This is a genomic window from Vibrio sp. D401a, from assembly GCF_030248515.1.
GTDB lineage: Bacteria > Pseudomonadota > Gammaproteobacteria > Enterobacterales > Vibrionaceae > Vibrio > Vibrio rotiferianus.
The window spans coordinates 1-115,343 of the sequence record NZ_JAHGAI010000019.1 but is presented as its reverse complement, the minus strand read 5'-3'; the positions used below and the strand labels follow the sequence as shown (position 1 = coordinate 115,343).

At 45.2% G+C, this 115,343-nt stretch carries 110 protein-coding genes and 2 tRNA genes (1 of these 112 running past the window's edge); 47 read left to right on the top strand and 65 right to left on the bottom strand.

Annotated features, from left to right (window positions below; translation table 11 throughout):
- Positions 1–137, bottom strand: the 5' end (the start) of a protein-coding gene (locus tag KIV41_RS09410; RefSeq protein WP_285336158.1) for an ethanolamine ammonia-lyase subunit EutB. 1,264 nt of this gene lie to the left of the window's left edge; 137 of the gene's 1,401 nt are visible here — the first part of the coding sequence; the start codon lies at positions 135–137; the stop codon falls past the left edge of the window.
- Between the two features lie 189 nt (positions 138–326).
- Between KIV41_RS09410 and KIV41_RS09405 the strand changes: the two genes are divergently transcribed.
- Complete coding sequence (locus tag KIV41_RS09405) at positions 327–1,283, top strand: helix-turn-helix domain-containing protein (protein ID WP_285336157.1); 957 nt, start codon at positions 327–329, stop codon at positions 1,281–1,283.
- 160 nt (positions 1,284–1,443) lie between these two features.
- Here the strand turns inward: KIV41_RS09405 and KIV41_RS09400 are convergent, their stop codons facing one another.
- A complete protein-coding gene (locus KIV41_RS09400; protein ID WP_285336156.1) occupies positions 1,444–3,408 on the bottom strand; it encodes a TonB-dependent receptor domain-containing protein in 1,965 nt (654 codons plus the stop codon).
- Between the two features lie 21 nt (positions 3,409–3,429).
- Positions 3,430–5,031 carry an alpha/beta hydrolase-fold protein gene (locus KIV41_RS09395; RefSeq protein WP_285336155.1) on the bottom strand — a complete coding sequence of 534 codons (1,602 nt, stop codon included), beginning with the start codon at positions 5,029–5,031 and terminating at the stop codon, positions 3,430–3,432.
- 135 nt (positions 5,032–5,166) lie between these two features.
- On the opposite strand from KIV41_RS09395, the gene KIV41_RS09390 reads away from it, so the two are divergent.
- Positions 5,167–6,162, top strand: coding sequence for an AraC family transcriptional regulator (locus tag KIV41_RS09390; RefSeq protein ID WP_285336154.1), 996 nt, complete (start codon positions 5,167–5,169; stop codon positions 6,160–6,162).
- A gap of 50 nt (positions 6,163–6,212) precedes the next feature.
- Here KIV41_RS09390 and KIV41_RS09385 read toward each other — a convergent pair whose 3' ends face one another.
- Complete coding sequence (locus KIV41_RS09385; protein WP_285336153.1) at positions 6,213–6,575, bottom strand: VOC family protein; 363 nt, start codon at positions 6,573–6,575, stop codon at positions 6,213–6,215.
- Positions 6,576–6,656: 81 nt separating this feature from the next.
- The gene (locus tag KIV41_RS09380) at positions 6,657–7,523 is read right to left on the bottom strand and encodes a LysR family transcriptional regulator (protein ID WP_285336152.1); all 867 of its coding nucleotides are present in this window, start codon (positions 7,521–7,523) and stop codon (positions 6,657–6,659) included.
- A 103-nt stretch (positions 7,524–7,626) separates the two neighbouring features.
- Here KIV41_RS09380 and KIV41_RS09375 point away from each other — a divergent pair, with 103 nt between their 5' ends.
- Together KIV41_RS09375 and KIV41_RS09370 are read left to right on the top strand one after the other, a co-directional pair.
- Positions 7,627–8,238 carry a LysE family translocator gene (locus tag KIV41_RS09375; RefSeq protein ID WP_285336151.1) on the top strand — a complete coding sequence of 204 codons (612 nt, stop codon included), beginning with the start codon at positions 7,627–7,629 and terminating at the stop codon, positions 8,236–8,238.
- 108 nt (positions 8,239–8,346) lie between these two features.
- Positions 8,347–8,697: a rhodanese-like domain-containing protein gene (locus KIV41_RS09370; protein ID WP_171305522.1), complete on the top strand. Its 351-nt coding sequence runs from the start codon at positions 8,347–8,349 to the stop codon at positions 8,695–8,697.
- Between the two features lie 79 nt (positions 8,698–8,776).
- Here the strand turns inward: KIV41_RS09370 and KIV41_RS09365 are convergent, their stop codons facing one another.
- The 3 genes from KIV41_RS09365 to KIV41_RS09355 form a co-directional block, all read right to left on the bottom strand.
- Positions 8,777–9,859 carry an AarF/UbiB family protein gene (locus KIV41_RS09365; RefSeq protein WP_285336150.1) on the bottom strand — a complete coding sequence of 361 codons (1,083 nt, stop codon included), beginning with the start codon at positions 9,857–9,859 and terminating at the stop codon, positions 8,777–8,779.
- Positions 9,860–9,987: 128 nt separating this feature from the next.
- Positions 9,988–10,857, bottom strand: coding sequence for an SDR family oxidoreductase (locus tag KIV41_RS09360; RefSeq protein WP_285336149.1), 870 nt, complete (start codon positions 10,855–10,857; stop codon positions 9,988–9,990).
- 11 nt (positions 10,858–10,868) lie between these two features.
- Entirely contained in the window at positions 10,869–11,462 is a 594-nt protein-coding gene (locus KIV41_RS09355) for a hypothetical protein (protein WP_285336148.1), read from the bottom strand.
- Between the two features lie 146 nt (positions 11,463–11,608).
- Between KIV41_RS09355 and KIV41_RS09350 the strand changes: the two genes are divergently transcribed.
- Positions 11,609–12,154 (top strand): TetR/AcrR family transcriptional regulator, encoded by a 546-nt coding sequence (locus tag KIV41_RS09350; RefSeq protein WP_285336147.1) that lies wholly within the window; start codon positions 11,609–11,611, stop codon positions 12,152–12,154.
- A gap of 130 nt (positions 12,155–12,284) precedes the next feature.
- Entirely contained in the window at positions 12,285–12,998 is a 714-nt protein-coding gene (locus KIV41_RS09345; RefSeq protein ID WP_252042313.1) for a hypothetical protein, read from the top strand.
- A gap of 6 nt (positions 12,999–13,004) precedes the next feature.
- Here the strand turns inward: KIV41_RS09345 and KIV41_RS09340 are convergent, their stop codons facing one another.
- On the bottom strand, positions 13,005–13,955 hold the full coding sequence (locus tag KIV41_RS09340; RefSeq protein WP_252042311.1) for a LysR family transcriptional regulator: 951 nt from the start codon (positions 13,953–13,955) through the stop codon (positions 13,005–13,007).
- A gap of 189 nt (positions 13,956–14,144) precedes the next feature.
- Between KIV41_RS09340 and KIV41_RS09335 the strand changes: the two genes are divergently transcribed.
- From KIV41_RS09335 to KIV41_RS09325, 3 genes are all read left to right on the top strand, one after another.
- On the top strand, positions 14,145–14,960 hold the full coding sequence (locus KIV41_RS09335; RefSeq protein WP_252042308.1) for an enoyl-CoA hydratase/isomerase family protein: 816 nt from the start codon (positions 14,145–14,147) through the stop codon (positions 14,958–14,960).
- 215 nt (positions 14,961–15,175) lie between these two features.
- Positions 15,176–15,607, top strand: coding sequence for a DUF2000 domain-containing protein (locus KIV41_RS09330; protein ID WP_285336146.1), 432 nt, complete (start codon positions 15,176–15,178; stop codon positions 15,605–15,607).
- A 340-nt stretch (positions 15,608–15,947) separates the two neighbouring features.
- The gene (locus KIV41_RS09325; RefSeq protein WP_285336145.1) at positions 15,948–17,684 is read left to right on the top strand and encodes an ABC-F family ATP-binding cassette domain-containing protein; all 1,737 of its coding nucleotides are present in this window, start codon (positions 15,948–15,950) and stop codon (positions 17,682–17,684) included.
- Positions 17,685–17,729: 45 nt separating this feature from the next.
- Here KIV41_RS09325 and KIV41_RS09320 read toward each other — a convergent pair whose 3' ends face one another.
- Positions 17,730–18,614: a glutathione S-transferase C-terminal domain-containing protein gene (locus tag KIV41_RS09320; RefSeq protein WP_285336144.1), complete on the bottom strand. Its 885-nt coding sequence runs from the start codon at positions 18,612–18,614 to the stop codon at positions 17,730–17,732.
- A 63-nt stretch (positions 18,615–18,677) separates the two neighbouring features.
- Positions 18,678–19,217 (bottom strand): NADPH-dependent FMN reductase, encoded by a 540-nt coding sequence (locus KIV41_RS09315; RefSeq protein ID WP_285336143.1) that lies wholly within the window; start codon positions 19,215–19,217, stop codon positions 18,678–18,680.
- A gap of 149 nt (positions 19,218–19,366) precedes the next feature.
- Between KIV41_RS09315 and KIV41_RS09310 the strand changes: the two genes are divergently transcribed.
- Positions 19,367–20,317 (top strand): LysR family transcriptional regulator, encoded by a 951-nt coding sequence (locus KIV41_RS09310; protein WP_285336142.1) that lies wholly within the window; start codon positions 19,367–19,369, stop codon positions 20,315–20,317.
- Positions 20,318–20,433: 116 nt separating this feature from the next.
- On the opposite strand, the gene KIV41_RS09305 is transcribed toward KIV41_RS09310, so the two are convergent.
- From KIV41_RS09305 to KIV41_RS09270, 8 genes are all read right to left on the bottom strand, one after another.
- Complete coding sequence (locus KIV41_RS09305) at positions 20,434–20,865, bottom strand: VF530 family DNA-binding protein (RefSeq protein ID WP_005436283.1); 432 nt, start codon at positions 20,863–20,865, stop codon at positions 20,434–20,436.
- Between the two features lie 165 nt (positions 20,866–21,030).
- Positions 21,031–22,635, bottom strand: a complete 1,605-nt coding sequence (locus tag KIV41_RS09300) for an ABC-F family ATPase (RefSeq protein ID WP_078609968.1) — start codon at positions 22,633–22,635, stop codon at positions 21,031–21,033.
- Positions 22,636–22,838: 203 nt separating this feature from the next.
- Positions 22,839–23,258 carry a VOC family protein gene (locus KIV41_RS09295; protein ID WP_045385414.1) on the bottom strand — a complete coding sequence of 140 codons (420 nt, stop codon included), beginning with the start codon at positions 23,256–23,258 and terminating at the stop codon, positions 22,839–22,841.
- A gap of 4 nt (positions 23,259–23,262) precedes the next feature.
- The gene (locus KIV41_RS09290; protein ID WP_285336141.1) at positions 23,263–24,063 is read right to left on the bottom strand and encodes a PhzF family phenazine biosynthesis protein; all 801 of its coding nucleotides are present in this window, start codon (positions 24,061–24,063) and stop codon (positions 23,263–23,265) included.
- Between the two features lie 238 nt (positions 24,064–24,301).
- Positions 24,302–24,796, bottom strand: coding sequence for a GNAT family N-acetyltransferase (locus tag KIV41_RS09285; RefSeq protein WP_285336140.1), 495 nt, complete (start codon positions 24,794–24,796; stop codon positions 24,302–24,304).
- 11 nt (positions 24,797–24,807) lie between these two features.
- The gene (locus tag KIV41_RS09280; RefSeq protein WP_045385409.1) at positions 24,808–25,137 is read right to left on the bottom strand and encodes a hypothetical protein; all 330 of its coding nucleotides are present in this window, start codon (positions 25,135–25,137) and stop codon (positions 24,808–24,810) included.
- 142 nt (positions 25,138–25,279) lie between these two features.
- The gene (locus tag KIV41_RS09275; RefSeq protein ID WP_045385408.1) at positions 25,280–25,828 is read right to left on the bottom strand and encodes a nuclear transport factor 2 family protein; all 549 of its coding nucleotides are present in this window, start codon (positions 25,826–25,828) and stop codon (positions 25,280–25,282) included.
- An 11-nt stretch (positions 25,829–25,839) separates the two neighbouring features.
- Positions 25,840–26,814: an alpha/beta hydrolase gene (locus tag KIV41_RS09270; protein WP_285336139.1), complete on the bottom strand. Its 975-nt coding sequence runs from the start codon at positions 26,812–26,814 to the stop codon at positions 25,840–25,842.
- A 191-nt stretch (positions 26,815–27,005) separates the two neighbouring features.
- Here KIV41_RS09270 and KIV41_RS09265 point away from each other — a divergent pair, with 191 nt between their 5' ends.
- Positions 27,006–27,911, top strand: coding sequence for a helix-turn-helix transcriptional regulator (locus tag KIV41_RS09265; RefSeq protein WP_285336138.1), 906 nt, complete (start codon positions 27,006–27,008; stop codon positions 27,909–27,911).
- Between the two features lie 225 nt (positions 27,912–28,136).
- Here the strand turns inward: KIV41_RS09265 and KIV41_RS09260 are convergent, their stop codons facing one another.
- Entirely contained in the window at positions 28,137–29,687 is a 1,551-nt protein-coding gene (locus KIV41_RS09260) for a PAS domain-containing methyl-accepting chemotaxis protein (RefSeq protein ID WP_285336137.1), read from the bottom strand.
- Positions 29,688–29,858: 171 nt separating this feature from the next.
- Positions 29,859–30,239 (bottom strand): helix-turn-helix domain-containing protein, encoded by a 381-nt coding sequence (locus KIV41_RS09255; RefSeq protein ID WP_045387080.1) that lies wholly within the window; start codon positions 30,237–30,239, stop codon positions 29,859–29,861.
- Between the two features lie 142 nt (positions 30,240–30,381).
- Here KIV41_RS09255 and KIV41_RS09250 point away from each other — a divergent pair, with 142 nt between their 5' ends.
- Complete coding sequence (locus KIV41_RS09250) at positions 30,382–30,924, top strand: nuclear transport factor 2 family protein (RefSeq protein WP_045387082.1); 543 nt, start codon at positions 30,382–30,384, stop codon at positions 30,922–30,924.
- Positions 30,925–31,080: 156 nt separating this feature from the next.
- Here KIV41_RS09250 and KIV41_RS09245 read toward each other — a convergent pair whose 3' ends face one another.
- Positions 31,081–33,504, bottom strand: coding sequence for a formate C-acetyltransferase/glycerol dehydratase family glycyl radical enzyme (locus tag KIV41_RS09245; RefSeq protein WP_285336136.1), 2,424 nt, complete (start codon positions 33,502–33,504; stop codon positions 31,081–31,083).
- 2 nt (positions 33,505–33,506) lie between these two features.
- A complete protein-coding gene (locus KIV41_RS09240) occupies positions 33,507–34,448 on the bottom strand; it encodes a glycyl-radical enzyme activating protein (protein WP_285336135.1) in 942 nt (313 codons plus the stop codon).
- 254 nt (positions 34,449–34,702) lie between these two features.
- On the opposite strand from KIV41_RS09240, the gene KIV41_RS09235 reads away from it, so the two are divergent.
- On the top strand, positions 34,703–35,377 hold the full coding sequence (locus KIV41_RS09235) for a fructose-6-phosphate aldolase (protein ID WP_009697968.1): 675 nt from the start codon (positions 34,703–34,705) through the stop codon (positions 35,375–35,377).
- A 129-nt stretch (positions 35,378–35,506) separates the two neighbouring features.
- Here the strand turns inward: KIV41_RS09235 and KIV41_RS09230 are convergent, their stop codons facing one another.
- A complete protein-coding gene (locus KIV41_RS09230; RefSeq protein ID WP_252042295.1) occupies positions 35,507–36,508 on the bottom strand; it encodes a GGDEF domain-containing protein in 1,002 nt (333 codons plus the stop codon).
- Between the two features lie 146 nt (positions 36,509–36,654).
- Between KIV41_RS09230 and KIV41_RS09225 the strand changes: the two genes are divergently transcribed.
- Both KIV41_RS09225 and KIV41_RS09220 read left to right on the top strand, forming a co-directional pair.
- Complete coding sequence (locus KIV41_RS09225; RefSeq protein WP_045387091.1) at positions 36,655–37,812, top strand: linear amide C-N hydrolase; 1,158 nt, start codon at positions 36,655–36,657, stop codon at positions 37,810–37,812.
- A 160-nt stretch (positions 37,813–37,972) separates the two neighbouring features.
- Positions 37,973–38,485: a DUF2799 domain-containing protein gene (locus KIV41_RS09220; protein WP_038885515.1), complete on the top strand. Its 513-nt coding sequence runs from the start codon at positions 37,973–37,975 to the stop codon at positions 38,483–38,485.
- A 35-nt stretch (positions 38,486–38,520) separates the two neighbouring features.
- Here the strand turns inward: KIV41_RS09220 and KIV41_RS09215 are convergent, their stop codons facing one another.
- Positions 38,521–38,979, bottom strand: coding sequence for a GNAT family N-acetyltransferase (locus KIV41_RS09215; RefSeq protein ID WP_045387095.1), 459 nt, complete (start codon positions 38,977–38,979; stop codon positions 38,521–38,523).
- 80 nt (positions 38,980–39,059) lie between these two features.
- Positions 39,060–39,530, bottom strand: a complete 471-nt coding sequence (locus tag KIV41_RS09210; RefSeq protein ID WP_029561157.1) for a GNAT family N-acetyltransferase — start codon at positions 39,528–39,530, stop codon at positions 39,060–39,062.
- Between the two features lie 132 nt (positions 39,531–39,662).
- Here KIV41_RS09210 and KIV41_RS09205 point away from each other — a divergent pair, with 132 nt between their 5' ends.
- The 3 genes from KIV41_RS09205 to KIV41_RS09195 all read left to right on the top strand — a co-directional run bounded on the left by KIV41_RS09205 (position 39,663) and on the right by KIV41_RS09195 (position 42,822).
- Positions 39,663–40,853 carry an MFS transporter gene (locus KIV41_RS09205; RefSeq protein WP_285336134.1) on the top strand — a complete coding sequence of 397 codons (1,191 nt, stop codon included), beginning with the start codon at positions 39,663–39,665 and terminating at the stop codon, positions 40,851–40,853.
- Entirely contained in the window at positions 40,828–41,799 is a 972-nt protein-coding gene (yidZ, locus tag KIV41_RS09200) for an HTH-type transcriptional regulator YidZ (RefSeq protein WP_252042292.1), read from the top strand. Before KIV41_RS09205 ends, yidZ begins: the two co-directional genes overlap by 26 nt.
- Before the next feature lie 183 nt (positions 41,800–41,982).
- Positions 41,983–42,822, top strand: a complete 840-nt coding sequence (locus KIV41_RS09195) for a class I SAM-dependent methyltransferase (RefSeq protein WP_252042291.1) — start codon at positions 41,983–41,985, stop codon at positions 42,820–42,822.
- A 98-nt stretch (positions 42,823–42,920) separates the two neighbouring features.
- Here the strand turns inward: KIV41_RS09195 and KIV41_RS09190 are convergent, their stop codons facing one another.
- Both KIV41_RS09190 and KIV41_RS09185 read right to left on the bottom strand, forming a co-directional pair.
- Positions 42,921–43,793, bottom strand: coding sequence for an aspartoacylase (locus KIV41_RS09190; protein ID WP_285336133.1), 873 nt, complete (start codon positions 43,791–43,793; stop codon positions 42,921–42,923).
- Positions 43,794–43,854: 61 nt separating this feature from the next.
- On the bottom strand, positions 43,855–44,733 hold the full coding sequence (locus KIV41_RS09185) for a 6-carboxytetrahydropterin synthase (RefSeq protein ID WP_252042288.1): 879 nt from the start codon (positions 44,731–44,733) through the stop codon (positions 43,855–43,857).
- A 202-nt stretch (positions 44,734–44,935) separates the two neighbouring features.
- Between KIV41_RS09185 and KIV41_RS09180 the strand changes: the two genes are divergently transcribed.
- The 8 genes from KIV41_RS09180 (at position 44,936) to KIV41_RS09145 (ending at position 53,895) form a co-directional block, all read left to right on the top strand.
- Positions 44,936–45,805 carry a DMT family transporter gene (locus tag KIV41_RS09180; protein ID WP_010453210.1) on the top strand — a complete coding sequence of 290 codons (870 nt, stop codon included), beginning with the start codon at positions 44,936–44,938 and terminating at the stop codon, positions 45,803–45,805.
- 391 nt (positions 45,806–46,196) lie between these two features.
- On the top strand, positions 46,197–48,377 hold the full coding sequence (locus tag KIV41_RS09175) for an FUSC family protein (RefSeq protein ID WP_285336132.1): 2,181 nt from the start codon (positions 46,197–46,199) through the stop codon (positions 48,375–48,377).
- 10 nt (positions 48,378–48,387) lie between these two features.
- A complete protein-coding gene (locus tag KIV41_RS09170; protein WP_285336131.1) occupies positions 48,388–50,073 on the top strand; it encodes a TolC family protein in 1,686 nt (561 codons plus the stop codon).
- Positions 50,073–50,276 (top strand): DUF1656 domain-containing protein, encoded by a 204-nt coding sequence (locus KIV41_RS09165; RefSeq protein ID WP_005453214.1) that lies wholly within the window; start codon positions 50,073–50,075, stop codon positions 50,274–50,276. Before KIV41_RS09170 ends, KIV41_RS09165 begins: the two co-directional genes overlap by 1 nt.
- Positions 50,277–50,288: 12 nt before the next feature.
- Complete coding sequence (locus tag KIV41_RS09160) at positions 50,289–51,167, top strand: HlyD family secretion protein (RefSeq protein WP_285336130.1); 879 nt, start codon at positions 50,289–50,291, stop codon at positions 51,165–51,167.
- Between the two features lie 28 nt (positions 51,168–51,195).
- Positions 51,196–51,882 (top strand): potassium channel family protein, encoded by a 687-nt coding sequence (locus KIV41_RS09155; protein WP_010453220.1) that lies wholly within the window; start codon positions 51,196–51,198, stop codon positions 51,880–51,882.
- A complete protein-coding gene (locus KIV41_RS09150) occupies positions 51,875–53,020 on the top strand; it encodes an AI-2E family transporter (RefSeq protein WP_010453223.1) in 1,146 nt (381 codons plus the stop codon). Before KIV41_RS09155 ends, KIV41_RS09150 begins: the two co-directional genes overlap by 8 nt.
- Before the next feature lie 203 nt (positions 53,021–53,223).
- Complete coding sequence (locus tag KIV41_RS09145; protein ID WP_285336129.1) at positions 53,224–53,895, top strand: DUF2057 domain-containing protein; 672 nt, start codon at positions 53,224–53,226, stop codon at positions 53,893–53,895.
- 48 nt (positions 53,896–53,943) lie between these two features.
- On the opposite strand, the gene KIV41_RS09140 is transcribed toward KIV41_RS09145, so the two are convergent.
- On the bottom strand, positions 53,944–55,152 hold the full coding sequence (locus KIV41_RS09140) for a NupC/NupG family nucleoside CNT transporter (protein ID WP_252042282.1): 1,209 nt from the start codon (positions 55,150–55,152) through the stop codon (positions 53,944–53,946).
- A gap of 412 nt (positions 55,153–55,564) precedes the next feature.
- On the opposite strand from KIV41_RS09140, the gene KIV41_RS09135 reads away from it, so the two are divergent.
- The 3 genes from KIV41_RS09135 (at position 55,565) to KIV41_RS09125 (ending at position 56,439) form a co-directional block, all read left to right on the top strand.
- On the top strand, positions 55,565–55,750 hold the full coding sequence (locus KIV41_RS09135) for a hypothetical protein (RefSeq protein ID WP_081469199.1): 186 nt from the start codon (positions 55,565–55,567) through the stop codon (positions 55,748–55,750).
- Positions 55,715–55,798: transfer RNA gene (locus KIV41_RS09130), tRNA-Leu, on the top strand. Before KIV41_RS09135 ends, KIV41_RS09130 begins: the two co-directional genes overlap by 36 nt.
- A gap of 29 nt (positions 55,799–55,827) precedes the next feature.
- Entirely contained in the window at positions 55,828–56,439 is a 612-nt protein-coding gene (locus tag KIV41_RS09125) for a DUF2913 family protein (RefSeq protein ID WP_285336128.1), read from the top strand.
- A 94-nt stretch (positions 56,440–56,533) separates the two neighbouring features.
- Here KIV41_RS09125 and KIV41_RS09120 read toward each other — a convergent pair whose 3' ends face one another.
- Together KIV41_RS09120 and KIV41_RS09115 are read right to left on the bottom strand one after the other, a co-directional pair.
- Positions 56,534–57,934, bottom strand: coding sequence for a tryptophanase (locus KIV41_RS09120; protein ID WP_285336127.1), 1,401 nt, complete (start codon positions 57,932–57,934; stop codon positions 56,534–56,536).
- Positions 57,935–58,230: 296 nt separating this feature from the next.
- Positions 58,231–59,475 (bottom strand): NADH:ubiquinone reductase (Na(+)-transporting) subunit B, encoded by a 1,245-nt coding sequence (locus KIV41_RS09115; protein ID WP_285336126.1) that lies wholly within the window; start codon positions 59,473–59,475, stop codon positions 58,231–58,233.
- Between the two features lie 167 nt (positions 59,476–59,642).
- On the opposite strand from KIV41_RS09115, the gene KIV41_RS09110 reads away from it, so the two are divergent.
- The gene (locus tag KIV41_RS09110; protein WP_285336125.1) at positions 59,643–60,050 is read left to right on the top strand and encodes a cystatin; all 408 of its coding nucleotides are present in this window, start codon (positions 59,643–59,645) and stop codon (positions 60,048–60,050) included.
- Between the two features lie 31 nt (positions 60,051–60,081).
- On the opposite strand, the gene KIV41_RS09105 is transcribed toward KIV41_RS09110, so the two are convergent.
- From KIV41_RS09105 to KIV41_RS09085, 5 genes are all read right to left on the bottom strand, one after another.
- Complete coding sequence (locus tag KIV41_RS09105; RefSeq protein WP_088879768.1) at positions 60,082–60,564, bottom strand: hypothetical protein; 483 nt, start codon at positions 60,562–60,564, stop codon at positions 60,082–60,084.
- Positions 60,561–61,094, bottom strand: a complete 534-nt coding sequence (locus tag KIV41_RS09100; RefSeq protein ID WP_285336124.1) for a GrpB family protein — start codon at positions 61,092–61,094, stop codon at positions 60,561–60,563. Before KIV41_RS09100 ends, KIV41_RS09105 begins: the two co-directional genes overlap by 4 nt.
- Before the next feature lie 139 nt (positions 61,095–61,233).
- Positions 61,234–62,466 carry an L-2-hydroxyglutarate oxidase gene (gene lhgO, locus KIV41_RS09095; protein ID WP_285336123.1) on the bottom strand — a complete coding sequence of 411 codons (1,233 nt, stop codon included), beginning with the start codon at positions 62,464–62,466 and terminating at the stop codon, positions 61,234–61,236.
- An 8-nt stretch (positions 62,467–62,474) separates the two neighbouring features.
- Entirely contained in the window at positions 62,475–64,598 is a 2,124-nt protein-coding gene (locus KIV41_RS09090) for a TRAP transporter permease (protein WP_285336122.1), read from the bottom strand.
- 88 nt (positions 64,599–64,686) lie between these two features.
- Positions 64,687–65,697 (bottom strand): TAXI family TRAP transporter solute-binding subunit, encoded by a 1,011-nt coding sequence (locus KIV41_RS09085; RefSeq protein WP_005374185.1) that lies wholly within the window; start codon positions 65,695–65,697, stop codon positions 64,687–64,689.
- A gap of 836 nt (positions 65,698–66,533) precedes the next feature.
- Here KIV41_RS09085 and brnQ point away from each other — a divergent pair.
- On the top strand, positions 66,534–67,844 hold the full coding sequence (gene brnQ / locus KIV41_RS09080) for a branched-chain amino acid transport system II carrier protein (protein ID WP_285336121.1): 1,311 nt from the start codon (positions 66,534–66,536) through the stop codon (positions 67,842–67,844).
- A 64-nt stretch (positions 67,845–67,908) separates the two neighbouring features.
- Here the strand turns inward: brnQ and KIV41_RS09075 are convergent, their stop codons facing one another.
- The gene (locus KIV41_RS09075; RefSeq protein ID WP_285336120.1) at positions 67,909–69,258 is read right to left on the bottom strand and encodes a sigma-54 dependent transcriptional regulator; all 1,350 of its coding nucleotides are present in this window, start codon (positions 69,256–69,258) and stop codon (positions 67,909–67,911) included.
- Between the two features lie 178 nt (positions 69,259–69,436).
- Between KIV41_RS09075 and KIV41_RS09070 the strand changes: the two genes are divergently transcribed.
- From KIV41_RS09070 to KIV41_RS09060, 3 genes are all read left to right on the top strand, one after another.
- Complete coding sequence (locus KIV41_RS09070) at positions 69,437–71,497, top strand: sensor histidine kinase (RefSeq protein ID WP_045387165.1); 2,061 nt, start codon at positions 69,437–69,439, stop codon at positions 71,495–71,497.
- Between the two features lie 198 nt (positions 71,498–71,695).
- Positions 71,696–72,823 carry a conjugal transfer protein TraF gene (locus KIV41_RS09065; RefSeq protein WP_285336119.1) on the top strand — a complete coding sequence of 376 codons (1,128 nt, stop codon included), beginning with the start codon at positions 71,696–71,698 and terminating at the stop codon, positions 72,821–72,823.
- A 207-nt stretch (positions 72,824–73,030) separates the two neighbouring features.
- Positions 73,031–74,422: a glycoside hydrolase family 1 protein gene (locus tag KIV41_RS09060; protein ID WP_285336118.1), complete on the top strand. Its 1,392-nt coding sequence runs from the start codon at positions 73,031–73,033 to the stop codon at positions 74,420–74,422.
- A gap of 87 nt (positions 74,423–74,509) precedes the next feature.
- On the opposite strand, the gene KIV41_RS09055 is transcribed toward KIV41_RS09060, so the two are convergent.
- Positions 74,510–76,546: a PhoX family phosphatase gene (locus tag KIV41_RS09055; protein ID WP_285336117.1), complete on the bottom strand. Its 2,037-nt coding sequence runs from the start codon at positions 76,544–76,546 to the stop codon at positions 74,510–74,512.
- Between the two features lie 262 nt (positions 76,547–76,808).
- Between KIV41_RS09055 and KIV41_RS09050 the strand changes: the two genes are divergently transcribed.
- Entirely contained in the window at positions 76,809–77,147 is a 339-nt protein-coding gene (locus tag KIV41_RS09050) for a YggL family protein (RefSeq protein WP_010453251.1), read from the top strand.
- Positions 77,148–77,810: 663 nt separating this feature from the next.
- On the opposite strand, the gene KIV41_RS09045 is transcribed toward KIV41_RS09050, so the two are convergent.
- On the bottom strand, positions 77,811–78,677 hold the full coding sequence (locus tag KIV41_RS09045) for a helix-turn-helix domain-containing protein (protein WP_005438244.1): 867 nt from the start codon (positions 78,675–78,677) through the stop codon (positions 77,811–77,813).
- Between the two features lie 167 nt (positions 78,678–78,844).
- Here KIV41_RS09045 and KIV41_RS09040 point away from each other — a divergent pair, with 167 nt between their 5' ends.
- Entirely contained in the window at positions 78,845–79,090 is a 246-nt protein-coding gene (locus tag KIV41_RS09040) for a hypothetical protein (protein ID WP_285336116.1), read from the top strand.
- A gap of 527 nt (positions 79,091–79,617) precedes the next feature.
- Positions 79,618–80,517, top strand: coding sequence for a LysR family transcriptional regulator (locus tag KIV41_RS09035; protein WP_038896566.1), 900 nt, complete (start codon positions 79,618–79,620; stop codon positions 80,515–80,517).
- Here KIV41_RS09035 and KIV41_RS09030 read toward each other — a convergent pair.
- Both KIV41_RS09030 and KIV41_RS09025 read right to left on the bottom strand, forming a co-directional pair.
- On the bottom strand, positions 80,485–80,829 hold the full coding sequence (locus KIV41_RS09030) for a DUF5329 family protein (RefSeq protein WP_285336115.1): 345 nt from the start codon (positions 80,827–80,829) through the stop codon (positions 80,485–80,487). The two genes, KIV41_RS09035 and KIV41_RS09030, sit on opposite strands and share 33 nt — an antisense overlap.
- Positions 80,830–80,921: 92 nt before the next feature.
- Entirely contained in the window at positions 80,922–81,935 is a 1,014-nt protein-coding gene (locus tag KIV41_RS09025; protein WP_285336245.1) for an MBL fold metallo-hydrolase, read from the bottom strand.
- Between the two features lie 155 nt (positions 81,936–82,090).
- On the opposite strand from KIV41_RS09025, the gene KIV41_RS09020 reads away from it, so the two are divergent.
- From KIV41_RS09020 to KIV41_RS09010, 3 genes are all read left to right on the top strand, one after another.
- On the top strand, positions 82,091–82,705 hold the full coding sequence (locus KIV41_RS09020) for a TetR/AcrR family transcriptional regulator (RefSeq protein ID WP_285336114.1): 615 nt from the start codon (positions 82,091–82,093) through the stop codon (positions 82,703–82,705).
- Between the two features lie 323 nt (positions 82,706–83,028).
- Positions 83,029–83,934, top strand: coding sequence for a 30S ribosomal protein S6--L-glutamate ligase (gene rimK / locus KIV41_RS09015; protein ID WP_005453290.1), 906 nt, complete (start codon positions 83,029–83,031; stop codon positions 83,932–83,934).
- 63 nt (positions 83,935–83,997) lie between these two features.
- Positions 83,998–84,426 carry a RimK/LysX family protein gene (locus tag KIV41_RS09010; RefSeq protein WP_005432588.1) on the top strand — a complete coding sequence of 143 codons (429 nt, stop codon included), beginning with the start codon at positions 83,998–84,000 and terminating at the stop codon, positions 84,424–84,426.
- A gap of 59 nt (positions 84,427–84,485) precedes the next feature.
- On the opposite strand, the gene KIV41_RS09005 is transcribed toward KIV41_RS09010, so the two are convergent.
- Complete coding sequence (locus tag KIV41_RS09005) at positions 84,486–85,235, bottom strand: MBL fold metallo-hydrolase (RefSeq protein WP_285336243.1); 750 nt, start codon at positions 85,233–85,235, stop codon at positions 84,486–84,488.
- 336 nt (positions 85,236–85,571) lie between these two features.
- On the opposite strand from KIV41_RS09005, the gene speA reads away from it, so the two are divergent.
- The 4 genes from speA (at position 85,572) to KIV41_RS08985 (ending at position 92,318) form a co-directional block, all read left to right on the top strand.
- Positions 85,572–87,482 (top strand): arginine decarboxylase, encoded by a 1,911-nt coding sequence (gene speA / locus KIV41_RS09000; RefSeq protein ID WP_009705121.1) that lies wholly within the window; start codon positions 85,572–85,574, stop codon positions 87,480–87,482.
- A 1-nt stretch (position 87,483) separates the two neighbouring features.
- Positions 87,484–88,404, top strand: a complete 921-nt coding sequence (gene speB / locus KIV41_RS08995) for an agmatinase (RefSeq protein ID WP_005432598.1) — start codon at positions 87,484–87,486, stop codon at positions 88,402–88,404.
- Between the two features lie 264 nt (positions 88,405–88,668).
- A complete protein-coding gene (emrD, locus tag KIV41_RS08990) occupies positions 88,669–89,874 on the top strand; it encodes a multidrug efflux MFS transporter EmrD (RefSeq protein ID WP_252042268.1) in 1,206 nt (401 codons plus the stop codon).
- Positions 89,875–90,152: 278 nt separating this feature from the next.
- On the top strand, positions 90,153–92,318 hold the full coding sequence (locus tag KIV41_RS08985) for a S9 family peptidase (RefSeq protein ID WP_285336113.1): 2,166 nt from the start codon (positions 90,153–90,155) through the stop codon (positions 92,316–92,318).
- Positions 92,319–92,492: 174 nt separating this feature from the next.
- Here KIV41_RS08985 and KIV41_RS08980 read toward each other — a convergent pair whose 3' ends face one another.
- From KIV41_RS08980 to KIV41_RS08880, 21 genes are all read right to left on the bottom strand, one after another.
- Positions 92,493–93,539: a porin gene (locus KIV41_RS08980; RefSeq protein ID WP_045387197.1), complete on the bottom strand. Its 1,047-nt coding sequence runs from the start codon at positions 93,537–93,539 to the stop codon at positions 92,493–92,495.
- Between the two features lie 214 nt (positions 93,540–93,753).
- Positions 93,754–94,623 carry a metal ABC transporter solute-binding protein, Zn/Mn family gene (locus KIV41_RS08975; RefSeq protein WP_252042266.1) on the bottom strand — a complete coding sequence of 290 codons (870 nt, stop codon included), beginning with the start codon at positions 94,621–94,623 and terminating at the stop codon, positions 93,754–93,756.
- Positions 94,624–94,637: 14 nt separating this feature from the next.
- Positions 94,638–95,513, bottom strand: a complete 876-nt coding sequence (locus tag KIV41_RS08970; protein ID WP_005432612.1) for a metal ABC transporter permease — start codon at positions 95,511–95,513, stop codon at positions 94,638–94,640.
- The gene (locus tag KIV41_RS08965; protein WP_252042265.1) at positions 95,513–96,247 is read right to left on the bottom strand and encodes a metal ABC transporter ATP-binding protein; all 735 of its coding nucleotides are present in this window, start codon (positions 96,245–96,247) and stop codon (positions 95,513–95,515) included. Before KIV41_RS08965 ends, KIV41_RS08970 begins: the two co-directional genes overlap by 1 nt.
- Entirely contained in the window at positions 96,247–97,170 is a 924-nt protein-coding gene (locus KIV41_RS08960; protein ID WP_182052551.1) for a metal ABC transporter solute-binding protein, Zn/Mn family, read from the bottom strand. Before KIV41_RS08960 ends, KIV41_RS08965 begins: the two co-directional genes overlap by 1 nt.
- Before the next feature lie 74 nt (positions 97,171–97,244).
- On the bottom strand, positions 97,245–97,796 hold the full coding sequence (locus tag KIV41_RS08955) for a DUF6162 family protein (protein WP_252042263.1): 552 nt from the start codon (positions 97,794–97,796) through the stop codon (positions 97,245–97,247).
- Positions 97,793–98,113: a hypothetical protein gene (locus KIV41_RS08950; RefSeq protein WP_285336112.1), complete on the bottom strand. Its 321-nt coding sequence runs from the start codon at positions 98,111–98,113 to the stop codon at positions 97,793–97,795. Before KIV41_RS08950 ends, KIV41_RS08955 begins: the two co-directional genes overlap by 4 nt.
- Positions 98,114–98,157: 44 nt before the next feature.
- A complete protein-coding gene (locus tag KIV41_RS08945) occupies positions 98,158–98,988 on the bottom strand; it encodes a DUF4198 domain-containing protein (protein WP_252042262.1) in 831 nt (276 codons plus the stop codon).
- A gap of 16 nt (positions 98,989–99,004) precedes the next feature.
- Positions 99,005–99,544 (bottom strand): DUF2271 domain-containing protein, encoded by a 540-nt coding sequence (locus KIV41_RS08940; RefSeq protein WP_252042261.1) that lies wholly within the window; start codon positions 99,542–99,544, stop codon positions 99,005–99,007.
- Between the two features lie 22 nt (positions 99,545–99,566).
- Entirely contained in the window at positions 99,567–100,196 is a 630-nt protein-coding gene (locus tag KIV41_RS08935) for a PepSY-associated TM helix domain-containing protein (protein WP_010453283.1), read from the bottom strand.
- Positions 100,197–100,332: 136 nt separating this feature from the next.
- Positions 100,333–101,178 carry a CPBP family intramembrane glutamic endopeptidase gene (locus KIV41_RS08930; protein WP_285336111.1) on the bottom strand — a complete coding sequence of 282 codons (846 nt, stop codon included), beginning with the start codon at positions 101,176–101,178 and terminating at the stop codon, positions 100,333–100,335.
- A 172-nt stretch (positions 101,179–101,350) separates the two neighbouring features.
- Positions 101,351–102,523: a hypothetical protein gene (locus KIV41_RS08925; protein WP_285336110.1), complete on the bottom strand. Its 1,173-nt coding sequence runs from the start codon at positions 102,521–102,523 to the stop codon at positions 101,351–101,353.
- A complete protein-coding gene (locus KIV41_RS08920) occupies positions 102,520–103,140 on the bottom strand; it encodes an energy transducer TonB (RefSeq protein WP_010453289.1) in 621 nt (206 codons plus the stop codon). Before KIV41_RS08920 ends, KIV41_RS08925 begins: the two co-directional genes overlap by 4 nt.
- Positions 103,140–103,544 (bottom strand): biopolymer transporter ExbD, encoded by a 405-nt coding sequence (locus KIV41_RS08915; protein WP_005432634.1) that lies wholly within the window; start codon positions 103,542–103,544, stop codon positions 103,140–103,142. Before KIV41_RS08915 ends, KIV41_RS08920 begins: the two co-directional genes overlap by 1 nt.
- Positions 103,541–104,095: a MotA/TolQ/ExbB proton channel family protein gene (locus KIV41_RS08910; RefSeq protein WP_285336109.1), complete on the bottom strand. Its 555-nt coding sequence runs from the start codon at positions 104,093–104,095 to the stop codon at positions 103,541–103,543. The genes KIV41_RS08915 and KIV41_RS08910 overlap by 4 nt, the downstream gene beginning before the upstream one ends.
- On the bottom strand, positions 104,095–105,462 hold the full coding sequence (locus KIV41_RS08905) for a MotA/TolQ/ExbB proton channel family protein (RefSeq protein ID WP_285336108.1): 1,368 nt from the start codon (positions 105,460–105,462) through the stop codon (positions 104,095–104,097). Before KIV41_RS08905 ends, KIV41_RS08910 begins: the two co-directional genes overlap by 1 nt.
- The gene (locus tag KIV41_RS08900; RefSeq protein WP_171358501.1) at positions 105,463–106,230 is read right to left on the bottom strand and encodes a DUF3450 domain-containing protein; all 768 of its coding nucleotides are present in this window, start codon (positions 106,228–106,230) and stop codon (positions 105,463–105,465) included.
- A gap of 74 nt (positions 106,231–106,304) precedes the next feature.
- Positions 106,305–108,386, bottom strand: a complete 2,082-nt coding sequence (locus tag KIV41_RS08895) for a TonB-dependent siderophore receptor (protein WP_285336107.1) — start codon at positions 108,384–108,386, stop codon at positions 106,305–106,307.
- Positions 108,387–108,592: 206 nt separating this feature from the next.
- Entirely contained in the window at positions 108,593–109,966 is a 1,374-nt protein-coding gene (locus tag KIV41_RS08890; RefSeq protein ID WP_045387241.1) for a sensor histidine kinase, read from the bottom strand.
- On the bottom strand, positions 109,966–110,631 hold the full coding sequence (locus KIV41_RS08885) for a response regulator transcription factor (RefSeq protein ID WP_252042254.1): 666 nt from the start codon (positions 110,629–110,631) through the stop codon (positions 109,966–109,968). Before KIV41_RS08885 ends, KIV41_RS08890 begins: the two co-directional genes overlap by 1 nt.
- A 162-nt stretch (positions 110,632–110,793) precedes the next feature.
- Positions 110,794–111,747 (bottom strand): L-lactate dehydrogenase, encoded by a 954-nt coding sequence (locus KIV41_RS08880; RefSeq protein ID WP_285336106.1) that lies wholly within the window; start codon positions 111,745–111,747, stop codon positions 110,794–110,796.
- 256 nt (positions 111,748–112,003) lie between these two features.
- Between KIV41_RS08880 and KIV41_RS08875 the strand changes: the two genes are divergently transcribed.
- Positions 112,004–112,720 carry a glycerophosphodiester phosphodiesterase family protein gene (locus tag KIV41_RS08875; protein ID WP_285336105.1) on the top strand — a complete coding sequence of 239 codons (717 nt, stop codon included), beginning with the start codon at positions 112,004–112,006 and terminating at the stop codon, positions 112,718–112,720.
- 20 nt (positions 112,721–112,740) lie between these two features.
- Here the strand turns inward: KIV41_RS08875 and KIV41_RS08870 are convergent, their stop codons facing one another.
- Positions 112,741–113,223, bottom strand: a complete 483-nt coding sequence (locus KIV41_RS08870) for a murein L,D-transpeptidase family protein (RefSeq protein ID WP_010453309.1) — start codon at positions 113,221–113,223, stop codon at positions 112,741–112,743.
- A gap of 174 nt (positions 113,224–113,397) precedes the next feature.
- Here KIV41_RS08870 and KIV41_RS08865 point away from each other — a divergent pair, with 174 nt between their 5' ends.
- A complete protein-coding gene (locus tag KIV41_RS08865; protein WP_010453311.1) occupies positions 113,398–114,393 on the top strand; it encodes a 2-hydroxyacid dehydrogenase in 996 nt (331 codons plus the stop codon).
- A gap of 84 nt (positions 114,394–114,477) precedes the next feature.
- Positions 114,478–114,834: a YibL family ribosome-associated protein gene (locus KIV41_RS08860; RefSeq protein ID WP_071235255.1), complete on the top strand. Its 357-nt coding sequence runs from the start codon at positions 114,478–114,480 to the stop codon at positions 114,832–114,834.
- Positions 114,835–115,164: 330 nt separating this feature from the next.
- On the opposite strand, the gene KIV41_RS08855 is transcribed toward KIV41_RS08860, so the two are convergent.
- A tRNA-Ser gene (locus KIV41_RS08855) sits at positions 115,165–115,255 on the bottom strand.
- Positions 115,256–115,343: the final 88 nt, after the last annotated feature.

Genomic DNA, 115,343 nt, shown 5'->3' with positions numbered 1-115,343 from the left:
CGTTCAGCTGCCGAATCAGCACAAACACCTGCTAATACATCACCCGAACGCTCAGGGGTCGCTTTTGCCATAAGCTCCGCGAGCGAGTTGAAGTGGTAAACTCTACTTCCCACCTGTCGACGAAACATCCCTGTCATCCCTATACCTCGAATTCACTTGGTTCAGTTTTTGCTCAAGCGTGAATGAGCATTCATAAACTAAGCGTTGCGAAATACGTTCCGACGGATTATCAAAAATCGGCAAACATAAAAAGTTATCTTTAAACAGACAGTTATAGTGCCAATGCTCTAAATTGATTCAATATTACAAGACTAGGTTTGGTTAGAATGAAAAAAACTCCTCACGATGACGCACCAGATTTGTGCGTACATCCCACAAAAGATGCAAACCAGCAGGCAGCAAGCTTAGTAAACTGGCAACAAGAATATGATCAACTTAGTGGTGGCTGTTTTAGCGGGCAGATCAGGGAGCGGCGATTTAAAAATATCCATGTATTCCGTGAAGATAGTAATCGAATCTTGAAACAGCATTGCCGGGTTGATGAAGGCGGAGTTTGGATAGGGCTGAGTGCAGACGATCAACTAGCACATTTAAATCACCAAAGAGCAGATGCAGAGCAGGTACTTATCCAAACAGGCGGCCAGGACTTTGAACTACTCACTCCTGAAGCTTTCTCTATTTATGGTTTGGTTTTTCACAACAGCGAAAATAACGCCTACCTAAACACTCAACGACCTAGTACTAAATGTATTTCCCAAGGCTTTAAATCTTTACCTACGCGCGAGATAGAACATCTCAAAACTTACTTACGAATACTACTCAGCAACAAACCAACCAAATGGTCCTGCAAGACACACGAGGTAATTCTAACTGACCTATTGCTTGCTCTGGTAGATTGCAATACCTCCAGTATGGAAATAGCTATAAATCCGTCTCATCGTCAGAAGATCATGACGCGAGTCTTGGAGCAAGTAGAAGCCATGGATCCCTCTTGTCCCATAACCATAGGTGAGCTATCCCAATCCGTGCATGTCAGTCGAAGGACATTACAATATGTATTTGAAGCTTACTGCGACTTATCACCAAAACAGTTTTTATTAAACATTCGGCTTAACCAAGTACGCAGGATGCTACAGAACTCTGAATTGGACAAAACCATCTCTGAAATAGCGTTTGCCTTCGGTTTCTTCCACTTGAGTCAATTTAGCCGTTTATACAAAAACTTATTTGGAGAGTACCCCAGCGAAACTAGCCAAATATTTAGGGGGAAATACATCGTTTGAAGGTGGGAGCAATGAAGGGAGCATGGAATTTGTCGCTAAGACACTCCAGCAAAATAAAGCGCGTAAGAGGTTGAATGTCATACTTACGCGCTCGATTCCATTGGTATGTCTATTTGAGAAGTTTTAGAAAACTCTCAAGACACAAGCGTAAAACCTGTGATCAGAATTCAAAGTCAACGGTTAGATAGTAAGTACGTCCCATTTCTGTATCTTCATAATCTAAGTCTGTTTTATCTAGACGTTCATCCGTCAAGTTTGTCACACCAGTCTTGATGGTGAAGTTATCATTAATCGTGTACGCCCCACCAATAGATAAGATTGAGTAATCATCTAACGTGTCGTCTTGGCCATCCTTTTGCTTGCCCGTGTAGTTCACTGTCGCAAATAGCAGTAGATTTTCAGTACCTTGCCAGTTTAGATTCACATTCGCCAACCACTCTGGTGTATACGAAATATCCATGCCATTTTCTTTGTTTTTTGAGTCGGTATAGGTAGCATTCGAGACTAAAGATAAGGTATCAAAGATATCTAATTCACCTTCTAACTCAACCCCTTTAGTTTCGACTCTATCGATGTTTTCATACTTGATGATATTTGAAGTCCCGTTGAAGAAAGGATCTAAGTCGCGATCAATTAGATTCTTAACATCATTGAAGAATATCGTTGCTTGCACGTAGCCACGAGTCGCATAGTAAAGCGTCGAGAATTCATAAGTTTTCGATGTTTGAGGTTTAAGATCAGGGTTACCGACTAAAGTACATCGCCCACCACAGCTCACTAGCGAAAAATCTTCTGAAGACTGGAAAATAGTTGGAGCTTTAAATCCTTCTCCATATCCACCTTTAAAAGTAAAGTTCTCGATACCGTTGTAAACCAAATACGCTCTCGGACTAAAGTTATTACCAAACTGGTTGTTGTGCGTTAAACGACCACTAATTGTCGCGATTAAATCATCATTCACTGAGTATTCGTCTTGCACATAAACAGCGTTTTGCGTCACGGAGCGGTCACTAGAATAGTCACGTTTGTTCTCTACACTCGTGTAAGAAAATTGACCACCCACTGAGATAAGTTGATTCTCTACGTTTTCTAGAACGAAACGACCATCGACAGTGTGGTTATCTTGTGTCATTTCCGCTTTTTTAACTAGTGGATGGAAGTTGTCCTCATTTACTTTTGATGTTTCATAGAAATAAGAAAAATCTGACTGTCCCCAGCTCCAATTACGATTATGGCCCAATGTAGAGGTTAGCTTTTCACTATCATACTGGCTCTTATACACCGCGTTTCTTTGACTAAAGTAACTGTATTCAACTCTATCATCCAAAGCATATGCGACATCGAAGTAAACCTCATCGTGCTCGGTCGGGAGCCAACTTAAACCACCACGAACAGTTTTTCTATCTTGCTCAGCTTGGGGCGAGAAATTATCGCCTGCATCATCAGGGAACCACGCATTCTTTTTACTCATATCCAATGAGAGCGTGTAAAACAACGAATTGGGAACGAGGGCTCCTCTAGCAAACACATTACCAATCGCGAGTTCACCATCGGCGTCGTTAACCAAAGAGGAGGCATTGTTATCCTGTGGAAGGCTATAAGAAAGGCTACCAGAGACCGTAGTCTCTTCTTCCGGTTTCTTTAGAATTACGTTGACCACACCACCAATAGCTTCGCTACCATACAGAGATGACATAGGGCCTCGAACAACTTCAACTTGTTCAATCGCATTTAAAGGTATGCTTGATAAATCAAAAGAAGCACCACGAATCACTGTCTCACTTGAACTCGTACGACGCCCATTGATTAAGAACAGAGTGTAATTGCCATTTGAAGAGTTTTGGTTATGCAAACCACGAATAACAACTTTAGGCTCGCTACCCGTATTTCTTAATATATGCACACCAGCGACATTTTCTAACGCAGTCGTAATATCTGTCGCTGGAATTCGGTTCAGTTCCTCTGAGGTAATAACAGAAATAGAAGCGGGAGCATCCTTGATCGATGTCTCATGCTGAGCTGCGGTAACTACCATCACTTCCATATCATTATCATTGGCGTGAGTAAGTAATGGCGCTGTGGATAGCGCTAACGCCACTGCGAGGCTTAAATTATAACGTCTCATTATTAGTCCTTTTATAGGTTTCTATTTTTCTGTGTTAAACAGGGCTATCAGCCCACCAGCTAGCATCGCGCGCCAGCTAAAGTAATCGTGTCCACTTGCTCCTTTCTCAATAGCAACCTTGTATCCCTTACTCTTAAGTGCCTGATAAAGCTGTTGGTTAGTAGCGAGAATACTGTTTGACTCAGGTTCGACTTCGAATTGCCCAACTGTTAGGTATATCTCAAGATCTTTTTTGGCTTCTGCCCCGACAACATCCGCCATCCAGTTGCTATGGCTACTTTGTATTTCAGTCGCTTGAGGAGCCCACCAGAAAGAACCAGATTGGCTCAATACTTTGCCAAAACGGTCAGGGTGCTGGAGTGCAATGTACATAGAGGCTAAACCTCCGAAGCTTGATCCTGAAAGCACCGTATTTTTGGCATCAGGACAGATATTCTGGGTATCACAAAGCCATGGCATAAGCTCATCAGCGAGAAAGTCAGCGTAGGCTTTGTTAGGTGTGAGCTCTGCCGCACGCATACTCGGCATCGGGGTATTAACAAAGATCGCTCTCATCGCGGGAACCTTCTCATTAGCAATCAAATTATCGAGAATGAGAGGCGTTGGTACTCGTTCTAAATAAGCATCGCCATCAAACAAAATTAAGACTGGAGAATCACGACTGATTGAATAGATTTCGTTTGGTTGATATATGCTGATCTTTCTAGTGCGAGCATTTTCCGGACTTACATATGTATGATCGGCAATCGTCCCCTTTGGATTCCCACTCTGTTGGGTAAACACATCATTACTCCAAGTCTTAAGAGTTACTGTTGACGCGGAGCTGGATAAATTATCGCCTTTTCCAAGCATTGGCTTAAAGTTCAATGGATCTGGTTTTAGTGTCGCTAGAACGGCACGTCGCTGTTCTCTGCTTTCACCATCCAACAATTGGGGAACATTAGGGGCAATTCGATAAGATAAGCGAGTGCTATTAGGAACTTGATAAGAGCGAAACCAGATATCTGTATCGCCAAGTTGACTCAAATGAGCGTGCCCACCATAGGGTGTCCCCAGTACTCTAACGTTATTAACATGGCCTCTGTACAAAAATGTAATCAGAGTAGAATCGTCATCGCTGTGCTCAATCAAAGGAGCACCGCCTTGCTGAAAAACTTGTTGCCAGAACTCTTGTTCAGCTGCAGGGTTCCCCTGCTCTAACTGCTGTGAGGTATGCGCGATTATTGGACTGATAATAGGGATATCCGGAGAAACATACTGATTGTCTTTTAGATCCAAGGCGTTCAGCAATATTGATACTCCCACCGCACACTTCTCAGCAGCAACGATCTCGATATGGTAGATTCCCGGTTTCTCTACATACCAAAACAGGTCTAACTCTGCAGTTGGAACACTAATTAGAGTTTTGACTACCTCTCCGTTTTCGTCCTTAACAACGACACTATCGAGCGCTTTTTCACTTTTAATGTACCCGCGAAAATAACTCGTTTTTTCAACGCGTAAGGGAAAAGTATCCTGACTATCTACGGTTAGTCGCTGCTCTGAATTTATGCTCAGAGTCTCATTACTTTCCAATGCATTTGATGTAGATAGCAGTGCGGCCAATACAATAAAGTTCATCATGCGTCATATTTTTAATGATATTGATTCTCATTAATGATAAGTTTTTTTGAACTTTGTAACAGCAAATTTGGTTATGCAAAACAGTCATTCTGTTATTCATCACCAACGTATTTTTATGAAAAATTGGTAGAAAACATGGCTAAACGACTTTCTTCTTTTCCCAAGAACGCTTTGATTCGTTGGAAGAATTACGATCGTACCCACGTATTGGTGTCTGATACTGCAACCTCTTCAGAGCATTTGATCGAAGGAGAGTGCACCCGTTACAAAGTTAAAGATGGCTTTTCTATCAATGGAGGGACGACGACAGAACTCGCGGACTATCAAGTCATCTCAACCGCTAGAAAGTCATTAATATTGGTCCTTTTGCTTGAAGGGAAACTGAATTTTGGCTACGACAACTTGAGATTTACCCTTGATGCAACTCATTCACCGCAAGGTGTCCTTGTTAATCTCACTAAACCGGTCACTTTTAGGCGAATACTTCATAAAAACAACACCGTAACTAAACTCAATATCGTCACTCCAGTTACATGGGTAGCAGAAAGGTCAGAGAAAAACTCGGTTATAGAAGCGTTCACGGGGCAACATATGGCGAATTGCCCGATAGAAATTAATGAAGCGATCCTTCACCTCGCTTACGACATAACGAATAGGGGCACGCCAGAAGGTTTATTAGAAAAACTTCACATTGAAACTTTGACCCAAAGATTATTGCTCAACGTATTTGAGCAAGTCCTCTGCTCTTTGCCGAATGAAGGGGGGCTCTCGGAAAAAGGTGGCAAAGGAAACTCTCAAGGTGATCACGCACTAGACCACCTAGTGAGCTATATTGAAGCAAATCTCGATAGGGAACTATCAGCTAAAGAGCTCATTGAATTTGCAGCCATGAGCGAATCTAACCTACAGCGCAAATTCAAGACCACGCTCGGCTGCAGTGTTCAAAGCTATATTAGGAGGAGAAAATTGGAGGTTGCCCGTTTGAATCTAGAAATCGGTGCGGCAACGATTACGGAAGCAGCTTACAATGCGGGCTATAAACACCCTTCCAACTTTACCAATGCATTCAAAAAAACATTCGGTTACCCTCCTGCCGAAGTAAATGTTCAGCGCGGAGGAAAAAGAAACTGATGCAATATGGTGTCACGTTCAGATGACTCCAAATGGGCTTTAATTCTACGCTAGATATTCTGACCAATACGCCACAGCACGCCACTAGGATCGTGCAAACAGAACTCTCGCATCTTCCAAGGTTGATCAACCAGTTCCGTCATCTTGGCTCCGAATGAGTCCAGAGCGACACTCGAAACATGTTCATGCCAGCTGGCAACATCTTCCACCAGCAAATGCATCATGAAATTATTGCAGTGTTTTGGCTCATAAAAATCTTGCAACAAGAATGAGCAACTGCCCTTGAAGAAGTACGCCACACCACCAAAATCCGAAGGCATCTTAAAACCCAACGCCTGATAAAAACGCTTTGATAGCTCATAATCTTTCGCCGGGACAAAAGATTTAATTTCAACAATATTGAGGTTTTCCATTTCCTAAGTTTCCATTGTGTAGCACGTATTCAACCACTTTAAGTAACTCAGCGCGCCCTGACTAGGGTCTCTCTTTGTTTCTTAGGTGCAAGGCACACACTCCGCCATTTGGTTTTGCAGCCAATGGACAAATTTTTGCTCCAGTTCAGAGCGTGCTTTGTCTTGAGTCAATAAGACATAGTCATGCCCTGACGGCACAAAACCAAATGGCGCAACAAGGTTGCCGCGTTCGAGGTCGTCCATCACTAGAGGATAAGAGCCCATCGCCGCGCCTAAACCGTCGACTGCAGCTTGAATGCAGAAATAGAAGTGTGCAAAAGACTGTTCTGCTTTTCCGTTCATCGACGCTTCACCAGAGCGCTGCATCCATTCGTGCCAAGCTTCAGGTCTGGTTTGGCTGTGTAATAGCTTCACGGAGTTCAAATCACTTTTCACTTGCTGCCAGTAGTCTGGTGAAAACACTGGACCCACCCACTCTTCCACCAGCTTGGTTTTGGGGTAGTGATACAAAGGCTCAAAGTCATCTCGACGAATTGCCATAGCAAGCCCTGTCGAGCCGAGCGTTACAGGTCCTCCCGCAGTCGAAAGCCGAACATCTGCGTCACAACCATCATTAAACGCGGAAAGCCTCGGCATCAACCAACGCATGGTTAACGTTGGCTCACAAGAGACTTCAAGGTATTGATGCTTTTCCTGCACCAGCTTGTTCACGCCAGTTTCCAACGCTTGGAATGCTTGTTCGGTATAGCTTTTCAGCATCTCCCCCTCTTTAGTGAGCAACATATTGCGCCCTTGTTTGTAGAACAGAGGTTGAGCCAGATAGGTTTCCAACACTTTGATCTGCTTACTCACTGCGCCATGCGTAATACTGAGCTTATTTGCTGCCTCGCTAAAACTCGCAGACGATGCTGCGACATGGAAAACATGAAAGGATTTAAGGTGCCTCATCTGTGACTTTTTCTCACACTTAGCAGAATTTGTTTCGATTATAGTCTCCGAACTCTCGACCTACAATTGCCCCATTCATAACAACGAAGAAACAGGAAACATCATGGAGCTTTTCAGCCTTGCCTTATTAGGCATACTCATTGTCATCAGTCCCGGAGCTGATTTTGTATTGGTTCTTAGAAACAGCCTCAACAGGGGCAGACAAGCGGGAATTTGGAGTGCCGTGGGCATTAGTCTTGCGATTTCGGTGCATATTACCTATTCATTGCTTGGCATCAGTTACTTAATTTCACAGAACGAATGGTTGTTCAGCTTGATTCGCTACCTAGGTGCGGCTTATCTGATCTATCTCGGATTGAAAGGGATTTTTGGGGCTGATTCTCAACAGAAGATAGAGGGGGAAACACAAGGAAGCATCTCCATTTGGCAGTTCTTTTTCCAAGGCTTTTTGTGCAATGTACTTAACCCAAAAACCATGTTGTTCTTCTTGAGTATCTTTAGCCAAGTCATCGACCCGAATACAGAATCGCAGCACCTAGCTTTGGGTTACGGTGTCTACATGATTGCGCTACACGGGATTTGGTTTTCTATGGTTGCCATCTTATTTACCTCACCGCGATTACAGAGCTTATTACTGCGCGTTAAACACAGGTTGAACCAAGCTTGTGGCGCTGGATTATTGGTGTTTGGTGCCATGTTAGGGTTAAAGTCATAACACGCTGAATTACGACATTTCGACCAATGCCACATCGAAGTTTGATAATCGCACGTATAATCTTCATCAGAACGATTAAGGGCAATTGACCTTGAGGAAAGGAACTCAATGAAAAAACTACTCCCGATCATTTTCACTTGTTTGAGCTTAGCTTTCAGCGCACCATCGGTATTTGCTTCTGAACGTGCAGAGCAAGGTTGGCAATGGATTGAGCAAGGCGCAATGATTGTCGATGTGCGCACACCGCAAGAGTTTGCCGATGGTCACTTAGACAATGCGATTAACTTTCCGCTTTCTGAGTTGGATAAACACTTTGCTAATGTCGATAAAGATACGCAAATCGTGCTTTATTGCCGCAGTGGTAATCGCTCAGGGCAAGCGTATCAGTACCTACAATCGCAAGGATTTACCAACCTTCATAACGCGGGTGGCTTGGCTGAGATGCAACAAGCGAAGTAATGCCACTTAGCACCTGCCTAGGCAATGGCATGGAAAAGCACACCTCTCGTGTGCTTTTTTGTTTTCTCGACGCCGAAAACTAAAGTTGGTACTGCAGCACCAATTCGTGTTTCTCTTGGTAGGTTTGAATCAGTTCGGCTTTACTCTTAGCGGCATTTTGATAAAACAACACACCTCCTTTAACCAACAAACCATAATGTTGCTGCAGCATATCTAAAACAAACTGCACACGTTTAATTGTGGTTGGCGTGCAACTTTTACCATCCAAATCATCTTCAATATCGAGCACATGCGAACGAAACATCTCAAGCGTGAAAAGATGTTCCAACTCAGCATCAGACTTTAGCGCTGTTTGTATCTTTTCCATAGACGTTTGCACTCGCTCTACGATTTCTGGCACGGCATCGTTTTGAACTAACCAGTCCCGCTTGTATTCAAGCATCTTAAAGCCTTGTTGTTTCACGTTTTTGAATAGCTGCATTGCCTCTTTTCGGGAATAATCTTGCTCCAATAACCAACCAGAGAGGAAGCGCGTTTCAAATCGCTCACAAGCATCAAACAGAGGGTCATGCATACCATTGCTGTTGAACTCTCTTAACGGGTCAAACCGATACATATAACCAAAATCGAACAACTTTAGCTGACCTTGTTTATCCACCAGCAAGTTCCCTGAACACAAATCCCACTCAAACAACCCACTTCGCTCACAGACAAATAGAGTCGAGAATAGCTGCCCTAATAAGTCCTCAGTTAGGGCTTGAATTGACGAACCCTCAATCCAATCTGAAACAATGATCCCTAAACGATAATCAGCATAAACGGTCTCAACAATGTGTTTAAAATCCTCAGTTAAATTCGGATTGTCTTTTTGAGTTTGAAAATCAAGACGGCGTTGAACTTCATTCAGAAAGGAGTACTGACCATCAGGGTTTTGCACTTTCGCCTGCGGGCGTTTTTTCTTGAGCGTATAGTCTCGTCCGCCGACACGAATATGAAATACCTGCGCCGTCAAACCACTTTCAAACGTTTCGACAACATACTCTGAGTCCGCTGTCGTAAACGCCAAGATTTCTGGTGGCAATGGACATTGATCCACATTGCCGACAATTAAGTTTTGATCACTGAAGTCAAATGCTTGCTGCTGGAATTGGCGTTGGTTCATGAAGTATTCCCTACTAACGATTCAGACATTGTTTACTTTATCGACAATGAAGCACATGACCTCCCCCTTTCCGACCGAAGTCATGGGTGAGTACTTGGGTGGAGTCCCGTTTAAATCGATGAACTGACTCAGATGTTGTCATCTTCAGAGAGCTTACGAAAGTAGTCTTCCAGTCGATGATGACCATAAGTCGGCGCGATATTGTCACCGCCTAACATGGTCAGGAAGAACTCAGCAGGACCGCCCCATTTCTCCGGCAAGTGACGTACTAACGACAGCCCGGCGGTGCGCAGGAAGTCCGGTAGCTGCGTATTTTTCTCCACTTTGTTTTGAGATTTGAACGCGAGCCAAGCAATATCATTGACTGACAACACATCTGGACCACCAACATCTAGTTCAGTATCATTTCGTTCAATCGCTTCTACACAAAACCTCGCCAAGTCTTTTCCGTGAATGGGATTAAGCAAGTTTCCACCATCGCCAAAAGTAAACACTCGACCCGATTTCGCCATGCTGTACACCTCGGTAATATCAGAGAAAAAACCATTCGGGCGAATCACACAAGGGGTTAATTTTGTTGATTGCAGAAGTCTGCTCGCAAAGCGCTCTTTCGCCTCTAGCAGACGAACTTGAGGATATTTCTGAGCATTAAACGCAGAGATGTAGATGAATTTACCGACACCAGCTCGCTCTGCTTCTTCAAGCAAGTTCAAATTTGCTTGGTAGTCGACATCCAAATAACCTAATCCATCTTGCTGACGAGTAATGCCCAAGCATGAGATAACAACATCGACACCCTCGCAAACGCCTTTAAGCTCATCGGGGTGAGTTACTTGAACTTCTATTACCTGCGACTCTTGTAGACCCATCGCAAGGAGCTTGCTTTTGTTTCTTGCCAACGCTTTAAATTCGGCTTGCTGCTCCATCAGGGATTCAACAATATTCGAGCCTAAGTACCCCGTTGAGCCCGCAATTAAAATTCGAGGGTGCGTTTTCATAATATGATGTCCTATTCTTGTTCTGGTCGGTATGGTTCTTCACGCAATACGTGGCTCACCAATAACTTTAGGTAGAACAGTGGTAAAAACCATTCCAAACTTTGTGGTGCTTGTGCCCAGTAAATCGAAATAATCACACTCAGAGAATACAGAGTTAGCGCCACAGGACGTTGTAAATACAACGGTGTTTTCATGACTAGGCTACATGCCAGAACCATGTAACCACCGATCACAACAATCCACATGATATCGAAATTCAAGAACGCCCAACTGTAGAGAGAAAGCTGCACGAAATGAGTCAGAATAAAGCTCATGTGCTGCTTAAAGCCTTGCCCTTCACGATGAAACCAGCGCTTTGCCGTAGACGTCGCATTGGTAATAATGCCGCCGATGATATCCACTGTGAGCAAACCCGCGATGACATATTGAGTCGCAGACCAACCTAGTTGTGCAAAGTACGCATAAACCACCATGACAAAGCCAGCAGCAAAAGGGACATACAGCTGTAAATTCTTTTCTGCTTTCGTTGCACCCGGACCAATCAACTTGTCAACTCCACCCCAGAAACCCGCTCTTGCTTGAGGAACACTCCAATCAATTTTCATACTAAAACCTTATTTCGACCACTTGGTCTTTTTAAATTAATACGCTTTGAGAGCTAGGTAAAGATCTTTTTTGTCCACTCGGTCTAAATAAAAGATCTTGTGTTATACTGCGGGGCATTGCGGTAATAAAAGCTGAGAAGAAAACCATGCCGAAGATCGTCGATCATGAGAGCAGACGTAGAGAAATTGCCTTAAAAGCAACCGAAGTATTCCTTGAGTTCGGTTACAAAAATATTGGTATGAGACAGCTGTGCGAACAGTTAGGAATGAGCAAAAGTGCGGTTTATCACTATTACAAAAGTAAGGATGAACTATTCAAAGCCGCAACAGAGGCCATCGTCAACTTTGATGCAGAAGTGCTAGCAGACAGACCAAACTCAAGTAAAGCGAGTACAGAGCAACAAGTCGAAAACTTCGTATTGATCTTCCTACAAATGGCTCCGCGTTTCTTCCAAGAAATGAAGCTTGTCTCTGATTACATTGATGTGATTGGACAAGAAAACATTGCCACCGATCCATGCATGTTGCTTGCGAATCAAAAGTACATAACGATGCTAGAAAACTACGTTTCAGCGAAGCACAAAGAATCGCTTTATACCCTAATACTAGGGCTGCTGAACCATCAGTTGATGTTGGGTAAAGCGCTAGAAGAGGCTTATGTTATTGAGCAGGTCGAACGGATACTTGGCTAATCTTCCACATGCTAATCCATCCTGTTTGTGTGTTAACTAGAAGAGCGTCGCATATTCAGGTTTCTTGCTGGTAAAAATGCCTCACTTCATCTACCAATAGGGTTTTATAAATTCTTAAGGAAGGGTGATTATGAGATGTATTGTCGTTCTTTTGGCTCTGCTTTCATTTTTCTCTAACGCTGCAACAAAAGAGTCTTTCATTGATAAAGGCCAGTTTAAGTATGTGCTTTATTCTGGCGTAGATGATTCCATTGTCGAACATATTAATCATCGACTTACGAGTAAAACTCCTCAGCTAATTACTGATTTTAAAGTAAAAGAAATGCCAGCCATTACGGTAAGGATCTGGAAAGACCGAAACCAATATTTAGCCTATCAAAAACACCTTTTAGGTCAGAGTTACCCTTGGTCTACGGGCTATATAAGCGAGAATGAAATATTACTCCGCGATACAGGTTCCCAAAGTACAATGGACACCGCATACCATGAATATGTACATCTAGTAACGACTGCAATAAACCCTAATATTATCAACAATCCAAGATGGCTCTGGGAAGCGATCGCTTGTTATGAAGCCGAAAAAGAATATGGCTGGCGTAAACCATCAACAAAAGAGGAATTTAGACAATACGCAAAAATTCTTAAAGAAGGTAACGGTTGGGATAGCCAAGGAGCCGTGTACCGTATCGGTTATAGCATTGGTGAGTTTATCCAGCAAAGTTATGGTTCGGATGGGTTAATCACCCTTATTCAAACCAATGGTGACATCTCTAAAGTGACCGATAAACCGCTGGAACAAGTGTTTGATGAGTGGATTGAGTTTACCGAGAATAAGTACTACTGATGTTCTCTACTTCCCTCGCCCGTACATCTTGTCGAAGTTTGGAATGTTCTTTTCCCAAATGGGCGTCTCTTCTCCCACAATAGATTTGAGTGTGTCGATAAATAACTTGGTTTTAATCGGTGCATCTCGGTGCGGATACACGGCATAAAAGGTACCGAAATCATCAATGTTCAAGTGCGTCATGATTGGCACTAGCTTGCCTTGTTTGATTTCGTCTTGAACCATCTGTGCGGTCACTACAGCAAGCGTATTTCCTCCTGCTGCACTTCTTGCCAACATTTCCACATCATTCACTTTATAAGCGACATTAAGCTGAAAGTGCTGTTGTTTACCTTGCTCATCTTGATAGCCGAATTTATCGAATAACAACCCTGGAGCGGCGTAAATAGTGGCGGGTAAAGATTCCAACTTCTCAAGACTGTTCACCTCACCATGCTTTTCTAAAAACGCAGGGGCGGCAACAATCAACAGACGACTTCGCGCAATCTTACGGGTAATCAAGCTCGAGTTTTTAGGTCGCCCAATTCGGAAGCCAATATCAAAGCCCTCTTGTACCATATCAACCATGCGATCTTCTAAGCGCAGTTCAAACTCCACATCTGGGTATTGTTGTTGAAACACCGAAATCGCATCTTGAACGTATTGACGCCCGAACATGGTCGAGCTGGTAATGCGCAAGACACCGCGAGGCTCTTCGTGATAATTCTGCGCCAAACGGTGAGTATCACTGAGAAGTGTACGAAGGGATTTGGCTTGGTTGACCATTTCATTCCCAGCAGCCGTCAATGATAAGGAGCGCGTGGTTCGGTTGAGCAATCGAACACCCAACTCCTCTTCCAAACGGCTGATCTGCTTTGAGATCACCGAACGATCCACATTCTTCTGTTCTGATACCTTAGTGAACGAACCAAGCTCGACCACTTCAAGTAGCAGCAATAAACGACTAGAGAAATCCATAACGTCTTACCTAAAAAACTATTGTTGCCATTATGGCACCAATTATATGCCATTTAGCTTATTTTTCTCATCTTATAACAAATCTATAGTAGCTGCACACAACGGGAGAGACACAAACCTCCCCAATACCAAACCAATAAATTCGCGTTACCGAGGTCTACTGATCTTACTAACGCTAAGGAAACAGCTATGAAAACTCTATCAATCACACAACAAAATGGCATCGCTACTGTTGAAATCAACAACCCACCAGTGAATGTACTGACTATCGATTTGATTAATGAAATCAACGAATTTGTCCTATCGCTTAAAGATGACCGCGATACGAAAGTAGTGGTATTCAAATCACTTCATGAGTCTTTCTTCTTGGCGCATTTAGATTTGAACGTAATCAACGGCACACAAGGTGGTCAGGCAGCATCAATTGAATTCAACCACATGATTGCCAACATCAAATCGATGAAACAAGTATCGGTTGCTGTGGTTGATGGCGTGGCTCGTGGCGGCGGTAATGAGTTTGTGATGGCGTGTGACTTGGCATACGGCACTGAAAACGCAGCATTTGCTCAGCCAGAGATTCACGTCAACATCCCAACGGGTGGTCAAGGTGCGGTACAGTTCGCTCGTCGCATGGGCAAAGACAAAGCGCTTCAAGCACTGCTACTTGGTAACGACTTTACGGCACAACAAGCAGAGCAGTTAAACATCATTACTCAGTTTGTTCCTAAAGCAGAGTTAGATGGGTTCTTAGCGGCAACATTAGGCGTGATTAGCCAACTAGAAGTGCGTGACATCGTAATGTACAAAGAGATCATCGCAACCTCTATCAAAGATGAAGACGCAGGTGCAGAGCTAGAATTGCGTTACTTCTTAGAGCGCGCAAAAGAGCAAAAAACCGCAGCAATCATCGACGCGTTCCTAAAACATGGTGGTCAAACAGAGCGTGAAGCGAAAGACATCCAAGGCATCTTTGTTGATACAGCGGCTGAGCTAAACAAACAATAGAACTTGGTTCATCATCTACTTAGGCACCGACAGTCCGTTGGTGTCTTGTCTATTAGAAAACTCGGGAAATCTTATTGCATGAAAAACGATTAAATCATTCGTTTATTGCAAACTTGGCTTATCAACAGCAATGTTAGAAACAAAATTGCGCGTGCGAGGAAATACAATGGAGACAGTTAAACAATAGCCAGATTATTAGATAAACGAGGTCCTCCATGAATCAACTTCCCGACGAAAACCAAAAACGATTTGTTGCCGTAATCAGTAAAAAAGTCGAAGTGGGACGCGCCGTTAACGTATTAGGACACTTGAGTGTAAGCCTTGCGAATCAACTTTCTGATGGCGACGCAGTCTATACCGACTATTACGACCTCGACGGCAATGTTCATCCAAATATCTCGCACTATCCGTTTATCGTCTTGAGAACGGACAACTCCAACAAAATCAGAAAGCTTCGCCAAGAAGCACTCGAGAAAGGCATCCCCTTCTCCGATTTTACTCACACCATGGTAGAGGGCGGCTCTGAAGTACAACAGCAAACCACCAAAAACACGCCGGAAGCTGAATTAGAATACTTGGGTATTTGCTTGTTCGGCGAGACTGAAACTCTTCGAGAATTGACCAAGAAGTTCAGCTTATATCGCTAAAAGCGTGTGATACCTTGGTGATCCTCTCATCATTTTTTCATCAAGCTATCTGTACATTGCCACTTTTAGGGTTAGAATCTAGCGCATCTATCAACCAAAAGTGGCAACACTTACAACGAAATTAAGGAGGAATTTATGTCTTTGTGGTGTTCAATCAACCCACGTTTTTATGGCATGAAGGACCGCTCAAGAGTTTCAGATTTCGCGCTGCGATAATCTCGACTTGAGCGAATAATTACCTTTCGACGAAAACACGTCACCCGAGTACTTTCCCTCAAGCTCGAAGAATTATTGTCAGCTATGACAACGGCGCCTTACGCCCAAAATTCTTGAGAACACTATGAGTACTTTTTTAACTGCACAATCACTAACCCTTTCTCACACAGCAACACCAATCTTCAAAGACCTGACGTTTACGATTCATCGTGGCGACAAAATTGGTCTTATCGGTCATAACGGCTGTGGTAAAAGCTCCCTACTCAAACTGCTTAGCGGTCAATTTGAACCAAGCCAAGGCACGGTTGCCAAAGCCAGTTCATGTTTGATGCGTTATGTTGAGCAGCATTTACCTGAATCATTAAGCACACATTCTGTCTTAGATGCGTTAGCGGAATCCTTATCCGATGATGAGATCTGGCGCGCCGAACTCTTATTGGATGAACTCGGATTTTCAAACACAGAACGACACATGCCGGTTGAGAATTGCAGCGGAGGTCAGCAAATGCGACTCCTGCTTGCTCGTGCGATTATCCATCAACCTGACTTACTGCTTCTGGATGAACCAAGCAACCACTTGGACTTGCCATCGCTCCTTTGGTTAGAGCAATTCCTATTAAACTGGAAAGGCTCATTCGTATTGGTATCTCACGATCAAACCTTACTCGATCGCGTCACCAACACCACTTGGGTCATGCGAGATCGCTCTCTGCATCATTTCTCTCTGCCTTGTTCTCAAGCAAGACAAGCATTGAAAGAGAAAGATGAAACCGATCAACTTCGCCATGCCAGCGAGCAGAAAGAGATCGACCGAATCGAAAAAAGCGCCAAGCGTTTAGCCACTTGGGGCAAAGTCTACGACAACGAAGATCTTGCTCGAAAAGCCAAGACGATGTTTGCGCGCAAAGAACGTTTAGAGGAAGAACAAACCGAACTGACAGAAGGCACACCGTGGGCGCTACAACTTCAAGGTGAGTCAATGCCAGCAAATCGACTGTTAGAGGTTTTGCCTTTCTCGGTAACGCCACCAAACAGTGATTATCACTTGTTTGATATGGCAGAAATGCGCGTCAAAAGTGGCGACCGAATTGCCGTTCTAGGCAGTAATGGTTGCGGCAAATCGACGTTGTTGAATCTGCTTTATCGTCAGTATGAAGCCATCCAAACCGACCAAGGCAACCAACATGAGAGTGTGACTTTCCACGATCGCTGTCGCTTGGGTTACTACGATCAATCTCTAAGGCAACTCGACGATCATCAATCCATCACAGATGCGTTGCAGTCGTTTGCCAGCATCAGCAGTGAACAGGCAAAACGTTCGCTAATTGGTGCAGGATTCGAGTACGCAAGACACGAACAGAAAGTCGTCAGTCTAAGTGGTGGGGAACGAGCAAGGCTGCTGTTTGTTGGCTTAACCCTCGCTCGCTATCACATGTTGTTTTTAGATGAACCGACCAACCATTTGGATATGGAAGGCAAAGAGGAGTTGATTGAAACTCTGCAAAACTTCGAAGGTGCCGCCCTATTGGTGAGTCACGACCGAAGCCTGATAGAACAAAGCTGTAATCGATTCTGGTTTATTGAAAATGGCTTACTGACGGAGTATTTAAGCGCGGAAGAAGTGTACCAACGCGTAACTGATACTGCTCCCAAATCAGCCATATCGCATCATTGCAATGAAGTAATGTCGATGGAAACAAACACCGCGTCTGATGAACAATCCGAAGAGCAAATGCTAGAAAGACTGTTGGAACTGGAAAGCTTACTGGAAGCCGATTTAGGGCGAAAACCCAAACATCAAAAACCAGCGATGCAAAAGCAATGGCAGCAAGAGATAGAGGAAATTACGGCGCAGCTATAAAAACAAAGCCGGAGGTAATCTCCGGCTTTCTTTATTAGATTCGAATTAGATCCACTCAATCTCAGGTCCTGCAGGCACAATCCCATTTGGGTTAATGTGCTTGTGCGAGAAGAAATAATGCAGCTTCATGTAATCAATATCGATGGTACTGCGAATGCGGTCATCAGCAACCAAATCCAGCATGTAACGATACAAGTTATGGTACGCCTTTAGGGGCTTTTTGTTGGCTTTAAAGTGAACTTCATACACAGCCTCGAAGCGCACTAATGTTGGCAGCAAGAACAAGTCTGATAGGGTAACGTCTTCACCATGCAAGTAGCGCGACTGCCCCAAACGCTTATCCAATTTCTCTAGCGCATCAAACAAGGTTTCACTCGCTTGGTCATATTGCGCTTGCGTGGTTGCAAAGCCGACTTGATATACCTTGCCATTCACATTGCTGTGAAGCCATCGATTTAGGCTTTCGATCTCTCCACGCAATGCGGCTGGTACCAACTCCACCGGATGTTTTGCCAAAGATAGCCAACGCGTAGCGAGGTCCATTGCCATTGCGGCTGAATCATTACCCACAATCGCATGGTTTTGCTTATCCCACAGTAAAGGGACGGTTACGCGTCCGGTGTAGTCGCTTTTCGCTTTTACATACAACTCCGCTAGATTATCCGCGCGGTATAGAGGATCAGGATGTGCGTCATCAAACTCCCAACCATTGCTATAACGCTTTGCAGCGACGGAAGAGACGGAAATAACTTCATCCAAACCAAGATACTTGATCACTAGGTAAGGGCGATGGGCAAATGGACAAGCCAACGACATGTACAAGTGATAGCGACCTGCTTCGATCTGACTTGGTAACGCGAATTGATCTTCTGCTGTCAGCTCACTTGCGTCTTTGTTTGGATACCAAACGCCTTGTTCTAATACCGCCATATCTTACCTACCTTTCTTGATTGGCTACCCTGATGAATTGCTACTTATGCGAGTATAGATAACTTAAAGAGACTTCTCGAAAGACGTCATTAGCTCGCTCAGTTCAGCTGAGGTCCCAGCATCAAATTTGCCATCTTGGAACTTGTCGTAGAAGCCGCCTAGGCTGTATGTGCCTTTTACATCGCCACCCCACCAAGGCATCAACTCAGCCATGGTTTTGATGTTAGTCGCACCGCCGTTTGCACCCGGAGATGTGCTAACCAGTAGAACCGGTTTCTTGGTGTCACCAAAGAAAGACGTACCTTGGGGTGCAACACGCGATAGCCAATCAATCGCATTTTTCAGGAATGCTGGCATTGAGCCGTTGTGCTCTGGTGATGCAATGATGATCGCATCGTATTCGTTTAACGTTGCACGCAGTTTGTGTGCGTTTTCTGGGATGCCCTGACCTTCAACGTCCAAGCCGTACATTGGCAATTCAAAGTCATTTAGGTCAATGGTGTTTACTTCTGTTTGTTTAGCTTGGTTTGCCAACGCTTGAACTAAAAGGCTGTGGATTGATTGGCTGTTGTTGCTACCAGTAAATGCGACGATCTTTTTCATAGTGGAATCCTAATTACGTTTGCCCCTACTTATGTCGGGCACTCAGTGAATGAGGTGATATTAATTAACTCCCACCAGTGAATAAACACTATAATAGTGGCTATATAGTTCACCATTAGTGAACAATAAAAACATGAGGAAACTAATGCGTGGATAAGATCAGAGCATTAACCGTATTTCGTCGAGTGGTGGAACTAGGTAGCTTCGTCGCGGCAGCAGAAGATTTAAACCTTTCAAAAGCCGCAATAAGTAAGAACATCAATGAATTAGAGAGCTATTTGAAAAGCCCTCTGATTAACCGTACTACCCGCAATTTACACATTACCGATAATGGTCAGCTCTATTATCAACAAGTGTGTCAGGTTCTCGATGCACTCAACAACGCAGACCGCTCAGTGATTGAGTCTTCCCACACATTAAAGGGCACACTCAAAATCAGCATGCCGATGTCATTAGGGTTGATTGAGCTAAACCCCATCATCTGTGAGTTTATGAAGCTGCATCCAGAACTGTCCATCGAAGTGGTGATGAGTGATGAACATATTGATTTGATTGAGCAAGGGGTCGATATTGCCATTCGTGGCGGAGGCGAATTGGGTAACTCTAGCCTACGCTCGCGCAAACTATTGGATATCCGCCGTGTACTTTGCGCTTCCCCTCAATACCTTGAAGAGTCGCAGCCGTTTCAATCTCCACGTGACGTTATAAACCATCGCTTACTTAGCTATAGCCTCTCTTCAACGTCTCGCCGTTGGACATTTCAAAATGGCAGTGAGGTATTGGAAGTTGATCTGCCTGCGAGTGTTTACACTGTCAACAGTGGTTTGGCGCTCACCCAAGCGACATGTGCCGGACATGGGGTTGCGTTGTTGCCAGACTTCTTTGTTGAGCCTCAATTAACTTCAGGTGAATTGGTTGAAATTACCCCTGAATGGCAGATGGAGAAGCATGCACTATATATCGTTTACCCCTACCACAAAGAGCAATCGCAAAAGTTACGTGCCTTTATTGATTATGTGGTGGAGAGCTTTCAAGCGCGATTCAGTCGTCAGTCAGATCCGCAGCAGATGTACTCTTCGATTATTAAGCTAGGGTCTTGATAGCAAGGTTTAGCTGAAGAAAAGATAATAAAAAAGCCAAACTGGGTAGTTTGGCTTTTCATCAAAATCATCCTGCTCTTAGACATCGAGCCTACAAGAACAAGAAAACTGAAAGTTTATCGACGGCGGTTATTAAAGCGAGCACGATCTGAGCGTTGCTTAGCTGAACGCTCTTTGTGCGCAGACGCAGCCTTAGCTTGTGAAGCCAGAATCGATTCAACCGTCAGCTCCATTGGCTCACGCGGCTCCAATCCATGACGGAAAGTACGTGCGCGTGGTGGCAGGTTGTACTCGTATTCAGATGCCTTTGGCATGCGCTTGTAGCGGTATAGGTAGAAGTTCTCTACACGCTCGCGAGCCCATTCTGTTTTCTTCAGGTACTTAACACTGCTTGCAATGCTTGGCTTGGTGTTGAAACAGTTCATACGCATTGCTGTGTCGAGGATTTCCCAACCGTAATGGTCAACAAGCTGCTGCAACATGTCTTCTAATTTAAGACCGTGCAGAGGGTTGTTCTTCTGCAGTTCAATACGTTCTTCGTCGGTCATAAATTCATGGCTCATGAACGGCTCCTTAATTGTGGGTGGCGAGCGTTGTACTCACCACCTTACCTCTATTAGGTTTAGATTAAATCACTATTGCGAATAATCTGTTGTTTTCTTCGTCTCAAAGACGATCTTTACGTCCAATTATTCACGATGATCGGCGCTTGGTTACGCAGCGCTAAGCACCTTTTGTTGGTGTGCCATGTACTCTTCAAATGTACCTTGGAAACTCACCAACTGTTTGTCTTTTACATCAATGATTGAAGTCGCCAATGACGATACAAACTCACGGTCATGACTAACAAAGATCAAAGTGCCCGTGTAGTCTTTTAATGCGCTGTTTAACGCTTCAATCGCTTCCATATCCATGTGGTTAGTTGGCTCATCCATTACCAAAACGTTGATGTCTTGCATCATTAGCTTACCAAACAGCAGGCGGTTCTTCTCACCACCCGAGCAGTTTTTCGCTTTTTTGTTGGCATCATCAGCGGTAAATAACAAACGGCCTAGAATGCCACGCACCATTAGGTCATTGTGCTTCACGGTACGCCACTGAGAGATCCACTCAAAGATGGTCAGATCATTATCGAAGTCCGCACTGCTGTCCTGTGGGCAGTAACCAATTGAAGCGTTTTCAGACCATTTTACTACGCCCTGAGTTTGCTCTAGTTCGTTCACTAAGCAACGCAGCAAGGTCGTTTTACCCACACCGTTTTCACCAATGATCGCAAGGCGAGTGCCTGCTTCAAGTAACAAGTTGCCTTTTTCAAACAACAGCTCATCACCAAACGAGTGACCAAGGTCTTGCAGTTCCAAGGCTAAACGATGCAGTTTTTTGCCCTCACCGAAATCAATCGATGGGCTAACACGACTACTTGCTTTCACTTCGTCGAGTTGGATTTTTTCCATCTTCTTCGCGCGAGAGCTGGCTTGTTTTGCTTTCGATGCATTCGCACCAAAACGGTTTACGAATTCTTGAAGTTCGTTGATTTCAGCGGTTTTCTTCGCGTTGGAAGCCAGTAACTGCTCACGACGAAGGCCAGATGCCTCAAGGAAGTATTCATAGTTACCAGGGTAAATGCGCAGTTCGCCGTAATCGATATCTGCCATGTGAGTACACACAGAGTTTAGGAAGTGACGGTCGTGCGAGATGATGATCATCGTACACTTACGTTGGTTCAACTCTTCCGCCAGCCAGTTGATGGTGTGAATATCCAAGTTGTTGGTTGGTTCGTCGAGCAGCAAAATATCTGGGTTAGCAAACAGAGCTTGCGCCAAAAGCACACGCAGTTTCCAGCCCGGAGCAACTTGCTGCATCAAACCAAAATGCAGCTCTTCTTCAATACCCGCTTGAAGCAAAATATCGCCAGCACGGCTTTCTGCTGTGTAGCCGTCCATTTCTGCGAATTCGCTTTCCAGCTCAGCGACTTTCATGCCGTCTTCTTCACTCATTTCTGGTAATGAATAGATACGGTCACGTTCCTGCTTCACTTCCCAAAGCTTGCGGTCGCCCATGATCACGGCATCAATCACGCTGTATTGCTCGAACGCAAACTGATCTTGGCTCAATACGCCCAGTTTCAGCCCCGGAGTAATAGAAACGTTGCCCGAGCTTGGCGCGAGTGCTCCGCTCAGGATTTTCATAAATGTCGACTTACCACAGCCGTTTGCGCCAATCAGACCATAACGGTTGCCGTTGCCAAATTTAGCAGAGATATTTTCGAACAGTGGCTCGGCACCAAATTGCATGGTGATATTGTTTGTACTAATGATAGCGGCGTCCTCGAAGGAAATTTCTTTTAAATAACAAGTTGTTAATTCACTTTCGAGATACGGTTAGAAAAGGGCATATTGAAAGTGGCCGCCATTCTATCTGATTCGTTCAATAGGTGATATAGATCACGCTAATGTTGCGAAGGATTTTTATCAAAAATAAAGCGCCCCGAAAGACGCTGTTAATATCAATTAGTATGAATCTATGAACGCGACGCCATTGGGTGGCTCGGGCTCATCTCTAACAAGTCCCACAGGTTGCCATAGAGATCTTCAAATACGGCGACTGTGCCGTAGTCTTGCTTCGCTGGCGGGCGAACAAACTTAATGCCCTGCTCTACCATTCGGTTGTAATCACGCCAGAAGTCATCGGTATTCAAAAATAGGAACACACGTCCACCAGTTTGGTTACCGATGAAGTCATGCTGCTCTGGCTTAGATGCTTTAGCTAGCAATAATGTCACACCATTAGAACCCGGTGGAGAAACCACAACCCAGCGTTTGTCTTGCTCTGGTTGGTAAGTATCTTCCACCAGCTCAAACTTCAGCTTATTCACATAAAAATCAATCGCTTCATCGTAATCTTTTACGACCAAAGCAATATGGATAATGGATTGTTTCATCGCCTTATACCTTTAGTTTTCCGCTGATTACCGTCTTTGCGGAGCCAATCAGTTTAATGCGTCCGTTTTCTAACAGCTCGGTTTGTAAATGTCCACCGCGGGCTGAGGCTTGATAAGCGCGGAACTGATTTTGACCGAGTTTTTGCGACCAAAACTGAGTCAGTGCGCAGTGGGCTGAGCCTGTGACAGGATCTTCATTCACGCCCACCCAGGGGGCGAAGTAGCGCGAGATAAAGTCGAGATCCGAAGAATTCGATTGAGCAGTTACCACCACGCCGCGCCCTTGAATGTTCTTTAATGCATCAAAGTTAGGCTCGAGATCCAGCACGGTTTGTTCACTGTCGACTTCAATAAAGCCTTTGCTGTCAAACTGAGCGTAAGAAACCACCTGCTCTGCTTTCAATCCAAGCGCCGCTAGCAATGTAGCATCTTGCTCAACATCCATTTCAAGCTGAGTCGAAGGAAAGTCGAGCTCAATTGTCGACTCGTTTACTTTTGCATGAAGCTCACCAGAGAGAGTTTGAAAGGCAATGGTATCGCCAACCTTCGCTAATCCTTGTTCTTTTAAGATTTGCGCTGTGGCTAATGTTCCATGACCACATAGCGCCACTTCGACTTTAGGTGTGAACCAACGCAGTCTCATGTCTTTCAAACAGAGAAAAGCGGTTTCTGATACCGCCATTTCTTCAGCGATAGAGAACATCAATGCCTCTGGTAACGGTTCTTGTGAGAGGCAGACTCCAGCAGGGTTTCCTTTAAAAGGTTCAGTGGTGAAAGAGTCCACTTGGTAGATATCGAGATCCATGATGCGCTTCCTAATACTGCTATTTTGGCAAGATGCTAAACAGCTTATCGGTTTCATGGTAAAGCGACAATGCATGCCCTGATTGTTCTTGTAGAGCAGGCCGAAAGCACTTTTAACCAGATTCATTTAATTCTTGTTGTCGCAGCTCCAAGAACCTCGAGGTTACTTAGCTATAGATACCGCGCTTTCTTTCAATCACTCCGTAATCCTTACGTTGTTAAGTAGGGACAACGAGGTATCACCCAGCTATGACTCGATAGCGGCGCACTTCGTATTGGTCTTGTTCTGAATAAAATGTATTGAGAAACTCGCCACCCGCCTTTTCGATCACGCGTCTTGATGCGGTATTGTTCACATCACAAGTCACGATAGCGCTGCCTTCAAGAACCTCGGCTTTCACCCAGTTCAACATGAATGTAGCGATGCCTTTGCCTTGAACATCTGGCGCAGTTTCGTAACCAATGTGCCCAATCACATTTTCAAGGTAGTCGTTATTACCATCACGAACCCGAATCGAACCAAGTATTACACCTTGCTCGATACAGAAGTATGTCAAAGACGGCGTCCAACCTTCCGGCAAACCTTCGCCTTTCGCGTATCCAATTCGTTTTTCCAGCAGCGCTTCACTGTCGCTTTGGGCGGCGACGTACATTTCCATTCCCACCTGAGCACACTTTTCAACATACTGCTTAAACGCCTCTAAATGACTGAGATTGGCTTTGACTATTTGCATGCTCGCTCTCCTCACCAGACATTCATTTTGAAATACAACAAGAAACAGCTGATAAAGATCAAGCCACACCATGAAAAAAAGCTTATCGCCTTCTGTTCAGTCGTTGCTTCCTCAGGATCTGGGTGCAAAATGCCATAAAGGCAGGCAATGGGGAGCAACTCGTAAGTTTTGCCAATGTATTGATGCCCCATTTCGAGAAATGGTGGAACGTACAAATACACCACAGCGTAAGTAATAAAATAAAGTATGCCGAGGATCCGGTTTAAGCCAATGACTTGCCCTTCTCGATAAAACCAAATTAACGCCGCTACCCCTGCAAATATTGCGATGAGTAAAAACATCCGTTCTTCTACCCTTCTTTTTGAAACTGCCTCCTACCCTATTGAAACCACTCAATTAATCAAATGGTTATGTTGCCAAACACGATAAAGCTCAAACAGAAAAGGCACCAATTGGTGCCTTTGTGACGCTCTGACGCGTTTATTAGTATGTCACTTTCAGTGCTTCGCGCGCTTTTAGGTTTTGCGCCGCATGCTTGGGCGCTTCTGCCAGGATATCTCGGCTGCCTTGCTCTGCTTTTCGATTCAGTTTCACTGAGGTGATTTGCCAGTTATCGCCTGCTCGTTGCAACCCAAACTCGTATTCACCCGACACTGCCCAGAAACCCTCTGCACCGAGCCAATGACTTGCAGTGAAATCCACCGTCGCGCTCGCCGTATCACCATCAATAGAGACGTTCAAATTGCTCAAGTCATGGAATGTCGCATCAAACCCAGGTAGGAACCCCGCCCACTGCTGCATTAAGTCTTGGCGTTTGACTTGCTGAGCTTCACCACCAAACAGCGTGGTGTAATCCACCGTCAATACTGGAGCGAACAATCGACCTAAGTATTCAAATGCACCTTGGTCTGCCAAAGCTGAGAAGCTGTTAATGTTGCTACGAATTTTCGCTTCGTCCAAAGACATGGTTTGAGCATTCACATTCATGGCAATCACTCCGATAAACATCAACCACAGTTGTTTAAGTTTCATCATACGATTCCTTATAGGTTCGCTTCGAAGTGCTCTACAACTTCATCGACAGCCAGTTTTACCGCTTCTGGTTGGTCGTAGAAATCGAATTGATTGATGTCGTATAACCATACTGCGTTAACGTTGCTACCGGCATTCTCGATGTAACAATGCGCACCAGCAGGCAGAGCCATGGCTTCAGATGCCACCATTAGCACTGGTTTATCTTGTGTTGCTGCACTTGCTTGAGCATCGTAGTTCAACCAACCACTCCATGATGCAACGTTGTATTGGTTGTCATATTCAGGAATCAAACCGCGGTCAGTCTCTGTGTAGTAAGGCGCTTGGAACATCAGTGCGTTCTCATTGGTTGTGCTTGCCGCTTCGATGTAAACGGGAGTCGCTGAATGTGCTGCCTCTTCCGCTGCTGCGAGTAAGTTTTTAGCGCTTTCTTCGCCACCATAAATTTCAGTCGCCATCGCTTTATCGTGCAGCCAAGGAGCAACCACTGCCGCGGCTTTTACTTTGTCATTACCGGCAACCGCATCTAGCATGTAGCCCGCCGATGCACAGATACCCAAACCACCGATGCGTGATGCATCAACGCCATCGAGTTGGCTCATCGCTTCAATCACTGCGCGAATATCTGCAGTTTTACGTGCAGGATCTTCTAAGTACATCACTTGGTCTTTGCTTTCACCCCAACCACGGAAATCAAACGTCAATGCAGCATAACCTCGCTCTGCCAATGCTTGAGCATACACCGCTGGCATCTGCTCTTTCACCGTTGTCCACGCACCCGTCACGATAACAACTGGGGCATTTTTCGCACCTTTTGGTAGGTAAAGGTTTGCAGCTAGTTGACCAACTTGAGTATTGAGTTCGATGTGTTTCATGGTGGTGTCCTCTAAAGCTAGGTTCGTGTTGTTGTCATTTGCAGAAACTGAGTGAGCAAAGGTGGTGAACGGCAAACTACCTAATAGTAGTAAAAGCGATTTCTTAAACATGGCATCCTCTCTGTCTTATATTTTGCCTGAGCTGTCCGGCTAACTTGGGTATAGATTAGCGCTGCACCGCGAGAGAAGATTGAACATTCCTGCCCAAATTTTTGTACTTTATTGCCCCCTCAATGAGTTGACGAAATGTGCAAAACTCGGCTAATTTCAGCTAGCAAGTGGAAGAGAACAAAGGAAAGAAAATGAAGTCCGAGCTTAAGTTTTATGACTCTGAATCTAATGCGCTATCAAGCTGTGGCGACGTGCTGGATATTGAGTTTTCAAACCATGGATTAGATTGGTCGGGCGTATTGGTAGAAAAAGGCACGTCCCCTTATTTCTACCCGAAGAATGTCTACACCCCTTACTTCTACTTTGCATTGGCACTAGAAAAAGATTTGAACTGGAGCGTCGAAAAGGATGGCACGTTCGCCGATCTGAAAACCAGCCCGGGCAACATTTGGATTAATCCACCTAAAACCCCGTTTACCCATGATGTGGCAGAGCCTTGTTACTTCGTGATTTTGGCGATTGAAGAACAAGAGTTTTTCTCACACTGCCCGCTAAATTTAGAGGGAATTGAGCTGCAATTTTTGAACAACTACAACGTGTTGGATGAGACCATCAAAGGCATCATTGAGCTGTTTATGTTGGAAGCGAAAGCCAAAGGGCGAAATGGCAAAATCTACCTCAGTAACTTGGTTTCACTGCTGGCAACTCACTACATTCAAAACTACTCCAACTACTTTGACCTTAAGAACAACCAGATTGCAGCCTCTAAGTTCGACCAACACCAAGTCGATAAGATTGACCAATACATCGAAGAAAACATCGGCAACAACATCGCGGTTGATGACCTCGCAGACTTGCTTGGGTGTAGTAAGTTTTACTTCCTGAGGGAATTCAAAAAGCTCATCGGCGTTACGCCTTATCAGTACCTGATGAACAAGCGTTTGGAGCAAGCACGAGTGGCACTCTCTTCTAGCTCAGTCAATATCGCTTTAACGGCGCACGAGCTTGGCTTTAATGACCAATCCCATTTTACTAGAGCGTTCAAAAACCATTTCGGCATGACACCGGGACAATTCGTCAAACAACAAGAAAGCTAATCTTAAGACTCGCTAATTTTCTTCCATTACAAATGGTGCAGTCGATCTTGCGGTAGAATGCGCCACGAACATATGGGTAAATAGACGCACGCCAAAACGCAAAAGGCACCGATCGGTGCCTTTTTGTCTGAATCAATCCAACATTTTTATCATTGCGCATGTTTATAAAACCAACAAACTCCAGATAATTGATCCCCTCACTACTTTTAGCCTTTGCTACTATAGTTAAGCGAACTTTTGAATCATTTCTGCCAAGTCCTCTGTACTTTTTCTTACTGTTTCATTCATTTTGTTTGTTTCTGTCATTAACTCATAAGACTCATTGTACTTAAGGTTTATGGTTTGAATATTTTCATTAATTTCATCAGTTACATATACTTGCTCTTCAATTGCAACTGCTATTTGTTGATTGCGTTCAACCACATCCTGCACAAGGTCTTCAAGCTGTTGAATACAATCTAAAGACGAATTTAGCAAAGATACTGTACCCGTTGATTTCTCGTTCCCTTTCTTGAGCGCGAGTACTGCTGATTGACTACCTTGCTGAATATTCTCTATTACTGCCTTTATTGACGTCGTCGACTCTTGAGTCCGTTTAGCCAATGTTCTTACTTCATCAGCAACAACAGCAAAACCTCGACCTTGCTCACCCGCTCTGGCTGCTTCTATAGCGGCATTCAATGCTAATAGGTTGGTTTGTTCAGCAATATCACTGATTACTTCCACAACTGAACCTACTTGTTCTGTTTGGTTGTTTAAACGCGTGACCACCTCAGATATTTGTCCTAGCTCATCCACGAGATCAAGAACTGAAAGGTTAACTCCATCAATCACAGTGCGGCTTTCTGTCATTGTGTGCTGGGCTTTTAATGTCGTATCTGCCGTCGCTTGAGCATTCACCGATATTTCAGATGAAGATGCTTGCATTTCATTCACAGCGACCGATACGGAATCAATTTGGACTTTCTGTGCGCTGAGATTTTCAGTAACGCTTTCGCTGTTGACTGCAGCTTTATCCGCGTTTTGCTGAGTCGAGTCACATGAATCTTTGACTGAAATACTAATTCTTCCGAGCAAAGCATTTGCGTATTGCTTTCTCATTTTCATTGCTAGCTCAATCTCTGCTATATCATTAATTTTATTGCAATAAATGTACTCCATTAGAGGATTATCAAAATCCTTTCTTGATTGTTTTGCTAGCTTTTCTAATGATCGTGTCAAAACATAAATCGCTAAGATTGACAACAAAGAAACCGCCATGAAAGCCACCCAAGAGGGCTGACCTAACGTTTCGAGCGTCATACCTAAAGCACTAGATACTAAAATAAAAAACGCGGCTCTCATCCAAAGGCGCGTTCTTGGAAAATACATTTGAATTGGTTTAGAACCTGCATTTAGCTTTGAGTACGCCTTTTCTGCTCTTTTTACATATGCCCGTTCTGGTTTAAATCTAACAGATTGATATTCTACTGTTTTTCCGTTGCTCTTTACTGGGGAGGCAAACGCATCCACCCAATAATACCCGCCATTCTTTCTCTTGTTTTTAACCATCCCCATCCAGTGTTTGCCACTTTTCAGGTGCAACCATAAATCTTTAAAAGCCTGTTTTGGCATATCGGGATGCCGAACAACATTATGAGGTTGACCAATTAACTCGCCATCATCAAAGCCCGCGACTTCATTGAAGTTAGCGCTCGCATACTTGATGTAACTAGACGGGTCGGTAATAGAAATTAAGTTATAGTTAGAAGGATAGTCATATTCCATTTCTCTCATATTCATTCCCCATAAAAATGCATTTCCAAATATTCATTAGATTGCATAATTAATGGTAGAGTATAGTGATTAAATGGTGAGTGAGAACTCGATTAATAACGTTCAAAATGTGACACACCACAAATATAAAACATAACTCATATGAATTGAATAATTAGCCACCAAAACAGTCTAGTGATTTTCATCGTAATTTCTGCGAGCGAGTTCGATCTCTTCTCGATGATCATCAGCCCAACAAACTAGAGCGTAGACAGGCTTAACAAGTTCACTACCTAAAAGGGTAAGTGCATACTCAACTCTCACTGGTACTTCAGGGTATACGGTTCTATCCACATACCCTTCCCTCTCCAAATCACGCAAAGTCTGAGTAAGCATACGCTGAGAGATCCCCTCTATTCTTGCTTTCAGTGCATTAAACCGCTCAGGGCCATCAACAAGTGCAAAAAGAATAAGTAAAGACCACTTGTCGCCTATCTGTGCAACTACGTTGCGTACAGGGCAATCAGTATTGTTATGGAAAACCCTTCTAGTTGTGCTCTGTGCGTTTGTCATTTTTTATTCCTCATTCTTCTATCCATTCATTGCCAGTTACCAAAATGTGCCTAACCGAGGATCTAGTGCCTTCTTGTTATGCAAGTTACTATTAATTACTATGGTTATCAATGTATACCTAAATCAGCCATTGGAGTTATTTATGTTTAGAGTCGTAATACCATTTATTTTCCTGTTGTTAAGTTCAACTGTATACGCACAGTCAAAAGAGATATTAGCCATTGATTTACCCTCATTAGAGAAGGCGAACTGGACGGAGCAAGAACGGAAAAACGCAGAACTAGTCACTGATTTTGTGCAAAACCTGATGAACAACCACGACTTTGACTACATATTGAAAAACTACGACGAAAGTACTTATATGCAGCACAATAGAAATTTACCTGACAAAGTGACAGGTCTAGTCAACTTTCTTAGGGAGTTTGTAGAGGAGTATCCAGATTATACCTACGACGTTAAACACATCTATGTTGATGGTGACTATGTAATTTTTCATTCCCATGCAACGTTAGATAGAGACGATAGAGGAAATGATCAAAAAGGGCTGAATATCATCGATACATGGCGAGTCGAAGACGGCAGAATTGTAGAGCACTGGGATTCAATTCAAGCCTTAGACTTTTCGATGCGAGTTTATTCTTTACTAAGTGGGGGCGATATCGAGAACGCAAATGGTGTCTTCTGACACTTTAACCGCTTAAAATGATACGAAGCATTGTCCTGGCCTATCAGAATAAGTTTCTCTTTTAACTCATCTAATCAATGCAAAATTAGATCTATTAGTTTGTTAATCAGTAAAAAGGCACCAATCGGTGCCTTTTGTTTTACTTAGTGAGTGTACTTACAGTTCGTGCTCAGTACGTGCGATGATGTCGTCTTGTGCATCTGGTGATAGCGCGGTGAAGAAGGCTGAGTAGCCTGCAACTCGCACAACAAGATCACGATATTGCTCCGGGTTCTTCTTCGCGGCTAACAAGGTCTCACGAGAGACGATGTTGTACTGCACGTGCCAACCTTTGTGGTGGTTGAAGAAGGTACGGATCAACATAGAAAGCTTGAGCTTATCCCCTTCAGACTCAACCGCTGCTGGGCTTAACTTCTGGTTAAGCAGCACGCCACCAAGAATCTTATTCGCTTGGATCTTACCGACCGAGTTGTACACTGCCGTTGGACCTAAACGGTCTGAGCCAGACGATGGGCTTGCACCTTCTGCCAATGGCGTTTTCGCTTTACGACCGTCCGGCGTTGCCATGGTTGAGGCTCCGAATGGGACGTTTGCCGAAATACTTGATGTACCAGCGTAGTAACCGCCGCCAATTGGACCTCGACCATGACGCGTATTAACAAACTGCTCTAGCTCATCAATGTACACTTGGTACGCATCTGACAGTAGTTGGTCTACTGCGTCATCATCGTTACCGTATTTTGGTGCAAAGTTGATAAGACGTTGGCGAAGCTGCTCGTTCTCCATTCCGTCGAAATCTTCAGCCAATGCTTTTGCTAGCTCAGGCTGAGTAATCTGCGCGTCATCGAAAACAAGGTGCTTGATGGCTGCTAGGCTGTTACCCAAGTTCGCGATACCGACTTGCAAGCCAGATACCCAATCGTATTTCGCGCCACCTTCTTTCACAGTTTTACCGCGAGCCAAACAGTCATCCACCAGCGTTGAACAGAAGATGTCTTGTGCCTGCTGTTCAAGCACACTGTCGACTACCGTATCAATCTCAATCGATTTACGGGTGTAGTAGCGGATTTGCTCTGCCCAAGAAGCCGTCACTTGCTCAAAGTTCTCAAAGTTACCTTTTGCTAATGACTTATCGTGCGGCAAGAAGGCTTTACCCGTTGTTGCATCCACACCTTCGTTCAATGAAGCGAGCAGGATACGAGCGAAGTTAATGAAGCTCATGCCCGTACAACGGTAACCCCATTTGCCGGGAACCGCAGTCTCGATACAGCCGATAGAGGCGTAGTTGTAAGCGTCTTCTTTCTCTACGCCAAGCTTGATGAATTCAGGGATGACAATCTCATCGTTGTTGAACGCAGGCATACCGAAGCCGCATTTAATCACTTCGATACAACCCATCAGGAATTCTTGGTTCAAACCTTCATGGTAACGCACACTCAAGTTAGGTTGCGTCGAACGTAACTGACCACAAGATTCTAGAATCGCCCAAGAAAGGGGATTCACTGCGTCTTCAGGCTCACCCTTTTCATTCAACTTCTGACCACCGATACACACGTTTTGATACAGCGGAGAACCTGCCGATGCTTTCGAGTGCGCACCAGAGCGGATCTTGTTTACTTCAAGCAGCTTCAACCAACAGCTTTGTAAAAGCTCTAATGCAAAGTCTTTCTCAATTGTGCCGTTTTCGATATCACGAACATAAAACTCGTTGAGGAACTGGTCCATACGACCGAAAGAAACCGAGTGACCGTTCGATTCGATTTGTAGCATCAATTGAACAAAGTAGCTCAATTGCAGTGCTTGCCAGAAGTTTTCTGGTGCGTGACTTGCTACATGACGACAGTTTGCCGCAATGCTTTCTAACTCAGCTTTGCGCAGCGGGCGCGTCTCTTCAAGCGCCATTTTTGCCGCCAATTCAGCGTAGCTCACCATGTGATCTTGAATCGCAAGCAGCACGATTTCGACTGATTTATAGAACTGCTCTTTCTTCAAGCCTTCAAAGGTCGAAACATCATTGTTAGCACGGTGCTGACGAACATCCTCTAACAAACCGTTCATGCCTAGTTTAAGAATTTTCTCGTTATCCACCGCAAGGTGCGCATCACCAGAAGTCATGTTGCCTTCAGCTTTAATGATGGTGCTGGCTAAGATCTCTTGCTGCTCATCAGTAAACAAACCATAACAACGGTCTTGAACGGTTTTACCGCGCCAATATGGTGTGATGCTGTGGATGCTTTGCTTATCTTCTTCAGTGACCGCAAAACCTGCACCAGGACGGTCGGCTAGCTCATCAATTTCCGCTTCAATCCAACGCACTGTGTATTCTGGGAAAATAGGCGCAGCGCGTACTTTGCTCGCTTGGTTACCGACGATTAGCTCATCGTGTTTAATCCAAATAGTACGAGTGCGTAAGTGCTCTTGCAGTGCTAGCGCACGTTGAACAATCACAGGTTTGTCTTCGTTTGCTTGATAAGCACGAGTGTATGCCTCTGCGCGCTCGGTACAGACAGGTGGCGTTACGATATTTACCAGTGCCGATTTGTGCGCTTTGATACGCTCAGGAAGGTAATTCAGGTCCATAGTTAACCTCTTACAATCACGTTAAGTTGGGTGTTTTCGCTTGCGTATTGCATCGCGCTTTCTAGTAGTTCTGGTTTGTTTAATGGCTTGTCAGAACACTCGTAAGGCATATCGAGCAAACGGTATTTATTGATGCCGAGCGTGTGGTACGGCAGCAAGTGAAGTTCTTGGCAGCTTTCTAGTGAAGCCGCAAAATCGATGATGTCTTTCAACTCTTCGATGCTGTCATTGAACCCCGGCACCACGGGAACGCGAATCACAATGCGTTTCGCGATAGGTGCCAGTTTTCGGAAATTGTCTTTGATACGTTTCAGTGAACCTTTCGCCCAGCTAAGAAACTTCTCTTCATCGGTGTGTTTTAAATCCGCCAACCAGCAATCAATGTGCGGCGCGGCTTTTTCGACGTTCTTCCACGGCACATGCATGCACGATTCAATAGCCGTAGAGACTTGGTTGTCATGCAGACGCTGCGCGAGTTCTGCCACCAAATCGGCTTGCATGAGTGGCTCACCACCGGAGAAGGTCACACCACCTTGGCTTTGGTCGTAGAAAGGTTTGTCTTTCATCAAGGTGTCGAACAACATGTCTGATTTCGCTTCTTCACCGCAGACGGTCAGTGCTTGCGTAGGACAGACGTTTCGCAGCGCGATCAGTTGGTCTTCTTTGATGGCTTTGCGATTGATGATGATCTGGTTGTCGATGCGTTGAATACCATCGCTCACCGTTTCACTACCCGCAGTAGATTGAGTTGTAGCTTGATAAGCAGAAACGCACAGCTGGCAATCTTCCATGCAGCTTCGCTGATCAAACAACAGTGAATGCTTTTCGCTGCGACTTTCTGGGTTTTGACACCAAGGGCAAGACAAGCTGCATCCTTTAAGAAAAAGAATGGAACGAATGCCATCGCCATCATGGGTAGAGAATCGTTGAATATTGAAATACATCTCTGCTTGCCTCTTGGTCTGTGCTACCGCTGTGTACTTAATCCGTTTCTTGCTGGTTAAGTCTTATAAACAGCTTTTCTTTGTTCGAACTGAAAGCTTCATTTGAGCGTTTACAAGTTTCACCTAACTTTCATTTAATGAAATTACTATAGTTTCAAATGAAATTTCAATTGATCAAAATCAAGATCTCGTTCGATTGTCAGATCTATAGTGATCCCATCATCAAAACGAAGATTTTGTTTAAGGTAGAAACCATGATCGAACTTTATTTAGATACTGCTGATGTGGCAGAAGTAAAACGCTTTAACCAATGCCTACCGCTAAAAGGCGTGACGACAAACCCAAGCATTTTGGCGAAGTCAAAACAGGGACTGAATGAAACCCTAGCAGGCATGCAAGAAGCACTTGGCGGTACACCTCGCTTTCACGCTCAAGTCGTGAGTTCAACCGTCGAAGGTATGCTGGCAGAAGCGCGCCAACTGAATGAATTGCCTTACGATATGGTGGTAAAAGTGCCAGCAACAGAAACCGGCTTAGCGGCAATTAAGCTAATGAAAAAAGAGGGAATTCAGGTTCTTGCTACCGCTATCTATTCAGCTCAACAGGGTTTCCTTGCGGCACTGTGCGGTGCAGACTACCTAGCACCTTACGTAAACCGCATTGATGCGATGAACGGCAACGGTGTTGAAGTGGTCGCGGATCTTCAATTGTTGCTCGATCAAAACCAACTACCAGCGAAGATTTTGGCAGCCAGCTTCAAGAACACTCAACAAGCGATGGAGGTGATGAAACTGGGCATCGAAGCCATTACATTGCCAACCGATGTGGCGGCACAAATGTTCGCTCACCCAGCAGTAAAACCGGCGGTTGAGCAGTTCGATAAAGACTGGAAAGAGACGTTTGGCGATAAACTTTCATTTGAAAGCTAATTAAAAGTAAGAACTCAATATTTTAGTCAACAATAAGGGAATCTGAACTCACCCTGTGCGCCGGTGAGTTTAAGATTCCCTTTTTCAACTTTATAAAGGTTTTGGTCATAACAAATACTTTAAGCGTGTCTACGCAGCTTCAGCACAGTGAGTAATTTGATCTTTACCATTCATCTTAGCTTGATACATGAGTTGGTCTGCATACTTAAGCAAATCAGATTCAGTATGATACTCGTTCTTCACAAGTCCACCACTCAGTGTCAGGTAGACATCACGACTATCCGCTTTCAATTGGATATTTGAAATCGCTTCTCTCAGCCTATTCGCTTTAGTGATGGCTTCAGACATATGTTTTGCGGAAATCCAGACACAAAACTCCTCACCACCAACACGGAACACTCTCTCATTACCGACCTCTGCCTTCAAACAGCCCCCGATTTCAGATAGAGCCTTGTCGCCAATATCATGACCATACTCATCATTAATATGCTTGAAATCATCAATATCAAACATCAGTAGATAGTCACCAACGAAACTGGCAAAAGAACTCGTAAAAGCAAGACGGTTACTTGTACCCGTAAGGGCATCAGTCAACGCCAGCTTAGAGAGAGAAGTATTGGCTTTAGCGCGGCTTAATTCAAAAAAGTGAGTGACACACCAGATCGTAATGTAGCAAGTAGCGAAGTTTATCGTAACAGGCCCGTAGTCAAATATCTGATTATCAAAGAGCCTAGCTAATAACACCGCTCCAACTGAAACAAAGACAATTGTGGTCAATTTAAAGCCCAACGCTCCCCCTAGCAATAAATAGGAAATCGTCGGGAAGAAAAAAGCCCACAAAAAAACAACATCCGTCAAAGGAAGGAGCAAATTAGCAGTGAGGATAAGCAGCGCAATACTCAATAAATAGAAAAACACCAGATAGGGGTGGCAGTGCCCCTTTCGACATTTAAAAAAAATATAGAGAGACAAAAAAGCAAATAGCCCTTCTATAAATGCCAATAAATATTGCGAGTTGTAAAAAACATTAAATGTGACCAAAGCAAGCATCACAAACGTAAAAATAAGGGTAACCGCACTTAAAACTCTATTGCGTATCCTCTCCGTATATTCCAAGTTCTCGACACTCATAAATCCTTTTCCATGCAACTTCAAAATATAAAACGCGTATCACAGAATCCACTTCAGATACTTTTATTGATAACGTACATAATGATATCAAACTATTAACATATAAAGTAACTCATCAATATAGATAGAGAGGGAACTCAAATTTCATGTGTACACGTATTTTCAATAGTTTAAACCCATCGCTTCCTATGACTGGTCGAAACTTTGATTGGCACAATCCATTAACAACTTATTTATACCGACTACCTGCCGGAGATTCAATCCGGCTTGGAATCAATGATCGTCACCCAGAAGCACAAAAGGCACACCATTGGACAGCCCAGTACTCGAGTGTTTGTACCTATCTAGGCAGCGATAATATTGGCCTGGCGTCTATTGATGGGGTAAATGAAAAAGGTCTCGCCGTGAATGGGTTGGAAGACTTGCTAGCGTACTTTGAAAATGCGACAGAGATCATAAAGAGTAAAGATTCAGTCTCGAAACTAATACTCGAGATGCTAGAGCAAGACGAGAAAGAACATACACCAACACAAATCATTCCAGATGGCGTCGCCATCATCAGCTCACTTCGCTGGGTACAATTCACATTAGACAATTTTGAAAGTGTTCGCGAAGCGGCGGACTATTTCAGAAATAACCCTGACAATCTATACATCGTCAGTGAATATGTTCCAGATGGAAAGAACGAAACACCGACTAAATTGCATTTAACACTCTCTGATACAAGTGGTAATTCTGCAATTATTGAACTGAGAGGTGGACGTTTCAGTGTAAACGAAAGTGAAAGCTATAATGTCGCGACCGTTACACCGCGTTTTGAGATTCAGCAGCTGTTATTAAAACCATGGTTAGAAAAATGGAACCATCCTAAGAACTTCGTTGGACTCACTCTCTTCGACGTTCCAGGTGGCACAGCAACTCATCAAAGGTTCGCTCGAGCAAGTTATTACTATAAGTTTTCCCAACCAGCAGCAGAGCAAACCGAGGTGCTTAGCCAAACAAGAGCATTGATGGCAACGTGCGCAACACCACTTGGTTGTCACTTTGAGCAAAAGCCTAAGTCACCACCCTCTGCGACTACGCTTTGGTGTAGCATCATCGATCACAACAACCTTTGCTACCATACCGTTAATTCATCAACCATGGCCCATAACTGGGTAGAATTAAAGCGCGACTTGCGCGAGCCGCAAAGAACTTTAGTCATCAACGCTCAATCCACTAATACGGAATATGTTGGCGCAAACGTATTTGGTGACTTAAGCGAGCACATGGAAACCTGCCCCTCTCCCTTTGACAACTACTAGTTAGCCCCCCATAGCCTCCTGAACTGGGGGGCTATGGCCTTAATTGTTTTCAATTTGCAATTACATGTATTTATGAGCACTATGATTCCACCCATAAAAATGAACACCGTTCAATTTATATTCTAATGGTCAATTTGATTTCTTTTAAGGACATTTACTGATGAAAAGAGCACTTATTCCGCTTGCTTTACTCACTTTGCTCTCCGGTTGTACCAGTATGTCTCCCGATGAGTGTAAGACGGCTAATTGGTACAAGGTAGGCTACCAAGACGGTCGAGAGGGTGACAACCCAAGCATCATCAACAGCTATACAGAAGACTGCAGTGAAGCTGGCGTTACGCCGGACAGAAAGGAATGGCAAGAAGGCTTCGATAAAGGCACGATTCTCTACTGCTCTCCGGATAATGGTTATACGGTAGGAGTAGAAGGTAAAACATATTATGGCGTGTGCAGTAATAAACAATTCATTGAAAACTACCAGTTAGGTCATCAGGAATATCAGCGCCAGCAACGTATCCAAGAGCTCGATACTCAAATTTCGGTGATCGACAACCAACTGGATAATAATCCAGATAAAGATAATGCCAAGCGCCTAAAAGAGAAGAGAAAAAGGCTGGCAGATGAACGTTCACAGTTGCTAATGCCAACCATCAATTTCAATTTGAACTTCTAAGGAACTTAACCTTAACTCGCTAGAAATACGTGACCCTAGCTCAGTTCTAGGGTCATAAATTGGCTGTTCGGATCGAGTTCGTAGTCACCAAACGGATCGCAATACACAAAGCCATGCTTTTCATACAACAGGCGCGCAGGTTTAAAAAATTCCATCGAGCCAGTTTCTAAACTTAAGCGCTGCAAACCTTTTTGCTTCGCTTGCTCAATCACATGAATCAATAATTGAGACGCCACACCTTGGTTTCTTGCTGCTGGTGTGGTGCGCATGGATTTAAGCTCCGCGTGTTGGTTATCCAACTCTTTAATTGCAGCACACCCCAACAGCTGCTCATCTTTCCATCCAGTCCAGAACGTTACGGCTGGTAGTTTTAGTTTATCCAGGTCTAACGCATGTACGCTCTCTGGCGGTGACGTGGCATACATATCTTGTAAGTGTTCTTCTAACAGCGCGATGACTTCTGGTCTTTCTAAATTATCGACTTCAATCTTCACATATCTTCCTTGATTTATTCATTTAATTGCATTGAATTTATTGCAAAAGCTGAGTGGATACAATCTTTACTAAGCCCTTTTTACAGCGCCTGACGCATGATGTGTTGGGGTCCAACTGGACCACCATGATAGAGCTCATGAGTATCTTCAAAACCAGCTTTGAGGTAACACTGATAAGCTGGCACATTTCGGCAGTTAACCGTTAGGTAGAGAAACTCAAACGTTGGATAGTGCAATTTAACAAAGTCCCCAAACAAGCGAATTGCTTGCTTGGCGATGCCTTTACCTTGATGGCGATGATCCACCAGCAGTGAGCGAACACCTATACTTCCTTGAGGGCAAAAGTCATAATCTTCACTGTACGCAGCATCGAACAAAAAGAACCCGACCACACGATCATTTTCTAGGATCAAATGGGGCAGCTCTGTCGGTTTAAGACTTTCCAATTTCTTACCAATATCCTCAATCGTAAACTGAGCTTGCTCTTCCAAGACTTGTAGCTCAATGGTTTGCTCATGACGGCATGGCGTGTACTTTTCAATGGTAATCATGGTCATCCTTGTTGAACTTCCGTTCGATTTATACAGGGTATGTCGTAAATGGAAATACCTGCGGTCGTAATTCCCACTCGCAGGCAAACGTTTAGCACACTATTATCCTTACTAATTGTTAGTGAGGTTGTCATGTTTCGTTTTCTGCTTTGTAGTTTCTCTCTTGTTTTACTCTATCCTACTGCGATTGATCTTTACCTTGTAGGTTTGCCACAAATTGCAGCCGATCTAAACGCCAGTGAATCACAGTTACACATTGCCTTCTCTATCTATCTTGCAGGTATGGCAACCACCATGCTGTTTGCAGGAAAGATCGCCGATTCCATTGGTCGCAAACCCGTTGCTGTAGTGGGCGCAGCCATCTTTATTACTGCATCATTGCTAGGCGGTACGGCTGAGCAATCCACTACATTTTTAATCGCACGCTTTGCGCAAGGCATTGGGGCTGGCTCTTGCTATGTAGTTGCGTTTGCTATTCTACGAGACACATTGGACGATAAACGCCGCGCCAAAGTTCTCTCCATGCTTAACGGCATTACTTGCATCATTCCAGTGATAGCCCCCGTTGTCGGCCATCTCATTATGCTTAAATTCCCTTGGCAAAGTCTGTTCACCACAATGGCAGGAATGGGGATGATGGTTTGTTTGCTTTCTATTTTGGTACTCAAAGAGTCAAAACCTAGCGTCATACCACAACAAAGCACCGCTTCAGCTTCTAACCAAGAAACGTTCGCGGAGCGCTTTTTCATCAGCCGACTCATCAATACGGCCATCGGCGTGACCACCATTCTTACCTACGTGAACGTCTCACCAATGCTAGTGATGGGCGAACTAGGTTTTGATCGTGGTGACTATTCTTCTGTCATGGCAGGCACGGCACTCGTCAGCATGATCACTTCATTCTCTGCGCCATTGGCTTTGTCCTACTTTAAGCAACGCACTCTGATGCTGACTTCGCAAACCTTGTTTGTCAGTGCCGCGATGGTGATTGGTTTTGCTCATCTAAACCAATGGGGAATCCCATTTTACTTATTCGGATTTGGGCTGATTTGCGCTGGCTTCTCGATTGGCTTTGGCGTGGCTATGAGTCAAGCGCTCAGCCCTTTCTCTCTGCGTGCTGGTGTAGCAAGCTCCCTACTGGGCATCGCTCAAGTGTGTTGCTCTGCCCTCTACATCTGGTTTATGGGGTTCATCGGCGTTAATGCGCTGAATATGTTGGTGTTTGTGTTAGCTATAGGTGGCGCAATCAGCTTGGCTCTAATACTATTTATTCCTAAGCCTGCTCATGAAAGCCACTATGAAGAAATCACTAGCCCGTCTTGATCTCAACCTGCTGTTCACTCTGCAATTGCTGCTGCAAGAGCAGAGTGTTTCCAAAGCGTCGAAGAAGTTAAACGTCACGCCGTCAACGGTAAGTAAATCGCTTAATAAGCTTCGTGACTGGTTTGATGATCCTCTGTTTGTGAAAACACCGAAAGGATTAGCACCGACTCCTTTAGCGCAAAGCATGGAGCAAGATCTGGCAGAATGGCTACAAATTGGCAGCCAAATTGCCGAGAAGCGCAGCGATATAGCCCCCAAAGGCGTGCGCTTTGATCTGACCATTGAATCCCCGTTAGTGCTGACGATTCTTGATGATCTTCTTGTTGCAATCCACCAGCGCTACCCAGATGCGAAAGTCAAAACCAGTAACTGGGATTACGATTCACTCGATGCGATTGTGCGTGGTGAGGCAGACATCGGCTTCACCGGCAGAGAGAGTCATCCCCGCTCAAAAGAGTCACTCAACCTGCTTCCTTACTTTCTTGATTTCGAAGTGCTGTTCTCAGATTTACCTATGGTGTACCTACACAAAGATCACCCCGCTTTGGAGCAGGAATGGAACCTTGAGACCTTTTTGAGTTACCAACACATCAACATTGTTTGGGAAAAGAGTGAGACGTGGGCACTGGACGAAGTGTTGAGTGAACTTGGCTTACAGCGCTCCATTGGTTTAACCATGTCGAGCTTCGAACAGTCTCTGTTTATAGCCGCGCAACCACACCACAATATGCTGACCACAGCGCCGCAATACTGTGAAAGTTACACCAAGAAGCTGCATCCAGATTTGGTGTGCTTACCCATTCCTTTAGAACAGCCACAGCAAGAGAAGCTGCTAATCCCGTTCACCATGATTTGGCACAAACGTAATGCGTACAACCCCAAACTTGTATGGTTGAGAAACACCATCAAGTCGCTTTATGGGGAGAAGAGTGGCAGCAATACGTGATTGCTTCTTCCACACATTACTGATAAATTTCGCGCGTTTTTAACCCTATTTTCAAGGAGGTATTTCCAATGATTCGTTTTCAACACACTCATTTTAATCAACGTCCTTACGTTGTTTTAGGATAACTAAAACCCCTAAATTCAAGTAAGGACGACAAGCTAACTTATTGTCGGAATTACAACTATGTTTAAAAAACTGAATGAAGCAACCGCTAAACCAGTCGTTTGGTCAGCATACACCGCAGACGTACTGTGGACAGATAACCACATTGCGAAACAGATGCTCAGCTTCCATCTAAACCAAGAAATCGAAGCCGCGTCGCGCTCATTCAACTTCATTGATGAATCTGTTGACTGGCTGGTGACTGAATTTGGTCTCAACCAAGATTCAAAAACCATCGATTTTGGTTGCGGCCCTGGCCTTTACACCCAACGTTTAAAAACGCGTGGTGTAGGCACAGTGCTCGGATTGGATTTCTCGCAAAACTCACTGGAATATGCGACTCAACAAGCAGCGTCTTCTAACCTCGCTATTGAGTATCACTTAGACAATTACCTAGAGTTCAGTGACACACGACAGTTTGATTTGATCACGCTTGTTATGTGTGACCTTTGCGCGCTCAATCCAACTCAACGTGCGACGTTGTTTGCTAAGTTCAAAACACTGTTGGCTGAGAATGGTGCGATTGCATTAGACGTGTACACGCAAACACGTTTTAGCAAGCAAGCTGAAGCGCTGACACTCAATCAAAATGCCATGAACGGTTTTTGGAGTGCAGAAGATTACTGGTGTATTCAGTCTTCATTCAAATACGAAACTGACCTTGTCACGCTAGACAAGTACGTGATAACTGAAGCGCAACGAGAATGGACAGTCTATAACTGGCTGCAACATTTCACTTTAGACATGCTTACAGCAGAGCTTGCGCCGCATGGTTTAGAAGTTCAAGCAACCTACAGCGACTTGCGCGGAAAGCCGTTCGCAGATGGTGACGAAATGGCGGTGGTGATTCGTCATAAATAATGACCAATCCAAGCTAGAGCGACACTGCTACCAATAGTAAAAGGGGCGATATTCTCGCCCCTTTTTTCGTGTCTCACTATTCGCTTTCTCTTTGATACTTATTCCGCGCTCACAACCTTTTTCTCAGCAAGTGCCATAGCGATATTGGCTTTGCTGTACGCACTCTCGTTGATGAAATGCGGATAGATATCCTGTTTGCCTTCCCAGAAAATATCGTAACCAAAGAAGGTCGCGAGTATTGGTTCGCCCGGTTTGACTACCTCGAAATCTCGTCCACAGATCATAGGATGTACTGTCGCAACACGCATACCATCGTGGTCGACAGGGATCATGACTTCTTCGGTGTAAAAATACGCGTCGTAGTCATTCAACTCACCAACTTGACCAAGATTATGCTGCTCAAGGTAATCTAATACCATAGTCAGCATCTTTTTCATTAACTCTAGAGTGTCGTACTTCAGTGAGCCATGCGCTTGAGCTCCAACTTCGATCATCACACCATGCTGCCCTGTGGTGCACAAATAAGGTTGATCATCCCACGCTTTTCTGTCTTCAAACAGAATATTAGCTTCTGGCATACGTTGCTTCACATAAGCCCCCATCTTGCGATAGAACACGTCGTTAGAAACCAAAATCAAGGTAGCGCCCATGTTACTAGTGGTGTTGTGCAGATCGATAATCAATTGATTCTCTTGGCGAGCATGTAGTTGCGTGAATTGCTGCGCGATTTCAGTTTCTTGCTGAGTCGCAGGCGATGATTGATTCGCCAAGGCAAATTCACGGTTGAGATCCGTTTCAACATAACGAACGTTTTGCTTTACCGCTTCAGGGTTGCCAAGCACACACTGAGTACTGAACGTCGAACGATCAGCAACATAAAGACGATCTTTGATGAGCTTTTGAAGATAAATGCCAGAAAGCTCATTACCATGCGTACCTGCTACGAGCAGAACACGATTAAGTTTGTCCATAAACGTGATATTCCAAATATTGAGTAAAAGTGAGTTTTGATTGAGATTGAGCTGCGCCCTCTTAACGAAACGCCATTGCTCCTTTCCCTACCCCTTCATAAGCGATGACTTGTAACGACTGTCCTTCATCCAATGAAGAGGCAATTTCGTTAGCGATAAATACAGCCAGCAGTTCTACCGTTGTATCGGTGTTCAATACCTCGGTTTCGCTGTGCGCGATAGCGAGTTGGAAGTCACCTTGTGAAGTAGTGTATCGGAAGCCAAAGTGCGTATCGCTGTTGATGAGTGTGGCATGCTCGCTCAATTCCAGATGACCAATCTCGACAAGATCTTCGATTGAAGCAAGGTAAATGTCTTGCCAACGCTGTGCAAAAGCATGTTCACGAGCGGTATCATGCTGACCATCGACCAGAATTTGAATCGGCGAGCGATGACCATGCGCAATGCGTTGACAGTTGCCGTCGTGTTTTTTTAAACCGTGGGTATAGTGATAGTAAGCGCCATCAAGTTTTTCGTGACGCAAGGTCAAATCAATCGATGCCACGTTACTTGGTAGATTGCCCTGTAATACTTTGTGGATGTGCTGAGTCACGCTCTCCATCGAAATATCTTCAGCATCAACAAAACAAAACGCTTCATCAGGACAATGTAAGTGGATGCTCTTTTCACCACGCATAAGATCGACTTGGGAATACCCTGTTTTGATACTCGCTACTTCCACCGCTGAGCTCTTCACAGGTATGAGCAAACGGTGATCAACATATTGATCGACCAGTTGTTTGATTTGTTTTTTCACTTTAGAGAAATCCAGCACCATGCTCATCTCATTGAGATCACCGTGCATTACTACGTCCAGAATCCAACTCTCGCCGACCATGCCTCGTGTTTCACACAGGTACGATGCATCAATAACCGTGAGATCGTTAACAAATAGATTCAATCTGAATTCCTCATTCTATGTTGAGCCTTAAAATCAAATGTTATGTTATAACACTTACCGCGCTCACTCAATTTCGCAAAGTGATGTTCTTTCTGCTCTGTGTTGCGCTATGGTTTCAGCTATAACTAATCACTTTATCAACTAATTGGCCCTTTCGATTTAACGCTACACTGCGACTCTTAATGAGATTTGAGGATAAGGAATGCCAACATTTTTACTGACCACGATTGCCATGTTGGCGTTTGCCGCCAATTCGCTGTTGTGCCGTTTGGCATTGGCAGCAGGTTCAATTGACGCGGGCAGCTTCACTCTTATCCGTTTACTCTCTGGCGCAGTTACTCTCATCGCCATCATGCTTTTACGTGGAAACTGGCGCGGCCAAATCCCAACAACTCGATTCAGCCTGCTCGCTGGCATAGCCTTATTTGGCTATGCAGCGCTATTCTCTTTTGCTTATGTAAAACTAGCAGCTGGAACTGGAGCACTGCTACTTTTTGGTGCTGTACAGCTGACTCTACTTGCACTTTATTGGTGGCAAGGGGAGCGCTTTAAAGCCCTCGAACTGGTCGGCATCATCGTTTCTCTGGTTGGATTTGCTTGGTTAATGCTGCCATCAGCAACGCGTCCAGATGTTTGGTCAGCGATATTAATGGCGCTTTCTGGTATTTGTTGGGCAGGCTTTACGGCTTTGGGTAAGCAAGCACCAACACCAAGCAGTGGCATTACTTCGGGGTTTATTGCCGCTTCAATTCTTGGGCTTATACTCTCGCCTTTCTTACTGGAATCTGTTCACTTTACTGAACAAGGCGTGTTGTTAGCCGTCGCATCTGGTGCCATCGCTTCAGGTTGTGGCTATGTGCTTTGGTATCAGGTGATGCAAAAACTCACATTGCTGCAAGCAGCAATAAGCCAACTTTCTGTACCAGCCATTGCTGTGATTTTGGGCAATGTGTTATTGGGTGAAACCCTTACCCTACATTCGTTGATTACCAGCGCTGTTATTCTTGGCGGCATTGCATTGGTATTTTTATCTCGCTCTCAAAAATCCAAAACCAACCCCGCAAGCCAATAAAAAATAATAACTTTCCTCTCAACTTATCTACCATCATCTATGCTTTTTGTTAGGCATTTGTTTTCACCGTACTGTGGAAACGAGCAACGCCTGACGCAATGGCGGTGAATATCGATTAAAGATTTGGTTTAGTAATTCCGACAAGCCCGTCTCAATAGTGAGACTTTCTAGTTAAACGTTTTCTTGCTTATTTTTGCCTCACACCATAAGCAATGGGGGATCTAAGGTGATTTGAGCATTTTGACCCAGTTTGATTTTGACAAAGGATTTACAAACCATCTCGTTTCAATCGCTATATTCCGCCTCCTAATCTTTTTCAGAATGAAATTCTGATTATTGATTGAATAAATTCATCCACTTACAAGCATAAGCCTGAGCTAACGTTGACACTATGAACGAGAAAATCAAATTCGCCACAAAAGTAGCGCTTAGCCTGACTCTGGCTTATCTGATCCCGTTTTCGATGGGTTGGCCACAAGCTTCTACAGCGGCTACGACGGTCATGTTGATCGCTTCTACCGGCAGTCGGCGTGAATCTCTAGCCAAAGGCACACTGCGCGTACTCGGCACTTTAGTAGGCGCGGTGATCGGCTTATTGCTTGTCGGCATGTTCGCCCAAGATCGCTTGCTATACATGCTCAGCGTTTCGGTGATTGTTTCCTTTATTTTCTATTTCCGCAACGCGTACCAAAAAGACCCTACCTTACTTGCCTTAACTGGCGTAATGGTCTTGATGATGTCTAATGGTGGCGATGCAGAAGGCGCGTTCATGTATGGCGTCGATCGCGCCTACATGACTATCTTTGGCGTGGTGCTTTACACCTTGGTGGGTACTTTCTTATGGCCGACGAAGACAGAACAAAACCTGCGTCAACTCGTTGAGCAACTGAACCAAGCTCAACAAGCCCTATTTAAAGCTATTTTGCAAAACTTCGAGGAAAAACAAGCTCACCAACAAGGATTAGTCCCTGCTTCAGGCACGCAAGAAGGTGAGGAAGACGAAGAACCTAAGCCCACCATTGAAAACCTGCTAGACAAAGTATTCGCCGCACAAAACGCGCTAGAGCAACGCTTTGCAACAATTAGTGTGGAATGCAGTGACGTATCAGCCTACATGAAAGAGTGGCAACTCGCCGTTCACTTCAACAAACAAATCACCCAAGAACTCAGCGTGGCAGCACACAGCCACTTTAGCCATCAGCAAGACCGAAGCTGCATCAACAACTTCGATCAAGCCATCGAAGAAATTCAAACGCTGTTCAAAACCTGCCAAGAAATGTGGAACAACGAGGGGCCAGCTTACCGCGCTCAGGAATTTAAGGTTGATTACAACCAACAAGCTTTGTCAGACGCTCCCCATTTAGTCAAAGGCTCTGCCCTGACACTGGGCCACTTACTCAAGCTAATGCATCAGAGCTTATCTCGCCTTGCAGAGAGCATCAGCTGTATTGATTCGGTCACCAATAATGTCTCGTTCAAACAAGATCTGCCGAAGCAGAAGAGCAAGTTCCTTTGGTGGGATGCCGAAAACTTCAAAACCGCAGTGAAAACCTTCACCACCTACTGGGTGGCAGGGTTGATTTGGATTTACTTCAATCCACCGGGTGGCTACTCGTTTGTTACCTTCTCCACCATTTTCATGTCACTGCTGTCGTTTGTTCCGGTTCACCCATTTATGTTGCTGATCTTGTTTACGTTTGGCTTCTTGTTTGCGGTCCCTTCGTACGTCTTCATCTTGCCGGGCTTGGAACTCGGAGGCGAATTGGGCTTGTTCATCTTCATCTACACCTTTATCGGCTTTTACCTGTTTAAAGGGCCGGTGACCATCTTCTATATGATTGGCTTATTTGTCCTCGGTCTCGACAACAACATGACCTATCACTTTGGCATTCTGATGACAATCATGACCTTGTTCTACATGGTGGTGTTCATGATTATTTTTGCGCACTACTTCCCTTTCAGTTCTCGTCCAGAACACTTGTTTTTAACACTGAAAGAGCGCTATTTCAGGCACGTTGGCGGCCTATTTACCCGCTATCATGAACAGTCTGAATCCACATTTAATAAGATGAAACGCTCACTGCACTTGGTGACGCTGAACGTTTCCTCTAAAAAGCTCAAAGTGTGGGGGGCGAAGATCAACCACAAGCTGTTCGACAAGACACCGCCAGAAGCGATTGGTGCATTCAGCAAGTCTTGTGACACCTTGAGCAATCACGTCAACATCTTGATTGCTGCTGAACAAAAGCTATTAAGTAACCCACTTATTAAACAGTTACGCAGCAAGCACACCGATTCCATATTACCTCTGATGGCTGGCGCACTAGCAAGCCATCAGGCGACCGACGAACTCGATTCTGTGTTCGAAAAATACAGCCAGGATTACCAATCCTTTGAAAATAAACTGGAAGATTTCTTTAGTGAGTTGGATTTATCTGACTACGCTTATTCAGAGATTGCCGGTTTTTATATCTTGCTGAATTTAAAACGAAACGTGTTCGAAGCGATCAACCAATGCAAGCAAACCTACGAGGATATCGATTGGGTGAACTTACGTCAGAAGCGGTTTTAAAGGTGAGGATATGATGCTTCTAAAACTAACTAAACCAAGCCTCGCCATACTCTCTGTACTCGGATTGAGTGCGTGTACAACTTTGGGTCCGGACTACGTCCATCCAGAGCAAACCGCCTTGCCAAGTGATTGGTCGGTAGAAAAAGCGGCGCAAGACACACAACAATCCGAGCAAAAACTGCAGCAGTGGTGGCAGCAGTTCAACGATCCAACACTGAACCAACTGGTTGAGATGGCGAGCCAACAAAACCTCGACCTTGAGGCGGCGGGTTTGCGTATCGTCCAAGCACGTTCGCTATTGGGCATCTCAACTGGATTGCAATACCCACAAGTGCAAACCGTCTCCGGTAACTTAGCCCGAGCTTATGTGAACGACCAAGGCTTGAATAACGCTGCGCTGTCGTTTGATGCTGGTTGGGAAATGGACATCTGGGGCAAATACGCTCGTGGCATTGAATCGGCTGAGGCTGGTTTCTACGCATCGATTGCGTCATACCACGACATCATGGTGACCATCACCTCTGAGGTGGCACGCAACTACATCAACTACCGCACGTTCCAAGAGCGTATTTTGCTCTCACGCCGCAACATCGAGATCCAAGAGCGCGTTGTGAACATCACCCAAGTACAGTTCGATTCAGGCAACGTAACCGAACTCGACGTTCAGCAAGCAAAAAACCAGCTCTTCAACACCAAAGCGGCACAGCCTTCTCTTGAAATCGCAATGAAGCAGTCGCGTACAGCATTGGCATTGCTTTTAGGTGTGCTACCGGAAGAGGTGGAGAGCCTGCTGCAATCTAATGGTTTCGCCCAGCGTATGGCGGATTATGAAAACCAGTTTAAGTCATCCGGTAGAAAGCCAGCTTTGTCTGGCAGTGACGAGCGTTCTATCGTACCTAGCCCACCGCTACTGGATAACAAAGTGGATGCAAACTTAGTCATGCGCCGACCTGATCTTCAAGTATCAGAGATGCAGGCTCGTGCACAAAGCGCCAAGGTTGGTGTCGCAGAAACCGCACTTTATCCAAGTTTTTCACTGTTCGGCTCAATCGGTATCGACAGCACAGTGCCAGATGGTAGCAGCTTCAGTTTCAGCGACTCACTGACCATGGTCGTGGGCCCAACATTCAGTTGGAACATCTTCCAATATGGACGAGTGAAGAACAACATCCGCTTTGAAGATGCACGCTTCCAAGAAACGCTCACCAACTACAACAAGAAGGTGCTGCAAGCGGTTAATGAAGTGACCAACGCACTGGAGGCCTACGACTTGTACTTGGAGCAAAAATCACTGCGTCTGCAATCAGTCAACTCATCGATTCGCGCATTTAATATCTCGATGACGCAGTACGAAAACGGTCAGATTTCTTTTGAGCGTCTGCTGAACTCAGTAGAAAAGATGACCCGCGCAGAAGACAGCTACGCCACCATCAAAGGTAACGTCGCCAACCAGGTTGTGGCGCTCTACAAAGCACTTGGCGGTGGATGGGAAACCCAAACTGGCAAGCCATTCTTATCTGAAACCACTGCCAAGCAGATGCAAGACCGAAGCGATTGGGATGGTTTGTTGGACGAAGAAGAACGCGTTCTGCCGCCACTGCTTCTTGAGCAACCATCAGACAAAGCGCAAACGGACAGTACCCAGAAAAATAGTACCGAGCAAATAAGTACCGAACAAGATGAGGAGGTGCAGTAATGCCACACGAACTCTCTTGGGGTGACGTTTACTTCTCACCGCTGCTCTTGGTGCTGATTCTAGCGGTCACCGCTACATGGATAACGGTGATCATTTTGAACAAGACACGTTTGTCTCGTTTCATTGCGTTTCCGTCTCTGACATTCATTGCCATCATGGTTTTCTACGTGGTGGCCATCGACAGTTTTTATATACAGTTTTAGGTGCCCAACAAGATGAAAAAACTACTCGTTATTGCACTCAATCTTGTCATTCTTGGTGGCGCGGCATGGTTCGGCTATCAGAAATTCGAAGAGTATTTTAATAACCCATGGACCCGCGATGGTCAGGTACGTGCGAACGTTATCAAGGTCGCACCTCGTGTATCAGGGCCAATCGTTAATGTCACCGTCATAGATAACCAAGAAGTAAAACAAGGCGATCTGTTGTTTGAGATCGACCCAACCACTTATGAAGTTGCCCTATCACAAGCGGAAGTAGCGTTAGAAAAAGCCATCGTTAGCTCTCGCGGTAAAAAGATCGAATACGATCGTTTAAAAGATATTCGAGCTAAAGACCGCGGCGCCGTTTCTCACAAAGATCTCATTCGTCGTGAAATCACCTACGAAGAGTCCCTACTGCAAATCAAATCAGCAGAAGAGCAACTTAAATCTGCACGCCTGAACCTCGGTTACACAAAAGTTTACGCATCGGTCGATGGGTTTGTTTCTAACCTTGATATCCGCAACGGTACTCAAGCGGTAGCAAACCAACCATTAGTAGCACTTATCGATAAAAACAGCTTCTGGGTATTTGGTTTCTTCCGTGAAAACCAATTAGCTCAAATTGCTCCTGGTAACGATGCTCGGGTGACTTTGATGTCTCACCCAGATGCGCCTATCGACGCTACGGTGGACTCCATCGGTTGGGGTATCGCCCCTAAAGATGGCACAGTGGGCTACAACCTTCTTCCTAATGTAAACCCTGTATTCCAGTGGGTTCGCTTAGCGCAACGTATTCCCGTTCGCGTGTCATTGCATGAATTACCAGAAGGCGTCGACCTGCGATTTGGGCTTTCTGCTTCCATCATGGTGATGAAAGACTCATCACAATAGCAAAAATAGGAGTGAAAGAGACTGACCCATGGCTATTGGAAAAAAACTCAAAAACATCAATGAAGAAAACAACTTCTTCTATCTGACCTTAGCGCTTATCGGACTATTAATCGGTGGTGCGTTTGTGCAGGTCGTTGGAGAAGGTGCAATGGAGCATCTGTTGCAAGGTTTCACCATCATCACCTTCATCGTCTGTATGGCGAGCTTGCGCTTTGACAAAAACTGGTCGCGCTTTCTCTACACCTTGCTTGGTACCTGGGTCTTGGTGATCGTCATCAAGACCGCGCTAGGTATTAAAGAGATGGATGTCGTGATGCTAGCCCTCACCTTCGCCTTCTTCTTCGGGACATTCAAATCCATCGCAAGACAGATTCTGTTCACTGGGCACGTGAACACTAACAAAGTGATTGGCTCTGTTGCTCTATTTTTGCTGCTGGGTCTGATGTGGGCAATTGCTTACCTCATTCTTCTTGAGTTCTCCCCAAACTCATTCACAGGGATGGAAGCCATCTCTTGGGGTCAAAACTTCTCAAATGCAGCGTATTTCAGTTTCGTCACCTTAACCACGTTAGGTTATGGCGACATCAGCCCTCTAACGCCATTGGCACAAGTCGTTGTGTATTTAGAGGCTATTGTAGGCGTGTTTTATATGGCGATTGTTGTTTCAAGTCTCGTCAGTTCCAACATTGAACATCAGGTAAACAAAAATGGATAAACAATCGGAAAAAAATGAGAGTAAGATTTTCATCAGTAACATGGTGGAATCTGCTATACGAATCGGCTTGATTTTAATCTTGCTGATGTTTACGTACGACATCATCAAACCTTTCATTCTTCCTGTGATTTGGGGTGCCATCATCGCGGTAGCATTGATGCCAATCTGTAAGAAGCTGGAAAGGGTATACGGTGGCAAACGTGGTCTAGCCGCAACGACAATTGCATTGCTCGGTATCGCACTTCTGGTGGCACCTCTAGTCATGGTTTCGGGCTCAATTGTTGATGGTGCAACCCACGCGCTAGAAGTTCTGCAAAACGGCGACATCAAAATCCCTGGTCCAAAACCTTCTGTCGCCGAATGGCCACTTATCGGTGATAAGCTTTACGAAGTATGGACGCTGTTTGCGACCAACTTAGAAAAAGCGATTCAAACCTTCATGCCGCAAATCAAGTCGGGTCTAACGTCTCTACTTGGCATGGTCGGTGGAGCTCTAGGTAGCCTGCTTCTTTCTATCATTTCACTGGCGATTGCTGCCGGCTTTATGACTTATTCAGAGTCAATTGCCTCTGGCTTGCGAACCGTCGCTGTACGTACGGCAGGTGATAACGCGAAGAGTTGGACAACGCTTATTGCCGCAACCATTAAAAGTGTTCTACTGGGCGTGGTTGGTGTTGCTGCGATTCAGGCTCTATTGATTGGTGCGGGCTTCTTTATCTTTGGCGTTCCGGCAGCAGGCCTACTCACTCTGATTCTGATGATTCTTTGTATTGCTCAGCTTCCTGCTCTGCTCGCGGTTCTACCTATCGTGGGTTACATGTACATGACTAACGACACAAGCACAGCAACGATGTTTACCGTATGGGTAGTGGTTGCAGCACTGTCTGAGAACTTGTTCAAACCAATGCTGATGGGCCGTGGTGTTGATGTACCAATGCCAGTGATTCTGCTGGGTGCAATCGGTGGTATGTTGTTCTATGGCATTGTAGGCCTGTTCTTGGGTGCGGTTATCTTAGCGATTTGGTACGAGCTATTCGTTTGGTGGTTGAGCATCGAGAAGGCACAGCAGCAAAAAGAAGACTTACTAGAAGAGAAGGAAGAGACACAAGCCGAATCAGGCCACGGCGCTGGTATCTAATCTTCATCAGTCACCTCACCACTTGAAACAAACCGCTGCCTTTGCAGCGGTTTGCGCAACTAAGCTCACAGTTTCATTGTTTGATATCCGATTAAAATGACGTTCTTGTTAAATTTTCATACTTCTTACATTCGACGGTTGCAATCAAGCATTTAACGATGCACTCTCGATGACCACAAATGACAGAGCTTAGGATAAAAACAATGAAATTGATCAAGCCTTTAACTTGCGCGCTTGCTCTTGCAATGAGCGGAATGGCATTCGCTGATGTGACAATCCATGTTCCTGACGACGTTTCAGTTTTGGCCGCTAACGGTGAAAAGGTTAAGCTTTCTGGTGGCTTCTTTGCTTCAGAGAAGAGCTTTACGCTTCCTGATGGTGTAAATCAGGTAGTATTTCGATTCTCGCCTTTCTTTAGTAAAGGCAATGATCGCGTCAGCGTTGATAGCGATGTGATCGTAACTCGTTTCGACGCAGCCGATGCGGAGCTAAGCCTACAGGTTCCTGAATACCGAGATCTTCGCCAAGCTGAAGCAAACATCAAAGACCTCGATTGGAAACTGGTTGATGCTTCTGGCAATGCAATTACCGTAGAGCAAGACAAGCTTATCAAACCAGGTATGCAGCTCGGCCGCGATTACGTTCGTGAAGTTGAAGATTACAACCGAGCTGGCGGGGTTGCTGCGATTGGCGTTGCAACCGCAGCGGTAGTTCAACCTGTAACACTTCCTGCAAAAATCCCAGCAGACATGAAGCAAACAAAGCCTGCGACAATGAAAGCAGATTCAACCGCTGAAGAAATGCTGCATTTCTGGTACCAAAAAGCGGACGCAGAAACTAAAGCTCGCTTTAAAGAATACGTAAACAAACAATAGCTAATAAAAAGCCCGCATCATAGCGGGCTTTTACATAGTGACAATCAATTATAGCGAAATAAAGATACCCGCCAAACATGCACTCATTAAGTTCGCTAACGTACCAGCTGCTACCGCTTTCAGCCCCATGTTCGCTACGTCTTTACGACGCTCTGGAGCCATCACACCGATAGAACCAAGCTGGATCGCAATAGAGCCGATGTTCGCAAAGCCACACAGTGCAAAAGTGATGATCACTTGAGTGTGCTCACTCAGCGTTGCTTTGTGCTGTACAAAGTCGATGAATGCCACGAATTCGTTCATTACAACCTTCTGACCAATGTAGGAACCAGCCGCTAGAACTTCGTGACTAGGCACACCAATTAGCCAAGCTAGAGGCGCAAATAGGTAACCAAAAATGGCTTGTAGCGTAATACCCGCAAAGCCGAACACCTCACCTAAGTTTTCTAACCCAGTGTTCACCATCGCAATCACACTCACAAATGCGATCAGCATAGTACCTACCGCAACCGCGACTTTCATACCGCCCATCGCGCCGCTTGCTAGCGCGTCGATCACGTTGCTCTCTTCAGACTTATCCAATTCGATGTTGTTGTAATCGCTTGGCGTTTGACGCTCTGGCACAATGATTTTTGCCATCAACAGGCTACCTGGAGCAGCCATGAAGCTCGCTGCGATTAGGTATTTCAGCTCTACACCAAGACCTGCGTAACCACCTAGTACACTACCTGCGACTGACGCCATACCACCAGCCATTACCGCGAACAGTTCTGAACGAGTCATGTTTTGCAAGAAAGGACGGATAAGAAGTGGCGATTCGCCTTGAGAGAGGAAGATGTTACCGGTTGCAACAAGAGATTCTGCTTTGCTGGTCCCCAAGAACTTTTGGATGGCACCACCGATAAATTGAATCACTTTTTGCATGATACCCAAGTAGTAAAGGGCAGAGATAAGAGCGCTGAAGAAGATGATGATAGGAAGAACGCGAACCGCGAAGATGAAACCAGTAGAAGCAAGGTCACCAAAGAGGAACTTGATGCCTTCATCGGCAAAACTCAATAACCCAGCGACACCATTGCTCAAACTGGCTAACGCCGCTTGTCCCCAAGGGAAGTAGAGCACCAAGGCTGCGAAACCCATTTGAAGCAGCAATGCTCGAGACACGGTTTTCCAATTGATTGAAGAACGGCTCTCTGACAGCAGGAACGCACAACCTAATAGTGCAACAATACCAAATAGACTAAATAGAACACTCATGAATCGGACCTACTGAACGTTGAAAAAGAAAGGAATGCCAAAAGCATTGGCAGAAGAAAGGGACAACGCATCGAGTGACAACGCACTCGTAGATCCAAATTGAAGGAAGAACGGATAGTTCGACATCTTATTTTTACCTTATACAAGCAATTGAACGTAGCTGGTCCGGTCCGTGGGGTCATTCACTGCTGGAGAGCTCTCGACTCTTCCTGCTCCATGTGACGGCTTGTATGGGTAAGGGTCCTGAACAACTGAACCCTAATTCCCGCTTAAACGGGACGCAAGTATAGCCAACAAAAAGAGAGTTTCATCACATTTATTTACGCAAACGTTCAAGCGTTCACTTTTTGTGCAAACCTGTCATTTTATGGTCATACTTGTAGTAAAAGTAAGGGTATTGGGAGGTTTCTGAATGCCGAAATTATTAAAAATGGACAATAAATGCTCACTTGAACGCCAAAGACTAAAAATGAGCAATTTTACTCTCGCCAACCTATGGATTTTGGATATACAATTTGGAACGCTTCATTTTGAAGCCTCTGTGTATTCAGAGCATCATGATGCCGAGATGGTGAAATTGGTAGACACGCTAGCATGAGGTGCTAGTGCCTTAGGTGTGAGGGTTCGAGTCCCTCTCTCGGCACCATTCCTTTCTTTCAAAGAATTTAGAGTGTAATGCAAAGTTCTAAGCAGGCAAAACAATCCGCGGACGCTAATCAATTACTTAGCGAACTAGCGGTGCACGCCTTATTACACCTGCACTTCAAAATCCATGCATCATCGCGAAGCCTTCCTCTCAAAGAACGTAACGACCTACTGCAAAAGTGGCTTAAGCCTAAGCTCAAAAGCAATCGCTACAAACTGATTAAAAAGCCATTAAAGTCTCTGACTCAACAGGCAAAAGGGGAAAATGGCAATTTAGAAGCTTTACTTGAACGTTGTGTAGGTGCCGATAAACCTGGCAACCCACAGCCTCACCTCGACAGCTACCTGCTGCTGATCAACGAAGTCGAGAAGAAATTAGGTACCACGGTACTGCTTTCTCGTCCTGAAGATGTTGACTTATCCCACGATCAACACGGTTGTTTACTGTGCGTACTATCGGATAACTTAAACCAACACTTCGACGATAATAACGTCCTAATCGCACCTATTTCGATGCTTTTCCGTGGACCTATGAGTCAACGCTCTCTGTTCCTTGGTAGTATTTATGCCAGCAACACCTTCAATTACGAAGTGTTGTACCAAGACGAGCAGTTTGTGCGAATCACGCTAGATTTAGCGTAACTCGACACTCAGATGAATTGAAAAAAGCCGCGAAGTTCGCGGCTTTTTGCTTAATTAACGCTATCAATGTCTGGAGTATCGACCCCCAGAGCTATCAATCCAGTTCGCGGAAACGAGCCGTGAAGTGGCGAAGTACTGGTGGTTCGTATTCAAACGTCAATCCTTTCAGTTCATGAGCACGATTCTTCAACTCGATGATCGCATCAGCGATGTAATCCATGTGATCGTTGGTGTAAACACGACGTGGAATGGTCAAACGCATCAACTCAAGTTCCGACGCTTTTTGGTCACCTGTTTCCGGATCTCGACCAAGCAGCAGTGAACCAATCTCTACTGCACGAATGCCTGCCTCTAAGTACAAGGCATTACATAGCACCTGCGCCGGAAATTGGTCCGCTGGGATATGAGGTAAGATCTTCGCCGCATCAACGAAGACAGCATGACCACCTGTTGGGTATTGAATTGGAATGCCACCCTCGCGTAGACGCTCACCCAAGTATTGCACTTGGCTAATGCGGTAGTGAAGGTAATCCTCATCCGCACCTTCATACAATCCGCGAGCCAAGGCTTCCATATCACGACCTGCCATACCACCGTAAGTGACAAAGCCTTCCATCGGTACACATCGTGTTTGAACCGCTTGGAAAAGCTCTTGATGATCGCGAATACAACACATACCACCAATATTCACCATCGGATCTTTCTTCGCAGACATGGTGAGCATGTCACCATATTGGTACATCTCACGAATTATTTCGAGGATCGATTTGCTCTCATAGCCCGCTTCACGCTGCTTGATAAAGTAAGCGTTCTCACAGTAACGAGCCGAATCAATCACCACAGGAATGTCGTACTTGGTTGCGATCTCGTACACGCTGCGCATATTTTCCATCGACACTGGCTGACCACCAGAGCTGTTACACGTCACCGTCGTGATGATCGCACAGATGTTTTGAGAACCATGTTCTTCAATCGTTGCCACCAGCTTATTGAGGTCAAAATTACCCTTCCAGTCATATGGCGTTGTAGTATCGAACGCTTCTTCCGTTACCACGTTAATCGCTTTACCGCCATTGAGCTCAATGTGGCCCGCTGTGGTATCGAAGTGGTAATTCGAGATAAACACGGGCGTTTCACCACCACGCACCTGACGCATGCGCTCAATCAAAGCAGGGAATAAGATTTGCTCCGCCCCACGGCCTTGGTGCGCAGGCACTGTGAGCTTGTAACCAAAGAAATGCTCTACGGCGTCACACAAGTTGTAATAGTTACGACTGCCTGCATAGGACTCATCGCCCATCATGATACCTGCCCACTGATTGTCACTCATGGCACCTGTACCAGAGTCAGTCAGTAGGTCGATGTAGACATCATCACTACGAAGAAGAAATGGGTTAAAGCCCGCTTGTTTAAGGGCAACTTCTCGGTCAGCCAAGGTCGTCATTTTGATTGGCTCAACCATTTTGATACGGAACGGTTCTGGGATACGTTTCATTGTTAATTTCCTTATACGCATGACCCTACGCATTTAAGCGTAAGATTAAAAACAAACTGATAAATTGCTTTTCAATGCAGGAGCATTGAGGAAATTAACGCGCAGAGATTTTACTAAGAAGAGACAAGCAGTAGTCTAGGTTGTACCAGAACGACAGCACCAAACGGCTATCGAGAATATCCTTAATTCTCATCGTCTTCGTCCTCCTGATAAAAAGAAAAGCCAGAAACCCCATGTCTCTGACCTTTTCAATATAGTGCAGTTTTCAATCAAATTTCAGTGAAGCTCACCTCATTTTACGAAGGTCTTGCCCTTTTCATTCTGCGTTTGATGTTGTTCTCTTTGACCATGTAATCGAACAGCGGTGCGAATAAGTTAGCAAACAGAATCGCTAACATGATGCCTTCCGGATAGGCTGGGTTTAGCACTCGAATAAATATCGTCATCACACCAATCAAAATACCGTAAGCCCATTTACCGCCATTTGTGAAGGCAGCCGATACTGGGTCTGTCGCCATAAAGAAGGTACCAAACGCAATACCACCAATCACAAAGTGCCAGTAAAACGGCATAGAGAACATAGGATTGGTATTCGACCCGATCGCATTAAGCAGTAGCGACGTCACAGCTAAGCCAACAAAGACCCCCGCAACGATTCGCCACGAAGCGATCTTCATAAAGATCAGCACCAGACCTGTTAGCGCGATCAGCAAGGTGGATACTTCCCCCATCGAACCGGGCAGATTGCCAACAAACGCGTCCATCCATGAGATAGGCTGCCCCGTCATGTTGTTCGTCAAGGCACTCTGACCACCTTCATACCATTGGCTCAGCGGTGTCGCGCCGGAGTAACCATCTGCCGCAACCCAAACCGCGCCGCCAGACATGTTAGCGGGATAAGCGAAGTACAAAAAGGCTCGCCCTGCTAGTGCCGGGTTTAAGAAGTTTCGCCCCGTGCCACCGAAGATCTCTTTCGCTACCACGATACCAAAAGTGATACCTAAGGCGGCTTGCCACAGTGGAATGGTTGGCGGCAGAATCAATGAGAACAGAATGGAGCTCACGAAGAAGCCTTCATTCACTTCATGTTTGCGGACGATGGCAAACAGAACCTCCCAAAAACCACCGACGATGAACACCGTCGCGTAGACAGGCAGAAAATAGGTCGCGCCAACAAGCATTTTACTTGCCCAACCTGCTTGGCTCGCGGCTTCTACCGAACCCCAAACCCAGCTTAGCCCCCAAGAGGCGTCAATGGCTTGCTGCGCTGCTGCTCGGTCAAGACCGTAGAGCAAAGCGTCGCTGGATTGCTGCCCTATGTTGTACATACCCCAAAACATCGCTGGAAATACGGCTAACCACACCATAATCATGATGCGCTTTAAATCGATGCTATCTCGCACGTGGGTAGTGCCGTGATTCACTTTTCCTGGCGTATAAAAAAGGGTTTCGACTGCTTCGAAGAGTGGGTAGAACTTGTGGTACTGGCCTCCCGGTTCAAACTTTGGTGAGACCTTTTCAAAATAATGCTTCAGACTCATAACGTCTCCTCCTCTAAACAGTGTTACGAGTGCCACTCAAAAGCGATCGTTTTTACCCTTTCACTCTTCTGATCCGTATCTATGAGCTGTTACGTAATACCCTGTGATTATGTAAACCGTGAAAGTCGTGCTTATACTCAATCAATAACCAAACAACGGAGTGAATTATGAAGTCAAGGATGATGTGGACAACCATTATGGCTATTACCGCGCTTCCATTTGCTAACAGTGCACTGGCGGTCGACAAACAAATGTCACCAGCTTTAAAGAAGAAAATGCAAGCGATATGCGACGCACAAGGTGGTGTCGCGGGAGGTTGGCAAGTGGCGAAAGTCACCCCAGATGCTGAGCGCTCTCTCAGTATGATTCTACATCAAATGAATGCTACGGATAAGCTAAAACAAATCAATGATGTGAGAACCCAAGTCGTCGGCGGCATTCACTACGCGATGGAGTTTGAACTCAAAGACGGGCAAGTTTGGAATGCGATTGTGTTGCACAGCGCCCGCGGCGATTACATGATTGAGAGGCACGCCAAGAAAGGCGAACTCTGCCCTAAAGGTGGAGAGTCCTAACGGCTCTTCCAAATACAGCAAAGGCGACAGTTTAGTCGCCTTTGTTCTTTTCGGGTTTAGCAACGACTTCAAACGCTCGTGTAAACTGATAACTCATAATCTGGGGGCGAATCAAATCGCATGCTAAATCAGAAGCATCATGCTTGGTGAATGGTAAATGTTCCGATAGAACCTCTTTGGACTCTTTATCAACCGTTTGAAAGGATTCAATAATTCTTAGAGGAACGTGAAACTGACGATCTCTCACAAGAAAGAAATAGTATTGGAGATGCTCGCCATACGTCGCTGCGTTGTTAATCTCGCTACCAATTTTTACCGCTTCAACACGACTGCCTTCACAATCAAATTTAAACACATTGGTAATTTCTGCTTCCATAGAGCCTGGGACATAGACCACATAGTCAACACTGAGATCATGACTAACTAATACATAACTCTCGTCGCGCTCGTGCAGTTGATACGCAAAAGAATAAAATGCACTACAAAGCAAAATGAGCCCCAGCGGTGTCCTCATTCGGTCTTCCACTCATTTATGACTTTACGTACAAAATCTGTCTTAGCATCGGTATATTTTTCGATGGTAATTTCAGCTTGCTTCACCAAAGAAAACTTCAGAGCTAAGTACTCACTTCTAAGCTCAGCATTTCCATTTAGTCTATCTCGAAATTGAATCCAGTCTCGCCACAACTGTCCTTGATACTGAGTGAGGTGCAGATAGTGTGTTTTGACTTGATAAGAATCATCGGTGAACTTTGCAAAGACCATCTCATCTTGCTTTTCCACTTTCAAGCGCAGAAATCCAACACTTTTCAGTGCATCAATCAGCTTTGGAGAAACATGAGGAAAGTGCTCAATACCTAGCACAATATCGATAATGGGTTTGGCAGGCATATCCAAAATAGCAGTACTGCCAATATGGTCGATTTGAGTTGGCGGAATCTCCGTCACTAACGCCAGTTCAGATCGGCTGCGTGCAAACTCCTGTCGCCATGCTGGGTCATGTTTAACGACGTCTACTTTGTGATTGGCTAAACCTAGTTTCATCCATCCCTCTCCTGATAAACCCAAGTATCATAAGAAGGAAGTAATCCAACCACCAAAGTAAAAGCCAAACTTCCGGCACACCCGACACTAATCACCCAACAAATAGAGTCTGGAGTACTTTTAGTTTGGCTTTTTACTGTTAAACCGTCTCGGTTTTTGCCTCTATCTTCTCATTCACCTTATCGCAAATGTACTCCCCAATAGGCATTGCAGATGTCGCTGCGGGAGACGGTGCGTTGCAAACGTGTAGGCTTCTTGCGCTCTCGGCAAACAAGAAGTCATGAACCAAAGTGCCATCGGATAACACTGCTTGCGCACGAATACCCGCAGGATATGGTTTGAGGTCGTCTACCTTGATACTAGGGCAATATTTGTTGACCAACTTGAGATAGCCCGGCTTCCACCACGAGTTCTTAAACTCATCCAGTCCAGTTTTTAGATGCTTTTGTGTCACCTTCCAGAAACCGGAGAAGCTCAGCATTTGCATGGTATCTTGCAAGCTGAAGTTAACCTTGTCGTACCCTTCTCGCTTCCAGCCTTGCACCGCGTTTGGACCAACGGTCACACTGCCATCAATCATGCGAGTCAGGTGGACACCTAAGAATGGCAAGTCAGGGTCTGGAATTGGATAAATAAGATGATTCACCACTTGGTCATGTTTGCTATCTAAGCGGTAGTATTCACCGCGATAAGGGATGATTTGGAAATCGGTCGGAATAGACATCATCTTAGTCATGCGATCCGCCATCAAGCCGCTGCAAGTGACCAAGAACTTAGCATTAAGCTGCATGGTTTGACCGTCTGAAATACAGGTCAGCTGGACTTCTTCGTCCTTCTCGTCGGCAGCCACAACTTTGGTTCTTAGGCTGATTTGACCGCCGAGCTTTTTGAACTCTTCCGCCATCTGCTCCGTGACCAAACGATAATCGACAATACTGGTGGTTTTGACATAAATCGCGCCCAATCCCGTGATGTTTGGCTCAGCCAGCTTGAGTTGCACTTCATCGAGTAGCTTTACGTCGATGCCGTTGACATGGCAGCGCTCATAGAGGGCATTCATGCGTTCGACTTCTTGCTCATTGGTCGCAACCAGTAACTTGCCACAGTTCTCCACCGGAATATCGTGCTGAGCACAGAACGAAATGGTTCGCTCTACCCCACGCTTACAAAAATCGGCTTTTAGGCTGCCCGGTGCGTAGTACACTCCAGCATGAATCACGCCGCTATTGTGTCCGGTTTGATGCTTGGCAAAACCGGACTCTTTCTCAACCAATAAAATGGATTTGTCTGGGTGGCGTTGCTGCAGTTGCCATGCTGTCGACACACCAACGATACCGCCACCAACAATGATGTAGTCATAGACTGATTTCATACGACCTCTTATAAAACCGATAGTTGAGATTGTTGCAATTTGAACTTGCGACCACTGTAAATGAACACCGCGACAAATACCGCGCAGCTTGCCACACGAACCAACATTGGTATGTCGTGCCAAACCAGCAATGTACCCACCACTACCAACAAGAGACGCGTCAGAATGTTTAGAGGGCCTTCCAAGTAACCTTCAATCGCACCAATCAATGCATAGGTACCGATGATGGCAAAAAAGCCCACGGTAATTACCGACGTTACATCCCAACTGACTAAGCCTGTGTAAGCAATAAGTAGCGGCACAAGATACAAACCTTTGGCGATTTTCCATGCCATCAAACCAGTACGCATTGGCGGTGTTTTCGCGATGGTTGCTGCTGCAAATGCGGTCAAACACACTGGAGGCGTTACGTTACTGTCTTGCGATAACCAGAAGATGATGAGGTGAGCAGCCAGCAATGCCAAGCCTACTGCTTCCATACCCAAACCTTGCTCTAGTAGCGTCTCCATAAAGTCCGCAGGTACTAGCGCCACCATTTCTTTCGCGGTTTCCAACGCCATTGGTGCATTTAGCAGTTCCAACTTTTCTGGCGCCGCCAACATGAAGATGGCTTTTGCTTGTTCAGGCAATTGGCCCGACACCATCAATTCAAGCAATTGGTTTTCCGCAATCAACTTGTAAAGCGCAGGGGCAGACAGTGTGCCCAATACAATATACGCCGCTGTCACGGGTAAACCCATACCCAAAACAAGAGAAGCGAGCGCAATCAGAACGATCATGATGAACAAGTCACCATTCGCCCAACCATCGATCATCAATGAGAAGGTGTTGCCGATACCTGTTGTACTGATCACGTTGATCACCAAACCAATACCCACCAGCAATACGGCTGTTGTCGCCATGTTCTTCGCACCTTGCGATAGCGCTTCGATGATCGCTTTTGGTCCCATCTTGTGATCTTTCGAGAACCAAGACGCCACCACTACTGAAATGATCGATAAGCCAGCAGCGTAAGTTGGCGTAAAGCCTTGAACCAGCAAAGTAACCAATACCGCCAGCGGGATAAGGTTGTGCCAACCGCTGATCAACACTTTCAGTAAAGATTCATCGCTGGTCGTGATTTTTTGAACGCCGCTGCGTTTGGCTTCGATACGCACAAAGAACGCAACAGACAAGAAATAGATAAGAGCAGGGATGAAAGACACCGCGATGATATCGACATAAGGAATTTGTGTGTAAGACGCCATGATGAAAGCACCCGCGCCCATCACTGGTGGCATCAACTGACCACCTGTCGACGCCGCAGCTTCAACGCCCGCTGCAAAGCGCGAAGGGAAACCTGCTTTTTGCATTAAAGGAATACTGATAACACCGGTTGAAACCGTATTTGCCACACTAGAGCCAGATACTGAGCCCATCAAACCGGAGCCAATCACCGCAATAAAACCCGGACCACCGATGATTTTGCCAGCCGCAGCACGTGCCACATTGATGATGTAATCACCAACACCAGAGCGAACAAGAAACGCCCCAAACAGAATGAACATGAATACGAAAGTCCAACTGATGCGCGAAATAGAGCCAAACATACCCTCAGAAGAATAGAAACTGCGGTAGAGCAAGGTTTCCATGCTCAAACCCGGGAAGTGGAAAATACCTGTCGCCCACTTACCCCAAAGCACAACGTAGCTCAGACACACCACAATCAGCACTGGAATAAACCAGCCCATGGTGCGTCGGATCAGCTCAATCACAATCAGGATTGCCATGATGGCGAAGACCCAATCGCTGGTCACGAACTTCACACCACGTTCGTAGAGCGCATCTTCGGCATAGGGAATGTAGAGCAAACACGCGATCGCACCCATGGCAATTAACACATCGATACCGAGTGCAATCTTACTCTGCTTGAGAGAGATATGAGCCGGATACCAAAGCGCACAAATCACCGCAAAGCCAGCAAAGTGGGTAGCGGATATCCATAACTCTGGTAACGTCGATAAGGTATTAAACCAAATGTGCAAAGCAGACAACACCACGCCAAACACTGTGATTGTGGTGGTTACCCACGGAAAATCAGTGCGCGTGGGCAGCTCAAACTTCTGCAATTCCTTTTCTATTGAGTCGCTCATCTCATACTCCAAGCTCTGGCGGCTTTTTCCATCTTAGAAATCGGTAGGGATAAAATGCCCCGAGTCAAAACTCGGGGCGAAGTTAGCGTTATTTCGCCATTAGATCTGATGGGATTTCGATGCCCATTTCTTTGTAGTAACGCGCCGCACCTGGGTGAAGAGGCACTGGCAAGCCAGCGATCGCTTTCTCAATCGCCATTGCTTTTGTTGCTTTGTGGATACCTTGTAGGAAAGGCAGGTTCTCGTAGATCGCTTTGGTTAGTTGGTAAACGTCTTCTTCCGAGATATCTTCACGAACAGCCAAGAAGTTTGGCTGTGCAATGGTGGTGATCGGCTTATCTAGACCCGGGTACGTGTTCGCTGGGATCTCGTACTTCGTCCATAGGTTGTAATTGCCGTTCGCCTCTTTGATTTGTTCGTCAGTAAACGAAAGAATTGAAATGTCTTTACCCAGCGCAGCAAAAGCTTGAGTAACCGCACCAACAGGTACGCCTGCAGGCGTGTTCATACCGTCAATGGTGCCGTTTTGAAGTGCACTCGCACTACCGCCGTAGCCCATGTAAGCAAGGTTGAATTTATCAGGATCTACTTTCAGACCTTTCATGATTTGGCGACCAGAGTTTTCAGTACCTGAGTTCTTCTTACCGATAGAAAACTTCTTGCCGTCAAGGTTGTTCAGGTCAGTCACTGTGCCAGTTTTTGCTAGGTCAGAACGAACAATAAAGTGCTCAACGTTTTGCCACAGCATAGAGACTGAACGCAGTTGTTCTTGGCGACCGCTTTTCTCATACGGACCTTCGCCAGACCAAGCCCACGCACCGTAAAGACCTTGTAAAATCGCGAACTGTGCTTCGTTTTCGTTCAGCAGTTTGACGTTTTCACCAGAGCCCGCAGAGCTGATTGCAGAAAGGGAGAAGTGGTGCTTTGGTGCCAATTTCACTTTGCTTAACGTCGCCAACGCTACGCCCACAGGGTAGTAAGTACCACCTGTCGATGCCGTTGCAAGAATGTAGCTACGATCTTCTGCCGCAGCGTTAGCAGCAATACCAAAAGAAGTCACAGCGACAGCCAAAGCTTTTACCAGCTTATTCATTTTCATTATTACTCTCCGTGTAGTCGTTTCACGATTGGGGATTTACATCATGTTAAATCTTTATTAACAACAAATTCCCTAGAGCAATTGAAATGCCAACTTTTAACCCTTTGTATTTATTGAACTAAGTGCTGAAAGACATCAAAAATGAGCAAAATTCTGCTGATTTGATAGCAAAGTAATGAGCAAGATCTTGCTCATTGAAGAGAAGAAGGTTGTGCACCTAGATCGCAAAAGGTTAATAAAATGTGATCAAGACAAAACAAATGCACGATTCACTAATAAGCAATATTTTGCCGATGCAATTTTGGATTGAACTGCAACTAATGAGCGTCTTAACAATAAGAAGAAAAAGCGCATCATTCTAAACTGTTCACTTTATCAGCGGAGGTTTATAGCCTAAACGACTACAAATAGCACAAAAATACAGCAAAACAAGCCATGTTACAGAAATGAAAAGTCATTTATTCTAATTTTGAATTTAAAAAGCAGTTCGATCCACCAGTTCAGAAACAAACATTGACCGTATCAACTTATTTTCTACTTCGGGGTTGTGCCAATAGCCCTATGTTCGTTAGGGTAACAGCACGCCAAGGCAAACGTATTCCTTGGTATTTTTTCGTCATTAAGGATCACCCATGTCAGCAACTGCGCAATTACAATTCGCTTTAAAACGCCCATCTGGCGTTGCTGCTGCGATCCTCCTGCTCTCTCTGAAACTGATTCAGAGCTGACAGGCTATATCTAAACTTTCTGTCAGCTTGAGAAGAAGCTGACGGGAACACCACATACTCCTCCCATTCCTTTCAGTTTCTTCCAAGCGAAACATAAGAGGAATAACAATGTTAAGCGCACGCAATATCGCCGCTTTGGGCTTCATGACTTTCGCCATGTATTTAGGCGCGGGTAACCTGATCTTCCCTCCATTTTTGGGTTATCAAGCAGGTGAAAACTTTCTGAGCGGGATGTCTGGCTTCCTCTTGACGGGTGTAGGTCTGCCTGCGATGGCACTGGTGATGGTGGCTATCGTAAACGGTTCAGACAAATTAACCGCTGCCCTACCTAAACCTTTGGCGACCAGTTTTTGGGTGATGGTATTTATCGTGATTGGCCCTGCGTTCGTGATCCCACGTGCGATTACCGTGGCTTACCAATTCAGCTTTGCGCCAATGTTTGGTGATGCCGCTTTGGTGCCTTTCACTATTGCCTTCTGTGCTATCACCATCTTGTTTGCGCTATACCCGGGCAAATTGGTCGACAACCTAGGCAAGATCTTAACGCCTGCATTAATGGGTATCTTGATCATCATGTCTGTGACTGCTTTGATTTCTCCTGCAGGTGAGCTAACTGCCGCAACAGGACCATACGTATCTGGCGCATTTGCTGAAGGCTTGACCCAAGGCTACATGACCATGGATGCATTAGGTTCTATCGGTTTTGGTTGGATTATCTTCCGCGCGATTCGCAGCATGGGTGTGGATTGTCCGAAAGCCACTGCAAAATACACGCTGATCGCAGCTTTGATGTACGCGGTTGCCATGGCATTTGTTTACATCTCATTGGCTTACATTGGCTCGACAAGCTCATACTTAGGTTCTGAGTTCAGCAATGGTGGCGACATTTTAACGGCATTCACCTTCAGCCACTTCGGCGCATTTGGTTCACTATTACTAGGTGCCGTGATGGTATTAGCGTGTTTGACTACTGCTATCGGCGTAACCACCGCAGGCAGTGAGTTTTACGACAACACTTTCAGCAAAGTGAACTACAAAGGCTGCGTTATCACGACCATGGTATTGGCAGGTTTGATCGCTAACGTAGGTCTAGAGCAACTATTGGCTATCACATTGCCAGCGGTTGTGGCGCTTCATCCAGTCGCGATTGCATTGATGATCATGGCACCTGTGCGCAACAAGATGTCGCAAATCATGGTGGTAGCGACCGCATTCACTGCTCTAACATTTGGTTGTGTTGATGCGCTGCACATCCTAGGTTACATGCCAGAAGCCGCAAACCAATGGTTAGACAGCAACATGCCGCTGTATCACTACTTTGCAAGCTGGATTGTTCCGACGATTGCAATGGTGATTGTGGGTGTAGTCTTTACCCGCAAGGCAAGCCAACAACAAACCGAGTTGGTAAACCAAGCCTAGATTGGCAAGTACCTTAACAAATAAGTACCTCAACAAAAAACGGCTTCCTCAGAAGCCGTTTTTTCTATGTGTAGTCAGAGCGATTCAAACCAAATTTCTGCATCTTTTGGTTAAGGGTTCGGCGTGGTAAATCCAGCTCAACCATCACATCCGTAATTCGTCCTTGGTGTCGAACTAAGGAATCATGCAGCACTTTACGCTCAAAATTATGTAGCTGAATCGCCAACGGAACGCCTGCTTGTGTCTCTTCGGTTGTAGAAGTTGGTCGACTGGAGAGAATTTCCATTACGGAGACGGTTTCATCCAGAGCAAAACGCATCGCTACATTCCTTAGCTCACGCACGTTACCGGGCCAAGCGTAAGCAAGAATGGCTTTTCTATCAGCTTCACTCAGTGGACGACTCTCAGGGTTACTTTTCAGAGCAAAGTGTTCGAACAAGATCAACGCGTCTTCTTCTCGCTCACGTAGTGGTGGCAAATAGATCTGCGCTACATTGAGGCGATAGTACAAATCCTGACGAAACTCATCATGATCATTGAGATCTTCTTTCGCGGCGGCGATCACTCTCAAATCAACCGAGATCTGCTGATTACCCCCAACACGCTCAACCGTATGTTCCTGCAATGAACGCAACACTTTCACCTGCATAGACAGCGGCATACTCTCGATTTCATCAAAGAATAAGGTGCCTTTATCCGCGTATTCCAATTTACCAATGCGCTTTTTACCCGCACCGGTAAATGCCCCAGCTTCGTGCCCAAACAACTCACTTTCAAAAAGGTTCTCAGGAATCGCGCCACAGTTGATTGGCACAAAGTGATGGGTTCTACGTTGGCTTTCATTATGCAAACTGGTCGCCACCAGCTCTTTACCACAACCTGTTTCACCGTAAATGATCACATTGGTATCAATGCGCGCTAACTTGGCAACTTGTTCTCTAAGCTGTCGCATTACTCGGCTTCGCCCAATCAACACTTCTTCTAAGCCGCTAACGCTAGATAGGTACTCTTGACGATCTTGAGTAGACGTTTGTGCGCGATAACTCTCGACCGCTTCGGTCACTCGTTGAGATAAACGCTCTGGCTGAAAAGGTTTCTCGATAAAATCGAATGCACCGTTTTGTAATGCGCCTACCGCCATATCAACATCACCATGTCCGGTGATCAAGATAACTGGTGTTGGAATATGGTTGGCAATCAGGCTTTCTAGTATCGACAAACCATCGGTGTCCGGCAGGCGAACATCACTGACAATCGCATCAAATTCTTGGCTAAGAATGGCGGCTTTGCCCTCCTCCCCCAAACTGAACGCGTTCACGTCGAACCCCGCCAGTTGCAGCCACTGACGGGTAGCCTGACGAACAATGTCATCGTCTTCGATAAGTGCAATTTTAGGGATGTCGTCAAAAGCCATGAGTTACTGCCTGCTTTATGGGGTGGGAAAGAAATAGATCTTTATTAACGGTAGCAAAAACCACTGAGGAGAAAAGGAGCTAGATCTCACTTCTTGCTTACAAGTCTTTAACATCCAACCAGTTAGGCGCACTCTTTAATGACTGTTGGTGAGAACGCACTAGCTGAATGGAGTCGGTATGCAGCGCAAAAGGAATGGCAAAACATGGCTTGTGGTCGCAATTGCGGCAGTGCTGATGTTGTCTTGCTATAGCGCCAGCAGAGAGGTTGCCCGTCAGTGGTTGAGTGTACAAACTCAAACCGAAGCTCAACAAAAACTACTCGACTATATTGGTGAAGTTCGCCGTGCACTCAAACGCTTCTACCACTTACCTTACCTCGTAACCAATAACCCAGAAACCATCGCGTTTGTGAAAGGAAACCGAACTTATTACGAACCGTTGCAAACCCAACTGACTCAACTCGATAAAGCTGCCAATACAGAAGGGTGGTTAATTCTGTCTAACTCTGGTGAAGTATTGGTGTCGAGTTTGATAGAAGAGCGCTTTAGCTTGTCTGACCGAAAAGCCATTGTGGAACAAATTCACAATCAAGGCGGCGGTGTTTCCTTGGTGAACAAAACCAAAGGTTCGAGTCCGTTGTATTACCTTGCAGCCCCTATCTACGACGGTCTGGATATCGCAGGCATTGTGGTGGTGCAGATCAACCTCAGCTTGTTGACCGAACAGACCATTACTAGCCAAGACATCATTACGTTGCAAAATCGCCAGCAACGCTTTTTCCTATCAAGCAGCTCGCTCTATAACGCAGACTGGTTTAACGAACCGAGCAACACCGTTCAGTTAGAAACGCAGCGCTTATACGACAACACCAATATCAGTGTGTGGACGCTCAACCAACAACGCTACTTTGCGCACACCGTTAAATTGGATGATTTGAATTGGTACGTAAGCTACCTCACCCCTTCTAAGCCGATTCAACAAACCATAAACGTGATTGGTTGGAGCGTGGCGGTGCTGCTCTTATTGGTTGTATTACTCGTCATCATTGGTCTACAACGTCGCCAAAAGCACATCAACCAACAACGAATTCAAGCCCTGTTGGAAGAATCCCAACGCCGCTTGAAACAGATGATCAATAAGACCCACGTAGGTTTGCTATTGATTGATGAACAAGGGCAACTGTTCGATCTCAACCCAATGGCGAAGCGTTTGTTCTGTTTACCGGAAAGCGTCAATCGACACGCTTTTGCTTGGGAGTTATTCGACGCAGGCAATCCCAATTCCACCACACTTAAGTTACTGAAGGACCTGCCTAAACATAAAGAGCTCGCAGAGATCAGTACCGTCGAAACCATTGCCAGACGCAGCGATGGAAGCGTCTTTCCTGTCCTATTTTCTCTGACCAGTTTTCCATGGCATGGCGAGCAGTATTTCCTTGCGACGATCATCGATATCAGCAAGCGGAAAAAAGCCGAGCAATCACTGCAACAGGTAAACCAAGAACTGGCGCAGCGGGTAGAAGAGCGAACTCAAGCGCTAAAAGAAGCGCAAAGCCAATTAATTGAATCGAGCAAAATGGCAGCCCTAGGTCGCATGTCGAGCGCACTCACTCATGAGCTCAATCAGCCACTAACAGGCTTGCGAACCCTGCTCACTACAAACGAGCTGCTAGCGGAACGTGGCGAAACCGAGATGATGAAAGCCAACAATGTCTTAGTACAGAAACTGATTGATCGCATGGCAAGCATGACCAGTCAGCTAAAGACATTTGCTTACAACAAGCCTGACAGACTACAAGAGATTTCCCTCACAACCGCTTTAGAAGAAACCCTACGAGTCTATCAATCTCAATTAGAGAACGTGGACGTACGTGTGCGCGTTCCTCACGATTTACCTAACATCATGGGTGAAGAACAACGACTGCTTCAAGTGCTCGGCAATCTTGTGTCAAACGCATTGGATGCAATGGACCAAACCGACAATCCGCAGCTGAGTTTGATCGTCAATCCAACAGAAAATCAAGTTGAACTGCTTGTCAGTGATAATGGCTGCGGCGTATCGGATGAGATGCTTGAATCCATGTTCGAGCCATTCCAAACCTCAAAGAAAATTGGTAAAGGTTTAGGACTCGGTTTAGCGATCACGGCTAATAATATGCGTGACATGGGTGGCAGTATTTCTGTGCGCATAAACCACTCCAAAGGCCTTTCATTTGAGCTTATTTTTATAGCTGCCTAGAAAGCAATCAATAACCACATATTTTTGCTCAAATATATTTACAAGATAATTGATAAGAGCGTCTAAATAATGAGACAATTTACATAGGTTGCATAAGCAGACAGAGACCAACGTCTGCACACCTATAACAATGCAACTGTAAATCCGATCTATTCAATTGCTTCGGCAACAAAAATATAAAGTAACAATGGAAACGTTATGAAAAAATTAGCTTTTGCAGTGGCTAGTGCACTAACCGTGCTTTCAACACAATCAATTGCGGCACCATACGTCGCAGATGCTCGCAGCCATGCGATGGGTAACACTGGTGTGGTTTCAGCAGATTACCTAACAGCCCCACTTCACAACCCTGCTCTTGGTGCGTTATACCGTGAAAACGATGATGTCGGCCTACTTCTGCCTGCATTTGGTATCAATGCGAATGACAAAGATGAAGCGCTTACCACTGTCGAAGATGCGCAAGACCTGTACGATCGCATTAAAGGCATGCCAACACCTGCAGATGAGGCAGAAATGTCTCGCTTACTAGATAAGCTCGATGATAGTGCTCCAGTAGCAATCAACGGTGGTCTAAGTCTGGCTATCGCAATCCCGACTCGCCATGTTTCAATCAACCTATTTAGTACAGGTTACGTTGAAGTGATCGCGGCTCCAGACATTGCTGATTCTGGTACGGTAGAGCAGCGCTACCTGAACTCAAACGTTGAGCTAGTGGCATTTGGCACTGCTGAATACGGCGTTTCATTTGCGCGCAACTTTGAGCTAGGCGGCCAAAACATCGCGTTTGGTATCTCTCCTAAATACCAACAATTGATGACCTACTCTCAGCGCACTTCTCTAGATGATTTTGATGTCGAAGATTACGATAAGAGTGAAGTATCAAAGAGTGCCTTCAACATGGATCTAGGCATGGCGTGGCACAAAAATGCATTCCGCGCTGGTATCACTATTAAAGATCTGTTCAAACAAGACATCGATACAGAACTTGGCGGGTACACTTACGAACTCACCCCTCAAGCAACTGTAGGTCTTGGTTATGCAAGCGACTACGTTTCATTTAGCATTGATGCCGACTTAACCAAGCAAAAACGTTTCAAAGAACTAGCAGACGACACTCAATTTGTTCGAGTTGGTATTGAAGGCAATGCTTGGGGTTGGGCACAACTACGAGCAGGTTATGAGATGGATCTAGAAGATACTTTAGAAAACTCAATTACTGCAGGTATTGGCATCAGCCCATTTGATGTCGTTAGCTTAGACATCGCAGGCTCTTATGCTGGTGAAAACCAACTAGGTGCAGCAGCAAACCTAGCATTTACTTTCTAAATGTTATCTCCAGCCTTGCATAAGCGGGGCTGGAACTCTATTTCCAATTATTCTGATTTACCCCCCTTCCGATTAAAAAAATACCAGTTGAGCCATCTTCTCCCGTAGCTTGAGAAAAACACGATCTCAATATCAGAATCCCTCTTTGACCTACACTATTCTCAAATACAGAAAACACATATTTCAAAACAATAAAGAGTGAGAAACATGATTAAGTTTCCTGAACATTTTCTTTGGGGCGGTGCCATTGCTGCTAACCAAGTAGAAGGGTCATACAACCTTGGGGGTAAAGGGTTATCGACATCAGACATGCTGCCAAACGGTATTTTGAGTCCGCATCAAACCCGTGAAGAGCGTACGCCGGGTATCAAAGACCTGGCAATTGACTTCTACAATCGCTACCCAGAAGACATTGCGCTGTTCAAAGAGATGGGATTTAACTGTCTACGCCTGTCTTTGGCGTGGAGCCGCATCTTCCCGAATGGTGACGAGCTAGAAACGAACGAAGAAGGTTTGGCGTTCTACGATAAAATTTTTGATGAGCTAGCGAAGCACGATATCCAACCTTTCGTGACCTTATCTCACTACGAAATGCCTTACGCACTGGTTGAAAACTACGGCGGTTGGGGCGATCGTCGCGTGATCGAGTTCTTCGAACGTTATGCTCGCACCGTGCTTGAACGCTACAAAGACAAAGTGAAGCTGTGGTTAACGTTCAACGAAATCAATATGTCTCTGCATGCGCCATTTACTGGTGTCGGATTGCAAGAAGACGCTAACGAACAAGAGATTTATCAAGCGATTCACCACCAGCTAGTCGCAAATGCGAAAGCGGTAAAACTGTGTCAGCAAATCGTACCAAACGGCAAGATTGGTAATATGCTGCTTGGCGCAATCAACTACCCGTACACCTGTAACCCTGATGACGTGCTTGCTGCGATGCATGAAAACAACAAGTGGTTGTTCTTCGGTGATGTACAAACTCGTGGTCAGTACCCAGGCTACATGAAGCGTTATTTCCGTGAAAACGGCATTGAAATCGAGATGGAAGCAGGCGACTTAGAAGAGATCGCATCGGCAAGTGTCGATTTCATCTCATTCAGCTACTACGCAAGTGGCTGTGCAAGTGCGGATCCGAAACAGAAAGAAGTGGGTAACATCGTCGATAGCGTACCAAACCCATATCTTGAAAAGAGCCAATGGGGCTGGTTAATTGATCCGAAAGGCCTGCGCGTTCTGCTTAACTTCTTGCATGATCGCTACCAAAAACCGCTGTTCGTCGTAGAAAACGGCTTAGGTGCGCGTGATGAAATCGATGAAAACGGTCAGATTCAAGATGATTACCGCATCGCTTACCTGAACGACCATCTTGTGCAAGCACACGAAGCGATTCTTGATGGTGTTGAGTTGATGGGCTTTACTAGCTGGGGACCAATCGATTTGGTCGCGAACTCAACGGCTGAAATGAGCAAGCGTTACGGTTACATCTACGTTGATCGCCACAATGATGGCCAAGGCACGTTAGAACGTAAACGTAAAAAGAGCTTCTTCTGGTATCAAGATGTGATTCGTACTGCTGGCGGATCTCTAAAAAGCTAGCCTTAGTAAGCAACTCATCAGAAATAACAAAGCCCTGTAAACACAGGGCTTTTCTTATTCCCGATTTTCAGTCATATGACCTATTGGTTAAACACCAATTTCACCACCGTCTTCACGGCGAATAACCACAGTTGCGGCACGTGGACGAATCGACATCCCCGCTGGAGTCTCTTCCGCAGCATTATCGCTGTATGGCCAGTTACCCGGATGCTGAATGTTCACGAACAGCGATTTGTAATCTGGGCTGATGGTAAAGCCAGTCACTTCACAGCCGTTAGGACCAACAAAGAAACGCTTCAGTTCCGCTTGGTTCTCCGCACCAATCACCTCTTGCGTGCCGTTTTCATCTGTCAGTTTTGATGGCACGACAGCAAGCATTTGATCATTGGTGTAGGACGTCACTTCATCTGCACCATTATCCGTTTGAATCCAAAGGATGCCGCGAGGATCAAACGCCAAACCGTCTGGGCTCGCAAACTGGTTAAGCTCTGTCAAGCTCGAACGGTTAGTGTCCGCATCACCGTTTGCTGGAGAACCAAACACAAAGATATCCCACGTAAAGTCTGTTGCTGCTTCGCCTTCATCCCAGCGAATTACATGACCAAACTTGTTGTTCAAACGTGGGTTGGCTGGGTTAGTTTCGTCTGTACGCTTGGTATTGTTCGTTAGGGTTAGATAAACCGAACCTGTGAACGGGTCAACGGTACACCACTCAGGACGATCCATCGGTGTTGCACCAACAAGGTCTGCTGCGCCCGCGGTATTAAGAATGATTTCTGCTAACGAATTGAAACTATCAACCAACGTACCACCAGAGACAGTCGTGCTATCTAGCGTCAATGGCAGCCAAGTACCCGAACTGTCCTCATTGAAGCGTGCCACATAAAGAGTACCTTCATCCATGTACTTATCGCCCGTTGCTAAACGGTTCGCTGGATTAGCATCTGCTGGATCCCACGCTGCCGCTGACTCAAATTTGTATAGGTACTCAAAGCGAGAGTCGTGACCAGAGTAAAATACCACTGGTTTGCCTTCTTCAAGCTTACCGAATGTACAACCTTCATGACGGAAGCGACCCAGTGCAGTACGCTTCTTCGCACGTGAGTTTTGCGTGTAAGGGTCGATCTCAACGATGTAACCATGGCCGTTCGCTTCATTACGGTAATCGTCCAATGCACTTGCGCCAGTTGGTTCTACATTGAATCGTGTGAACTCGTCTAAACGCTCCTCAGTGTTGCCCGCCAACGTTTCCCATAAATAGCGAGTGCGTTCATCATCCACACCAATACGATCTTGCTCTTCAGTGCGAACACCTGCGTTGACGAAGTAACCCGGCCAGTTCTCTTCACACGTTAGGTACGTGCCCCAAGGCGAGAAACCATTACCACAGTTGTTCAGTGTGCCACGTGCTTGGCTGCCATCTTGAGAGAAGCGAGTCACGGCCAATTCTGTATTTGCCACAGGACCAGATAAGTCCATGACCGTCGCACCGGTGTAACGGCGGTTTAGTGGGTCAGTATCCACCAGCTTCCACATGTTGTCTTCAAGTTGAACGCGAACCACAGAGACACCATGTGCGTTAATTTCTTTACGAACTTCGTCGACGATAGTGCGCACACCGCCCACAACGGTTGGACCACTTGGATGCAATGCTGAAGTATCAATGTACTCGTGGTTAATACACAACAAGCCATCAGTATCACTGTCATTTAGTGAGAAGAAATGCATGCCGTCATGATGCATACCAAGCGCATTGAGCTGATCAGCACTCGTATTGCTGCCATCGTCTTTCCAAGCATTACCTTGTGCATTTAGAGGTGTCCCCCAAGGCACTAATACCTGTGCCATATAACCTTGCGGAATCGAAACTGCATCCGTCAGAGAACCTGGTATCGAATCAAAATTGAGGACTGCACTTGAAACGCCAGAGCCATTCCCAGCTGAAGTACCCGAGCTAGACGAGTTGCACCCAGATAAACCAAATGCACCAAAAGCGGTCATTGCACTAATACCTAAACCACCTTTCAGGATACTGCGTCGAGAGAGGCTCGCTTCCAGTACTTCTTCAAAAGGCTTGTTATTACTCTGGTTGTAACGCTTCGCGTCGAAGGTTTCCTTACTCATGGTGTTGCTTTCCCAGTGTTAGGTTGAATTATAGGTTTGTAAAGCGAGGGGAATTTTGGAAGATAAAAGTGACAGATTTAGTCTATCTTTATGAAGTTTGCGTTTCGGAAATGTTATAAGATCATCATCTATTCTACCTAATCCCGATTTTGCTTGGGCTAAGCTAGATTTGGGGGTATAAGGTTTATACTCAAGTAACTTCAAAATCCCCCTAAAGGGCGAGGTTACTTCAGAACATTTAAATCATCCACGAGAGATAATCATGAAACTAGATAAAATCGATAACAAAAATCGTCGTCTGCGTAAAAAGCTATTCCTAGGCGAATTCGCTATCCTAGGTTTTGAAATCAGCTGTGAAACAGACATTAACGACTTCGACCGTTACGATGCATTCGTTGATGAGTTTATCGACTACATTGATGGCCTAAACCTTTGTTTCGGCGGCGGTGGTCTTGAACTGTTTGAAGGCTTCCTATGTTCAACTGGGCGTTACGAAAGCGCGACTGAAGAACAAAAAGCACAAGTTTTGGCTTGGCTACAAGCTCGTCCAGAAGTTAGCAGCGCAAAAGCTGGCGAATTGGTTGACGCAAACTACCTGTAATTACAGAGCCATTCCGTAATACAAATAATTGAGAAAGCTGGTCTTCGGACTGGCTTTTTTGCGTTTTGGGCAATGATTTTGTGCTGAATGCACCAAGGCTTGGAAAGCGGATAGTTTTGGGGTATTGGGAAACTTTGGTATTTGGAAAGAGTTAGTGTACTAGATAATTTTAGAGCTGGCATTCTATGGAGGGTCATCCGTCCATTGCCAGCTCAGTGTCACGAGTGTGGTTAACTATGCTTTTTTAGCAGCGTCAGTTTTTGTGTCTTTCCAATATTGAATACGTACACGATGCAACTGTGCTCTTCTCATCTTTTTCATAGCAATCTCCCTCATCTATATAGGTAACGCTCATCTTGAGCTTATTGTCTAAGGTTGTATTCCCCTTCAATCTATCGAGGAACGAATCAATTAACCGTGACTAATTTCACAACATAATGATAAAAGTAGAAGCGTTGCAGTCATTTTTTGACCAGTAAACCTGCTTTTATCTTGTTGATACGGTCAACTTACTCATCACTTATGACAGAAATATGGCAATCAAGTTCCCTATTTAACCTGTCATCGAATCTTAATAACGATTCTTAGATAACCTAGCAAATAATATACCAGTTGCACATAAATTCCAGTTCAGTACACAACAAAAGTACGCACATGTTCAAACTAAGGTTGGATTCGCTGCTGGTAATGCTGTCGGTAATCTCTCGGAGTCAGCCCCTTGTAGGTCTTGAAATGGCGATTAAACAAAGCTTGATTGCGATAACCTACTCGTTCGAACACAATTCCTATTGGTAGCTCAGTCGATTGCAACAAATCCGCGGCATGGTTGATTCGTAGCTTCATCAAGCGTTGGCTAAACGGCTCTTTAAAGTGCTTTTGAAACAACCGTGTGACCGCACTTTCACTCAACGACAAGTAGTTGGCTAAATCGGCTAATGTCACCTTGCTGGCAAAATGCTGCTCAAGATACGCGTTCACACTTGCGACACGCTCTCTTTCTTGTTGCTCGTGTTCACTCATCGAAAGGTATGAATGGGTCATCAAGGTTTTTGCTGCTTCGTCATGAGCAACCAAAGATAAGATATGAATGAATCTCGACAATTGTTCCATCGCGGGCACTTTCATCAACTCTTGCAGAAGATCCACGACTTGCTGTGCCGTTCGCTCAGAGAACACCACTCCTTTATTTGCGGCTTTCAACAACGGGTCCAGTTTGCGTAACTCAGTACAATAGAACATTAGGTTCGCGATCCACTCACGCTTAAACCAAATCACATGAGTCTCACAGTTGCTTTCTACCGACGTGGAGTGAATAGAGTGAGGCACACCCGGCGCAATTAACAGCATCTGGTTGTGAGTCACCTCTAGCTCGTGATGCCCAATGTGCAAAGTCCCCGTAAAGTGACGGTGGATGACCAACTCAAAAACGTCATCGTGAAAATGGAAATCGTATTCTTTCGCTGGTTCATCAATACGACGGTAGCGCCAAGAAAAACCAGGCCTTTGCGGTACTTTTTCGATGTGCGCCATTTGATACCCCACAAGATAGTATTGTTTCACGCGCAAATAATATCAGTATTACCGACATATTCTTCATCACGCCTCAATAGTATTGATATTGAGCGGCATACTACCAACTAAGCCTCATCACGCTCCTTATTCTTCTCTTGTAAAGACAAGCTAACTAAGGAGCTTTTATGAGTAACTTTAAAACCAAGCTGCGCCAGATCATGCAAAAAACTCGTAATGAGTGGGCTGCGTTTGCGATAAAGGAAATGGGAATTTCATCCAATACCATCGCCAAATCTTATGGCTACAAGTCGAGTTGTGATCTTGAGCAAACTCTTAAACAAGACGAAAAAGACGCCGATTCGTACATTCGCTCGTCACCTTGTGCGAGATCTCTCACAAGCGATGTAAGCAAAACGACCATTTTTGACTAAGAACAAATCGAACAACAAACCTAACTAACTGAAAATTAATAATTATCCTTTTTTTAGCAATATTCGCTGCCAAAGTTTTTTTACCTAGCTGATTGAGAGTAATCAGCAAAACAACAATACTAAGTGTGTCGACAGGATGTTGGCGGGAACAGGAAAAAAGCCTAAAGGATTGGGTATCTTCAGGATGAAGATTTGATAGCTTAGGATGAGTTGTCAGCAAGGATGTAGTTAAACTCTAGGATAGAGTTCGCCCGTCAGGATGATAGGCAAGAATGGACACCGCTAGGAAGGCGATGAACAAGGAACTCGGTTAAAGGACTTAGCCACAATCAAGGATAGATGCAGGGAGCACCTATTAGTAGCCGGATTGCTGCGAAAAAGAATAAGCCCCGTCTGGGAAACCAGGCGGGGTTTTATTTTGCCTGTCATTTACCATCCTCCTCTGCGTTATTCCACGCATCATGCTATTATTTCTACACTTTCTCTCGAAACGCTTTCTTTAATAAACGCTGAGCAAACAACGTCCTATGCTTAATCCAGTTTGGTTACACACATTCAAAACTCTTGTCGAAGTCGGCCACTTTACTCAGACAGCAGAAAAGCTCTATATGACCCAGCCTGGTGTCAGTCAGCACATCAAAAAGCTAGAGCAAGCTTGTCAGCACCCATTGATTAAGCGCGAGAACAAAAGCTTTGAGCTGACAGAGCAAGGCCGAATGGTGTATGCCTACGCGTTAGAGTTGGAAGAGAAAGAGAAAAACTTACTGGAAGATCTGAGCTTCGATGATCCCTTTGCAGGTCATTGCAAGCTGGCTTGTTCCGGAGCACTTGCCTTGATGCTGTTTGATCCACTGCTTGAAAAACAAACCCAGCATCGCGGCTTGTCGATTCATTTGGAAGCGGCACCGAATCAATCGATTCTCAACGGGGTTGCTGATGGCCGTATTGATATGGGCATCGTGACTTACTCTCCCAACAAGAGTGTTTTCCAAAGTGAACAAATTGGCAGAGAGGCGCTGTGTCTGATCTTACCAAAGTCCTATCATGGAAAAACGTTAACACCTGAACTACTTCGAAGTTGCGGCGTGATTGGTCACCCAGATGCTGAACATTATATGACGTTGTTTTTCGACCAATGTGCAGAACCTTTACTCAAAGAGATCAAGGTCAGTGACATGCCATTATCAGGCTACGTTAACCAACTCAGTCAGATTCTATTGCCCGTTAGCAAAGGGCTGGGGTTTACCGTTTTGCCCTACAGTGCGGTGGAGAGCTTTCCACTAAGAGAAGAGTTGTATGTGGCTGAGTTAAAACAACCGGTATACGAAGATTTGTTTTTGGTGAGAAAACGCAGCCGCACACTGCCGCTGCGATACCAGACCATTAAAGAAGTATTATTGGATGTGATTGGTGGGGCTCATCAATGAAGTTAGCCACTCTTCGCTGGTAATGCGTTTGTCTTGGCAATCCACCCAATATGGTTTGCCAGATAACCAGCTCTTTGACGCGACCTCTTTTATAAACACATCCACAGAATCAACGTCATCTTTGGCGTAATCCCATTTATTGCGCATGTGTTCTGCCGCTTCTTGATTAGTGTACGCCTTGCCGTTACGAATAAAGGTGCAAGAGGATTGCTCAACTCGTTTTATCAACGTCGAGATATCTTGCTCTACCTCTGCTAATGCGAAGGTAGGCAGAATGCTTAATGTAAGTAACAACGTCCACTTTGCTTTCATCGCACCTTTATCCTTATCCCTGACCACGTAACTACTACCAAGTAACTACTAATAAGTGACTTAACTATTCTTTTGGCTGTTTAGCTCAGCCATTATTGCCACCATGCCTTAGCAGGCTGAGGCTCCGCAATCGCCAAGCGTTGACCAATCTCAGGGCTCACTAACGTTACACCGCGCTCTTCACTAATGTCTAACGCGCGTTGCATCGGTTCATTCCAATCGTGCATCGACAGATCAAACGTACTGTTGTGAATTGGCATCATCACTTTGCCCTGCACATCAATGTGTGCTTGAACGCTTTGCTCTGGGAACATGTGAATGTCTGACCAAAGTTCATTGTATGCGCCGGTTTCAATCATAGTGAAATCAAACGGACCGTACTTTTCACCAATCTCTTTAAAGCCATTGAAGTAACCAGAGTCTCCACTGAAGAACACTTTGTGTTGCTGTGCATCAATAACCCAACTGCCCCACAGTGTCGTATCACGATCTGTCAAACCTCGACCAGAGAAATGCTGAGTCGGAGTCAGTGTATATTCAATACCGTCGACAGAATGTGACTCCCACCAATCTAGCTCGATCACTTTCTCCTTAGGTACGCCCCAGTTGACTAACAACTGACCGACTTTTAACGGCACCAAGAAAGTGCCCACTTTGTCGCCTAGCACTTTAATAGAAGCTTTATCTAGGTGATCGTAATGGTCATGGCTGATCACCACCACATCGATACTTGGTAAATCTTCTAGCGTGATTGGTGTCTGGTGAAAACGTTTTGGCCCTGCCCATTGCACAGGAGATGCGCGATCACTGAATACAGGATCAGTCATCACCAGTTTGCCATCGAGCTTCATTAATACACTTGAATGACCTAAACGGTAGATAACATCATCTTGCTCTTCTAACAGTTGATTTGCAGTCATTGCATGAACCGGAATTTCAATCGTTGGCGTTGGATTGAGGCGCTCAGTCGTAAAGTAGGCTTTCATGATGCCGAACATGTCACCCAAGCTGCTTTTGTATTCCAACTCTGTGTTTGCAAATTTGTCCGGGTATGTTGGCGCTTTTTCAGTATCAACATTAGAACAAGAAATCATTGATGTACCCATCGCGAACGCTCCTACTGTGGCTAGCAAAGTTTTTTTCATAAAAAGTTAACCCGAACAAAAGTAAACTACACGGTGCAGTTTACATTCTAATTATCAAAAGTAAACTACTTAGTGTAAAATAGATCCAGAAATGATCTTCTTAACTCGGCAAGCTTATGAATGTAAAAAGAAAAGGTCGCAGTGAGACCAAAAGAGAAGCCATCCTGTGCGCAGCAAAGCAAGCGTTCCAAGAGTTTGGGGTGCAAAACACCAGCATGGATAAGCTCTCTGCTATCGCGCAAGTCTCTAAGCGCACGGTCTACAACCATTTCCCTTCTAAAGAAGCGATCGTGACAGAGTTACTAACCGAACTATGGCGTTCTTCAATGATGGATAGCGACATTGAACGTTTACCAACACTCCCTCTCAAAGATCAACTGGTCGAATTGTTGTACAGCGAAATTATCGTGGTAACCGCACCTGACTATATTGAACTGGCGAAAGTGGCTTTCGGACATTTCTTGTTTAAGCCGGAAGATCTCAAAGAACAAGCGGAACACATGTCGAAGCAAGAAACGGCCTTGTACCGTTGGCTCACTCAGCAATCAGAAAAAAACACATTGAAGGTTGATGATGTGGACGTGGCGAGCATTCAATTGCACAACTTAATTAAAGGCAGCGCATTCTGGCCACAATTGATGGGGATACGAGCTTCGCTAACCTTGGAAGAATCTAGGGTTTTAGCCACCCAAACGGCTGAACTCTTCTTAAGTCATTACTTAGTTCAATAACAAAAAGCGGCTGAATGGCCGCTTTTTTGTGATTTGTGCCATAGTAAATTGATGAAATTTTGACTCATTTTTCTTTTTCATTCCCTTGACAGTCGCATGCAGCAAGGCGTGAGAGTTCGATAAATTATTTTTGTCGTATCGGCGATATTTTTTCGTTTTCATCTACTGAGAAAACGCCCTAAGGTTCGCACCTCTGACGACGTGGTTGTCCAACCACAATTCTAAGTCGCTGAAGAGAGTGGATTCTGTCACATCAATTACACCCACTCACTATACTCTATACTTACATTTTTAATTTGGTACTGACTTACTAAGGAATTGCCATGCGTATTGCTATTCTTTCTCGTAATGAGAATCTATATTCAACCATGCGCCTAAAGCAGGCGGGTGAAGAGCGCGGACATCAAGTTGATGTGATCGATACTCTGCACTGTTATATGGATATTACGAGTAACAACCCTAAGATTCGTTACATGGGTGAAGAATTGCCAAAGTATGACGCGGTTATTCCACGCATTGGTGCATCTATCACTTTCTACGGAACTGCGGTTGTACGTCAGTTTGAAATGATGGGCACATTCTGTGTGAACGAGTCAGTAGCAATCAGCCGCTCTCGTGACAAGCTACGCTCTATGCAGTTGCTATCACGCAAAGGTATTGGCCTGCCTCGTACTGGTTTTGCTCACCACCCTGATAACATTCAAGACGTGATCAAAAACGTTGGTGGCGCACCATTGGTTATCAAGCTACTTGAAGGCACTCAAGGTATCGGTGTTGTACTTGCTGAAACAACGAAAGCGGCAGAAAGCGTTATCGAAGCATTCATGGGTCTAAAAGCGAACATCATGGTGCAAGAGTTCATTGAAGAAGCAAATGGTGCGGATATCCGCTGCTTCGTTGTAGGTAACAAGGTTATCGCAGCAATGAAACGTCAAGCAAAAGAAGGTGAGTTCCGCTCTAACCTTCACCGCGGAGGTTCTGCTCAGCTAGTGAAACTAACCAAAGAAGAGCGTGCAACCGCAATCAACGCAGCGAAAGTCATGGGTCTAAACCTATGTGGTGTTGATATTCTTCAATCGAAAAACGGTCCTGTTGTGATGGAAGTGAACTCTTCTCCAGGTCTTGAAGGTATCGAAACTGCAACAGATAAAGACGTTGCAGGTATGATCTTCGACTTCATCGAGAAGAACGCAAAACCAAACGCTAACCGTACTCGCGGTAAAGGCTGATAATTGTTTGAGTGGGAGCCTATAGACTAGGCTCTCTTTATCACTCATCGCTAGGATGACACTATGAATCAGAAAATGATCATTGGGAACGCCGAAGCAATTTGCTTACCTGAGTTAGGGATTACTCACCTTGAAGCGCGTATTGATACAGGCGCACAGACTTCTTCTCTGCACGTAGATAATCTAGAGTGCACTGAGCAAGACGGTCAGTCATACGTAGAATTCGATCTACACCCAGATGTTTACCACTTAGAACAAGTGGTTCGCTGTAAAGCTCCACTGAAGGCGAACCGCAAAGTGAAATCATCAAACGGTACTTTCGAACACCGCTGCGTGATCACAACGATGCTACGCATGGGCGACCAAGAGTGGCCTATCGACATCACGCTGACTAACCGTGAAAAGATGACCTACATGATGTTGCTAGGTCGTCAGGGTATGGCAGACAAAGTTCTGGTAGACCCGAGCCAATCTCACTTATTGGCTCCATAATCCCCGTAGCTTCAGATGAGCGAACTCCGTGGTCGCTCATCTGGCTCTTCTCTGATTTTCTAGCTGCCCTTCTCCTGTCTATCGTTCTTCCTTTTCAGAACAGAACGCATTAATCCTTTCAGTTTTATCTTCGTTACTCGCCAATGCGTAATGGGTCTAACCGGAGCGGTATTGATGATGTGTTGATACGCGTCTTCATCAAACTCAACCTCTCCCCCATGTGCCGCCAATAAACAGCTTGGTTTCATCTCAAAAACGCGCTTTAACGAGCTTCGATATTGGTTGGGATGAAAGATAGGAAATGGCGCGATCAAATGGCTTTTTACCTGCACCATTAAATCCGCTACGTACAACACACTCTGTTCGGCGTGATAAACCGATAAATCCCTGTCGGTATGCCCCGGTGTTTCCAATATCTGCCAATCAGCAAAACCGGGAATCATCTCTCCATCCACCAGCTCAATATCTGGCTTTAGTTTTCGCGAATACCATAAGTTGCGCTTGGGTTTGCGCATTCGGTTCGCCATCCAACGTGCCAAAATCAAATCCGTAAGATGCATTAGCCAACCATCAAAACCGCCATACCAATGTGTATCTCGTTTGGCTGCCAATAGCTTGCAGCCCGTCAAATCTCTTAGTTTGTGCGCCGCACCAGCGTGGTCTGGGTGCATGTGGGTAACGACAACCAGTGTTAGGTCGGTGAACGGGCGATTGAGCTGATGCTCGATAAAATCTTTGAGGTGAGGAATATCCGCTCGACTTGCGCCATCAAGCAGCATCAATTTGTCTGGATACTCGGCGAGATACATGGTTTGGATGTATCCCTGAATTCTGTGCAGCTGCAAAACATGTCCTTGTTTTGTTGAGTCTTTGTTCTTATTTTTTGTCGACCAAATCCTTACTGGTCAGACCAACTATAACAGCAGAATGGACAGTCTGTTAAATAAATGTTTACACCAACCATCAACAACAGTTGTTAATCGAAAGCACAAATTTTAATCATTAGACTCTGGTTGGGTTTTATCCGTTAATGCGCGCACACGGAGTTCGTGTCAGGGTATGAGGTTAGCGCCTCATGATTTGCTTTTTTGTATTTTCTCCTCTATTTCCAATGAGGGCTTAAATACATTTTTGTGAGAATCGAGTTGGAAAAAGCAACTAAATTAGACCGCATCCGCGCGGACTACAACGTTCACTACTGGAGCCAAGGCTTCTACGGAATTGATGACCAAGGCGAGGTATACGTATCTCCTCGTAGTGACCGTGCACACCAAATCCCTTTCAGTGCGATTGTAAATGAACTAGAAGCTAAGCAGTTAAATCTGCCTGTGTTAGTGCGCTTCCCACAAATCGTACACCAACGCGTGCATGGCATTTGCCAAGCTTTCAACCAAGCGATTGAAGAATACCAATATCCAAACAAATACCTGTTGGTGTACCCAATTAAAGTAAACCAACAGCGTGAAGTGGTTGATGAGATCTTAGCAAGCCAAGCACAGCTAGAAAATAAACAGCTGGGTCTTGAAGCAGGCAGTAAGCCAGAGCTATTGGCAGTACTTGCACTGGCTCAACAAGGCAGCTCCGTGATCGTGTGTAATGGCTACAAAGACCGTGAATATGTGCGTCTAGCACTGATCGGTGAAAAGCTAGGTCACAAAGTATTTATCGTACTAGAGAAGCTATCTGAGCTTGATCTAGTACTTGAAGAAGCAAAAAGCTTGGGCGTAACACCACGTCTTGGCTTGCGTATCCGCCTTGCATCTCAAGGTGCGGGTAAATGGCAAGCAAGCGGCGGTGAGAAATCGAAGTTCGGCCTATCTGCGTCTCAAGTATTGAGCGTGATTGATCGTCTAAAACGCGAAGACAAACTGGACACCATGCAATTGGTTCACTTCCACCTTGGCTCACAGATGGCAAACATCCGTGACGTGCGTAATGGTGTAAACGAATCAGCACGTTTCTACTGTGAATTACGTGCCATGGGTGCAAACATTGATTACTTCGATGTTGGCGGCGGTTTAGCAGTAGACTACGACGGCACGCGTAGCCAATCTTCGAACTCGATGAACTATGGCCTTGCAGAATATGCGCGCAACATCGTAAATACCGTCGGTGATGTGTGTCAGCAGTACGAACAACCGATGCCAGTGATCATCTCTGAATCGGGTCGCTCTTTGACTGCACACCACGCGGTGTTGATTTCTAACGTTATTGGTACTGAAACATACCAACCGGAAGAAGTGTTCGAGCCAGCTGCAGACGCTCCATTCTTGCTACAAAACATGTGGCGAAACTGGGAGAACCTGCAAGATGGTACGGATGCGCGTGCATTAATTGAAATTTACAACGATACCCAAAGCGATTTGGCTGAGGTTCACTCACAATTCGCTACTGGCGTACTGAACCTTGAACAACGTGCGTGGGCCGAGCAACTGTCGCTGCGCATTTACTTCGAGCTAAGTCGCCAAATGAGTACCAAGAACCGTTTCCACCGTCCTATTTTGGATGAGTTGAGCGAACGTCTTGCAGACAAGTTCTTCGTGAACTTCTCTCTTTTCCAATCCCTGCCAGATGCATGGGGTATTGATCAGGTATTCCCTGTTCTGCCGCTTTCTGGTCTTGGTGATGTAGAAGAGCGTCGTGCGGTGATGTTGGACATCACTTGTGACTCCGATGGCGCAATTGACCATTACGTTGATGGCCAAGGCATTGAGAGCACACTACCAGTACCAGCATGGAGCAACGACAAACCGTACCTAATGGGCTTCTTCCTAGTAGGCGCATACCAAGAGATCCTTGGTGACATGCACAACCTATTTGGTGACACCCACAGTGCAGTAGTCAATGTTGATGAAGAAGGTCAATTTGAGATCAGCTACATCAACGAAGGTGATAGCGTAGAAGACATGATGCGCTACGTTCACATCGACGTAGATGCGATTCGTGACAATTACAAACAATTGGTTTCAGCGCGCGTTGAAGCCAGTGAACAAGAACAAATCCTAGCTGAACTAGAACAAGGTTTGGCGGGCTACACCTATTTAGAGGACTTCTGATATGAATGATTTGTTTACGAAAACCGATTATTCGCTTTACTCCAACTCTATGTCGTTTCTACGTCGACCGTACATCAAAAATCCAGTATCGGCAGACGCAGACGTTGTGGTGCTAGGGGTTCCTCTGGACATGGCGACTTCTGGTCGTCCTGGTGCGCGTATGGGACCAGATGCGATCCGTCGTGCGTCAGTAAACCTTGCTTGGGAAGGCAAGAAGTTCCCTTGGGACTTCAACGTATTTGATAAATTGAAAGTGATCGACGCAGGTGACCTTGTATTCGATTGTGGTGACGCGGAAGATTTCACTTACCGTCTAGAAGCGGCAACAAGTGAGATTCTAAAGAGTGGTAAGACAATGCTAGGCTTGGGTGGTGACCACTTCATCACGCTACCAATCCTACGTGCTTACGCAAAACACCATGGTCAAATGGCACTGATTCACTTCGATGCGCACACGGACACTTACGCAAACGGCAGTTCTTACGACCACGGTACTATGTTCTACCATGCGCCAAAAGAAGGTCTGATTTCTGCGAAGAACTCAGTTCAAATTGGTATTCGTACTGAATATGACCAACAAGATCACGGCTTCAATGTCATCAACGCGATGCAAGCGAACGACATGTCAGTGGAAGAGATTCTGGCAGAGATTCGTCGCACGGTTGCGGATAAGCCAGTGTATGTCACTTTTGACATCGACTGTCTGGATCCTGCGTTTGCACCAGGTACAGGTACGCCTGTTTGTGGCGGCTTGAACTCAGATAAAATTCTGAAGATCATTCGTGGTTTCGCTGGCATGAACATCGTGGGTATGGATGTGGTGGAAGTCTCTCCGCCTTACGACCACAGTGATGTAACAGCATTGGCTGGTGCGACCATCGCACTTGAGCTACTTTACGCCTACGCGTCAGGTCGCGAATAACGTAAGTTTGTTCAAAGTCATCACGGTATTTAAAAGGGAGCTTCAGCTCCCTTTTTTGTGCTTTACTCACCACAAAAAGTGGATTAGTTTTTCTAATCCAAATCATAGATTTTTATCTTGCTCAACTTCACATTTTTTGATTGCTAAGTCGGCACTCAAGCTCTAATATCTCGCGCCTAGATTCCCTAATTACTTTGTTTATTTGGCTCTCCTATATGGAGCGCTAAGGCTTTTTACGTCTTAAATTTCTGGAGAGATACGCAAATGTCTGCCTCGTTTCCATTAGCGAAACTTACCTTTTTAATCGCAATTCTGACTGCCGTAGGTCAAATGACTCAAACGATGTACGTGCCTTCTATCGGTCATATGGCGGGTGAGTTCTTGGTATCAGCGTCTTCACTTCAAGCTGTGATGGCATGTTACCTGATCCCTTACGGTTTATCACAATTTGTGTACGGTACGCTTTCTGATCGTCTTGGTCGCAAACCAATCATCGTTGCAGGCTTGATCATCTACATTCTTGGTACCTTGGTGGCGTTGTTCGCTCATGAGTACGAATGGTTCCTAGCAGGTAGCTTTATCCAAGGTTTAGGTATCGGCTGTGGTGGTGCAATGTCTCGTACATTGACTCGTGACTGCTTTGAAGGCGCAGAACTGCACCGTGCAAACAGCTTGATCAGCATGTGCGTGATTTTCTCACCATTGATTGCGCCAGTACTTGGCGGTTACCTAACAGAAGCTTTCGGCTGGCGTTCTAGCTACTTATTCCTTGCACTGTTTGGTATCGCAGTAGTGATCACCATGATGACAAGCATGATGGAAACTTTGCCGAAAGAGCGTCGCAAACATGAATCTGTTGCGAAGAGCTACAAGTTCGTACTTTCAGACAAACGCTTCCAAGGTTTCTTATTGGTGTTGGTTGCTACGTTCGCAGGCGTTGCAGTATTTGAAGCGGCAGCAGGTGTACTACTGGGTGGTGTACTTGGTTTACCAGCAACCACAGTAAGCTTGCTGTTTGTCTTGCCGATTCCGGGTTACCTAGTCGGTGCAGGCTTGTCGAGCTACATCGCGCAACGTCGCTCTGAGCGCCGAGCTCTGAATGTAGGACTAGTGGCTATCTTAGTTGGCTCTGCAGTCGTGCTAATTCCAGGTCTGTTTGGTCTAACAACGGCGTTGACCCTGATTGGTGGTGCAACCATCTACTTCTTGGGCGCTGGCATTTTGTTCCCAGCAGCAACAACTGGTGCACTTTCACCATTCCCATACCATGCCGGTACGGGCGGTGCGATTTTGGGTGGCATGCAGAACCTAGGTGCGGGTATCGCGACGCTATTGGCTTCTTTCTTCCCAGCACAAGATCAAATGCCACTTGGTTGTTTGATGATGGCAATGTCGATCATCGCCATGTTTGGTCTACGTTGGGTTAATCGCAAGCACGACCATTCCAACGAAATGCCTTTGGCGATTTAGAATCGAGGTCTCATCCTCCCAACAGTAAAGAGAAGGGACATGCTGAAAAGTGTGTTCCTTTTTTTGTTGTATATATCTTGTCCTTTGGATCTCATCCACCAGCAATTGCATTTAACATCCCACCTAATCTTTGCTAAAAAGAACAATTGCTTATACAAAAATTATTCGTTGGCCATTCGATATAAAAATATTCACTGGAAGAACACAAACGTACTTTTACTCACACTATAAATGAATGGCAAAGCGACACGAGAAGAGTACACAAAAAGGACACATAGATGCGTTTCACTTTAACCACGTTGGCCGTATCGGTCGCGCTAGTCACCGGATGCAGCAATCAAGGATTACCAACCATGAACCATTACTCCCAATCGCAACTCGTTGCTCAACAAACCCAAGCACCCGTTGCTAAAAAAGTCCCTCATGCAATGAATATTCATGGTGATACACGAGTCGATAACTACTACTGGATGCGTGATGATGAACGCCAAGATCCAGAAATCTTGCAACACCTTGAGCAAGAGAATCAGTACGCTGAAACCGTACTGAAACACACCGAAGCACTGCAAGAACAGCTATTTGAAGAGATCAAAGGTCGCATTGCGAAAGATGACAATTCGGTTCCAGTTCGTAAAGGCAGTTACTACTACTCGAATGAAGTGACGGGCGACAACGAATACGAAGTACACTTGCGTGCAAAAGACTTTGCTGGTACAGATAAGCAAGTCATCTTGGATGTTAACGAGCTGGCAAAAGAGCATGAGTTCTTCAGTATTGGCGGCCTATACTTAAGCCCAAATGAAAACATGCTGGCCTACGGTGAAGACACACTAAGTCGCCGTATTTACACCATCAAGATCAAAGACCTCACGACAGGCAAATATCTAAAAGATGAGATTGAAGGCGCATCAAGTGCAATTGCGTGGCAAAACGATAACCAAGCCTTCTACTACATCAAAAAAGACCCTCAAACACTGTTGGGTTATCAAGTTTATCGCCATGTATTGGGCACTCCTCAGACTAGCGATGAGCTAATCTACGAAGAAACCGACAGCGCTTACTACACCTTCTTAAGTAAGAGTAAAGACGGTCAGCAAGTTTACATTTGGCACTCAAGTACAGAGACAAGTGGCGTTTCCGTGATTGATGCCAACAATCCGAACGCTAAAGCCGAAGCTTTCTATCCTAGAGAGACTGGCATTGAATACAGCATCGCTAAACTGGGTGATTGGTATTACATCTACACTAACTACCAAGCCGTAAACTTCCGCTTGATGAAAGTGAAAACGGAAGAGATGCACGACCGCTCTAAATGGGTTGATGTCATTGCTGCCGACGATAACACTCAGCTTGTCGATTTCGACTTGTTCGACGACCACCTTGTCTACGAGCAACGCGCTAACGGCTTATCTACCGTTAAGGTTCGCCAACTATCGACGGGCAAAGAGTTCCCACTTGAATTTAATGACAGCGCGTTTGCGGCTTACCTAACAGGCAACTATGAATTAGATAACTCAAAAGTTCGCATCTATTACAGCAGCTTGACCACACCGGGAACTTACTATGATTTCGACCTGACTACTGGTGAATCTGAAATCATGAAGCAAACGCCAGTACTGGGTGATTTTGATGCTGATAACTATCAATCAGAGCGTATCATGGTTACTGCTCGTGATGGTAAGCAAGTGCCAGTCTCATTGGTTTACCGCAAAGACCTCTTTAAGAAAGACGGCACCAACCCAATCTACCAATACGGTTACGGCTCTTACGGTTCCACCATCGAGCCAACGTTCCGCTCAACTCGCCTCAGCCTACTTGATCGCGGTTTCGTGTACGCAATCGCTCATATTCGTGGCTCAGAAATGCTTGGTCGCCCTTGGTATGAAGATGGTAAAAAGCTGACTAAGCAGAATACCTTCAATGACTTCATCGATGTGACTAAGGGACTTGTGGAAGAAGGCTACGGGGCAGAAGATAAAGTATTTGCGGTTGGTGGCTCTGCGGGCGGTCTACTGATGGGCGCCATCATCAACCAAGCACCAGAGCTTTACCGTGGTATTGGTGCGCACGTGCCTTTTGTAGACGTTGTAACAACCATGCTGGATGAGTCAATACCTCTCACCACCAACGAATACGACGAATGGGGTAACCCGAACGATAAAACCTACTACGATTACATGCTGAGCTACTCACCATACGATAATGTGAAAGCTCAGAACTACCCGAACATGTTGGTGACAACAGGTTTGCATGACTCACAGGTGCAATACTTTGAGCCGATGAAGTGGATCGCTAAACTTCGTGAAATGAAGACCGATGACAATGTACTGCTGTTCAAAACTGATATGGAAGCAGGCCATGGTGGCGCATCAGGTCGATTTAAACGATTGAAAGAAGACGCATTAGAATACGCATTCTTCTTAGATTTACTAGAAACGAAATAGTGCCAGCGTAAATAGCAGTACTCACAAAATTCAATGCCCGCTTAATGCGGGCATTTTTAATCCAAACACAAGCTATGTCGTCCTTTCGAGCTTAACAGAAAGAAAAACGCCTACTCACAACGAGTAGGCGTTAACACAATAAATGTGTTTAGGCAGTAGAAACTGTCCTATTGGTTAGAAGTAGTAACGTGCACCTACAGTCCACCAATCATTTTCTTCTTTACCAATATCGTTACCTAGGTCAAACTGGTAACCTGCGAACGTGTAGAATGCTGGTGTAACTGCATACTCTGCCTGAAGTGCAGCTTCGCTATAAAGTGTTTTGCTTGCTTTATCATCTTCTACAGATTCGTAGTTCACACTGAACGTCCAATCATTTACGCCATACGCTAATAGACCTTCTAGCTGAATGGTTTCTTCATAACCACCAAAGAAGTACTCATTCATACCGTAGACGATCGCAGCATACACGCCCGAACCATATTTTCCGTAATTTGCAGCCAAGACATGAGAAGTCGCATTTTCTGTCATATTGCCGACAGTAACGTCACCGCCGCTATACACGTAACCTAAACCAAAGCCAGCTAGTTCAGTACTAAGTGCAATTTGACCTCGTTGATCGTATTCCGCACCTGTCGTTACGTATACCGGTAGGCCTGTAATTGGGCTCTTCTTAAGTACTTCTTTCACATCATCATTGTTACCTTGCCAACCTAGGCCAAGGTTAAAACCAAAGCCTTCACCAAACTCAAAGCTTTTACGGTAGCTAAGCATTTTTTCCGCACGACCTGTACCTAGGTTGTTGTGATTGTCGTACAAGAAATCGTTAGCAAACGCGATTGGTAAATCCGCTACGCCCGCTACGTCGTAGTAAGGTGCCCATTGCGTACCCGCAACAACACGACCAAACTGTTCATGTGTCGCACCGATGTAACCAAGACGTGTAGAAAATGAATTCTCACCACCTTTCAAGTAATTTAAAGCCCATTCACCTTTCACGTCGACGGTGAAGCCATTGCCAATATCTTTTTTACCAGCAACGTTGATTCGAGGAGAAACTTGGTGAACTTTTACTTCATCTTCAAAGTACTCACCTAAGCCTACCGATACGTGACCACCAATCGACATTGATGTGCCATCGCTGTTATAAACTTCTGCTGCGAAAGCTTGAGAACCACATGCTAGTGCCGCCACTGCAACGGCTAGAGTTTTCATTTTCATTGTTAACATCCGTATAGTTGTTTGTACTGGTTCGTCCCGACAGCAAAAACAGCAACCAGATCGCAACGAACACATAACAACGTAGTAATGAAATATAAATGAAACAAATACTTTCTTATGCAATCGGTGGTATTTGTGGTTAATTCTTAAGCAAAATCACATAAAAAAAGGGAACTTTTCAGTTCCCTTCATAATTTGTGTGGAGTTTTGCGTGTTACAACTGCCAGCGTGCGAGTGGCTTCTCAGTTTTGATACCTTTGCTTCCCCAACGGTCAATAACGTCAATTTGCAGTATGCGATCCTGTGCTACTAATGAAATCAGTGTTTTTGACGGTCGCTTATCTGTGATCAACCACAGAGTTTTATCTTCCTCAAATTGAGCTTTTAAAGATAGTTTCTCTTTGTCAGTCCATTCCAATTCAGGTTTGAATTGACGATCGACAACAAACAATTGATTACCTGATGCGAAATCTTCTAACGATTTTCCCAACAATACCACCGAATCGATCTCTTTTTCGAAAATGACTTCTTGTTGTTGATTAATAAGCTCTCGTACATTCAACATCAATGCTTGTTGGTTCTTCTCAATTCGCTCTTGATATTGAGGGTATATTTTTTGCAGATCCTCACCGACAATCGCAGCCATCCGAATCAAGTTGGTCGGGTTCATCCAGGCAAATTTAGACGTTTCGCCGTTTTCTAGTTTCAACGCCGCAACCCCTTGCGCCCTTGGAGAAATAGCTTGGGAAGCATCAACCTCAATTAGGCGAACATTCCCCTGTCGAGCATAAACAAAGGTAGGATCTTGATGCCAAATAGCCCCCAACGTGATCGCAACTGTTGCATCCTGTCCCGCTTTAATCACTTGTTGCTGACCCTTGCTCCCAAACCAGTTAACTAAACGCTCAATGCCATATCGCTTAGGTGGTAAGTAACTAGTTTCAATGCCTGTGCCTTGCATCAACTGCTGTGACAGCATGTAAGTGACAGGGGTACTGGTGAGAATGTCTTTAGCAACAGTAAGTGGCGTATATGCGCTCGCTACTATTATGCCCAACCCGATGATTAGCTTTTTCGTATTCATATTTAGATACCTGACTAGGCTTTACGTACGATGCGGTACATCGTTGCGGTTAAAAAGAAAATGGCAGAAACGATAATGATCGAAGCGCCAGATGGCACCGGAAGTTCCAACTCCATCGGTAAGACCGTCCCCACCAAGCATGCGATGGTTGCGAGTAAGGATGACAGCAACACAAAGCTACCCATTCTCTTAGTAAGTAGACGTGCTGTAGCCCCTGGGATAAGTAGCAGCGCGCCCACTAACACGGCACCAATGATCTTCACTGCCGCAATGGTGACAAGCGTGATCATCATAACGAACAGGTAGTCGTAGAAGCTGGTATTAAAGCCTCGAACACGAGCAATATCTGGGCTGATGCAAGTCAACAAAATGCGGTTAAATGTCGGGATCAGCAACAATAAAATGATCAAGCAACTCACCGCCAAAATCGTAATATCTCTGTCTGTCACCGTCAGGATTGAGCCAAACAGAACGTTCTCTAACATGTGGATATTGATTTTTCGTGCCACATACATCAGCAAGGCAGCACCAACTGCCAAAGCCAGCGCGAGGAATACCCCGACGAGTGTATCGTATGGAACATTGGTTCGATTTCGCACGAAATGCAGCAATAAAGCGAAGATCATGCAGAAACTAAACAGTCCAATAAATGGGTTTTCTGGCGGTTCACCCAGCAGGACACCAATCGCAATACCAGTCAGAGCTGCGTGACCGACGGCTTCAGAAAAGAACGCCAAACGCTTAGCAATCACCAACGTGCCCAAACCGCCCAACAAAGGACCCAAAATTAGCGCAGCGACAATCGCGTTAACCATAAACGCATAAGCAAAACTGTCGCTTAACCAACCCGCTTCAACGCCATGCAGGGCCAGTTCTCTTAACCAATCCATTATGCAGCCTCCACTTTCGCGGTGTAGTGCTTAAACAGCGATTCGATGCGTTCTGGACTCAATACTTCTGAGTGATGCCCTGACGCCACAATTTGACGATTCACAACATGGACTTGGGCATCCAAACGACGCACAGCCGTTACATCATGATGTACAGCGAGAACTGTTTTCCCCTCTGCAACCACTTCATGAATCAAACCCTCTAGGTAACGAACCCCTTGCTCGTCCATACCTGTTGTTGGCTCATCTAGGACAAGTAAACTTGGGTCGTCTAGCAAAGCTTGAGCAAACAATACCCGCTGTTGTTCACCACCTGATAGTTGTCCCATGCGACGGTCACTGCGCGCTGCCATCCCCACTCGCTCTAACTGAGCCAGTGCTTGTTGAGTTTGCTTAGACTTACGTCGCCAAAACAGCGGAACGCGTGTTTGATTCAGCAATACAAAGTCCATGACTGTCAGTGGCAGACTGGCTTCAAACACAGCCTTTTGAGGCACATAACCAATTTGTCCTGCTTGTTGCGTCTGCTTTGGATCTGGCCAATGTACCGAGATATCACCCGTAAAAGGCGTTAAGCCCAACACTGAACGCAAAAGGGATGTCTTACCACCACCGTTAGGCCCCATAATGACGTGGCATTGTCCCGCCTCGAACTGGGTTTGAATACCTTGCAGAATGAGGTTGTCACCATATTTCAGGCCTACCCCGTTAAGAGAAATAGAAGGACCTGGCATCACGCTTTCTCCTGCGCGTGTTTGCTTGCGACGAACTTCATTGCTTCAATAAGCGTCGCGACGTTTTCACGCATTTCAACTTCAACCTTATTGGCTTCGTACTCGCCATGGGTCATATGAGAAAAACGGTAAAGCTGTACGCCAGTCGCTTCTTCGATCGTATCGACAAAGCGGTTAGGCATATTGAGTTCGTAAAACAGCACATCAATGCCAGATTGACGGATCTTCTCGATGGTTTCTTGAAGTTGGCTAGCACTTGGCTCAACACCGTGTGCTGGTTCAATCACCGCTGCAACATCGACACCAAACTCTTGCAAGATATAACCGTAAGCATTGTGCGTGGTCGCAACCTTCATGCCTGCCGTATCTAACTGCCCAAGTGACAACATGGCATCACGCTTTAGAAGGCGAAACGCTTTGGCGTACTTTCGCGCATTTTTACGGTAAAAAGCGGCATTTTCTGGGTCAAGTTTGCTCAGCTCACTCGCAATGGTGTAAACCTTTTGAATCGTAGTCGATAGGCCAACAAACGTATGTGGATTCACCGCGCCTTTGCCGACTGATTGCCCCATTGCTGGTAACAGCGGTACTTCTTTGTTTGCTTCTATCACCACTAGGTCATCACGTTGAGCCGCTTGGATCACTTTTAGTGCAAAATCGTCATGGCCAATCCCATTCACGACAATCACATCCATTTGGTTCAAACGCTTAAGATCATTCGGTTGTGGCAAGTAGTTATGAGGATTAAAGCCTGCATCGACCAAAGGAATGATCTCCGCTTTATCTCCGACCACCGCTTTGACATAGCTGTAGTAAGGCTGCAAGGTAATACCTATGTTCAGCTTCTCTGCGAAGGTTGAAGTGGATACGGCCAGTAATGTACATGCCGTTAGAATTCGACGTAAGAAGGCGCGTTTCTTCATAGTTGTTATCATATTGATGGTTACTTATTGAACGTGATGGCTTATTGATCGCAATATTGATGGTTCATAACGACTTAGTGGGCATGCGTAGCAGTGGATGAAGGCATTAAGACAACCTGATACCAGCCATTTTGCTTTCGCTCGTCTTGCTGGATAAGGTGACTCAATTGCCCCAGTGACTCTGATGCAGAGAGCCAGATATCGGCTTGCTCATGACGACTATCTAAGAGCATCGAAGCCGAGCCCTTTTCACCTTGTCTCACACCAATGTAAAGACCTGCATCCAGTTTTTGCCACTCATGAGAGCCTTTGCGCTGCCAGCTTTGGTCTTTAACAAATGGAGCAACCCAAAACTCTTCCAGCTCACTGATTTCTGGCCATTGGCCTTCATCAATACGAAGATCACGGATTTCCTCATGTGCAAGTTTGAGATCAGCAATCATGGCAAGCTCTTCTTGTTCAAGATCGGTAATCAATACTTGATGTGCGAGTGCTTCAGTATGCTCTGATTCGGTTTGATGATAAGGCAGCAAAAGCGTTGATATGGCGAGAATGCCAGCAATGGTCAGAGCAACCCATTTGCCTTCACGACTGCCATTATCTGGGCGAACTTTCTGCGTAATCATTTCTCTTTTAACTCAACCACATCCACTTCTACTGGGTTTTCATGACCAGCATCGAAGACAAGGTAGAAGTCCGTTTGAGGATGAGTAAATTCAGCAATCGAACGCTTGTCTGTGGTTACTTTGGCTATCAAGTTGTCATCGTAATCGTACATCTCAACATCGTAATCCACTGCAGTTGAACCATCAGAGTAGCCCGCTTCGCATATCACTTTTTCTTGCTCTAGATGGCAACTCATCAATGGAAAATGCGCCGCTACTTGAAAGGAAATAAAACCAGCAAAAATAGCTGAGACTTTAAGAATTGAAAGGTTTTTCATGGTGTATCCAAAATGGCTCAGTGTTTCACTGAGCCAAGCTTTGATTAGTTAAGTTGCGTTTCAAAAGTCAGATGAACATTCACACTGGCTTTATCTGCTAGTGGGTCGTTTTTCAGCTCACCTTTGTGGTTGGCTTTCATCAGGTAACGGCCCGCCACTTCCGGCGTGAATGTAATTTTGCCGTCTTTATCACTCACTACATCGATTTGCTCTTGATGGTTGCGGTAAAGCGTGCCTTCACGAGTAATTTCCGCAGTCACACCTTGTTGAGGTTCCCCATTAAAGAAAAATTGGAAGATCACTTCTTCACCTTCAATGATGTCTGAAGGGTGCGTAAGCGGCTTCATCTCAAGCAATTTGCCTTCAATTTCCAATGCTTTTTCTGTTGGCATGCCCACTGTTACGTAGCTTTCTGCACGGGTGTAGCTTAGCTGAGTCACCACATCACGCGCTTTTTCCGGAATAACGCTCGCACGGTCAGCTTTACTCGCTTTTGCCCATTTAACCGTGTCACGACGTCCTGCTTTATATTGGGTGTAGTAGCTAGGTTGATTGTTGATCGCGACCTTGTGTGTGCCTTCCTCTTCGAAATAGAAGTCAAACATCGAGCGGCGTTTGCCACGCACAACAAAGTTAGGACGCTCAGAACGGCCATCCGGCATGATCACAAACGCTTGCTCACTGCCTGCTGGTTTATCAAAAACAAACGTCCCATGAGATGCGGTCACATCGAACGTGAGCCAATCACCACCTTCTTTCGATACCGTGAAATGAGAAGGTAGAACCCAACGTGGGTGCGCTTGTGCTGTTGTCGCCGCTGCTAACCCCATCGCCATTACGCTTGCGAGTGCCACCGCTTTCATTTTTGCTTTCATTATTATTCCTTCTCTATCACTTAACTTGGTAATTGACGGTGATTACGCCCGTCTCTTCCGTTGGTTTGATTTGGTAGCGCACTTCACTGTCCGCCAACTGCATTTTTTGACGTACATAATTGCGGCCACCGTGTTCACGTACCACTTCTACGTGCAGCGTGTAGTTACCTTGCTCAAGGCGTTGGCCATCATCATTAGTACCATCCCAAACGAATCGGTATTGGCCTGCTGGACGGGTGGCTGACGTTACAGCATCGACGAGTTCACGATCATAACGACCCACTTTGCGCCACCAGCTACGAAGATCTTTTAACCACTCATCTTTACCTACCCAAAGTTGAATGGTTTTGACTGGTTTACGCTTTTCATCTTCGATCCACACTGCGACATAAGGTCTTGCATACATCGAGGTGTCAATCTTTGGTAACTCAAACTCAAAATCGACTTTGGCATTATCAGGAAAAGGAGCTGCCAGCAGAGGCAAAGGTGCTAAGGCAGCAATCAAAGCTACTTTGCAAAAGGAGTTGTGACGAAAGAATCGACCTTTGTTTAACATCGGATTTTCTCTGAATAGGCCGCTATGGCACAGCAGCAAAATAAATAATAAGTGACAACACAGTGCCAAAAGACATCCACTGCATTGAGGTTCTAAAAGTCTTCTTCTTTGGAAGTAGCAGACACACACCAGTCAAAACAAAAAAGACCATCAGCAAAGCCGTGATATCAATAAACCACTTCCAAACATCTCCGCTATTGCGACCTTTATGTAGGTCGTTTAATAGTGCGACAATGCCGTAATTGGTGGTTTCTACTTCAGCTTCACCGGTGGTCATATCAACAAATACCGTCGCGTTGTAACCTGGACCTTTGAAATCCAAAGAAAGCTCACCAATGAGCAGCTCGCCGTCCTCAACCTCGGTGTACACATCAAGTGCTGATGGCGTGCCTCGTAAGTCTGTTTCTTGGGTGAGGAAACTCAGTAGTGCTGCTCGATTAGGTTGAAAACTTCCCTCGTTAGCAAAGAGTTGTTCATTCGGAATGGTCAGCGTGTGTTGCTGAATGATGGGTTCACTGCGCTCGAACAGTTCTGGGCGATTTAGTGTGATGCCAGTTAACGCAAAGAACAGCGTCACCAATAAAAGAGCCATAGAAATGTAAATGTGCAGACGGCGGGCCCAAGTTTGCACACCTTTGCTTTTGAGCAACATAGGAAACAATCATCACCAATAAATGAGGGCTCAATTTAGGTGATAATCATTCGTATTGGCATTTAATTTACATTGTTTACGTTTAGAGTAAACGTCAGGCTCCCGCTAAAAACAACGGGAGCAGATAAAGAGAAGTTTATCGAGCTAAAATGGGATAAGTGAAGAACACCAAATGGCAGAAGTTAAATAAGAAATGGGCTAACACCGCGCACCATAAACGGCCAGTGAAATGAAATACCAGTCCGTAGCCCAGTCCCGTCAACGTTGCGAATACAATAAGTAGAGGACCACCAGCAAAGTGAGCCAAGCCGAACAAGATGCTAGCGATGACCAAACCTAGTCGCCAATCAAAACGGCGGGAAAATGATTGCTGTACAAACCCTCGGAACAGCGCTTCTTCAGCCACACAAGTAAGTATTAGGTTGTTCAACGCAAATAGCCACCACCATGATGGCAGACTCAACTCCGGCTTTAATGCACCAAGCATAGCGGCAATAGGCAGCAGCGAAAGCAGCAGAATCATCACCAGCAATGCAGGCTTTACTCTGCCTTTAGCCTCTCCGCCCAGCAAAAAAGGATAAGCGAGAAAGAGAGCAAAGAGAGCCAGCGGCTTGTCTAAATTCAGATACATCGAGAAAGGTGCGCTCAGTGGACCTGCCGTCACTTTGTCAAGAACTTGCAGATTATTGAAACCCGGAATGACATGCACAAAGAGCATCACACACCAAATAATCACAACGCTCCAGCCCAAATAATAAACGGGCTTCGTTTTTTGGTTCGACGCCAACATGGGCAGTCGATACGCAACACCCAAAACCACTAAAGTACTTACGAATGCGGTGAGCTCTATCCGACCGATAAACAGAGCACTCAGCAAAGTGAGTCCAAGTAAAACCAGAGCAACCACCTTTTGCCGAAAAAACACCGCACCTATCGCTAGTATAAGTGGGCCCCATAGCCAGATAGCAGAATCGAGATTCATAGTACTGTCCTTATAAGAAAAACTGACGTTCCAGTCTTAACGCTGAATGGAGGTAATATAACGTTATGATATTTAAAAACAGATCGAACCAGATTCACTGTTTACAAACAAAAAGACCCGAGAGTTATCCCGGGTCTTTCGAGCACCAATACGTGCCTATTTACAATTGGACTTAGCTATTCTGGCTCGCTTTTGCTTTGCGCAGTTGAGACAAGTATTTCACCCAACTCTCTGCTTGGGTTGATGGCTCAATCTCGTTCGCGCGCTTGGCATTCGCTAACGCATCTTCTAGACGTTTCAGCTTATAGTAAGCACGAGTCTTCACTAATGCCACATCAGCTTTACGCCCAGAAACCTCGTCCAAGGCAACTAGCGCATCTTTGTATTGCCCCTCTTGAACAAGCAGTTGAGACAAGTTCCAGTAATATTGACGGTCCAACTTTGCAGCCACGCGCCAACTTGCAATCGACTTATCCCATTCCTTGGCCATCTGCCAGTACGTTGCTTGTTGTGCTTTAAGTTTGCTGTCTGAGTTTATGTCATTCAGCTCACCTAATATTTGTGCAGCTCGCTCTGGAATACCACGCTTGCCATACAACTGAGCGAGAAGCCTCAAATCACCTTGGTTCAACGCGACACCTTGCAATTTTGCAAGAGCGAGAGAATCCAGAGCACGCTTGTCATCACCAACACGTAAATACAGAGCAACAAGCTGTCGCCACCATTCCACACGCTCAGGCTCAATCGCAATCAGGCGTTTAATCGTAACAATGGCAGGTTTCCACTTTTTCAGCTCAAGCTCTGCAGACAATTTGATCGACAGAGGCGCCATCTCATCTGGCTGGCCCAGTTTCTCATAACGAGCCATTGCAGAGAGCACTTTGTTCCATTGACTCAACTGATAGTGAGACTGCGCGATGCGCAACCAAATATCGTGCGCTTTTTGAGTCTTTGGCACCGATTTGCTCAAGTCGTAGTAGTGAGGCAGAGCTTTAGAAAACTGCTGCTCATTTAACAGCATATCCGCTAACATTTTTCGTGTTTGCCAAGCTTGCTCGTCATTCAAAAGACCGCTATTTACTGCGATCTCCAATTGCTTGATAGCAGGCTTAACTTGCTCATTCTGCCAGTAGAAAATACCCAGCATGCGAGCAACAAACGCTTGATCATACTCACGAGATAAGTCGAGACCTTCGAGCGTGGAAATGGCTTCTTGCAGCTTTTCTTCTTGCGCCAGGTTGTGAGCACGTTGAACACGAGTCGCCGTGTACTGACTCAGTTCATTCGCGACAGTGGTAAAAGCGCTCAGGCTGAATACCGCTCCGATTAAGAATTGCTTCATCATTTAGCTAACTTGAACTCCACTCTTCTGGTTTGCCCAAAGCGCTCGACCGCTACACCATTTTCAACCTTCGGCTGATACTTCGACTTTTTCAATGCACGAATGGCTTCTTTCTCGAACATTCTCTTAGGTTTAGCATCTATCACTTCAATGTCTTTAGGACGGCCTGTCGCATCAATAGTAAAGCGCATCGTCACGTAGCCTTCGATCTTCCGCTTAACCGCTTTACTTGGGTAACGAGGCTCTGGGCTGTAAAGCATTATCGCCTGTTGGTTGCCCATGCTGCCTTTTAAGTTCGGCGCACTGATCGCGATACCATCCAGCGCAGTATTCAAACCCAATGCGCTGATTGGCGTTACTTGGCTCATTGGCTCTACTTGGGTTTCCGCTTGAGACACGTCCATCGGCTCTGGCGATTCTGGTGGTTCAGGCTGCTCAGGTACAGAGCGTTGACGACGTTGAACATCAGCATCATTCTCTACCATCACCATATCAAAGCGCACCGCCTCCGAAGGTTTAGGTGCACGTTGATTGCCCTTATCGACCATCCACGCCATAAAGCTAAACAAGCTCACCGCGATCAAAACTGATGCTGGTAGCGCGAGTAATAGCCTTTTCATTAAGGTTTCTCCGCCGCCAAAGCAATGTTCTTCACACCAGCGCCCTTCGCCGCATCCATGACTTTCACAACCGTACCATTGTAAGCATGCTCATCAGCTTGAATCACAAGCGATGCATCTGGCTGCTCAAGCAATAGGTGCTCGATGGTGGCTTCCACACGCTCGATATCCACCAAACGTTTATCGATGTACACATCATTTGCAGCAGTTACCGCAATAAAAATGCCCGCATCTTTTTGACTAACGACATTCGATGCTTGAGGGCGATTCACTTCCACACCAGACTCACGCACAAATGAGCTAGTCACAATGAAGAAGATCAACATGATGAAGACAATATCCAGCATCGAGGTTAAGTCGATCTGTGCTTCATCCTGTCGATTGGTTCTACGTCCGAGTCTCACTTCTGACTCCTTAAAGATTGTTCTAACTGGAGGGCTTTGCGTTCACACACTTTGCTTAAGCGCGCATGCACAAACATGCCAGCAAGTGCTGCGACCATACCTGCCATGGTTGGCAACGTCGCAAGTGAAATACCAGAAGCCATCAATTTTGGATTGCTGCTGCCTTGTGTGGCCATCACATCAAAAACCGTAATCATACCTGTTACCGTTCCTAATAGACCTAGCATTGGACAAATGGCCACAAGGACTTTAATCGTTGATAGGTTTTGACGCAGTTCAATGTGCGCTTTAGCTATCCATCCTTCGCGGATTTGATGCGCGTACCAAGAGTGATGTTCGGCTCTTGCTAACCACTGCGCACAAAGCTGTTTCTTCACCTTTGGAAATTCCATTGTTAGGTAAAGAACACGCTCCATAACCAGTAACCAGCACACCGCAACTACGGCTGCCAACCACCATAGGATTTGGCCACCTTGCTGCATAAAGCGCATCAAGGTTGAGGCCCAATCCTCACTGATCAAACCCAATGTGTTGAGTAGGATCTGCTCCATTACGCTGCGTTCTCCGCTACTGTATTCGGTGCTTTTTGGCCTTTTGGCATATCACGCTCAGCTTGTTCTGCCACAAGGCCAATGCCTTGCTTCTCAAGAATATTGCGAATGTTCTCTGCTTGAGAGCTTAATACGTTGTGTGCCAGAAGCAACGGCATTGCTGCAACGAGACCAAGTACAGTGGTCACCAATGCCATTGAGATACCACCAGCCATCACTTTCGGGTCACCGTTACCAAACTGAGTGATCACTTGGAACGTTTCGATCATGCCTGTTACTGTACCCAGTAGACCAAGCATCGGCGCCAGAGCCGCAAGCAGTTTCAGCATTGATAGGCCTTTCTCAAGGTGCGTTTGCTCATCCACGACAGCTTCTAGTAGACGAAGCTCAAGCGCTTCTACACTGCGGTGCTTGTCTTTGTGGTAAACCGCTAAGATACGACCGAGTGGGTTATCTTCTGGTTGAGCTGGATTCTTAAGCTGTTTGGCGATTTTCAGACGAGCAATCATTAGTGACACACCGCGAACCAACGCGATGATCAAACCAATCGCTAACAAGCCAAGAATGATCTTACCAACCACACCACCTGCGTTCAGGCGATCGGCCATGGTTGGTGAATTTGCTAATTGCTCAAGTAGAATGCCACGAGATGGGTCAATCACTACGGCATCGATTTCACCAGCCTTTACGCTGCTTGCCGTTGGACCATTCTCTGGTTGGCGGAGATAGCTAACTGCATCACCGCGTTGACCATTCCATTTTACGTAACCCGCATCGTTCAACAGCGCCATTGAGCCAAGGCGGACACCATCAACGGTTTGCTCACGCCCTTCACCATCAAGCAATGAGAAGGACACGTTCGCTATCTCGCCACTTGCTTTGACTTGCTCTTCCATGCTGCGCCACATTGCTTGAAGCTGTGGCAATGTTGGTAGTGATTTAGCGGCAACAATGTCGGCGATATTTTGCTGGTAAGAGTTTGCGTCTACACCAGTAACAGAGTGCTTAAGTTCTGCTTCCAGTTCTTTTGCATTTTGGCGAACCACACCAAACAACTCACCTAAGCTGCCTGTTTCAAGGCGCAGTTTTTCTTCTAGCTGTGCAAGCTCTGCTTCATTTTCACTGAACGTCACGCCAAGCGTGTCAGCTTCTGCCTGTAACGCTACACGCTCTGCTACAAGCTTGTTTTTCATTGCTTGCAGCTCTTGTTGAGTTTGCTTAAAGCCAGACTCACGAGCCACGTTGTGTGACTGCTGTTGGCGGTTCTCTTGCTGTGCTTTCTGCAGCAAAGTATCGCTTGCAAATGTGGTGTGCGGTAGAAGCGCAGCGTTAGAAATCAATGCGACTGATAGCCATTTCTTCATCATTTATTTGCCCTCCGCAACGTTTAGAGACACAGGCAAAGTAAGCATGCTCGGTGCAATCTGTTTGTTCGCCATCGCGAATGCGTTATCGAGTTCTGCTTTCTGTTCCGTTCCAACGGCTTGCCATGCTTTTTGTTGCTGAGACCAACTCCAGAAATGTTCACCTGACAGGCTGCGCGCAATAAGCGACACACGGCCTAGGTAAAGAATATCGGCTTCAACTTGATCGTTGCTGTCCAAAGCAATCTTACCTTGGTAAACACCGATCTTAGTGCCATAGTCCATTTCAATTTGGTACGCTTCTAGAATTCGACGGAATTTCTCAGCATCCGCGACGTCCGCACGGGTCATCATGGCATCGAGTTTAGCAATACGCTCTTCACGCTGTGCTTTGCGAATAGGCTTATCATTAGCCACGATCGTTTTAAGGCCATCGAGCATGTGGTACATCAAAGGCACTACGCCTTGACGAGTCTGAGCGATCTGCTCAATTTGCTCATTCAAACTTGCTACTTCGTCATTCTGACTATCGACAAGATTTGACAGGTGATCACGATAAATCTTCAAGTTGCTGACTTCTTCTTGTAGCTGCTCAATTTCAGCTTCTAGAGACAAAGACTTCTCTGCACTTGCATCAATGCGCTTTTGGCTCACTGCCGACGCTTGGTTTGTTTTACTCTGCACTGCTTGTGCATCGTTAAGATTTTCCGCGTGAACGGGAATCAAAACCGATGAGATCAACAGAGCGATACTTGATTTCATTAGATTCATACGAGTTATATTTCTGTTTTCCAAAAACGACTAAAGGGGAAGACTCTTCTTCCCCTTTAAAAATCAGATTGTTATCAGTATTTGAACTGGATTGTCGCCATGTAGTTTCGGCCCTCACCTATCACTACATTACTCGCTCCCGCTTGATCACCATTTGTGCTACCGCCACCTGCTAAGTAGTCAGTATCGAATAGGTTTTCCACGTTGAATCGAGTTACTATGTCCAACTTCTCATCATACTTGTGTGTGTATGACACGCCCATATCAATACGTGCATACCCATCTTTCTTAAATGTGTTCGCCGCGTCGCCGTAGCGCTCACCTTCATAAATCAATCCCAGGTTTACGTTGGTGTTGTTCTGAACTTTGTAGCTCGACCAAACACTTGCTGAAAACTCCGGAACGTCTGCCGGACGGTTACCTTGGTAGTACTTACTTCTGGTCAATTCTGCATCCAAGTACATTGCAGAAGCAGTCAGAGATAGCTCATCAGTAACGAAACCTTGCGCTAGGACCTCCGCACCTCGGTGCACTTGCTCACCATCTTGCGTCGCTAGCTCCATGCCAGGGTTGTTTGGATCGTTAACATCTATTCGAACATTTTCCAAAGTAATGTCAAACAACGCACCAGTTAGGTATAAACGCTCATCAAACAGTTCCCATTTAGTACCTACTTCGTAAGAAATACCGCGCTCAGCCTCTAGCTCCTCACCATCATTGGTAAAGTCAGTATCACTCACTGCACCTTGTGGCATAAAGCTTTCAGAGTACTGGACATAGATTGAACCGTTGCTCGCAGGATGAAAGATAACGCCTAGCTTTGGTGATACTTGGCTCTCAGTTAATGTATCACTACGCTTTTCATCGTAACGAACACCCGCTAGTACTTGCCAATAATCGTTGATTGTCATCATGTTTTGCGCGTAGATACCCCAAGTATCATATTCGCTGGTCGGCCACTTTTTAGAGCTTGTTGGCTCTGGCTTAACAACGGTTTCGCCCGCAGGGACGTACGCTTGCTCATGGAATGCCATAAAACGGTCGTAGCTGTAATCCAGATAGTTTGCGCCAACTAAAAGCGTGTTTTCTGTGCCAAATAGTGAAAAATCTGTCGTCACATCTACGTACGCAGTATCAAATACCCAGTTATCAGAACGCTCGTTACCTTTGTGCTTAACCGTACCGTCTTTTTCGTACATATCGAATTTCGGGTAAGACTCCACATCAAAACGTTTGAAATCTTGACGGTTATAACCCGCTTTCACATTTACGTTATCTGTAACTTGCGCGTTAATGTCGATACCGTAGTTTTCTACATCGTTATCGATCTTCGACCATTGTGCATCCCAAATATACTTGTCTCCAAGCACAGGCTTACCGTCTACGATGTAAGCACCTGAATCCACACTGCCTTCATCTTTGGTACGGTCATAATGTGCAGAAACCATCACGTTTTCAGTGATGTCGTACTCCACAACTAAACCACCAACAGCACGGTCCGTTTCTGGCTCGGTACCGTCACCGTATTCGCGCCATGAGCCGTAGCTTTCTTTTGCAAGAATGGCGCGAGCACGTAGCGTCTCTTCTTCATTCAATGCACCACTCACGTCTAGTACTGTACGAGAATGATCGTTTGAACCGATATCTTGGCTCAAGCTTGCTTGCGTTTCTGTTGTTGGCTTCTTCGAAACCATGTTCACAAGGCCACCCGGCTCAGACTTGCCGTAAAGTAGGCCTGAAGGACCCTTAAGAACTTCAACTCGCTCTAAAAGCTCAATTGGTTGACGGTAGTGAGACCAGTGCTGACGACCATCGCGAAGAAAGCCATCTGAGCTGCTTAGTTCAAAACCACGTAGTGAGAAGCGCTCACGGTTACGGCTTGTACCGCCCGCACTAACACTCGCGTCATTTTGTAGGACTTCACCTAGTGTGCTTGCACGTTGCTCATCGATTACTGCTTCATCAATAACAGCAACTTGCCCTGGAGTTTCCAGTTGCGTCATTTCCATACGCATTGCTGTTGTGTTGGTATCCGCTTTGTAACCAAATTCACGACCTTCAACTACGAGGTGTTCATCTGTTGCTTGAACTTCTGCCACTGCAGGCGCTGCTAACACCGCACCAATCACTAATGCCAATTGGCTCTTAGTAAACATATCCTTTTACTCCGACTGTGTTTCGGAATTCACATATACCTTACGTGATTCCTTAATAGTTATTTTTCAGGAGAATATAAGTGATAACTATTACTATTTGCATTAAATTTACATTCTTTGCATTCGTAAAGGTTTGTAAAGAGCTCGTGTTCAATTTGCTTCGTGAACTAGATGTAAATCACATTTTCCCTTTACTATGATTTAGCCTACTGTCTGAACAGCAAGGTAACGGCAAGTCCACCTTCAGGACGATTAGATGCAATGACTTTGCCCCCCATCATTCTCATCGACTCTTTTACTATCGCTAGCCCCAGGCCATAACCACCGAGCTTTTTGTCGCGAGATGCATCTAAGCGGGTAAATGGGTCAAATATATCTGACAGTTTATCTATGGGGATACCTGGACCATCATCAGAAATGGTCACCGCCAAATAACTATGCTTATCGGCGGTTTTATTCGATAACGAAACATCAATCTGAGCAGTATCCCCTGCGTACTTGATCGCATTACCAATCAGATTGTTTAAACATCGAACCACTAAAGTGTCATCACACTGTGCCTTTGTTCTTGTTGCTTCACAATCAAATGAAAGCTTCTGCTCAGCTTTCAAATCTATTTTGCAACGCTCTACTTGAGGGGCAAGCAAGAGCTCCAAGTCACTGCGTTTTAACTCCGTATCGTAGCGTGCATTTTCTAACCGACTGAACTCCAGAATCTCTCCTATAAGGTGATTAAGCTCATTGGCTTCTTCTTCCATACGATTCACTAGACTCTGTTCGCTATCACCGACACGCTTTCTTAACAGGTGTAATACCAAATTCTGACGGGCAAGAGGCGTACGTAACTCATGAGACACGTCGCGGATTAGACGACGTTGCTTTTCCGCCAACGAGTGGATCTCTTTGGTCATGTGATCAAAGTCTCGAGCCAGTTCATTGAATTCGCGCGTGTTTGATTTCAGTTCAGCAACCACGCTCACGTTGAAATCACCAGCCGACAGCTTCTTGCTGGCTTCTCTAAGTCGATCCAAAGGCTGTTGTAGATTCCTTGCCATCAACAGCGAAAAGAGAGCTAAAATGACCGCAGCAATGATTACCTTAAGTATTGAAAAGTAGAGAATGAAATCATGGGCTGGGTGCAAACGGTGCGGTAGCTGAATGACTAAGCTATTGTTACCAATAAGAGGAATACTGAAAATAGGTCTACTGACTTTACCTTCTAGCTGCTCGTCTAAACTCCTTTTGAATTTCAACTTAAACTCAAAATGAGGATGCATTAGGCGATGCGTTATTGGGTGTTGGTTTTCATTTAAAACGAACAAATAAAAATGCTGAGCATTGGCCCAATCCGCCAATTCATCCATGTCCCCCTCTTCAATCAACACGTTGGCTTGATGAGCCAAATCCAGCATTTCAGTTTTGACTGCTGCTGGCACTTTAAGCATCGCTTTAACCAATGCTTGCTCAGCAACAGCTTGGACGGCCAAAATGCTAATGACGATGGCCGTCATATAACTAAAAAGTTGAAATGCAAGGCTGTCTCTGCGCTTAGCGATGTAGGATGGGCACACAAACTTCATTAGCTCGTCACAGCCTCTAGGTAGCTATAACCTTTACCACGAAACGTTTTAATATGCTGTTTAGACAAACCAGCTTCCACCAGTTTTCGACGTATATTACTGATATGCATATCCAGATTACGATCAAACGGGCTTAGTTCTTTCTTTAAAACTTCGGTTTGCAGCTCAGCTTTAGAGACCACAATACCCTGATTTTTAACCAGATAACCAAGCAAATCAGCTTCAGTACCTGTCAATGGCAAGCTGTTTAGTTGACCACTAATACTTTGTACAGTGCTGCACATCGCTTGTCGCTGACGTTCCAAACCTACTCGGCGAAGAATCGCTTTTATGCGCATCAACAGCTCAGCGACATTAAATGGCTTACCGATGTACTGGTCGGCCCCAGCTTGATAGCCATCTAACATTGAATTCTCATCATTTAGCGCGGTGAGCATCAGAATCGGAGTGGCAAAGCGTTGACAAATACGACGAGCAACTTGCATACCATTTAGGTTTGGCAGCATCACATCAAGAAGAACCAAGTCAACTGGTGTTTTTTCCATATACTGCAACGCATTTTCACCGCAATGCACAGAAGAAACGGTATAACCCTCTTCTTGCAATACTGCCTCTAACAATTCACACAACGGAACGTCGTCATCTACGATCAAAACTCGAGACATGTTCAATCACCACTCAAATAAAAATGGTTCGCATTCTATTACTCATTTACACATTAAACAACCATAGTTTTTGTGGTTTTTATTTCGAAAAACAGCACAAAAAAAGCCCACTTTTCAGTGAGCTAATTCAAGATTTGTTCGTTATATATAATATCTGCTAAATCAGCACTTTAGACCTGTCACTTTAGCAACATCTTCTACGATACCGCGCAAGTTGCTACCAATGGAATGCAAGGTGTCCAATTCTTCATCTGTAAATGGGTGAGTAAGTACTGACTCTGCACCTTTTTTACCAACAATTGTCGGTAAGCTGAGCACCACACCTTCTACCCCATATTGCCCGGTCATCATAGTACCGACAGGAAGGACGGAGCGCTCATTAATCTTAATAGCCTGAATAATACGAAATACACTCGCGGCAATACCATGAACCGTATTTTGTTTACGGCGAAAGATCTCGTAACCAGCTTGTTTGACAGCTTCGAGTAATTCATCGGCATCAATACGCGCTATATGGTGTGTATCACAATAGTAGTCTGCGGGTTGCCCTGCAATGGAAATGAGACTTTTAGGCGTGAAGCAGTTACTACCGTGTTCACCAAGAACGTAGCCAAAAATGTTCTTAGGATCCAAATCAACACGATTTGCGACGATACTCATCAAACGTGCCGTATCAATCACACAGCCACTGCTAATGACTCTGTTGTGATCGAAACCAGTATTAGCCGCGATGAAGTGTGCGACAATATCACAAGGATTAGAAACAACAATCAATGTTGCATTAGGAGCAACTCGCTCAATCTTTCGAGCAATTTCAACACCAATCTTAGCGTTAATTTCTGCAATATCGATTCGAGTCTGGCCTTGTTTAATCTGCGCGCCTGCAGTAATCACAGCAATATCAGCACCTAGGAGATCTAGATAATCATCGGTAGGAATAACGTGGGTGTTTTTAGAGAACGTAAGTGCAGCAGTATGACGGAAGTCGAAAACCTCCCCTTCGGCACGCTCTAAGTTTTGATCCAGTAGAACCAATTCACTTACGCTACCCATGGTCAGTAAGTAATTACATACTCCGACACCCACGGCACCAGCGCCAATTACACCAATCTTCATACTTCTCTCCCTGAAAATATAGTTACACCCTCTCTTAATATTCACCCTAAAAGCGTGGGATGCGAGAGCATAAAAGTCCAATTACTTTATGATACCTAGAATACTTATCTAAGCTAGTCTTTCTCTATTCGATCGAGTTTGAATGATGGCAATTTCGTCTTTGTGTTCATAAATAAAAAATAATCCCATACATTTCGACTCTAGAAACGAAAAAGGAGTACAATTCTTTGCAGTTTCTTATTGAGAATAGACGTATATGACAACGCTATTGATTGGCCACCGAGGTGTGGCAGGTAAGTATCCAGAAAACACGAAAGCCAGTATTCAAGCCGCCATTGATATGGGACTGCATTGGGTTGAAGTAGATGTTCAACCAACCAAAGACAACGTACTGGTAGTTTGTCATGATCACACAGTAAACCGTTGTAGCAATGGTCGAGGTCGAGTTGACCAAATGACCTTATCAGAACTTCGAACGTTGGATTTTGGTCGCTGGTTTAGCGATGAGTTTGTCAATGAATCCATCATGACATTATCAGAGCTGCTAGAGCTCGCAGCAGAAAATAACCTGAACCTCAATATTGAAGTAAAAGTCGATCACCATTCCGCAGAAGATGTTGCTCAAATAGTCGCTCAAACGCTCTCTGAAAGTCCATTAGCTCATGAGCGCATCCTTTTATCAAGCTTTAGTCATGATGTGATTAGAGCACTACACAAGCGCTGTACTGGCTATCGGTTAGGAGTATTAAGTGAGTTCTTTACTCGTCAAGATAAGCTGTTGCTGGAAGAGGTAAATGCTTACAGCTGCAACCTCAATATTAACTGGGTGCGTTCACGCCAAATCAATAAACTACAACAAGCGGGCTATAAGGTGATGTGCTATACGGTCAACAACCCAAATAAGCTAAAACACTTACCAGCCTTGGATGGCATCTTTAGCGATCACCCTAGCCGATTCATGTCTAATTCATAATATTGGAATCTGGAACTTCATTACCATTCAATGGTAATTGGGGTTCCCATTTTGACCAACTTGATAAACTCATCCATCTCTTCGTTGGTAATAGCGATACAACCATTGGTCCAATCAAAGCTTTGAATAAACTGAGGGGATTGCGTCTCACCATTCTTGAGACCATGAACCTTTATGTCTCCACCAGGAGATACACCTCGTCGATGGGCCTCCAAACGGTCAATCGCATCTGGGTAACTGATGTGGACAGAACGATAGAAAGCAGAATCATTAATCACATAATCTAGGGTGTAATCACCTTCTGGGGTTCTATTATCCCCTTCTTGCTGTTTGTGTCCTTTGGGATTAGCGCCTAACGCAATTCGGTATTCTTTCACCACCTCGCCATTTTCCATTAGGTACATTCTGCGCTTAGATTTGTCTACTTTGACCAAATCTACAGCAGCCTGCGTAAGAGGGATAAAAAAACAACACAAGATTAAAGACAACCATTTTACTGACATCGCCAGAACGCCTAACTCTTACAACTTAAGGGAACACCAAAGAGCAGCCATGCTAATCATAAGGTAATACCAAAGCAAACTTAATATGTACAAATATCACTACTTATTGCAACCAAGTTATATTACTTTATAAGGAGATTACTTTATAAATTCAGCACAAATAGAGAGGGTATTATGCTTAACATCGCTTTTTTCAGTGCAAAATCCTATGACGAAGCCTCTTTCAATAAAATCAAAAATCATCGGGACTTCGAGTTCCACTATCACGATTTTCGATTGACCTCTAAAACAGCGAAAATGGCGCAAGGTTGTGAAGTGGTATGTGCCTTCGTTAACGATGACTTATCTGCACCTGTACTTAAACAGCTTTCTCTAAACGGTACTAAGCTTATCGCTATGCGCTGTGCTGGTTTTGACAAAGTAGATTTAGAGGCTGCAAAGGAGCTAGGCCTGCAAGTAGTTCGCGTTCCAGCCTATTCCCCAGAAGCCGTCGCTGAGCATACGGTCGGTATGATGATGTGCCTGAATCGCCGACTACATAAAGCGTATCAGCGTACACGTGATGCAAACTTCAACCTAGAAGGCTTGGTCGGTTTCAACTTCTATGGAAAAACCGTAGGCATTGTTGGCACCGGTAAAATTGGTATCGCGACTATGCGTATCTTCAAAGGCTTAGGCATGGAACTGCTTTGCTATGACCCTTATGAAAACCCACTTGCACTAGAAATGGGCGCTCGCTACTGTTCTCTCGAAGAAATTTACGCCAACGCAGACGTCATTTCTCTCCATTGCCCTATGAGCGAAGAAAACTACCACTTATTGAATGAGCAAGCCTTCTCTCAAATGAAAGATGGCGTCATGATCATTAATACTAGCCGTGGTGAATTGCTTGATTCAGTCGCCGCTATTGAAGCACTAAAACAGGGCAAAATTGGCGCACTAGGTTTAGACGTGTATGACAATGAAAAAGACCTATTCTTCCAAGACAAATCAAACGACGTAATTGTCGATGACGTGTTCCGCCGCCTATCCGCTTGTCACAACGTATTGTTCACAGGGCACCAAGCCTTCTTGACTCATGAAGCGCTGAACAACATAGCTTCAGTAACTTTAAACAACGTTGATGCTTTCTTTGCGGGCAATGCGTCAGGCAATGAACTGATCAACTAAATCCTTTGATCGAGCAGTATAGTAGAGCGTTGAATTTCAGCTATGCTATACTCCTCGACCAATAAAAATTTGAGCCTAATTACCATGAGCATAAAAACTGATATTCAAAAGCTGCACAACCGTTTAGATACTTGCCAACGTAAACTTGATGCGGCTCGCTCTCGTGGTGATCACGAAATGATTACTAAGTTCACGAATGAAGTTGAAGATCTAACAAAGAAACTGAACCAACTTAAGCATAAGCAAACTTACGAGCTAAACAAAGAGCGTAAGAGCCTGCTTGATATGCCATTCTCTCGTGAAATCACTAAAGCGGAACAAGCGGATATCGGCAAACTTAAGAAGCGTGTGAAAGGTCTTGTTATCGTTCACCCACTGACTAAAGTTGGTAAAGAGCTTCGCCTAGACGTAATGACAGGTTTTGCTCCAAAAGAGTTCTAATAACTCGACCAAGCAACAATTACTGAAAAGCCCGAGCTGTTAGCTTGGGCTTTTTTGTACCTAAAATTCATAAAGTTAAGCTTAGGGCAACCACCATTATAGATAATAGGTGACACTGCAACCTGTTCGTTTTCAAATTCCCGTTATGGTAAGGCTTTAGCTAATTTTCAAATACTGAAAACGACAAAACCCCGCTATTTCTAGCGAGGCTTCTTAATCGTTCTGAGAGTTGGGACTCGATCGACTAGAGATTTGATGCAAATCCCGTCTAATTCTCAAACGTCAGAAATGACGAAAGCCCGTTGATTTCTCAACGGGCTTTCTGTGTAGTGGCGGAGAGATAGGGATTTGAACCCTAGATACGCTATTAACGTATGCCGGTTTTCAAGACCGGTGCTTTCAACCACTCAGCCATCTCTCCACAAATTGTTACTAAAATTTAGTCTTACTTAAATAATGCTAAATCTCAGTTTTGCCTTTAGATTTATCTAAAAGCGATATTAAAGCCT

Excerpts from the sequence above, each read along its gene's own strand:
- KIV41_RS09055 (WP_285336117.1), bottom strand. The coding sequence starts at position 76,546 with ATGAGTAAGGAAACCTTCGACGCGAAGCGTTACAACCAGAGTAATAAC.
- KIV41_RS08965 (WP_252042265.1), bottom strand. The coding sequence starts at position 96,247 with ATGCCAGGTCCTTCTATTTCTCTTAACGGGGTAGGCCTGAAATATGGT.
- KIV41_RS09260 (WP_285336137.1), bottom strand. The coding sequence starts at position 29,687 with ATGAGAGAAATGGAATATGACTATCCTTCTAACTATAACTTAATTTCT.
- KIV41_RS08980 (WP_045387197.1), bottom strand. The coding sequence starts at position 93,539 with ATGAAAATGAAAACTCTAGCCGTTGCAGTGGCGGCACTAGCATGTGGT.
- KIV41_RS09220 (WP_038885515.1), top strand. The coding sequence starts at position 37,973 with ATGAAAAGAGCACTTATTCCGCTTGCTTTACTCACTTTGCTCTCCGGT.
- KIV41_RS09070 (WP_045387165.1), top strand. The coding sequence starts at position 69,437 with ATGCAGCGCAAAAGGAATGGCAAAACATGGCTTGTGGTCGCAATTGCG.
- KIV41_RS09330 (WP_285336146.1), top strand. The coding sequence starts at position 15,176 with ATGAATCAACTTCCCGACGAAAACCAAAAACGATTTGTTGCCGTAATC.
- KIV41_RS09010 (WP_005432588.1), top strand. The coding sequence starts at position 83,998 with ATGAATCAGAAAATGATCATTGGGAACGCCGAAGCAATTTGCTTACCT.
- KIV41_RS09395 (WP_285336155.1), bottom strand. The coding sequence starts at position 5,031 with ATGATGAACTTTATTGTATTGGCCGCACTGCTATCTACATCAAATGCA.
- KIV41_RS08970 (WP_005432612.1), bottom strand. The coding sequence starts at position 95,513 with ATGGATTGGTTAAGAGAACTGGCCCTGCATGGCGTTGAAGCGGGTTGG.
- KIV41_RS09255 (WP_045387080.1), bottom strand. The coding sequence starts at position 30,239 with ATGACAAACGCACAGAGCACAACTAGAAGGGTTTTCCATAACAATACT.
- KIV41_RS08955 (WP_252042263.1), bottom strand. The coding sequence starts at position 97,796 with ATGATTACGCAGAAAGTTCGCCCAGATAATGGCAGTCGTGAAGGCAAA.
- KIV41_RS09235 (WP_009697968.1), top strand. The coding sequence starts at position 34,703 with ATGATCGAACTTTATTTAGATACTGCTGATGTGGCAGAAGTAAAACGC.
- KIV41_RS09060 (WP_285336118.1), top strand. The coding sequence starts at position 73,031 with ATGATTAAGTTTCCTGAACATTTTCTTTGGGGCGGTGCCATTGCTGCT.
- KIV41_RS09270 (WP_285336139.1), bottom strand. The coding sequence starts at position 26,814 with ATGTTTAAGAAATCGCTTTTACTACTATTAGGTAGTTTGCCGTTCACC.
- KIV41_RS08975 (WP_252042266.1), bottom strand. The coding sequence starts at position 94,623 with ATGAATACGAAAAAGCTAATCATCGGGTTGGGCATAATAGTAGCGAGC.
- KIV41_RS09140 (WP_252042282.1), bottom strand. The coding sequence starts at position 55,152 with ATGAGTGTTCTATTTAGTCTATTTGGTATTGTTGCACTATTAGGTTGT.
- brnQ (WP_285336121.1), top strand. The coding sequence starts at position 66,534 with ATGTTAAGCGCACGCAATATCGCCGCTTTGGGCTTCATGACTTTCGCC.
- KIV41_RS08910 (WP_285336109.1), bottom strand. The coding sequence starts at position 104,095 with ATGGAGCAGATCCTACTCAACACATTGGGTTTGATCAGTGAGGATTGG.
- KIV41_RS09175 (WP_285336132.1), top strand. The coding sequence starts at position 46,197 with ATGAACGAGAAAATCAAATTCGCCACAAAAGTAGCGCTTAGCCTGACT.
- KIV41_RS09180 (WP_010453210.1), top strand. The coding sequence starts at position 44,936 with ATGCCAACATTTTTACTGACCACGATTGCCATGTTGGCGTTTGCCGCC.
- KIV41_RS09020 (WP_285336114.1), top strand. The coding sequence starts at position 82,091 with ATGAATGTAAAAAGAAAAGGTCGCAGTGAGACCAAAAGAGAAGCCATC.
- KIV41_RS09375 (WP_285336151.1), top strand. The coding sequence starts at position 7,627 with ATGGAGCTTTTCAGCCTTGCCTTATTAGGCATACTCATTGTCATCAGT.
- KIV41_RS08920 (WP_010453289.1), bottom strand. The coding sequence starts at position 103,140 with ATGAAAAGGCTATTACTCGCGCTACCAGCATCAGTTTTGATCGCGGTG.
- KIV41_RS08985 (WP_285336113.1), top strand. The coding sequence starts at position 90,153 with ATGCGTTTCACTTTAACCACGTTGGCCGTATCGGTCGCGCTAGTCACC.
- KIV41_RS09195 (WP_252042291.1), top strand. The coding sequence starts at position 41,983 with ATGTTTAAAAAACTGAATGAAGCAACCGCTAAACCAGTCGTTTGGTCA.
- KIV41_RS09090 (WP_285336122.1), bottom strand. The coding sequence starts at position 64,598 with ATGAGCGACTCAATAGAAAAGGAATTGCAGAAGTTTGAGCTGCCCACG.
- KIV41_RS09245 (WP_285336136.1), bottom strand. The coding sequence starts at position 33,504 with ATGGACCTGAATTACCTTCCTGAGCGTATCAAAGCGCACAAATCGGCA.
- KIV41_RS08945 (WP_252042262.1), bottom strand. The coding sequence starts at position 98,988 with ATGAAAGCAAAAATGAAAGCGGTGGCACTCGCAAGCGTAATGGCGATG.
- KIV41_RS09115 (WP_285336126.1), bottom strand. The coding sequence starts at position 59,475 with ATGAGTCTGAAGCATTATTTTGAAAAGGTCTCACCAAAGTTTGAACCG.
- KIV41_RS08950 (WP_285336112.1), bottom strand. The coding sequence starts at position 98,113 with ATGAAAAACCTTTCAATTCTTAAAGTCTCAGCTATTTTTGCTGGTTTT.
- KIV41_RS09325 (WP_285336145.1), top strand. The coding sequence starts at position 15,948 with ATGAGTACTTTTTTAACTGCACAATCACTAACCCTTTCTCACACAGCA.
- KIV41_RS09030 (WP_285336115.1), bottom strand. The coding sequence starts at position 80,829 with ATGAAAGCAAAGTGGACGTTGTTACTTACATTAAGCATTCTGCCTACC.
- KIV41_RS09230 (WP_252042295.1), bottom strand. The coding sequence starts at position 36,508 with ATGAGTGTCGAGAACTTGGAATATACGGAGAGGATACGCAATAGAGTT.
- KIV41_RS09265 (WP_285336138.1), top strand. The coding sequence starts at position 27,006 with ATGAAGTCCGAGCTTAAGTTTTATGACTCTGAATCTAATGCGCTATCA.
- KIV41_RS09355 (WP_285336148.1), bottom strand. The coding sequence starts at position 11,462 with ATGAAAATTGATTGGAGTGTTCCTCAAGCAAGAGCGGGTTTCTGGGGT.
- KIV41_RS09125 (WP_285336128.1), top strand. The coding sequence starts at position 55,828 with ATGCAAAGTTCTAAGCAGGCAAAACAATCCGCGGACGCTAATCAATTA.
- KIV41_RS09150 (WP_010453223.1), top strand. The coding sequence starts at position 51,875 with ATGGATAAACAATCGGAAAAAAATGAGAGTAAGATTTTCATCAGTAAC.
- KIV41_RS08930 (WP_285336111.1), bottom strand. The coding sequence starts at position 101,178 with ATGAATCTCGATTCTGCTATCTGGCTATGGGGCCCACTTATACTAGCG.
- KIV41_RS09385 (WP_285336153.1), bottom strand. The coding sequence starts at position 6,575 with ATGGAAAACCTCAATATTGTTGAAATTAAATCTTTTGTCCCGGCGAAA.
- KIV41_RS09025 (WP_285336245.1), bottom strand. The coding sequence starts at position 81,935 with ATGGGTACATCAATGATTTCTTGTTCTAATGTTGATACTGAAAAAGCG.
- KIV41_RS09275 (WP_045385408.1), bottom strand. The coding sequence starts at position 25,828 with ATGAAACTTAAACAACTGTGGTTGATGTTTATCGGAGTGATTGCCATG.
- KIV41_RS09170 (WP_285336131.1), top strand. The coding sequence starts at position 48,388 with ATGATGCTTCTAAAACTAACTAAACCAAGCCTCGCCATACTCTCTGTA.
- KIV41_RS09210 (WP_029561157.1), bottom strand. The coding sequence starts at position 39,530 with ATGATTACCATTGAAAAGTACACGCCATGCCGTCATGAGCAAACCATT.
- KIV41_RS08860 (WP_071235255.1), top strand. The coding sequence starts at position 114,478 with ATGAGCATAAAAACTGATATTCAAAAGCTGCACAACCGTTTAGATACT.
- KIV41_RS09370 (WP_171305522.1), top strand. The coding sequence starts at position 8,347 with ATGAAAAAACTACTCCCGATCATTTTCACTTGTTTGAGCTTAGCTTTC.
- KIV41_RS09160 (WP_285336130.1), top strand. The coding sequence starts at position 50,289 with ATGAAAAAACTACTCGTTATTGCACTCAATCTTGTCATTCTTGGTGGC.
- KIV41_RS09005 (WP_285336243.1), bottom strand. The coding sequence starts at position 85,235 with ATGTATCTCGCCGAGTATCCAGACAAATTGATGCTGCTTGATGGCGCA.
- KIV41_RS09345 (WP_252042313.1), top strand. The coding sequence starts at position 12,285 with ATGAGATGTATTGTCGTTCTTTTGGCTCTGCTTTCATTTTTCTCTAAC.
- KIV41_RS09320 (WP_285336144.1), bottom strand. The coding sequence starts at position 18,614 with ATGGCGGTATTAGAACAAGGCGTTTGGTATCCAAACAAAGACGCAAGT.
- KIV41_RS09085 (WP_005374185.1), bottom strand. The coding sequence starts at position 65,697 with ATGAAAATGAATAAGCTGGTAAAAGCTTTGGCTGTCGCTGTGACTTCT.
- KIV41_RS08925 (WP_285336110.1), bottom strand. The coding sequence starts at position 102,523 with ATGATGAAGCAATTCTTAATCGGAGCGGTATTCAGCCTGAGCGCTTTT.
- KIV41_RS09110 (WP_285336125.1), top strand. The coding sequence starts at position 59,643 with ATGAAGTCAAGGATGATGTGGACAACCATTATGGCTATTACCGCGCTT.
- speB (WP_005432598.1), top strand. The coding sequence starts at position 87,484 with ATGAATGATTTGTTTACGAAAACCGATTATTCGCTTTACTCCAACTCT.
- KIV41_RS09335 (WP_252042308.1), top strand. The coding sequence starts at position 14,145 with ATGAAAACTCTATCAATCACACAACAAAATGGCATCGCTACTGTTGAA.
- KIV41_RS09050 (WP_010453251.1), top strand. The coding sequence starts at position 76,809 with ATGAAACTAGATAAAATCGATAACAAAAATCGTCGTCTGCGTAAAAAG.
- yidZ (WP_252042292.1), top strand. The coding sequence starts at position 40,828 with ATGAAGAAATCACTAGCCCGTCTTGATCTCAACCTGCTGTTCACTCTG.
- KIV41_RS09340 (WP_252042311.1), bottom strand. The coding sequence starts at position 13,955 with ATGGATTTCTCTAGTCGTTTATTGCTGCTACTTGAAGTGGTCGAGCTT.
- KIV41_RS09250 (WP_045387082.1), top strand. The coding sequence starts at position 30,382 with ATGTTTAGAGTCGTAATACCATTTATTTTCCTGTTGTTAAGTTCAACT.
- KIV41_RS08885 (WP_252042254.1), bottom strand. The coding sequence starts at position 110,631 with ATGTCTCGAGTTTTGATCGTAGATGACGACGTTCCGTTGTGTGAATTG.
- KIV41_RS08960 (WP_182052551.1), bottom strand. The coding sequence starts at position 97,170 with ATGAAGAAACGCGCCTTCTTACGTCGAATTCTAACGGCATGTACATTA.
- KIV41_RS08900 (WP_171358501.1), bottom strand. The coding sequence starts at position 106,230 with ATGAATCTAATGAAATCAAGTATCGCTCTGTTGATCTCATCGGTTTTG.
- KIV41_RS09380 (WP_285336152.1), bottom strand. The coding sequence starts at position 7,523 with ATGAGGCACCTTAAATCCTTTCATGTTTTCCATGTCGCAGCATCGTCT.
- KIV41_RS09390 (WP_285336154.1), top strand. The coding sequence starts at position 5,167 with ATGGCTAAACGACTTTCTTCTTTTCCCAAGAACGCTTTGATTCGTTGG.
- KIV41_RS09350 (WP_285336147.1), top strand. The coding sequence starts at position 11,609 with ATGCCGAAGATCGTCGATCATGAGAGCAGACGTAGAGAAATTGCCTTA.
- KIV41_RS09205 (WP_285336134.1), top strand. The coding sequence starts at position 39,663 with ATGTTTCGTTTTCTGCTTTGTAGTTTCTCTCTTGTTTTACTCTATCCT.
- KIV41_RS09165 (WP_005453214.1), top strand. The coding sequence starts at position 50,073 with ATGCCACACGAACTCTCTTGGGGTGACGTTTACTTCTCACCGCTGCTC.
- KIV41_RS09040 (WP_285336116.1), top strand. The coding sequence starts at position 78,845 with ATGAGTAACTTTAAAACCAAGCTGCGCCAGATCATGCAAAAAACTCGT.
- lhgO (WP_285336123.1), bottom strand. The coding sequence starts at position 62,466 with ATGAAATCAGTCTATGACTACATCATTGTTGGTGGCGGTATCGTTGGT.
- KIV41_RS09315 (WP_285336143.1), bottom strand. The coding sequence starts at position 19,217 with ATGAAAAAGATCGTCGCATTTACTGGTAGCAACAACAGCCAATCAATC.
- KIV41_RS09285 (WP_285336140.1), bottom strand. The coding sequence starts at position 24,796 with ATGCAAATAGTCAAAGCCAATCTCAGTCATTTAGAGGCGTTTAAGCAG.
- emrD (WP_252042268.1), top strand. The coding sequence starts at position 88,669 with ATGTCTGCCTCGTTTCCATTAGCGAAACTTACCTTTTTAATCGCAATT.
- KIV41_RS09100 (WP_285336124.1), bottom strand. The coding sequence starts at position 61,094 with ATGAAACTAGGTTTAGCCAATCACAAAGTAGACGTCGTTAAACATGAC.
- KIV41_RS09295 (WP_045385414.1), bottom strand. The coding sequence starts at position 23,258 with ATGAAACAATCCATTATCCATATTGCTTTGGTCGTAAAAGATTACGAT.
- KIV41_RS08895 (WP_285336107.1), bottom strand. The coding sequence starts at position 108,386 with ATGTTTACTAAGAGCCAATTGGCATTAGTGATTGGTGCGGTGTTAGCA.
- KIV41_RS09035 (WP_038896566.1), top strand. The coding sequence starts at position 79,618 with ATGCTTAATCCAGTTTGGTTACACACATTCAAAACTCTTGTCGAAGTC.
- KIV41_RS09145 (WP_285336129.1), top strand. The coding sequence starts at position 53,224 with ATGAAATTGATCAAGCCTTTAACTTGCGCGCTTGCTCTTGCAATGAGC.
- KIV41_RS09240 (WP_285336135.1), bottom strand. The coding sequence starts at position 34,448 with ATGTATTTCAATATTCAACGATTCTCTACCCATGATGGCGATGGCATT.
- KIV41_RS09365 (WP_285336150.1), bottom strand. The coding sequence starts at position 9,859 with ATGAACCAACGCCAATTCCAGCAGCAAGCATTTGACTTCAGTGATCAA.
- KIV41_RS09075 (WP_285336120.1), bottom strand. The coding sequence starts at position 69,258 with ATGGCTTTTGACGACATCCCTAAAATTGCACTTATCGAAGACGATGAC.
- KIV41_RS09280 (WP_045385409.1), bottom strand. The coding sequence starts at position 25,137 with ATGTTTTTACTCATCGCAATATTTGCAGGGGTAGCGGCGTTAATTTGG.
- KIV41_RS09405 (WP_285336157.1), top strand. The coding sequence starts at position 327 with ATGAAAAAAACTCCTCACGATGACGCACCAGATTTGTGCGTACATCCC.
- KIV41_RS08880 (WP_285336106.1), bottom strand. The coding sequence starts at position 111,747 with ATGAAGATTGGTGTAATTGGCGCTGGTGCCGTGGGTGTCGGAGTATGT.
- KIV41_RS09045 (WP_005438244.1), bottom strand. The coding sequence starts at position 78,677 with ATGGCGCACATCGAAAAAGTACCGCAAAGGCCTGGTTTTTCTTGGCGC.
- KIV41_RS09400 (WP_285336156.1), bottom strand. The coding sequence starts at position 3,408 with ATGAGACGTTATAATTTAAGCCTCGCAGTGGCGTTAGCGCTATCCACA.
- KIV41_RS09360 (WP_285336149.1), bottom strand. The coding sequence starts at position 10,857 with ATGAAAACGCACCCTCGAATTTTAATTGCGGGCTCAACGGGGTACTTA.
- KIV41_RS08865 (WP_010453311.1), top strand. The coding sequence starts at position 113,398 with ATGCTTAACATCGCTTTTTTCAGTGCAAAATCCTATGACGAAGCCTCT.
- KIV41_RS09120 (WP_285336127.1), bottom strand. The coding sequence starts at position 57,934 with ATGAAACGTATCCCAGAACCGTTCCGTATCAAAATGGTTGAGCCAATC.
- KIV41_RS08940 (WP_252042261.1), bottom strand. The coding sequence starts at position 99,544 with ATGTTAAACAAAGGTCGATTCTTTCGTCACAACTCCTTTTGCAAAGTA.
- KIV41_RS08870 (WP_010453309.1), bottom strand. The coding sequence starts at position 113,223 with ATGTCAGTAAAATGGTTGTCTTTAATCTTGTGTTGTTTTTTTATCCCT.
- rimK (WP_005453290.1), top strand. The coding sequence starts at position 83,029 with ATGCGTATTGCTATTCTTTCTCGTAATGAGAATCTATATTCAACCATG.
- KIV41_RS09105 (WP_088879768.1), bottom strand. The coding sequence starts at position 60,564 with ATGAGGACACCGCTGGGGCTCATTTTGCTTTGTAGTGCATTTTATTCT.
- KIV41_RS09065 (WP_285336119.1), top strand. The coding sequence starts at position 71,696 with ATGAAAAAATTAGCTTTTGCAGTGGCTAGTGCACTAACCGTGCTTTCA.
- KIV41_RS08875 (WP_285336105.1), top strand. The coding sequence starts at position 112,004 with ATGACAACGCTATTGATTGGCCACCGAGGTGTGGCAGGTAAGTATCCA.
- KIV41_RS09290 (WP_285336141.1), bottom strand. The coding sequence starts at position 24,063 with ATGGATCTCGATATCTACCAAGTGGACTCTTTCACCACTGAACCTTTT.
- KIV41_RS09305 (WP_005436283.1), bottom strand. The coding sequence starts at position 20,865 with ATGACCGACGAAGAACGTATTGAACTGCAGAAGAACAACCCTCTGCAC.
- KIV41_RS08905 (WP_285336108.1), bottom strand. The coding sequence starts at position 105,462 with ATGATGAAGAAATGGCTATCAGTCGCATTGATTTCTAACGCTGCGCTT.
- KIV41_RS08890 (WP_045387241.1), bottom strand. The coding sequence starts at position 109,966 with ATGAAGTTTGTGTGCCCATCCTACATCGCTAAGCGCAGAGACAGCCTT.
- KIV41_RS09155 (WP_010453220.1), top strand. The coding sequence starts at position 51,196 with ATGGCTATTGGAAAAAAACTCAAAAACATCAATGAAGAAAACAACTTC.
- KIV41_RS08935 (WP_010453283.1), bottom strand. The coding sequence starts at position 100,196 with ATGTTGCTCAAAAGCAAAGGTGTGCAAACTTGGGCCCGCCGTCTGCAC.
- KIV41_RS09225 (WP_045387091.1), top strand. The coding sequence starts at position 36,655 with ATGTGTACACGTATTTTCAATAGTTTAAACCCATCGCTTCCTATGACT.
- KIV41_RS09135 (WP_081469199.1), top strand. The coding sequence starts at position 55,565 with ATGCCGAAATTATTAAAAATGGACAATAAATGCTCACTTGAACGCCAA.
- KIV41_RS09190 (WP_285336133.1), bottom strand. The coding sequence starts at position 43,793 with ATGGACAAACTTAATCGTGTTCTGCTCGTAGCAGGTACGCATGGTAAT.